Below are 104,085 nucleotides of genomic sequence, written 5' to 3'. Positions count from 1 at the left end.
GCGCATGAGCCGAAGGCTCGAGTCTCGAGGCCGAAACGGCGAGACCAAGGGGGCCTCAACCCCGCGCCGCCGCAGGCGGCGCCAAAAAACACAGCACCGTCACGAGCAGGTCCACATCCCACCTTCACGAGCAAGCCCACCCCCGCACCCTCACCCTCACAAGCAGCCCACATCCCAACCTTTACGGACGTGTCCGCTCATCCCCGCGCCAGGCGCCGAATACTCAGCCGACCCGTTCGATGGTGTACTGGACCAGCTGGACCAGGGCGTCGTTGGCGGGCCCTGCCGGGAGGGCCTTCAGCTCCGTGTGGGCGATATCGGCGTATTCGCGCAGCTTCTCCTTCGCCCGGGTCATACCCGGCGAACGGCCGAGCAGGTCCAGTGCCTCGGCCACCTCGGCATCTGATTCCAAGGGTTTGGCCAGCAGGGTGCGGAGACGGTCGCCGTCGGGGCCCTCGTCGCGCAGGGCGTACAGGACCGGAAGGGTGTGGACACCCTCGCGCAGGTCGGTGCCCGGGGTCTTGCCGGACTGAGCCGACTCCGAGGAGATATCGATGATGTCGTCGGATATCTGGAAGGCGGTGCCTACGACGTCACCGAGGCGGGCGAGGCGTTCCACATGGTCGCTGTCCGCGCCGGAGAAGGTCCCGCCGAAACGTCCGGAGGCCGCGATCAGTGAACCGGTTTTCTCCCACACCACGCGCAGATAGTGGGCCACGGGGTCGCTCTCTTCGCGGGCGCCCATGGTTTCGCGCATCTGGCCGGTGACCAGTTCGGCGAAGGTTTCCGCGATGATGCGGACGGCATCGGGGCCCAGGGTGGAGGTCAGCCGGGAGGCGTGCGCGAACAGGTAGTCCCCGGCGAGGATGGCCACGCTGTTGCCCCAGCGGGAGTTCACACTCGTCGCGCCGCGGCGCATGGTGGCCTCGTCCATGACGTCGTCGTGGTAGAGCGTGGCCAGATGGACGAGCTCGACCACGGTGCCCGCGGTGACGAGGTCCGGGTCACCGGGGCGGGGGCCCAGCTGGCCGGTGAGAATGGTGAACAGCGGCCGGAATCGTTTACCGCCGGCCTTGGCCAGGTGCAGCGCGGCCTCCTGGAGGAAGGCCGCTCCGGAGGACAGCTCCTCGACCAGCAGTTTCTCTACTTCGTCGAGGCCGTTGCGTACGGTCTCGGCGAGCGCGAAATCCCCGAGGTCCACCCCCGCCACCACCGTGCCGGCTTCGCTCACAGCAGATGTGCTCATACCTTCTCCCAAGGACGCGTCCGACCCCACGGTGATGAACCTAGCGTGTTCACGTCGGAACGCCCATGAACACCGTCACTGTATTGATCGAGCATGAGCGAGGCCGGCGACCGGTCATCATGCTGACGCGGAGGCCGAAGCGTAGGCGAAGATCGCACTTCCGCCGCCGGGCCTGACACGCTCATGCTGTGTTGATCGAGCATGAGCGAGGGCCCTACGTGGTCACGCTCCGCTTCCGCCTCCGGGCCTGACACGCTCATGCTGTGCACCGTACCGCCATCGACATCACCGGCGACGGCCTGTAACTATTGACCGCATGGGTGCACCCGAAGCCACACCTTCCGAAGCCGGCCGGGACGCGCTGCCCGCACACGTCGAGGTGCTGGTGGTGGGCGCGGGCCCCGCGGGTTCGGCGGCCGCGGCGTGGGCCGCGCGCGCGGGGCGCGATGTGCTGCTGGTGGATTCCGCGACCTTCCCCAGGGACAAGACCTGCGGTGACGGCCTGACCCCGCGGGCCACCGCGGAACTCGAGCATCTCGGACTGGGCGAATGGGTGCGGGCGCACACCGTCAACCACGGTCTGCGGATGACCGGTTTCGGCGCCGAGGCGCTGCTGCCGTGGCCGGGTGGTTCATTCCCCACCTACGGCAGTGCGATCCCGCGCACCGAACTGGACGACAAACTGCGCGATACCGCGGTGAAATCCGGGGCGCGGATGCGCGACGGCGCGAAGGTCGTGGCGGTGGCGCGCGATGGCGACCGGGTGACCGGGGTGACCGTGCGGGTGGGGACGGCGTCGCACGAGATCGGCTGCCGCACTCTGATCGTGGCCGACGGGGTGCGGTCCCCGGTCGGCAAACTGCTCGGCCGCACCTGGCATCGCCGCTACGCCTACGGGGTGGCGGCGCGCGCCTATATCTCCTCCGGCCGCAGCGACGATCAGTGGATCACCTCGCATCTGGAGTTGCGCAATGCGGACAACGAGCTGGTACCCGGCTACGGCTGGGTCTTCCCGCTGGCCAACGGTGAAGTGAATATCGGCGTCGGCTCGCTGGCCACCGAACGCAGGCCCTCGCATATCGCGTTGAAACCACTGCTCGAGCACTACACGGAGCTGCGCCGCGACGAATGGGAACTGAGCGGTTCGGTGCGCGCGGTCTCCTCGGCGCTGCTGCCGATGGGCGGCGCGGTCTCCGGTATCGCAGGCCGCAACTGGGCGCTGCTCGGCGATGCCGCCGGGTGTGTGAACCCGCTGAACGGCGAGGGAATCGACTACGGCCTGGAGGGCGGGCATATGCTCGCCGGTCTGCTGGACGAGCCCGACCTCACCCGGATGTGGCCGGAACTGCTACGCGCGAAATACGGCCGCACCTATTCGGTGGCGCGGCGGATCGCCGGCCTGGCCACCCACCCGCGGATGGTCCCGATCGGCGGCCCACCGGTGATGCGTTCGAAATACCTGCAGCGCACCGCGGTCCGGGTGATGGGCAACCTGGTCACCGACGAGGACGTGGACCTCACCGCCCGCGCGTGGCGCACCGCGGGCCGGGCGTCGATGCGGTTCGACGACCTCGCGCCCTTCTGTTAGCCCGCCGGGGTGGTGCGGCCGGTACCGCGGGATCTGCTCCCGCAGCTGCGGCGGGTCCGTGATCTCGTCGACCGCGAGTACGCCCGGCCGTTGGACCTCGACGGTATGGCGGCGGCCGCCGGGGTATCGAAATACCATTTCCTGCGCTGTTTCGCGGCCACCTACGGCAGAACACCCGCGGTGTACCTGGCCGAGCGCCGGATCGAGCGGGCGCAGGATCTGTTACGCGCCACCAACACCACGGTGACCGAGGTCTGCCTGCTCGTCGGCTACAGCAGTCTGGGTTCGTTCTCCCGGAAGTTCACCGAACTGGTAGGGGTTTCACCCTCGGAGTACCAGGCGAAATTCGCCGACGGCGCGCCCCGGATCCCGGGCTGCTACATCTTCATGCACGGGTTGTCCGATCGCCGGCGCAATACCGCAATTTCGGAGAAGCCCGGTGACCCGTCCGGCCCGTAGTCTCGGACCATGCCTCCGATCATCTCCAATATTTCCCTGGTCACCGTGTACGTGACCGATCAGACAGCGGCCAAGAACTGGTACATCGAAACCCTCGGCTTCGTGGAGACCGCCGATATCCAGATGGGGGACAACGGTTTCCGCTGGGTGGCCATCGCCCACCCCGACCACCGGGAACTCGAGGTCACCCTGATGCTGCCCGGACCGCCCCTGGATGAGAATCTTGCCGACGCGATCAGCAGGTCGCTGGCCGGCGGCAGCCACGGCTCGCTGGGACTGAGCACTCAGGACTGTCGTAAGGCCTACGCGGAACTCACCGCCAAGGGCGTCGATTTCGTCCAACCGCCGTCTGAGCGGCCCTACGGTGTGGAAGCGGTGTTCCGGGACAATTCGGGGAACTGGCTGGTGCTGGTCGAGCCGAAGCAGTTCGATCCCACGGCCGCCGCGGCGACGGACCCCGGCGGCGCCGAACGCTGAAACCGGCGGTCCGGGCGGATAAGCCGGAACTCCGGTGTATGTCCGGGGCCGCGCGTACGGCGCGGCCCCGGAGGACTGTCAGACCTCGGCGCGATCTTCGAACCATTTGACGATGTACTTGCGTTCGCTCTCGGCGACCCCGCGCTGCAACTGCTCGGCGAGCGGCTCGATGGCCCCGCCGACCAGCGGAACCTTGACCTTCACCGAACCGGAGATCACCACCTCCGAGCCCTCGGCGGTGGGGCGCAGTTCGTAGGTGCCCTTCATCTCCGAGGGGATGGCCGATGAGGTGCCCTCGAAGGTCCCCGCCGCAGTGGACCCGTCGAGAGCCTGCCAATTGTCGATACGGGTGACGACCAGTTCGCTCTTGAGCACCTTGCGCACGATGCCGGGGATTTTGTCCTGCCGGACCGTTTCGCTCATCTGGATACGGGCGGTGCCCGGGCCACCGGGATGGGACAGGTCGAGGGTGGCCGTCGGAGCGCCGGTAAACCGGTCTCGCCACATTTCTTCTCCGGTGAGCGCGGCGTGCAGTTCGGACACCGGGATCGGATAGGACAGCGTGAAGCCGAATTTTCGGGCCATGAGCGCTCACCCTAGCCGACCCCGCTAGCCTGTTGCGGTGCCGGAAACCAGCCGCCGCGGACCGCGCGACCCCGGTTACCCGGGCGACGGTGTGCGCGACGGCACAGCCGCCCCGGCCACGAACGATTCCGGAGGAGGCAGCGTGCCCGAGCAGGCAGAGCTGGTCGCGCCGCCGGTCGCGGACCCGGCGCCCGGTATCGAACCGGTGCGCGCGCCGGCCCCGGCCGTACGATCCGCCCGGACCGAACGGCTGCGCAAGGTGTGCGTCGGCGTGGTGATCACCGCGGTATCGGTGAGCGTGCTGGTGGTGCTGCTGTTCCTGGCGGCCTGGCGCAACGACTATCTGATCGAATCCGACAAGGGCGAAACCACCGGCGAGGTGCTGTCCGCCGGACGGCTGCGCTCGGCGGTGATGTACGTGACCCCCGACGGCGTCACCCACAATCCGAAGGTCGGCGTGCTGTATCCGACCAACCTGACCGCGGGTGAACGGATCAATGTCGAATACAGCCGCGCCGATCCCGACCTGGTCCGGGTCGCGGGCCGCGATGTGCGGGTCGCTGTCCTGCCGGCACTGTCGGTACTGGCCGTGACCTGGGCTCTCACCCTGCCGACACTGTGGCTGCTGATGCGGGCGGCGACCGGTTCGATGAGTGTTCGCCCGATCTTCGATCCGGCGTCATATCGGCGACGCGTCCCGGGGGACCGCGACCGCTCAGACTGAGCGAGTGCGCGTAGCCATCGTTGCGGAGTCGTTTCTCCCGAATATGAACGGCGTCGTGAACTCGGTGCTCCGAGTGCTGGATCATCTGCATCAGCACGGGCACGACGCTCTCGTCATCGCGCCCGATACGTTGCGCGGGCAGCCGCCCGCACCCCGGCACCACGGGCGGTTCCCGGTCCACCGCGTCCCGGCGGTGATGGTGCCGAAGGTCAGTTCGCTGCCGGTGGGCCTGCCACAGCCGGGCATGGTCGGCGTACTGGCCGATTTCGATCCCGAGGTGGTGCATCTGGCCTCACCGTTCCTGCTCGGCGCGGGCGGGATGGCAGCGGCGCTGCGGCTGGACCTGCCCGCGGTGGCGGTGTACCAGACCGATGTGGCGGGTTTCGCGAAGAGCTACGGGCTGGGTCTGGCGGCCCGCGCCGCCTGGGGCTGGACCCGGCGCATCCACGAGGGCGCGGTCCGGACGCTGGCGCCGTCGACCGCGGCGGTCGAGGACCTGGCCCGGCACGGGATCCCCCGGGTGCACACCTGGGGTCGCGGAGTCGATACGGTGCGGTTCACCCCGGCCGCGCGCAGCGAAGAGCTGCGCGGGCAGTGGCTCGGCGGTACCGGAAAACTGCTGGTCGGTTTTGTCGGCCGGCTGGCCCCGGAAAAGCATGTGGACCGGCTCTCGGTACTTGCCCACGATCCCTCGATACAGCTGGTGATCGTGGGCGACGGTCCGGAGCGGCAGAACCTCGCCGGTCTGTTGCCGGGCGCGATCTTCACCGGCGAACTCGGCGGCCACAAGCTCGCCCGGGCCTACGCGAGCCTGGACGTGATGGTGCATCCGGGTGAGCACGAGACGTTCTGCCAGGGCGTGCAGGAAGCGCTGGCGTCCGGTGTCCCGGTCATCGGTCCCGACGCCGGCGGCCCGCGTGACCTGATCGCGCCCTGCCGCAACGGCTATCTGCTCCCGGTACGGGATTTCACCGACCTGCTGCCCGGCACCGTCGCGGCGCTGCGTGAGGCGCAGGTGCGCGAGCGGTTCGCCGGGGCGGCCCGCAAATCGGTGCTGCACCGCACGTGGCCTGCCATCTGCACCGAACTCATGAACCATTACGCCGAGGTGATCGGCACCGGATACCGGTTGTCACGCTCGGCGTGACCGGACGCGGCAGACCGCCTTTTGCCCATTAAGGTCGGGATGTGGTGAAAACACAATCGGTCCGGGCCTCGCTGGACAAACAACCGCACGAGGTCGCGTCGATGTTCGACGGGGTGGCGCGACGATACGACCTGACCAACACCGTGATCTCGGCCGGCCAGGACCGCTACTGGCGCTGGATGACCCGCAAGGCCATCGGCCCGCGCCCGGGTGAGCAGGTGCTCGACCTGGCCGCCGGCACCGGGGTGTCCACCGTGGAGCTGGGCCGCTCCGGCGCGTGGTGCGTGGCCGCCGATTTCTCGCAGGGCATGCTGGCCGCCGGCCGGTTCCGGCAGGTGCCGATGGTCGCCGGAGATGCGATGGCGCTGCCCTTCGCCGACAATTCCTTCGACGCGGTGACCATCTCGTTCGGGCTGCGCAATGTGGCCGATACCGATCTCGCGCTGCGGGAGATGCTGCGGGTGACCAAACCCGGCGGCCGGTTGGTCGTCTGTGAGTTCTCCACCCCGATCATTCCGGGGTTCAAGACCCTGTACATGGAATACCTGATGAAGGCGTTGCCGCGGGTGGCCCGGGCGGTGAGCAGTAATGCGGACGCCTACGTCTACCTGGCCGAATCCATCCGGGCCTGGCCGAACCAGCGGCAGCTGGGCCGCCGGGTCTCCGATGCCGGGTGGTCCGGGGTGAAATGGCGCAACCTGACCGGCGGCGTCGTCGCACTGCACCGGGGATACAAGCTCGGCGGCTGAAACGCCCGGTATCGGCCTGGTTCATCTACCTCACAGCTGTGATTTTCGCCGGTGAAGTGGAATGTCATCCGACGATAACATCGGGCAAACCCGAGGAAATCGGCCGAGGGGACGATCGGACTCATGTCCCAGGCGAGCAAAGACCGGCGGCCGGGCACGACCAGGACGGCGTGCTCCTACTGCGGGGTCGGCTGCGGTATCGAGATCACCACCGCGGCCGACGACACCGGCGCGCCGGTGATCGCCAAGGTCAGCGGGGACAAACTGCATCCGTCGAACGCCGGGCGGTTGTGTACCAAGGGCGCCACCCACGCGGAGTTGATGCGGGCACCGGGCCGGATGTCGACCGCCTATCTGCGGTCCGAACGCGGCATACAGCCGCAGCCGGCCGGCGTGGACGAGGCGGTACGCGAGGCCGCTACGCGGTTGCGGCGGATCCTGGCGGAGCACGGCCCCGACGCCATCGCGCTCTACGTCTCCGGGCAGATGTCGCTGGAGGCCCAGTACCTGGCCACGAAACTCGCCAAAGGCCATTTGCGCACCATCCATATGGAGGCGAACTCCCGGCTGTGCATGGCCAGTGCGGGCACCGGCTACAAACAGTCGCTGGGCGCCGACGGCCCGCCGGGTTCCTATGACGATTTCGAGCACGCCGACCTGTTCTTCGTGATCGGCGCGAATATGGCCGACTGCCACCCCATCCTGTTCCTGCGCATGGCGGACCGGCTCAAAGCGGGCGCGAAACTGATCGTGGTGGACCCGCGGCGCACCGATACCGCCGCCCGCGCCGACCTGTTCCTGCAGATCGCCCCCGGCACGGATCTCGCCCTCCTCAACGGTCTGCTGTATCTGCTGGTCGAAGCCGGCGATATCGACACCGAATTCATCGCCGAACACACCGAGGGCTGGGACGCCATGCCGGAATTCCTCGCCGGCTATTCACCGGAGAAGGTGGCGGAGCTGACCGGTCTGGCCGAGGCGGATATCCGTACCGCCGCGCGCTGGATCGGGGACGCCGGGGAATGGATGAGCCTGTGGACCATGGGGCTCAACCAGTCGACCCACGGGACCTGGAACACCAACGCGCTGTGCAATCTGCACCTGGCCACGGGCGCCATCTGCCGTCCGGGCAGTGGACCCTTCTCGCTCACCGGGCAGCCGAATGCGATGGGCGGACGCGAGATGGGCTACATGGGTCCCGGCCTGCCCGGCCAGCGGAGTCTGCTGAATCCCGCCGACCGCGCCTTCGTCGAGGCCGCCTGGGAGCTGCCGCCGGGAACACTGCGCACCGAGGCGGGTCCCGGCACCATCGAGATGTTCCGCGAACTCGCCGCGGGCACCATCAAGGCGGCCTGGATAATCTGCACAAATCCGGTGGCTACCGTCGCCAATCGGAAGACGGTGATCGCCGGCCTGGAGGCGGCCGAACTGGTGATCGCGCAGGACGCCTACACCGAGACCGCCACCAACACCTACGCCGATATCCTGCTGCCGGCCACCCTGTGGGCCGAATCGGACGCGGTGATGGTGAACTCCGAACGCAATGTCACCCTGCTGCGGAGCGCGGTCGAGCCGGCCGGTGCCGCCCGGCCGGACTGGCAGTTGATCGCCCAGGTGGCCACGGCCATGGGATTCCCGGGCTTCGAGTACGCCTCGAGTGCCGAGGTGTTCGACGAACTGCGCCGCTTCGCCAACCCGGCCACCGGCTACGACCTGAGCGGAATGAGTTACGACACGCTGCGCGAGGGTCCGATGCAGTGGCCGTGCCCCGACCCCGCACAACGCCGCAACCCGATTCGCTATCTGAACGACGGCGTGAGCGGGCCGCGCTACACCGATCCCGGAGGTCACGAACCCCGGCTGGCGTTCGCCACCCCGAGCCGGCGCGCGGTCTTCTGGCCGCGGCCGCATATGCTGCCCGGCGAAATGCCCGACGACGATTACCCGTTCCTCCTCAATACGGGCCGATTGCAGCATCAGTGGCATTCGATGACCAAGACCGGTCGCATCGGCAGACTGAACAAGCTGAACGGCGAACCGTTCGTGGAAGTCCATCCCGACGACGCCCGTACCCTCGGGCTGGAGCCGGGGGACGAACTGGAGATCACCTCGCGGCGCGGGCGGGCGGTACTGCCCGCCCGGGTCAGCGACCGAGTGCGGCCGGGCGGCTGTTTCGCGCCTTTCCACTGGAACGACGAACAGGGCGAATACCTGACCGTCAACGCGGTGACCAATGACGCGGTCGATTCCGATTCGCTACAGCCGGAATTCAAGGCCTGCGCGGTCGCCTTGCGCCCGGTCGCGCCGATGCGGCGGGCGGACAGACCGGAAACAGTGGTCAGCGCGCCGGAGTCCACCGCGGCCGGTCCGCATCCCCTGGCCACGATGCTCGGCCTGGACACCGCGGCCACCCCGACGCTGAGCGAGACCGAACGGATCTATCTGGGTGGATATCTCGCCGCGCTGGAGTCGCTGCCGGTCTCCGGGCAGCCGGTCCTGCCCGCGTCGGCACCGCTGTCGGATCGGAGCCGGCTGTGGGTGGACGGGCTGCTGGCCGGTATGTATTCGCGTGGAGTGCCCGCGGAACCGGCGGCCGGCGATCCGGCCGCGGCGCCATCCCGGACCGTAACGGTGCTGTGGGCCTCCCAGACCGGCAATGCCGAGGATTTCGCCGCGACCGCCGTCGCGCGGCTCACCGAATCCGGGCTCCGGCCGCGGCTGCTCGATATGGACTCCTGCGAACTCGACGTGCTGACCGGTGATGTGCTGGTCGTCACCAGCACATTCGGTGACGGCGGCCCACCGGACAACGGGGCCGACTTCTGGACCCGGCTCGCGGGGAGCGCGGTCCGGCTCACCGGTATGCGGTACGCGGTGTTCGCCCTCGGCGACTCCTCCTACGGCGATTTCTGTGGCCACGGTCGAAAACTCGACACCCTGTTCGCCGACCGCGGCGCGACCCGGCTGCTACCGCGCCAGGACTGTGAACCCGATTTCGACGAGCCGGGCGCGCGCTGGCTGGACGCGGTGATCACCGCACTGTCCGACCCGGGCGGACCCGATCCGGCCGCCGGCCCCGGCGGGGGCACTCCGCGCCGAACCGTCGGCGCGTCCGCCGGCGGTGCCACCGCCGTCGGTGTCCTGGAACGGACCGCTCCCGCCCCGCTGCCGGTGCGGCGGGTGGCACGCACCGCGTTCACCCGCACCGCACCGGTCTTCGCGCCCCTGCTGGGCAACGAGGTGCTGACCAGCCCGGACGCCGCGAAGGAGGTTCGGCGGATCAGTTTCGACCTGACCGGGCTCGATGCCCGGTACGAGGTGGGCGATTCGCTCGGGGTCCGGCCGACCAACTGTCCGTCGCTGGTCGGGGAATGGCTGGCGGCGACCGGTCTGGACGGCCATCGCACCGTAGCGGCCGGCACCGGCGAGATATCGCTGGAGCAGGCCCTGCGCACCCACTACGACATCACCAGGGTGTCGCGCGATCTGCTGGAATTCGTCGCCGGGCACAATCCGAGCAATCGGCTCGCCAAACTGCTGCGCCGCGACAACCGCAACGAACTCGCCTCCTATCTGTGGGACCGCCAATTGGTGGATGTGCTGCGGGACTTCCCGGTCCGTGCCGACCTGGTGGAATGGCTCGACGTGCTGAAAAAGCTGCAGCCGCGCCAGTATTCGATCTCGTCGAGTCCGCTGACGAGCCCCGACCGGGTGGAGCTGACCGTGGGCATCGTGCGCTACGGCGACCCGGCGGCCACGGGCTCGGCGGCCCGGCGCGGCGGTGTCTGCTCCACCTTCCTGGCCGACCGGGCCGCCGACACCGCGGTACCGATATTCCTGCAGCGCGCACCACATTTCCGGCCGCCGCTGGACCCCACTGTGCCGATGATCATGGTCGGACCGGGCACCGGTATCGCTCCGTTCCGCGGGTTCCTGCACGAACGGCGCGCGCTGGGGGCGACGGGACGCAATTGGTTGTTCTTCGGCGATCAGCACGCCGCACAGAACTTCTACTACCGGGCCGAGTTGGCGGATATGTTCCGCACCGGTCACCTGTCGCGACTGGATCTGGCCTTCTCCCGCGATCAGCGGGAGCGGATCTACGTGCAGCACCGCATGATCGAACACGGCGCCGAACTGTGGTCGTGGCTGCGCGACGGTGCCCACTTCTATGTCTGCGGTGATGCCGCGCGGATGGCCGCGGATGTGGACGACGCACTGCTACGGATCGCCCGCATCCACGGCAAACTCGACGAGGATGGCGCTCTGGCCTTCAAAAAGCAGCTCACCGCCGAGAAACGTTATGTCCGGGACGTGTACTGACATCCCCGCTCAGGCGGCGGGTGGATTGAGCCGGGCGAAGTCGGGCAGGCGGTAGTACGGGTAATACGGGTAGGGCGGGGTGAGCGCGCTCGCCTTGTCCAGCCGGGCCAGCTGGTCGGCGGTGAGTTCCCAGCCGACGGCCCCGAGGTTCTGGCGCAACTGCTCCTCGTTGCGCGCACCGACGATGACAGTGCCGACAGTGGGCCGGGTGAGCAGCCAATTCAGCGCGATCTGCGGAACCGATCGGCCCGTTTCGGCGGCGACCTCGTCCAGCGCGTCGACCACGTCGTAGAGATGTTCGGTATCCACCGGTGGCCCCGCCTCGGCGGTCTTGTGCAACCTGCTGCCCGCGGGCAGTGGTTGTCCGCGCCGGATCCTGCCGGTGAGCCGGCCCCAGCCGAGCGGGCTCCACACCACCGCGCCGACTCCTTCGGCCAGGCCCAGCGGCATGAGCTCCCATTCGTAATCCCGGCCGGCCAGTGAGTAGTACACCTGATGTGCGATATAGCGGGGCAGCCCGTGGCGGTCGGCGGCGGCCAGCGATTTCATCAGTTGCCAGCCGGCGAAATTGGAGGCGCCCAGGTAGCGGATCTTGCCCGCGCGGACCAGCTCGTCGAGTGCGTGCAGCACCTCTTCGACCGGGGTGTAGGCGTCGAAGGCGTGTAGCTGGAAGAGATCGATATGGTCCACACCGAGCCGTTTCAGTGACGCCTCCACCGCGGTGACCAGGCGCCCGCGACCCGTTCCGGCGTCGAAGGGGCCCGGCCCGGTGGGCAGTCCGGCCTTCGTGGACAGCAGCAGCCGATCGCGTTTGCCGCGGATCGCGGCGCCCAGCACCTCTTCGGACGCGCCGTCGGAATAGACATCGGCCGTATCGAACATGGTCACGCCCGCGTCGAGGCTGATATCCACGAGCCGGCGAGCCTGGTCGACATCGGTATCGCCCCAGGCGCCGAACAGTTCGCCACGTCCGCCGAAGGTCCCCGCGCCGAAGCTCAGCGCGGGAACGACCAGACCCGAGGCACCCAACCGCCGGTATTCCATCTCGACTCCTAAAGGGTCTATGGTTTCGTTAATGAATCCGAAGCTACACCCACCGAAGCGGTAAAAGAAACTGGAGTCCCGTTATGGATTCTGAGCTGGCCGCCCCCGGCTCGGTGCGGCCCGGCGGCCGTACCGCCCGCGTCCGCGCCGCGGTACTGCAGGTCGCCGGCGATCTGCTGGCCGAACACGGTTTCGCCCGGCTCGACCTCACCGAGGTCGCCGCGCGCGCCGAGGTCGGCAAAACGACCGTCTACCGCCGCTGGCGCACCCCGACCGGACTCATCGCCGACCTCCTGGTGGATATGGCCGAACAGTCGCTACCGCGCGCCGATACCGGCTCCCTGCTCGGCGATCTGACCGCCAATGCCCGCCTGGTCGCGAAAACCCTCGCCGACCCCAGGCAGGGCCGCTTGTTCCGCGCCGTGATCGCCGCCGCGACCTGCGACGAGAGCACAGCCTCGGCGCTGCGCCGGTTCTACGACGTCCGGCTCACCGAATGGTCGCCGTGCATCACCGACGCCGTCGCCCGCGGGGAGGTGCCGGCCGGAACCGACCCCCGCGCGGTTCTCACCGCCGTTTCCGGTCCGCTCTACTACCGGCTGCTGGCCAGCGGTGACCCCATCGACGACGAGGCCGCCCGGACGGCGGCCGAAACCGCGGCGAACGCGGCCGCGGCCGGGATATTCGGCCGCACCGGTGCGTGACCCGCCCGGACGGGTCACCGCATCACCTCTCGCCGCGCCTTGGGAATCCAGAACGGATCGCGCCCGGTGAGCCCCAGCACCCGGTGCAGGGCCGGAGCGCCGGGTCCGACCGGTACCACCGGGCCGAAGAGTCCGGGTGTGCCTTCCGGCGGTGTGTCCTTCAGGAACTGCAACAGCACCGCGAGATCGGTATCGGCCACCTCGACATCGCGGCCGGTGGCCCGCGCCAGATCCCAGGAGTGGATGACCAATTCGTCCAGCGCGACACGCGCCGTGACCGCCGCCGGCATGGTCACGCCGCCTGCTTCGGTCTCGCCCTCCCATGCCCCGGGCTCCTGCCATGCTTCGGCGAGAGCCTTCAACTGCGCGGGAATACGGGTCCGCCAATCCGGCGCCAGGGCCGCGCCGGAATCGAACTGCGGTGCCGCGGACGCGCCGACCGCCTCCTTGGTGGCGGCGGCGCGAAACGCCTCGGCCAGCCCGCCGACATGTTCCAGGATCGCGCGGACCGGAAGATCGGCGGGAGTACGGGCGTCGAGCTGCTCGTCGCCGATCGCGGCGACGATATCGGCGAGCGCGGCGGCCGCCTGCGACAGATCGAATTCGGGTTGCATCGGAGCTCCTCGGGTCGGTGGATCCACCTGTACCGACGAACCCGGCCGGTGGAACTCACCGGCCGCGCGGCAAAAGATATCGAGCGGCTACACGGAGGCCCCGACACTCACGCGGAGCGCCGCGTGCAGATCACGCAACCCGGCACGGCTTGTGACCACCTCCAGCACCCGGAACCCGGTCGCCGGCCCGGTGAGCTCGATCGCCAGTTCCTCCAGCCCGACCTGCCGGTGCGGGATCCGGTAGGCCGCGCACAACGCCGACAGATCCATCCCGTGCGGGGTGCCGAACACCCGCTCGAAAACACCGGCGTACTGGGGATCGCCCTGTTCGAGGAGTTCGAAGATCCCGCCCCCGTCGTCGTTGGCGACCACGATGGTCAGATCCTCCGGGCGTGGTTCGCCGCGCCCGATCAGCAGGCCGGAGGCATCGTGCAGGAAGGTGAGATCCCCGATCAACGCGACAGTGCGACCCGAATGGTGCAGTGCCGCGCCCACCGCCGAGGACACCGTGCCGTCGATACCGGCCACCCCCCGGTTGGACAGCACCCGGACGCCGGGTCGTGGCGTCGACACCAGCGCGGCGTCGCGCACCGGATTCGACGCCCCCAACAGCATTTGATCGCCCTCGCGCAGCGCGTCCATCACTACCGCGGCCACGTGCAGGCCGGTGGGCTTCAGGTTCCTGGACAGCTCCTCGCGTACCACCGAGTGGGCCCGCTCGTCCAGATCGCGGCAGCGGGCCAGCCACCGCGGATCGGGCGTGCCGGTCGTCACCGCGCGAGTACCGGTACCGACCACATTGCCCGAGACGTCGGGCCAACGCGGACCGGTCGTCAGCGCGTACACGGTGATCTCGGGATCGGCCAGCACCCGGGAGACCTGCCGGTGCAGGGTCGGCCGCCCGGTGATGATCGCCTGGCGGGGCTCCAGCAGCGGCAGGGCCAGCGGGTGCAGGGCCGGACCGTGCGCCGGCGCGGTGGGTTCGGCGACCGTCGGCAATGCCGCCAGTTCGGTGTGCAGACCGGCACCGTGCCCAGAGATCACCACGGTATCGGGGCCGAGGTCGATATCGAGCGGGACGTCGAGGGTGGCGTACTGCGTTGCGGTCCAGGGCCGCTCGATGCCGCGCCCGGCCGGGGCGTTCTCGCCCTCCAGCGAATCCGGCACCAGCGGTTCGCGCAGCGGAATATCGAAGTGCACCGGTCCGGCATTGCCCGAGCGGATTCCCCGGGCGGCCGCCAGGACGCGGCACACCGCGGAGCGCCAGACGCTGTTCTGCTTCGGATAATCGGCGACCGACTCGGCTTCGGCGAGTCCCAGGCTGATGGTCGTGCGGACCTGGCTGCCGAACAGACCGAGCTGTTCGACGGTCTGGTTGGCGCCGGTGCCCAGCATCTCGTACGGACGGTTGGCGCTGAGCACGATCAGCGGAACCCGCGCGTAATTGGCCTCCAATACGGCGGGCCCGAGATTGGCCACCGCGGTACCCGAGGTCATCACCACCGGAACCGGGGCCCCCGAGGCGATGGCCAGACCGATCGCCAGGAATCCGGCGGTCCGCTCGTCGACCCGCATATGCAACCGGAGCCGGCCGGCGGCGTCGGCGGCCTGGAGGGCGAACGCCAGCGGAGCGTTACGCGAGCCGGGACACAGCACTATTTCCCGAACCCCACCGCGTGCGAGTTCGTCGACGACCACCCGCGCCTGCGCTGTTGACGGATTCACGCCTCTAGATTGTCAGACCACGGCCGCCGCGTCGGCGTCGCCCTGCTCACACCAATGAGTCGTGGTCGTACCCGGCATGAAAAGAACCCGGCGGCTCCGCACCGCTCGCGGCGCGCGCCGGATATCGATACCCCCGAAAACTCCCCCGTCGGGGGCCTCGTCGTCGAGGCCCCCCACGTGCCGCGCACACGCGCGGTCGTCTCACACGTCGGTCAGCCGGCGTGCTTCTGCACCAGGTCGCCGACCCGCGGCAGCGCCTCGATGACGTTCTTCTTGGCCGAGGAACGCATCGAGTTGTACACCTTCTGCAGGGCCGGGCGGCTGGAGCCCGCGGCACGCGCGTCGGTGACGGTCAGCAGGGACTCGGCGACCTCGTCACCCTTGGAGCTCAGCAGCTCACCGAAGGTACCGGTGCCACCGGCCTGGAACTCATTCCAGTACGGCTGAAGCTGCTCGAGCAGCTTGGGCGCCAGCGATTCCAGGGCGTCGGGCACGATGGACGGGCTGATCTTCTTCACCGCCGCGTACCCACCCTTCACGGCCAGACCCGACGCACCACCCTTATCAGAGACCTCGGCGTCCAGGACCTGGACGGCGTCGGCGAGGAAGGCCGGGCGCGTGGCCTCGTCAAGCAGTGATTCAGACAGTGCTGCAACCAATTTAAGGATCCTCCGGATCAGTACTCGTATGGACGGGCAACGCAACTATACGCACCGCCCACAGGAGTACTTTCCGCCCCGCATGGGTAAGCAACAGACGGAGATGACGCCTCCGCAACGATGGAAGTGTTACGGCGCCGCGTGATTCGACCCGGCCCGCCCCCGCCGCACCGGGCCCGACCAGCGCCATCGGCCGGACGACTCGTCACACACGGGAAGCGAAAGCCCCGGCCCCGGCCCGGATAACGCCGTACCGTTACCGCCGGGACGCCCCGATTACGGCTGCCAGGGCAGAAGTTGAATCATCAGTCCTTCACTGTCGGCCAGTACAGTGCCTTCCTCGTCGACGAGTTCGGCACTGATGAAGGTTTTGCGGCCCTCGATGCGCTCGACCCGGCCGCGGACCGTCAGCGGCGTATCGAGCGGAGTCACCTTGCGGTAGTTCACGTGCAGGAAGGCGGTCCGGCTGATCGGACGCCCGGCGTAGTGCACGGTCATCCCGAACAGGTCGTCGAACAGCAGCGGGAGCACACCGCCGTGCGCGGCGGCGTTCCCGCCGAGATGGAAGCGCCGGAACACGCCCTGCATCACGATGCCGTCGGGTCCGGCCGAGACCGTCCGCCAGGGCAGCAGGAGCAGACTGCCGCGCCCGGGCAGTTCGACGGCCCGGCCCGCCGGGCCCTGCTGCTCCGGAGCCCGGTACGGCCCGAGCAGTTCGATCAGCGCGTTCACCTGGTCGCGGGCCGCCCCGTACACCTCGGCGGGGGCGTCGGCGGAGACGGCGAGATCCTGGAGCGTGCGCATGGCCTCGACGAATTCGCCGAATTCCGGACCCACCCGGGCCGGGGTGACCTTGGGGAACCCGCCGTGCCGCTCGTACCGATCCTCGTCGACAGCGCTGTCGTCGATCGTCGGTTGGGTCTGCTCGCTCATACACGCACCGTAACTCCGGGTTATACAGCGTCCAAACATTTCGGCTCAGATGTGGTGAACTCAACGGCCCGCCGGCGGCCCCGCCGAGCCTGGTGTAATCACCCCCATGACGTTCAATCCGACGCTGTGGCGCGAAGTGGCCGGGTTCGAGAACCTGACCGACATCACCTACCACCGCCACATCGAACAGGGCACCGTCCGGATCGCATTCGACCGCCCCGAAGTACGCAACGCTTTCCGCCCGCACACGGTCGACGAACTCTTCAGCATCCTCGAACACGCCCGGACGACCGCCGATGTCGGCGCCGTCCTGCTCACCGGGAACGGCCCCAGCCCCAAGGACGGCGGCTGGGCGTTCTGCTCCGGCGGCGACCAGCGCATCCGCGGCCGCAGCGGCTACCAGTACGCCAGCGGCGACACCGCCGACACCGTGGACAAGGCACGTGCCGGCCGGCTGCACATCCTGGAGGTCCAGCGGCTCATCCGGTTCATGCCCAAGATCGTGATCGCCCTGGTCAACGGCTGGGCCGCCGGCGGCGGCCACAGCCTGCACGTCGTCTGCGACCTCACTCTCGCCAGCCGCGAACACGCGCGCTTCAAACAGACCGACGCCGACGTCGGCAGCTTCGACGGCGGCTACGGCAGTGCCTATCTCGCCAAACTGGTCGGCCAGAAATTCGCCCGCGAGATCTTCTTCCTCGGCCGCACCTACACCGCCGAGGACATGCACGCCATGGGCGCGGTCAACGAAGTGGTCGACCACGCGGAACTGGAGAACGTCGCCCTGGAATGGACGGAAGCCATCAACGGCAAGTCACCCCAGGCCCAGCGCATGCTCAAATACGCCTTCAACCTGGCCGACGACGGACTGGTCGGACAGCAGTTGTTCGCCGGGGAAGCCACCCGACTGGCGTACATGACCGACGAGGCGGTCGAGGGCCGCGACTCATTCCTGGAGAAACGAGCACCCGACTGGACCCCGTACCCCTGGTACTTCTGAATTCTCGGCGCCGCCTCCGGCGCCGCGAATCGGACACAACACCGCCTCAACACCCCTAGACTTCCCTCCGATGGACATCCTCAGCAGCCGCATCATCCTGCGACCCCGGGACTACGCGACCACCCTGGCCTTCTATCGGGACTCTCTCGGCCTGGCGATCTATCGCGAATACCCGGGTGGAACGGTTTTCTTCGCCGGGCAGTCGCTCATCGAGGTGTCGGGGCACGGCGGTTCCGACGCCGACCCGCGGGGTTTCGCGGGCGCGATCTGGTTGCAGGTGCGTGATGTCGGCGCGGTGGCGGTGGAGCTGACGCTCAACGGGGTGGCGATCGACCGGGCACCGGTGACCGAGCCGTGGGGCCTGGTGGAGATGTGGGTGACCGATCCGGACGGGGTGCCGATCGTGCTGGTCGAGGTGCCGGAGGAGCACCCGATCCGACGGGACACCCGCTGACCCCGGTGTGGGCCGAGTTTTCTGCCGGGTTGCCAACCCCCGGTCCCTCGGGCGACGATACGATCGGATGGCCGCCCGATCACCGACGCCCGGTGCGACCGCTTTCGTACCGTCCGACGAGTGAATCGCAGTCCCATGCCTGGCCCAGCCCAATCCGATCAGCCGGCTCCGGCGCCCTGTCCCGGCAGCATCGACCCCTGCTGTCCGCTTTCCGGCGGGCAGGAAACCATCGCTGCCGTAAGCGAGCGCAGCGAGCGAATCGCGGCCTTCCGGCAAGCCGGGGACAAGGCGCGGCCGTGACGAAAACCTTGCGTACTCTGCCCATACCCACCGGCAGTGGCGTCAGCGATGTGCTGCCGCACCTGCGGCAGGTGCTGGACGGTAGCGGTTCGGCGGCCTGGCTGCCGGTGCCCGCCAGCGACCGGCGCGAAGCCCGCCGGCTGGGTGACGCGCTCGCCCCGGGCGAGCCGATCGACGACGATATCGCGCTGGTGGTCACCACCTCCGGTACGACGGGGGTCCCGAAGGGCGCCATGCTCACCGCCGCCGCGTTGCGAGCCAGCGGTGATGCCACCCACGAACGGCTCGGCGGCCCGGGTAGCTGGCTGCTCGCCCTGCCCACTCATCACATCGCCGGACTGCAGGTGCTGCTGCGGTCGTTGCTGGCCGGTACCGAGCCGACGGTGGTGGATGTCTCCGGCGGTTTCCTGCCCGAGGCGCTGGCCGGTGCGATCGCCGGTATGCGCGGGGAACGCCGGTACACCTCGCTGGTGCCGACACAGTTGATCAAGGTCCTGGAGACGCCCACCGCGGCAGCCGCGCTGGCCGAGCTGGACGCGGTGCTGATCGGCGGCGCCGCGACCCCCTCCCCGGTGTACGAGCGGGCCCGGAACGCCGGAATCAATGTCGTGCGCACCTACGGGATGAGTGAGACCTGCGGTGGCTGCGTCTACGACGGTGTCCCGCTGACCGGGGCCGGGGTGCGGATCGAGGACGGCCGCATTCTGCTCGGCGGCGAGATGCTCGCCGCCGGGTACCGCAATATGCCCGACCATCCGGCCTTCGCGGAACCGGGCTGGTTCCGCACCGACGACGCCGGGGTCTTCCAGGACGGTGTACTGCGCGTCCTGGGCCGGTTGGACGAGGCGATCAGCACCGGCGGCCTGCTGGTGATCCCGCAGGTGGTGGAGGCGGTACTCGCCACCCATCCCGCGGTGTCGGAATGTGTGGTGCTCGGCCTACCCGACGACAGGCTGGGTCAGCGGGTGGCGCTCGCGGTGGTCCCGGCGCCCGGGTCCGCGCCCACTCTCGACGAGCTGCGCGAGCATGTGCTGGCCGAACTGGATGCCGTGGCCGCCCCGCGCGAACTCACCCTCGTCGACGAGATCCCGCTGCTGGGACCCGGGAAACCCGATCGCGGCGCACTGCGCAGACATCTGCTGGCCGGGTCGGCGTCCTGAGCGAGCCCGGTCCGCGGTGGATCCCACCGCGGACCGGGCTCGCTGGATCAGGACTCGTCGTCGCCGTAGTCGCCTTCGTAATCGTCCCCCAGCGGGACCGCGATGGCCTGTTCGGCGATATCGACCGGGTTCGCGTGCCACTCGTCGGGGCCCCCGCCGACCACCGCGGGTTCGTCGGGTACCGGCATATCGTCGGGCACCGACCGGGGATCGATTTCGCTGTAGGGGACATCGTCGGGGTAGGCCGGTGCGGTCTGTTCGGCACGGTCGGCCTCGGGCACTGCTTCGAAGGTGCCCGGATCGATCGTCCGGGGCAGCTTGTCACGCTGGGCCATGATGGGCTCCTCTCCTCCGTGTACGCCTCGCCGGGCGACTACCCGCCGAGAGGAAGATCAGTCCAACCTTGTCGAGAATGCCCCTGATGAGCCGATCGGGCAAGTAACCGCTCGCTGGGCTGCGCTCGATCCCGCGCATTAGGCTGCGGAGATGGCTACCGCTGCACAATGGATCGAGGGCGCCCGGCCCAGAACTCTGCCGAACGCGATCGCGCCCGTCGTGGCCGGTACCGGCGCCGCGGCCGCCCTCGACGGTGCGGTGTGGTGGAAAGCACTCATGGCGCTGGGTGTTTCTCTGGCGCTGATCATCGGGGTCAACTACGCCAACGACTACTCCGACGGGATCCGTGGCACCGACGACGAACGCGTCGGCCCGCTGCGGCTGGTCGGCTCCGGGCTGGCCTCCCCCGCCGCGGTCCGGGGGGCGGCGGTCGGGAGCCTCGCGGTCGGGGCGGTACTCGGGCTGATCCTGGCCGTGCTGTCGGCCCCCTGGCTGCTGCTGGTCGGCGCGGTATGCCTGGCGGGCGCCTGGTTCTACACCGGCGGAAGCAAACCCTACGGCTACAGCGGTTTCGGCGAGGTCGCCGTTTTCGTGTTCTTCGGCCTGGTGGCGGTGCTGGGTACGCAGTACGTCCAAGCGCTCCGGATCGACTGGGCCGGGGTGGCGCTCGCGGTCGGGGTCGGCGCGTTCTCCAGCGCGGTCCTGGTCGCCAACAACCTGCGCGATATCCCGACCGACAGCGAGACCGGTAAAACGACGCTGGCGGTGAAACTGGGCGATACCCGCACCCGCACCGTACATCTGGTTCTGCTGGTGGTCCCGTTCGTGCTGACCCTGGCACTGGCGGCCCGTACTCCCTGGGCCCTGGCCGGCCTGCTGGCTCTCCCCCTGGCCGTCCGCGCGAACGCGCCCGTCCGGGCGGACCGCGCCGGCCTGGAGCTGATTCCCGCCCTGCGCGATTCCGGCCTCGCCCTACTCGCCTGGTCCGTACTGTCCGCCGTCGCCCTTTGGCTCGGCACCTGAACCTTTCAGTCGTTGTCCGGGATCAGGATGCCGATGGCCCAGTTGACGATCGTGATGATGATGGCGCCCAGGAACGCCGCCCAGAACCCCTCGATCCGCAGGCCGTAGTCGGTGGCTTCGGTGATCCAGGCGGTGAGCCACAGCATCAGGGCGTTGATCACCAGCAGGAACAGGCCGAGGGTCAGGATGACCAGGGGTAGCGACAGTAGTCTCACCAGCGGTTTGACGAAGGCGTTCACCACGGTGAACACCGCCACCACCGCGAGCAGGACCACGACTTTCGCACCGTTGCCCTGGTCGGGCGGGGAGACGAGTTCAATATTGCCGACCCATAGCGCGGCGAGCCAGATAGCGAAGGCGGTGCCGATCAAGCGGAGCACAAGCTGCATATCTCATGCTAAGCACACCGGAGCGTCGCGCGCCGGATACAGCGGGATTCCGCCCCGGCCGCCGGCGTGACCCGAGGAGTCGGGGAACGCCGTGTGCGGCCGGGCCGGCCGCGCTCATGCCGCCTTGTCGAGGAGGGTGTTGATCTCGCCGCGCAGGCGGGCGATCCCGTCGGGGCCGCCGAGCAGTTCGGTGGCGACCGGGCCGGGTGCGCGCAGAATACCGAGCAGGACATGCCCTGATTCGATGGATTTGTCCTTGCGCGCCAGGGCTTCGCGCAGCGACAGTTCCAGCGCTTTCTTGGCGTCGCGCGTGAACGGGATATGCCCGAACCGCCCGCCGCGGCGACGGCCGCGGGATTCGTCCGCGGGGATCGCGCGGTCCAGTGCGTCGGCACCGAATCCGGCTTCCAGGCTTTCGCGCACCGCGTCCAGGTCGATACCGATGGAACGCAGTGCCTCGGCGTCACCGGAGCCCAGCGGGTCGTCCGTGGTCGCGGCGCTCAGCGATTGCTGCGCGCCGTGCAGCGTGAGCCCGGTTTGTTCCAGTAGCGAGCGCAGTGGCGGTTCGCCCTCTTCCAACAGTCCGAGCAGGAGGTGCTCGACCCGGATCTCCGGGGACCCCAGTTCCCGCGCCTGCTCCTGCGCCGCGACGACCGCCGTTCTGGCGGCCCTGCTGAATCGTTCGAACATCTATCGACCCCTGTCTCTCCGGTTGTGCTTCTGATGGACCGCCTGTTTGCTGACCTCGAGTGCGTCGGCGATGGCCTGCCAGGACCAGCCCTGGTCGCGGGCATTGCCCACCTGGATCGCTTCGAGCCGTTCGAGGAGTCTGCGCAGCGCCAGCACCGCCCGTAGACCCACCGCGGGGTCCGGGCTGCCCGCCGCCGCGGCCAGCGTGGTTGCTTCTGTCATACGTCAATTTTTATTGACACTTGCGCCCAATGTCAACAAAAATTGACGACAGGTGGACGCAATCGCGGCGCGAGAGCCGCGCAAGACGGGAAGAGGACCGTAGCCGCTATGACGAATCACGTATCCGCCGCCACCTTCGCGATCGAGGCGAACGACCTGGTCAAGGTGTTCGGCACCCAGCGGGCCGTCGATGGGGTGAGCCTGTCCGTGCCGCAGGGCTCGGTCTACGGCGTACTCGGGCCGAACGGGGCGGGAAAGACCACGACCATCCGCATGCTGGCTACTCTGCTCCGCCCCGACGGCGGCAGCGCCCGGGTGTTCGGCCACGATGTCGTCGCCGAACCGGGCGCCGTACGGTCGCTCATCGGCGTCACCGGCCAGTACGCCTCGGTCGACGAGGACCTGACCGCCACCGAGAACCTGATGGTCTTCTCCCGGCTGCTCGGACTGAGCCGAGCGGCGGCCAGACGCCGGACTGCCGAACTACTGGAGGAATTCGAACTCACCGCAGGCCGCCCGGGCCGACCGCTCGATATCGTCGAGTTCCCCGGCGTATTCCGCGGCCAGATCGGCGAGTTCGGTGGCCGGTTCGCTCGGCGGCAGCTCGGCACCCGGCTCCCCGGACCACAGGCCGCGTGCCTGTTCCACGATGGCCACCGCCCCGGCTGGATCACCCGCGGCCAACGCGGCACCGGCCCGGCGTGCCGAGTGCCGCGCCGCCGTCAGATCCACCTGTTCCGGCCCGAGCGCGAGCCTATATCCGGCCGGACCCGCCGGCGGCACTCCCTCGGGCAGCCCGGCCCGCAGCCGCGAGATCTGGGTGTGCAGCGCGTTCATCGGCGAGCGCGGCGGCGCATCGCCCCAGACATCTTCGATGAGTACGGCGGCGCTGCGGCTGCGACCCGGCCGCAGCGCCAGCGCGACCAGTAGCAATCGGGCCCGGGTCCCCGGCAGTGCCACCAGTTCGGCGTCGCGGCGCAGCGCGATACGACCCAGCCGGGTCACCACGAGTGTTTCGTCCGCGGCGGCCGGGATCACCGGAGGACGGCCGTGCGAGCGGCCCGGGTCGGGAACCATACCGACGTCATCGTATGCGCCGCGCCGCCCCGTCAGCGTGTCGTCACCATCGGGTCGTGTGGTCAGCCCCGCCACCGGCCGGTGGCCAGGAACTCGTCCAGGACCGCCGTGGGCTCGGACAGTTCCCAGCCCTGACCCGCGACCCATTCGTCGCTGTAATAGGTGCCCGCGTAGCGTTCACCGCCGTCGCACAGCAGAGTGACCACGCTGCCGCTGCGCCCCGTCGCCAGCATCTGCGCGATCAGCGCGCATGCGCCCCAGAAGTTGGTTCCGGTGGAACCGCCCACCTTCCGGCCGAGCCCCCGGCTCGCGAACCGGGCCGCGGCGATGGAGGCGGCGTCGGGGACGTGGATCATCCGGTCCACCACCTCCGGCACGAACGACGGTTCCATCCGGGGTCGCCCGATCCCCTCGATCCGTGACGGCATACCGGTCGTATAGTCGCGCTGCCCGGTCTCGTAGGCGCCGTAGAACGCGGAGTCGTCCGGATCCACCACGGCCAGCTGGGTCGGATACCTGCGGTAGCGCAGATACCGGCCGATGGTCGCGCTGGTACCGCCGGTGCCGGCGCCGACCACGATCCACTCCGGCACCGGGTGGGATTCCAGGGTCAGCTGGTCGAAGATGGACTCGGCGATATTGTTGTTCCCGCGCCAGTCCGTCGCGCGTTCGGCGTTGGTGAACTGGTCCAGGTAGTGGCCGCCGCATTCGGCGGCCAGCCGGGCCGCCTCGGTGTACATATCGGGTGGACGCCGGACGTAGTGGCACCGCCCGCCCTGGGCTTCGATGAGCGCGATCTTCTGCGGTGAGGTGTTGGCCGGAACAACCGCCACGAAGTCGAGGCCGAGCAGTTGGGCGAAATACGCCTCGCTCACCGCGGTCGACCCGGAGGAGGCCTCGACAATCGTGGTCCCCTCGGTGACCCAGCCGTTGCACAGGGCGTAGAGGAACAGGGACCGGGCCAGCCGGTGTTTCAGGCTGCCGGTGATATGGGTGGATTCGTCCTTCAGGTAGAGCTGCACATCCCAGCCGGCGGGCAGCGGATATCGCAGCAGATGGGTGTCGGCGCTGCGCTGGGCGTCGGCATCGATGAGCCGGACCGCCTCATCGGCCCAGCCGCGCGGGTTGCCGCGCGCGCAGGACCTCACGCCGGGCCGCCGGAGCTACCTTTTTCTCCTCGCTCCGGATCTGCTTCCGGCGCGCTCTCGGCTGTGGTACCGGGCCCCTGCGCAGCGGGCTTCTCCGGTTCCGCGGCTTCGGGCTCCCCGCGCAGCCGGGCGCGCAGCTGCGCCTTGTCCCGGCGGCGGCGTTCGTCCACCGCCGCGATATCGGAGTTCACTTTCGCGCGCAGTCCCTTGAACAGGGTGAGCGACAGCGGCAGCGCGATGACGATCGCGAAGAGAATCGACACGACCAGCGGAATCTGCACCCCGACCACCGCGGTCACGGCCATGATGATGGCGGTGAGTATCGCGACCAGCACCAGCCGGGCCAGGGTGTAGAGCGCCAGATTGCGTGCCAGCCGCCGGCCCGGCGACGTACCGGGCCGGGGGGTGTTCGGTTCCTCGGATAGGTTCGTGTCACTCACCTGACCAGCGTAAGCGACGCACCGAACCCCCTCGTAACGCGTATCCGTTTTGTCCATTACCTCCGCTTTACCAACAGTAGGTGGTTCGAACACCCGGGGGTCGCGGTGCCACTATGTCGGAACCCGATGAGAAACGTGACGAAACAGAAAGGTTTGCCATGACCGCGATCGCCATGGGGGCGCAGGAGAACCTGTTGACCCCGGGCCAGGTTGCCACCCTGTTCCACGTAGACCCCAAGACCGTCACCCGCTGGGCGCATGCCGGACGGCTCGGCTCGCTGCGCACCCCGGGTGGCCATCGCCGGTTCCGTGAATCGGAGGTGATGCGGTTGCTCGAATCGCTCACCACCGAGGCGACCGTACGCGGCTGAGACCGCGTCCACACGGACGGCACCACTACGCGGACAGCTCGGCCGCTTCCTTCGCGCGGCTGAGCTGGGCCGGGTCGAGCGGACCGCCCGATGAGCACAGTGGGGCGAGGCCCGTCCGCGGTTCGCGCGCGGCGTCGGCAAAGCGTAGGTACGGAGGCGTAGGTACGCCGGCCCCGCGGCCGCACTTACCCGGTAGCGGCTCGTGGAGTTAACCTCGTTGGAGGAGGTGAGCCACGTGATGTACCTGTTGGCACTCATCGCGATCGTTGCGATCGTGGTGCTGTGCTGGAAGGCATTCGGCCCCGGGCATAGCACGCCCACTCCGGGACCGACCCGAAAGCGTGTTCTCGGCCCGGATGACGATCCCGAATTCCTCTGGCGTATCTCGCGTCAGCAGAAACATCGGGACGGCGATCCGGGTCCCGCCGAACACTGACCCCGCGCCCCGACAACGCCCGGCCGCGGGTATTTTCCCGCGGCCCGGAGGGCAGGTTCAATCGCTGGTGCTGTCCAGTTGAGGCAGTCCTTCGACCGCCCTCAATTTATCCGCCACCACGGCCAATCGGTCGAGCGCCTCGGCCGGTAATCCGACCGCGGTGCGCACCAATCTGACCAGGGAGTCCGGCTCCAGACCGCAGATGAGCGCGCTGTTCGCGGCCACGGATGCGCAACAATCGGCATCGCCGCTGTTATCCGAACTGAAATTCTCCGAATCCACTGCCGCTCTCCTCATTGCTCGCCGCGCTATGGAGGGGAAATGACCGGTCACACCCGATATATCGCAGGCCGGGCCCTGTACAGTTCAGCAAATAACCCGCCCGAACAATAGCAACCGTGCATTGCGGCGGCGTAACGATCATTACGGCCGGAGAAATAGCCGTCCGATCAGGTCAGGCCGGAGTAGCTGTGCAGCCCGGAAACGACCAGATTGATGATGAAGAGGTTGAACAGCATCGCCACGAAACCCGCCACATTGATCCACGCGGCCTTCGTGTCCCGCCAGCCCGAGGTGGCCCGCGCGTGCAGGTATGCGGCGTAGAGCACCCAGGCGATGAACGAGCAGGTCTCCTTCGGATCCCAGCCCCAGAACCGTCCCCAGGCCGCCTCCGCCCAGATCGCGCCGAGAATGACCCCGGCACCGAAGAGCGGGAACCCGATGATGGTGGTGCGGTAGGCCAGCCGGTCGAGCGTGCGGGCATCGGGCAGGCGACGTGCGATCGTGCCCAGGAGATTCGAGGATTCGGCGCCCTCGGGCTGACGCAGCCGGTACAGGAACAGCAGACTCGCCACGCCCGACACCAGGAACACCCCGCTGCCCAGGCTCACGATCGTGACGTGCAGCGGCAACCAGAACGAGCGCAGCGCGGGGACCACCGGGGCCGCGTCGGTATACAACACAGTGCCCGCGAGGAACATCAGGATCAGCATCGGCACGAGCAGGAACACCCACATCGCCCGGAAACGGGCGTCCCGCATGAGTACCAGGCCGACCACCGCCGCGGCCGCGGTCGCCATGGATACGAACTCGTACATATTGCCGAGGGGGAATCGTCCGGTGGAGAAACCGCGCAGCACGATCGAGCCCACGTGCAGGGCCACCGCCACGAACAGCACCGAGAAGGCCATATTGCCGAGTCGCTCCGACAGCGGCAGGGTGGGCGTCTCGGCGATCCGGCCCGGGGTGGCGCTGCCCGCGACGACCCCGCCGGCGGGAACCATCTCCCGCTCGTTCACCCGCCGGACCCGCGCCGAGGCGTACTGCACGATCAATAGCAGCAATACCAGCGCGTACACGACGATCGACGTCTTGTAGGCGAGGTCGCTGTAGCCGGCGAGCGTATCGTCGATCGGCATCGTTACATCTCCCGTGTTCGTACCGCGGTGCTCGGTGGACAGCACTGCTGCCCGTGCGTGGTCGCCCACGCGGGTGCTCAGGGGCGGCGATCAGTCGCCGGACGCGTCCAGCAGCCGGTGCCGCAGGCGATCGAACTCCCCGCCCCAGCCGGCCTGATCGGTACGGGCCAGTCCGCCCATTTCTACTACGACGCGTCGTTGCTCCACGGTACCCTCCGGGGTCACCCGCAACCAGACCCGCCTCCGCGAAACCAGCAGCGAGACCAGCAGCCCGCCCATCATCACCAGCGCACTGACCAGCACCCACTGCTGCGCAGGATCATGGGAGACCTGGAGATTCACGAACTCCTCGGCCCCGTCGAAACGCACCTCGGTGCCGCCCGGCAGTGTTGTGGTCTCACCCGGTCGCAGATTCACCCGGGCCTCCTTGGCGAGCCGGCCCTGCGCGACCATCTCCTGATCGAGCGCGAAGATCGACTGCGGGCGGCCGGTGTCCAGCCCGGTGTCGCCGCGATAGATATCGACCGCCACCGCCGGATCGGTCATCTCCGGGAATACCGAGGTGAGCAGCGACCCGTGGAAACCGGCAGTCGGCGCGAACAGTCCCTCGATCGCGATCTGGTTCTGCCGGCGCTCGGCTTCGGTGGCGAACATCCCGCCCGGCGGGTCGATCCGCAGCACCCCGCTGGAGAGGAAGGTCTGCATATCGTCGGGCTGCCACTGCACGGTCTCGGTGCGCTGCTCGCCGTTCGGAAAGGTCACAGTGAACGTCGGCGCGTAACCGTGCCCCTGCAGATAGACCCGGTCCCCGCCGACGCGCAGCGGATGGTTCACCCGGATGGTCGTATCCCGCCAGGTACCCGCGGCCAGATCAGCGCCCTCCTGATACGAGATATCGGAGGTGAACATCTCGGCCTGGCCGTTGTCGAGATAGTCGGCCCGGAAATTCTTCACCTTCACGCACATCGGGGTCATCCCGGTGCCGTCGTTCACGTTCCCGGCCCGGAACGAGTCGAACACCGCCGGCGAGGTGGTGCAGAAACCGGGCCCGTTGTTCGCGACGACGATCACGTTGCCCTCGTAACCGAACAACTTCCCGACCGCGATGGCCACCAGCAGACCCACCAGGGCCAGGTGGAACACGAGATTGCCCAGTTCGCGGGTGTAGCCCTTCTCCGCCGACAGCGTGACCTCGCCATCGCGCTCCCCGGGCCGGGTCTCGATACGCCAGCCGCGCAGCCGCGTCCGGGCCCGCTCGGCGATCTCGTCCGCACTGCCGTCGAGCACCACTCGATGGTGGTGCGGCAGCCGGGCCAGATTGCGCGGCACGCGCACCGGCGGGGTCCGCAGCGCGCGGTAGTGGTCCACCGTGCGCGGCAGGATGCAGCCCACGAGGGAGATGAACAGGAGCACATAGACCGCGGTGAACCAGAAGCTGGAGAACACGTCGAACAGCTCGAACCGGTCCATCCACGCACCGAGCACCGGCCGGTCGGCGATATAGGTCGCGACCTTCTGCTCGTTCAGGCTGCGCTGCGGCAGCAGGGCACCCGGAATCGCGGCCAGGGCCAGCAGGAACAGCAGCACCAGCGCGGTCCGCATACTGGTGAGCCCGCGCCAGGCGTTGCGCACCAGCGCGCGGGCGCGGCCCGGCGGGGACTGCCGGGGCGGTTGGACCGGGGGCGCCCCGGGACGCATCGTCACGGTCATATCGGCAGCGTCACCTCGGCGACGAAGCCGTCACGGACCCAGCCGACGAACTGGTCCCAGGCTCCGGTGACCAACGCCGCCCCGACCGCGACCAGCAGCATTCCGCCGACGATTTGGATCCGCCGGGAATTACGCCGCAGCCACCCCACACCGCGCAGCGCGCTCGCCGACCCGAAGGCCAGGATCACGAACGGCAGGCCGAGGCCCAGGCAGTAGGCGACGATAAGGGCCACGCCGCGCACCGCGGTGGTGCCCTCGGTACCGGCGGCCACCGCCATCACGCCCGACAGCGTCGGGCCCAGGCACGGGGTCCAGCCGAGCGCGAACACGGCGCCGAGCAGCGGGGCCCCGGCGATCCCGGCCAGCCGCCGGGGTGCCATCCGGGTATCACGCTGCAACGCCGGGATGAGACCCAGGAACGCCAGACCCATCACGATGGTGACCACGCCACCCAGGCGCTGTAGCAGTTCCCGGTTGACATTGAGGGTCTGGATCAGGCCGAACACGGTGGCGGTGGCCAGCACGAACACCACCGTGAAACCGGCGACGAACAGTCCCGCCGCACCCGCGACCCGCAGCCGCCCGGAATCGGGGACGGACGCGGTCGCCGCGACGGCGGGGGTTTCGGTGAGCACCGCCGTGCCGGTGCCACCGGCGGGCGCCGCGCTCCGGTTGCGCCGGACCTGATCCACGGTCGCCGGCGGCGCCTGCGCACCGACCAGACCGGCCAGGTAGGACAGATACCCCGGCACCAGCGGCACGACGCACGGCGAAGCGAACGACACCAGACCGGCCAGCAGGCAGGCGCCGAGGGCGAGCAGCAACGGCCCGGTGGCCGCTGTCTGCTGAAACGATTCCCCCACTCCTGCCAACACCGTCAACGCGAACTACGCTCCGCTTCGCCCTCGGAGTTGTTCACGCGCCGCTCGTCACCGCGGCCACCCGGCGCGGTCGATCCCCGGCCACCGGACGGGCGCGAACTCGACACCCGCCGGTCGCTGCCGGGCTGCTGGGCCGCGGGCTGTAGCTCCCACGAGCCGAGCGAGGACTTCACCAGTACCTCGGCCCGGACTCCGCGCGGTGGCCGGGTCGCCCCGTAGCGGCGTACGCCTCGGGATCGAAGACTTCTCATGATGCTCCCTCCGCGGCGATGCGCTGCACCACCGGTAAAAGATCTTCTGTGAGTAGGGCGCGCAGGAAAACCGCCGCCACCCGGTGGTCCCGATCCAGCACCAGAGTTGTGGGAATGACACTGGTCGGGAAATTTCCACCGAGCGCCAGCAGTGTGCGCATCGACGGGTCGTAGATCGACGGATAACCGACGTGGTTATCGATGACGAAATCTTGCGCTTTGTCCTGCTGGAAATCACGGACATTGATCCCGAGGAAAGCGACCCCGAGATCTCTGGTCTGTTCGTGAACTTGTTCGAGCGCGGGGGCTTCACCGCGGCAGGGCCCGCACCACTGCCCCCACAGATTGATGACGACGACCTGGCCCGGGAAATCCTCCACCGAGACGTTCTCCCCGGTATCGGACATCAGCTCGGGTCCCGAGAGCTTGCCGATCGTGCCACGCGTGGACGGCGGATCGTAGAAGATATCGGTCTGCCCGCCCGGCGAGACGAATTCGAAGGTGCCGCCCGTGGCCACCGCGTCGGTACCGGTCGAACAGGCCGACGCGGTCAGGCACAGCAGTGCGGCGAGCGCCGGCAGCAGCCGGAACCCGAATGCCGCGGCACCCTTTCTCATGCGCTCTGCCTTCCGGCGCATGAACGGGCGCTTGCGTGGTCACGCTGCGCTACCGCCTCCGGGCGCTGACCGTTCATGCGCCATGCACCGTCGGATCCGAACCACCCGCCGGCTCGGAGTAGACGATATCGACGAGTGTGTCGCCGCGGTACACCAGCGAGGTGAGCGAGGCCAGACCACACTGCCGGGTGCGCGGATCGTGCCAGAGGCGCTGGCCCTGCAGAAACCGCCGCAGCGTCCACACCGGTAGCTGATGGGAGACCAGCACCGCCTCACGGCCGGCCGACTCCACCCGGGCCTTGTTCACCGCGGCCAGCATGCGGTGCGCGATCTGCAGGTAGGGCTCACCCCAGGACGGAGTGAACGGGTCGCGGAGTTTCCACCAGTGCCGGGGTTTGCGCAGTGCGCCGTCCCCGACCGACACCCGCAGCCCCTCGAAGGTGTTACCGGCCTCGATGAGGTTCTCGTCGGTGCGCACGGTCAGCCCGTGCCGGCCCGCGATGGGTTCGGCGGTCTCCTGCGCGCGCTGCAGCGGCGACGCGATGACCAGGGCGATATCGTGATCGGCCAAGGCCCGCGCGACCGCGCCGGCCTGCGCCCGCCCGGTCACCGACAGACCGAAACCGGGCAGCCTGCCGTACAGGATCCCGCGCGGATTGTGCACTTCACCGTGCCGCAGCACATGCACGATGGTTTCGACCGATTCGGCATCGGCGGCACCGGTCGACGGCGCGGTCGCGGCCACCTCACCCGGCGTGCCGAGATCGGTGCCGGTCTCCGCCGCGGGGACGGCGGGTCCGGTAATGGATATCGGATCGTCCTGGTCTGCCGGGGCGGCGGATACGCGCTCGGGGTCGGGCTTGCTCACGCGCGATTTCCTTCGGGTGTGGCGCTCGCGGCCGCTTCGGCGGCGGCGGGCAGGGCTGCGGCGATTCGGTCGAACGCGGCGTCGTCGAGCGCGGCCGAGACGAACCAGGCCTCGAACGCGCTGGGCGGCGCGTACACCCCGCCGTCGAGCAGCGCGTGGAAGAAGCCCGGGTAGCGCCAGGTCGCGCTCGCCTTGGCGGCGGCGTAGTCGAGTACCGGTTCATCGGCGAAGAACACGCTGACCATATTGCCCGCGAACTGCACCCGGTGCGGGACCCCCGCGCCGGTGAGGGCGTCGGTGAGCAGAATCCCGAGCCGTTCGCTGTTGCGGTCCAGCGCGGCGTACACCGCGGCGCCGGCGGCGCGCAGGGTCGCGAGCCCGGCGGCCACGGCCACCGGATTCCCGGACAGGGTGCCCGCTTGGTAGACCGGGCCCAGTGGGGCCAGCCGGTCCATCACCTCGGCCCGGCCGCCGAACGCGGCCGCGGGCAGCCCACCGCTCATCACCTTTCCGAAGGTGTAGAGGTCGGCGGCCACCGGATCGAGTCCGTACCAACCGGCCGCGCTCACCCGGAAACCGGTCATCACCTCGTCCATGATGAGCAGCGCCCCGTGATCGGAGGTGATCCGGCGCAGCCCGGCATTGAAATCGGGTAGCGGCGCCACCGCGCCCATGTTCCCGGCGGCGGCCTCGGTGATCACCGCGGCGATCTCGCCCGGGTTCGCCTCGAAAGCGGCGCGCACAGCGTCCAGATCGTTGTAGGGCACCACAATGGTGTCGGCGGCCTGCGCCCCGGTGACGCCGGGCGAGGTCGGCAGCGCGAATGTCGCGACCCCGGAACCCGCTTCGGCCAGCAGCGCGTCGACGTGGCCGTGATAACACCCGGCGAATTTGATGATCTTGGTGCGCCCGGTGTATCCGCGCGCCAGCCGGACCGCGCTCATGGTCGCCTCGGTCCCGGAATTCACCAGCCGCACCTTCTGCACCGGAGCGACCCGCTCGACGATGAGTTCGGCCAATTCCACCTCGCCCGGTGTCGGCGCCCCGAAGGACAATCCCGACCCGGCGACCTCGCGAACCGCCTCGACCACCGCCGGATGGGCGTGCCCGAGAATCATCGGCCCCCAGGAGCACACCAGATCGACGTAATCGTTACCGTCGGCGTCGGTCAGCCGGCAGCCCCGGGCGGATGTGATGAACCTCGGCGTGCCGCCCACCGAGCCGAAGGCGCGCACCGGGGAATTGACACCACCGGGAACGACCGCTTCGGCTCGCTGGAAAAGCTGACTGGAGGCCGGCACCGCCGTACCGGCCACGCGCAGAGAACTCACGGCCTCCAGTTTGGCAGCCTCTCCCAGCGGCGTCGACGACAGGGTGCGCGAACGTGACATACGCCGCGACGGCGACACCGACGAAGCCAAATACAGCCGGGTCAGGACCCGAGTGCGTAGTCTCTCTCTGCATCGGAACTAACAGTGGATCACCGGCCGGGGAGGTCGTTTTGCGAATTGCCAGGAGTACTGCGGCTCTTTCTCTGGTCTCGGTCGCCCTCGGAGCCCTGGCCACCGGCCTCGGCGCGGGTACGGCGGCAGCCGCCGAACCTGTCGTGGACCCCGACAACGCGCGCGCCGGATTCCGGTTGAACCAGCCCGAAACCGCGGCGCTGGCCGCGGGCCCGATCCCGGCCCTGGTCGACCATGTGATCCCGCCTTCCCGGATCGGCGCCGGACTCGACAGTGACACTCGTCTCTACCGCGACGAGAACGGCGGTGTCCACGCGTCGCTGCGCCAGGTGATCCTGGAGTCGGCCGACAACGGCGGTTCGGTGCTGGTGTTCTTCCACGTTCCCGGCGCACCGCACGGCCGGGTGTTCGATATCTACCAGCAGTGGCGCTGACCGGCCGGTTCAGGCCCGCCGCGGCACCCGGACCAGCCGGGCGACCGCATCGATGACTGCGGTACCCGCACCCGCCATCAGCAGCATCGCCAGGAACAACCACGGCCCCGCATACCGGGTCGCGGTGTAGGCCGGCACATCTCCGGTCGCCGGAAAATCGGTGTTCTGGACGCCCAGGTTCCAGCAGAGCGCGACCAGGGCGAGCGCGAGAACCGCCAGCGCGATATCGGCAGCCGGTAGGACGAGCGAACGGTTCACAGGTCTCCTCGGGTCGGCGGCTCGGACGCGATCACCCGATCGTGCCCGCCCGCGACCCGATAATCAATCGTCGCGACCGGGCTCCGGTGCGTGATCCGCCTCGACGGGGGGCACGCCCACCACCCGGGTCAGCGCCGACCGCAGTGCGCGATGATCCTTGGCCCAGGTGCGTACCAGTTCGCCGTCGGTGCGGCGCAACCCGATCGCGGTACGCCGCCGCGGTACACCGCTCAGTTCGCCGAGCGCCCGGCCGCTCTCCCAGGGTTCGTCCGCGTCCACCGGCAGCACCGCCGCGATGGACCGGACAGGTGTCGTCTCGGCACCGTTGCGCAGAAAGCCGTCGGTGAGTTCGACACTGACATGGGTGCGGGCGGCGTACACCTGCAATACCGCGAACCCACTGATCAGTACGGCGCAGAAGATGAGGGCGAACCAGTGCGGTGTGGCACCCGCCGCGATCTCCGCGGCCAGCAGCAGCGCGCAGACCAGGGGGCCGTAGGCGACCGCCCGCCAGCGGGCTCCGGGCTCGGCGAAGAAAATCTCCCCGGCCTCCGGGGCGGTGTCCACTCGATCAGGCATGGGCGAGCCGGCCGGAAACGAGGGCCACCCGGATCAGCCGATAACGCCGGGGATCAGCAGAACCGCGACGGTGAGGACCCCGAACAGGACCAGAAGAGTCAGTACGAGCATGTCCCGCCGAATACTCTGTGGCTGCTGGATCACCACTCGCATCATTGCCTCCGATCCCCGGACGGTCAGGTCTCCCGTCCTAGTGACCGGGTACCCGAGGCCGCCGGTTGGCATGTCCTCTGTGACAGCCCTCACCATACATGGCGGAATACCGGGAACAAACTCCACGTTCGTTATTTGAATGGGCCACCGGCCGACTGTCGGCAACAACGCCCAGGTCAGCGAGCCGGTTCCGGCTCTCAACGATTTCCGGGAGCCCCGGGTCCACGCGGCAGAAACCATTTCGCGGCTTCCGGGCGCTGGCAGAGGAAGATCGCCCCGCCGGCCAGTACCGCCTGCACGATGGACGCCGCCCCGGACAGCACCGGCCCGGTCCCCTCCACCACGCCGATGGAGAACAGCGCGATCACCCCGGAGATCACCAGCCAGACCCCGGCGAAGGTCAGCAGGGTCCGCGCCCACAGCTTTCCTTTACCGAGCTGGTGCACGACCAGCACCGCCAGCGCGGCGACCGCCAGCCCGAGAATCACGCCCAGCACCGCCCCCACCGTGACCAGCAGGTCGACCATCGCCGGTGTGATCTGCGGGTCCGCCGCTTGCATGCGCTCCCGGAAATCCGCGCTGAACCGCTCGCGGTTGGTCAGGGTGTCGCCCAGGGACACGAACAACCGGCCCACACCCAAACCGATTACGCCCCACCACAGTTGCCGCGCGGTGACAATATCCACCGGCGGAGTCATGACAGCCAGAGCGCCGCCTCCGTCGCCCAATAGGTGAGCACGATATCCGCGCCCGCGCGACGAATACCGGTCAGCGATTCCAGCACGGCGCCGCGTCGATCGATCCAGCCACGCTCGGCCGCCGCCGTGATCATCGAGTACTCCCCGGAAATCTGATACGCCGCAACGGGTACCGGTGAACGGTCGGCCACCTCGCGCAAGATGTCCAGATACGACATGGCCGGTTTCACCATGACGATGTCGGCGCCCTGCTCCAGGTCCAGCTCCAGCTCCCGGATCGATTCCCGGCGGTTGGCCGCGTCCTGCTGATAGGTCCGGCGGTCGCCCTGCAGCGACGACGCCACCGCCTCCCGGAAGGGGCCGTAGAACGCCGACGCGTACTTGGCCGCGTAGGCGAGGATCGCGGTCTCGGTCCGGCCCGCCTCGTCCAGCCCCTCGCGGATCGCGCCGACCTGACCGTCCATCATTCCGCTCGTACCGAGCAGATCGGCGCCCGCCGCGGCCTGCGCCAGCGCCATCTCCACATACCGCCGCACCGTGGCGTCGTTGTCGACCGCGCCCGAACCGTCCAGCACCCCGCAATGGCCGTGGTCGGTGAACTCGTCGAGGCAGGTATCGGCCATGACCACGGTGGCATCCCCCACCTCGGCGGCCAGCGCCCGCAGCCCCCGGTTCAAGATGCCCTCCGGATCGGTCGCGCCGCTCCCCAGCGGATCCTTGTCCTCCGGCTTCGGCACCCCGAACAACATCAGCCCACCCACGCCGGCCGAGACGGCCTCGGTGGCAGCTTTGCGCAGGGAATCCAGCGAATGCTGGAACACCCCGGGCATCGAACCGATCTCCCGGGGCTCGGACAACCCATCCACCACGAACATCGGCAACACCAGATGCCGCGGCTCCAGACTGGTCTCGGCCACCAGCCGCCGCAACGCCGGCGTACGCCGCAGGCGCCGCGGACGCTCGATACCGCTCATGGGATGAAGTCTAGGGGTGCCGGTACAGGCGGGTTCGGCGCCCCTAGACCGGGGCAGGGCATCGCGGGGCCGGGATGGTGTCCGGCGCAATGCCCGAGGATGCGACGGGTGAACAGACGTAGCGGCCACTGGTGCCCGAGGAAAAGGTGGGTCCACCAGCGAAAGGTGGATGACGACCGACAGCGGACCCGGACGCGGGGCATTCGCGGGTGCGGCGTGGGCCTACCCGTGAAGCCCAAGCCCGGCCACTGACCGATGCTGGTCACCGAGCCGGTCGACGCTCGGAGCACCAGCCGCGACCACGTAGCGTCGTGCCGGCGATCCGAGCGTCGGCGATTACCGGCTGCGGCGGCTCTTCTTACGCGGGGGCGGCAAGAGCCCTTCGGCCCGCAGCCGCGCCGCGTGTTCGGCGAGGGCTTCCACCAGCGGGCCCACCTGGGCAACCTCCGGCTGCACATCGACACGCAGGCCGAACTCCACCGCGGTCTCGGCGGTTTTCGGGCCGATGCAGGCCACGATGGTTCGGGCGTGCGGCTTTCCGGCGATACCGACCAGATTGCGGACCGTGGAGCTCGAGGTGAACAGCACGGCGTCGAAGCCACCGGTTTTGATCATCTCGCGGGTTTCCGCGGGCGGCGGGGAGGCCCGCACGGTGCGGTAGGCGGTGACGTCGTCGATCTCCCAGCCGCGTTCGCGCAGTCCTTCGGCCAGGGTCTCGGTGGCGATATCCGCGCGCGGCAACAGGACCCGGTTCACCGGATCGAATACGTCGTCGTAGGGCGGGAAGTCGGCGAGCAGGCCGAGCGAGGACTGCTCCCCGCTGGGCAGCAGTTCCGGGTTGATACCGAAGGAGCGCACCTTTTCGGCGGTGGCCTCGCCGACACAGGCGATCTTCACGCCCGAGAACGCGCGGGCGTCGAGACCGAATTCGGCGAACTTCTCCCAGACCGCGCGGACGGCGTTTGTGGAGGTGAAGACCACCCACTGGTAGCGACCGTCCACCAGACCCTTGACCGCGCGTTCCATCTGGGCGGGGCTGCGCGGCGGTTCCACCGCGATGGTCGGCACTTCCTTGGGGATGGCGCCGTGGGTGACCAGGCGTTCGCTCATCTCGCCGGCCTGGTCCTTGGTGCGCGGCACGAGCACGGTCCAGCCGTACAGCGCGCGCGACTCCCACCACGACATCTTCGACCGCTGCGCGACCGCCTTGCCGATGGTGACCACCAGCGGGCCGACCAGCTCGGAGGCGGCGCTGTTCAGGGTGGCCAGGGTGGCTTCGATGGTGCGCTGCTGGCGGGTGGTGCCGCGGACGGTGACCGCGACCGGGGTCTGCGGGGCCATACCGTGTTCCACCAGGGCGCTCGCGGTTTCGGCCAGATGGCCGGAGGTGGCGTGCAACACCAGTGGTCCGGGCGCGGCGGCCAGGGCGGGCCAGTCCACTTCGCCACGCACATCGGCCTCGGTGTGACCGGAGCCCAGCGCGATACCGGCGTAGCTGGGCACCGCCGAACCAGAGGGCAGCCCGGGCAGCACCTCGAAGACGATATGCGAACGGGTGACCGTGGTGACCTCGGCGATCACCGCGTCGGTGGTGAGCGGGTCACCGGAGACCACCCGCACCACGTCGTGGCCGGCTTTGGCCTCGGCGATCAGCGTTTTGGCGACCTCGGCGGGCTCACCGAGGGCGGGCCGGACATCGACCGAGCGCTCCCCGTCGGGTTCCGGTTCGACCTCGGTGCCGATCAGGGCGAGCACCCCGGCGTCCACATCGGGATCGGTGAACGCGAGGGTGGCCCGGCACAACACTTCGCGCGATCGGGTGGTCAGCAATGCCGGGTCCCCCGGGCCCGATCCGACGAACAGGATCCGCCCCGGATGCTTCTTGCTGGCTCGACTCATCGGTTGTTCTCCATTGGACTGGGTTCGGTGAAGTCCGTGGCGGTGCTCGTTCCCGCGGCAGCGGCGCTCGTTTCCGCTGCCGCGGTGCTCGTTCCCACCGGGGTGGTGTTGTCTCCGGCTCTCGCGAGGTCCGGTTCCGCGTTGCCGGGTTCGGCGGCGAGTAGCTCCTGCGCACCCAACTCCAGTAGTTCGCGGGCCAGTGCGCGGCCGAGTTCGGCGGCCTCGGCCGGTGCTCCCACCGTCGAGGCCCGTATCACATCGGAACCGTCGAGCGCGGCGGCGCAGCCGCGCAGCGAGAGTTCCTCGACGATGCGCCCGTCGTCGTCCAGAGATTCGACGATTTCGGCGATCGCTCCGACGGGCGCGGTGCAGCCCGCCTCGAGTTCGGCGAGCAGCGCCCGTTCCGCGGTGACGGCCGTTCTGGTGGCGGCGTCGTCGAGGACGGTGAGCAGCTCGATCAGGTCTGTGTCGTCGGCGCGGCATTCGACGGCCAGCGCACCCTGCGCGGGCGCCGGCAGCATCTGCACGGGTTCCAGCGCTTCGGTGACGGCATCCAGCCGGCCGATCCGGGCCAATCCGGCGCGCGCGACCACGACGGCGTCCAGCTCGCCCTCGGCGACCTGTCGCAGCCGGGTGTCGAGATTGCCGCGCAGCGGCCGGATCTCCAGGCCCAGGCCCAAGGCCAGCAGCTGCGCCACCCGGCGCGGCGCGGAAGTGCCGACCACCGCGCCCGGTGGTAGCTCACCCAGTACCAGGCCGTCGCGGGCGACGAGCGCGTCGCGCGGGTCCTGGCGCGGGGGTACCGCGGCGAGTGCGAAACGGTCGTCGCCGGCGGTGGGTAGGTCCTTGTACGAGTGCACCGCGATATCGATGTTCGCGGCGGCGAGTTCGGCGCGCAGCGCACTGGTGAACACGCCCACCCCGATCTCCTGGATCGGGTCGGCGGACAGATCGCCCGGTGTTTCCACGATCACCAGCTCCGCCGGCTGTCCGGCCGCGATCAATGCGTCCCGCACGTCGCCGGCCTGGGTACGCGCGAGCAGACTGCCGCGGGTGCCGATCCGCCATGGGCGCCGGCCCGCCCCGGGCCCCCCGGCGCCCGCGGCCGCTGCCGCGTCCGAGCCCTGCAGGATGGTCATGTCGACTGCTCCTGTTCCTCGTCGTGGCCGCCGGGTGTGAAATCGTCGGCCAGGGCTACTTCGCCGTCCAGTCCCATCCAGCCGGCCCCGTTGTGTTCGGCTCGGCTGATCTCCATGGGCGCAGCGACCGCCTGGGCCGATCCGGGTGTCAGTTCGAACAGTTCGCGCAGCGCTTCGGCGTAGCTGTCGCCGCCGGGGGTGCTGGCCAGTTGTTTGACCCGCACCGTCGGCGCGTGCAGCAGTTTGTCCACCACCCGCCGCACGGTGCGGGCCACCTCGTCACGGTCGGGGTCGGCCAGCCGCGGCAGCCGCGAATCCAACCGCAGCAGTTCGGCCTCCACCACCTCGGCGGCCCGCTGGCGCAGCGCGGCGACGGTCGGTGTGACCTCGGCCATACGCTGTCCGGCCAGGTATTTGGCCAGTTCCTCGGCGACGATGGCACGTGCGGCGGCGGTATCGCCGGCCGCGGCGCCGGCGGCCGGGTCGTGCTGCAGGGTCTCGATATCGATCACCGTGACCCCGGGCAGCCCCGCCACCGCGTGGTCCACATCCCGGGGGAGGCCCAGATCGCAGAACACCATCGGGCGGCCCGGCCCGCGATCGGGGTCCGACAGCGCGTTGTGCGCGTCGGCCAGGGTGACCACCGACCCCACCGCGCCGGTGCAGGTGACCACCACGTCGGCCACCGACAGCGCGTCGGCGAGCCGGGACAGTTCATAGGCCTGGGCCGCCACGCCGTGCGACTCCGCGGTCGCGGCGAGCCGCTGCGCACGTTCGATGGTGCGGTTGACCACCAGGATCCGCCCGATCCCGGCACGGGCCAGATGCGCGACCGACAGGCCGCCCATGGCGCCGGCGCCGATCACCGCGGCCGTACGACCGGCCAGCGGTCCGAGAACCGTGGTCGCCCGGTCCAAGGCCACCGACACCACCGAGGCGCCGGCCCGGTCGATGCCGGTTTCCGAATGCACCCGTTTACCGACGCGCAACGCCTGCTGGGAGAGCTCGTGCAAGGTCCGGCCGACGGCCTGCTGGGCGTCGGCGGTGGTGTAGGCGCTGCGGATCTGGCTGAGCACCTGCTGCTCGCCGACCACCATCGAATCCAGCCCGCTGGCCACCGCGAACAAATGCTCGGCGGCGGCCTCGCTGTAGCGCACATAGGCGTGGCGGGTCAGTTCCGGCATCGGCAGCCCGGAATGGGCGGTCAGCAGCTCACCGACATCGGCCAGGCCACCGTGGAAGGCATCGACCACCGCGTAGATCTCCACCCGGTTGCAGGTGGAGACGATCATCGCTTCGGAGATATGGCTGGAGGCCAGCATGCGGTCGACCAGTTTGGGCCGATCGGCATCGGTGATCGCCACCTTCTCCAACATCGCCACGGGCGCGCTGCGATGTGAGATACCGACGAGAAGAACGCTCATGGTGTGACCACCGATCCCTTGCTGGTTGGCTCCGTTGCCGTATGCGAGGTCGTCTGGGCGGCCTGCGCCGCGCAATGGGACAGCCCGGTGGAGCCCGGCGTCGAATGCGCGGGCATCCGGCGAGCGATCCGGCCCGAGCCGTTCAGTGGGTGAGCGGACGGCACGGCACTACCGGTTGCAACGCCGACCGTCGTGGGATCGTTTGCCGCTCGGGGCGCGTTCTCCGCCACATCCACGGTGTTCCCGCCCTCACCCGGGTCGGCGTTGCGGACCCGCTCGAACGAGAGCATCTGCATCTCCACCGCCAGATCCACCCGGCGTAACTCGACGCCCGGCGGCGCGGTCAGCGGGCACAGCGCGAAACTCAGGATGGACTGCACCCCGGCGGCGACCAGTTCGTCGCATACCTGCTGGGCAGCATCGTCGGGCACGGCGATCACCGCGATGGTCGGGCGCAGTACCGCGATCCCGTCGGTGAGGCCGGCCGCGTCACGTACCCGCAGGCCCTCGACCTCGCGGCCGATCACCTCGGGGTCGTTGTCGAAGACCCCGACCACCGCGAAGCCGCGGCGCCGGAACCCGCGATAGCCGACCAGCGCGCGCCCGAGATTGCCGGCGCCGACCAGGACCACCCGATGCCCCCCGGACAGCCCGAGCACATCTTCGATCCGGGCCCGCAGCCGCGCCACGTCGTAGCCCACACCGCGAACCCCGTTGGGACCCAGGAACGACAGGTCCTTACGCAGTTTGGCGGAATTGACACCCGCCGCGACAGCCAGTTCCTCACTGGATACGATGGCCACACCGTCATCGGTCAGCAGGGCGAGCACCCGGAGATAGGTGGCCAGCCGCGCCACCGTAGCCTGGGGGATGTCCTTCTGCAGTGTGCGGGTGGTGACGTTGGGAGCATCGCCGGAGACGTCGCGCGTCTCATGCTGCTCTGTCACGTCCTGACTCCTCGTCCGGGCCGATGCGGCTCGGGTGCTCGGCGACCTCCGTTGCGGTCCATGCGCCGATGACGGGGTCGGATATGGGTTGATTCACCTGCTACCGGCGGCCGGATACTCGCCCCGGCCTGCGGCTCGCGTGCCACCACCGTAACTGCTTGTGAACCCATGCACAAAGTCGGTGAAATTCGCCTCATTTTGTGTCGGGACCCGACCTTGTACGATCCCCGGCCGGAATTCGGACACGGTCAACGATTCAGATCGGCCCGCAACCGGGTCTCATCCACATCGAAATAACTGTGTTCCCGGCCGTCGAGCAGCACCACCGGTAGCCGGTCACCGTATTCGGCGCGCAGCCCGGGGTCGGTGCCGGCGACCGCGTCCACATCCACGCTGCCGGCCTCGATACCGAATTCCGCGCAGATCGCCCGCAGTTGTTCCAGGGCCCGCTCGCACATACCGCAACCGGCACGGGTCAGCAGGGTCACCTCATGCGTCGTCGAGTTCGTCATGACCGCTATTCAACCCGCCGCGGACCGGACGCGGCGGGCTGTAGTGCGTCTCGCGGCGGCCGTCCGGTTACTGTGGACGTGATTCGCGCGAACAGGCGGAGGTACTGGTGCCGGAACGATCGAAGGTGGGGAAATCCGGGTTCATCGCGGGCCGGTTCGGGGAACTTCCGGTCCGATGGAATCTGGGCCCGCTCGGACAGGGCCTGTCCGAGCAGCTGGCGCGTATTTCGCGCAGCCCGTTCGGGCCCAGCGAAGAGGAGGTCCGCGCCAATGTCGCCGGTGAGGCGAGCGCGGACGCCGCACTGGCCCTGCAGGACGCCGAGCGGGCGGCCGTCGGCGCCCCGCCGGAGGTCCCGCGCGATCTCACCGCGGCGGCTTTTTTCGACGTGGACAACACCATGGTGCAGGGCGCCTCGATCGTGCATTTCGCCCGAGGTCTGGCCGCGCGCAAATATTTTCGCAGCGCCGACCTGGTCGATATCGCATGGAAGCAGGTGAAGTTCCGGATCACCGGCAAAGAGAGCAGCACCGATATGGCCACCGGTAAAGAGAAGGCGCTGGAATTCATCGCCGGGCGGTCCACCGCCGAACTCGCCGCGCTCGGCGAGGAAATCTACGACGAGATCATCGCCGACAAGATCTGGCCCGGCACCCGCGCGCTGGCGCAGATGCACCTCGATGCCGGTCAACAGGTGTGGCTGGTGACCGCCACCCCTGTCGAACTCGCGCAGGTGATCGCCAAACGCCTCGGCCTGACCGGGGCGCTGGGCACCGTGGCCGAAAGCGTCGATGGACAATTCACCGGCCGCCTGGTCGGCGATATCCTGCACGGCCTCGGTAAGGCGCACGCCGTCCGGGCCCTGGCCATCCGCGAGGGCCTCAACCTCAAACGCTGCACCGCCTACTCCGACAGCCACAACGATGTGCCCATGCTGTCGCTCACCGGCACCGCGGTGGCGATCAACCCGGATTCCGATCTCCGCGAGGTCGCCAAGGCCCGGGGCTGGGAGATCCGCGATTTCCGCACCGGCCGCAAAGCCGCCAAGATCGGCGTGCCCACCGCCCTCGCGCTGGGCGCCGCGGGCGGGGCGGTCGCCGCCGCGGTCACCCGCCGCAAGAGTGCGCAGTAAGAGGCGGGTGGCGGCGCCGACCCTCGCTCAGCCCATGAAGGCGTTGCGGCGTCTGACCAGCAGTTTGTACAGGGTCTGCTGAATCGTTTCGCGGACCTGGTCGGTGACCTCGAACATGAGCATGGGGTCGTCGGCGTCCTCGGCCTGGTACTCGGTGGTGCTGATCGGGGTACCGAACTCGATGTACCACTTCGAGGGCAGCGGGACCGCGCCCAGCGGGCCCAGATGCGGGAACGTGGGGGTCACCGGGAAGTAGGGCAGGCCGAGAAGCCGGGCCAGCGGCTTGATATCGGCGATTTTCGGATAGATCTCTTCGGACCCCACGATCGAGCACGGGATGATCGGTACTCCGGCGCGGACCGCCGCGGCGACGAACCCGCCGCGCCCGAATCGCTGCAGTTTGTACCGGTCGGCGTACTTCTTGCCGACACCCTTGAAACCTTCGGGGAACACCCCGGTGAGTTCACCGGCGCTCAGCAGCCGTTCGGCGTCGGGGCGGCAGGCCAGGGTGTGGCCGGCTTTCCGGGCCAGGGTGCCCAGCATGGGCATCTCGAAGACCAGATCGGCGGCCAGCAGGCGCAGAGCGCGCTGTTTGGGGTGGTGATCGTGGACCGCGAGTTGCAGCATGAGCCCGTCGATCGGCACCGTGCCGGCGTGGTTGGCCACGATCAGGGCACCACCGACCTCGGGGACGTTCTCCATGCCACTGGTCTGCACCCGGAACCAGGTGTCGGCCAGCGGGCGCAGGGCCGGTAGCAGTACCGATTCGAGTAGGTGCTCGTCGAACCCGAATTCGTCGACCTGGTAGTCGCCGGTGAGCCGGCGGCGGGCGAATTCTGCGGTACGCCCGATCTGCCTGCCGAGGGCGTCGCGCATCAGATCGGTGACCGAGCGCGGCGCGGTGGGTGTGGGCGGGGTGAGTCGGTCGGTCAGCGAGGTCACCGACCGGTCGGCAGAACCGGTCCAGTTACGTGTCGCGGGCCGTGGCCGCGGCACGGTAGCGAGGTCCTGCAGTCTGATGACTTTGGCGACGTCGTTCATGTATGTGCTCCCGTACCGGCCTTGATGAGGCCGAGCAGTTTGTTTTCTGCGGCGTCGATCCACGCTGGATCGACCACGGGCCGCGACGCTGCGCCCCCGGTGAAGTCGTCGAACGCCTGTACCGTCGTCCAGCGCGGTTCGAACCCGAGTTCGCCGCGCATACGCGTCGTGTCCAGACCACAACCGAAGAGAAAGTAATCGAGCTGTTCGGAACTGAAATCACGCATCACCGGACTCATCAGTGTCCGGCCGACGGTGCGGAACACCGACCAGGGTACCGGCATTGCGACCCGGCCGGAACGACGGACCGCCTGGGAAAGTGCGAGGACGCCGTCACCGGCCACATTGAAGGTGCCGCCCGGGCCGGACCGGACAGCGTGCACCAAGGCAGCGACCGCGTCCTCCTCGTGGAGGAACTGCATCCGCGCGTCCCGGCCGAGCACGGTCGGGGTGATCGGAGAACGCAGCAGTTGCCCCGCCCGGGCGCCCAGGCCGGGTCCGACCATCGGCGCCAGGCGCAGGGTGAGCACGGTGATATCGGGGCGGCGCCGGGCCAGACCGCGGGCGAAGCCCTCGATCTCGATCATGTCCCGGGCGAACCAGCCCGACGGTGGCCTGCGGGCGCTCATCTCCTCCGTGAACTGCGCGGGATCCTTGGCACTTCCCCCGTATACCCCGGAACTGGAACGTGACACCACCCGGCGCACGGTCGGCGATTTCTGGCAGACGGCGAACAGCTGCATCGCTCCGAGGACGTTCATATCCTTCATCGCGGCCCGCCCGCCGCCCGAAGGCGGCTGCGACAGCACCGCGGTGTGCACCACGGTATCGACCTGGTAACGCTCGAAAACTTTGCGGATCAAAGGGTTCCGGATATCGGCACGTACGAATTCGGCGCGCCCCATCCGGCGGCGCAGCGCCGGTGCGGGGGTGAGTACGTCGACCGCGACGACCCGCTCGATCCCGGGGTCGGAGACGAGCCGGCACACGACATTGCCACCGAAGTACCGACTGGCGCCTGTCACCAGTACGACCTTGGGCTTGTAGCTGCCGTTCGCTTCAGTGTCCACCTGCACCGGACCGTTCCACCTCGAGCATCGAGCCCCCGCTCAATAGTTCCGACTACCAGCCTAACGACCGGCGTAGCCACCACCGGCTTCTTAACGGGGACCTAACCCCGATTTCAGTTGATGGAAACGCGACGAAACCCGCTACCGAATGGTAGCGGGTTCCGCCGAGGACGTTGCGCGGTTGCGCTTACTTGCCGAGTTTGCGCCGCTGCACGCGGGTACGACGAAGCAGCTTGCGGTGCTTCTTCTTCGACATGCGCTTGCGGCGCTTCTTGATCACAGAACCCATAGGGTGTCCTCGCGTTCTCTCCTCGGCGCGTCTCGCGCTCGCTTACGTCAACTGTCCGGTCGTATGCCCGGTTGCTCGCGGCTGAATCTCAGCCCTGGAGGCGGCGGCCCCGCGCGGCCACGAAAGGGACGCAGCGCGCCGCCGATCCAACACAGCGAGCGTTGATGTTACCGGCCCGCTCCCGCGGGCCGGTAACCGCCTTCACCCGGCATCGAAATAGGACGTTTCCAGATAATCGTGCACCGCCTTGGCGTGTACCCGGAAAGATCTCCCGACACGAACCGCCGGTAGCTCTCCCGAGTGCACCAGCCGGTACACCGTCATCTTGGAAACTCTCATCAAATTCGCCACCTCGGCGACGGTGAGGAATTGCGTACCACCACCGAGTATTGATTGTCCTGGCGACGAACCACCGCCGCTGTTAGCGGACATCTTGTTCGAAGACATCATCGCACCACTGACCTCCGGCACGTCCGCGCCGCCGGCTTCCCCACCAGCGGAACAGACACGCACGTGCTCCTTGAAGCTTAGCGGGACCAGTGGGATTACTGCGACGGGAGTGAGAAAACAGGTTCATACGCTGGGGGTCAGGAGGTCATTCCGTGGTCGCGCCCTGTTCGGCGGAACGCTGTTTGGCCGCGTGCAGCGCCTCCAGGAACGCCGACCGCAGACCCGCGCGCTCGAGTTCGCGCACCGCCGCCGCGGTGGTACCGGCCGGGGAGGTGACCGCCGCGCGCAGATCGACCGCGCTCTGCCCCGACTCCGCGAGCATGGCCGCCGAACCGAGCATCGTCTGAGTGACCAGCTGAGCCGAGACATCGCGGGTCAGGCCCAGCCCGACACCCGCCTCGACCATCGCCTCGACGACCAGGAAGAAATACGCCGGCCCGGAACCCGATACGGCGGTCACCGCGTCCATCTGCGATTCGGCGACCACGCACACCTGCCCCACCGAACTCAGCAGTTCGGTGACCAGCTCCAGCTGCTCGGCCTTGGCGTAGCGGCCGCCGGCCAGCACGCTCATCCCCGCACCGACCAGCATGGGCGTATTCGGCATGACCCGCACCACGGGGAATCCCGCCGGTAGTTTGGCCTCCAGCCGCGCCGTCGGCACCCCGGCCGCCAGCGAGACCAGGATCTGATCACGGTCGCCGCCCAGGTCGGCCTTACCGAGTTCGGTGAGCACGGCATCCACATCGCCCGGTTTCACCGCGACCACCAGCAGATCGGCACCCACCGCGGCATCGTCGACCGCGTCGGTCACCCGCACCCCGAAACGGTCCGCGAGCAGCTCGGCCCGGTCGGTGTGCGTCTCGACCACCACCAAGTCCTTGACGGCCCGTCCGGCCTCCAGCAGGCCGGCAATGAGGGCCTCCCCGATCCGGCCGCCACCGATCACCGCAATTCGTGTCATGGGCGCCATTGTTCTTGGCATGCTCTCGGCAGCGGGGCCCGGGGCCCCGTAATCACCTCTTCGGAGAGGGCAGCAGGGCCAACTGGCGGCTCTGGGCGACCAGGGCACCTGTGGAGTCGACCACGATCTGGTCGGAATCGAATAGTCCCCCGCCGACCTCGTGCGTGGTGGCGATGACGCGCAACCAGCCGGGTGCGGGGCGCCGCCGGAGATAGGTGGTCATCTGCACGGTCGGGGACCAGCCGAAATACCCGAGATTGGTGGGGACCGGCGGGCACATATCGGCCGCCATCATCGCGATGTAGGACGCGATCTCGGGATCGGCCTGATCGGCCGGGCGCGGGCGCAGCCACATCCGCAAGCGGGGTTCGCCGTGGCCGTTGTCGATGAACGGCGCCCACTCCCGGTCCAGGAAGGCGTCCATGCCCCGGGCCACGTGCACGATCCGGCCCATCGACGACCCCGGCTCGTAGCCGATGGCGCCCGCGGTCGGTTCCACCGGCAGATCGGTGTGCTCCGGGGTGTACAGCGGCGGCCGCTCCGGACCGTCCAGATGACCGAAGGTGAACGCGGTACGGACCAGCGGCCGGCCGCGCTGCACCAGCGTCACGTCCACCAGGCAGATCTGGCGGCCCACCTTGCGGACCGTCACGTCGTAGAGCACCTCGCCCGGCTCCGGGGCGCCGAGAAAATCGGTACTCCCCGACAGCGGAGCCATGGTCGCGCGCTCCGGCTCCACGGTGCGCAGCCAGCGACTCGCGGCCGCCGCCGAACCGGCGACCATGGTTCCGCCGTGCACCTTCGGGCCGATCGTCCAGATATCGTCGATGACGCCGCGATAGCGCCCGTCACCTGGTTCGTCGGCAGCGAGCTCGGTCAGGGAACACACCCGGCGGAACGGGGCGTCGGTGGACGCCGAACCCAACTCGGCGTGCAGTTCCGTCTCCGTCGTCATCGGTACTCCTTCTCCTCGGCCCGGTAACCGTTCCGCGGGTGCATACTGCCGGTCAATCTTGGTACAGGGGACTCAACCGCGTACAGGCGGACCGGTAGGGGCGCATGGGGCCGGCCGGCCGGAGACCGGCGACCATCGAGCACTCACAGCACTGTGAACCTACCCAGGCCGGTCGAGACGCACATCCGTACGCACGTCCGATCTGCTCCCGATGGGTCGCGCCGCCATGGATACAGCACCGGGTCAACGGGTCTCGATCGGGCTGGGGTCGGGGTGGGAGCTGAGCGCCGGGTTCAGGTGGGTCCGCGCGAACGCGAGGGTGCGGTCCAGCATGTCCGCGCGGGCCGCGGTGGTGCGGGCGTCCTGGGTATTGATCTCGGCCACGGCGTGGCCGGTGAACCCGTTGCGGACCAGCATGGCGCATACCGCCGCGCACGGCTGCGTTCCCGCGCCGGGAACAAGATGTTCGTCGTGGGCGGCGCCGCGGCCGTCGGCCAGATGCAGATGGCTCAGGCCCCGGCCCATCCGCGCGACCAGTGCCAGCGGGTCGGTGCCGGCGGTGGCGGTATGCGACAGGTCGAGGGTGTAATGCCGGAATCCGATATCGGTGGGGTCGTAGCCGGGGCTGAACGCGGTGAGCGACAGACCGGGGCCGCCGCGACGTTCCAGGCGCTGGATATCGCGGGCCCGGCGGGCGAAGAGCCGGTCGGCCCGCATGGGGAACATGTTCTCGACCGCGACGGCCACCGAACTGCCCTCTTCGAGTTCGTTCACCTGATCGGCGAAGCCTTCGGAATAGCGGCGTTGCCAGCGGAACGGGGGATGCACCACCACGGTATCGGCGCCCAAGGCCTCGGCCGTGCGCACACTGCGGTCCAGTTTCGCCACCGGGTCGGCGCCCCAGACACGCTGAGAGATGAGCAGGCAGGGCGCGTGCACCGCGAGTACCGGCACCGAGTACTTGCGCGCGTAACCGCGCACGGTGGTGATGCTCTGGCTGGCCGGTTCGGCCCAGACCATCAATTCGACACCGTCGTAACCCAATTCGGCCGCGTAGCGGAAGGCCGCCTCGGTGTTCTGCGGATAGACCGAAGCCGTCGACAGCCCCACCTTGATACCGCGGCGCTGCCCGTCGTCCCGCGGGCCGGCCGCGAGAGAATTGCGTGCCATTGCTGCCTCGCTCAGCCCGTACTGAGTAGAAATGCCAGCGGACCCAGGGTGACGAACACACCGACGACCACAGCGATCACGGTACTGAACATATCGTCGCCGCGCCGCAGGATCCGCACCAGCGCGACGAGTCCCAGGATCACCACGACCGCCAGCGCGAGCGCCAGGAGCGGCTGCCCCGCCCACAGCATCTCGAAACCCTTGAACGCCAGCATCCCGGCGATCGCCGCGCCCACACTCTGCGCCCCGAGCACGATCCATTGTTTCCGTGGATCCTCGGTGGTCTCGCGGTCCGTGGGGCGCGCCCCTGCGCCGAATTTCGCCTTGGTCGCGGCGAATCTGTCCCCGGCGGCACCGAATTTTCCGCTCAGCGCCGAACGCGCACGGTCCAGGCGGTTCTCACCGGCGGTGTCCTCGGGGTCGTCGTAATCGTCGGCGTCCGGATCGAAATCCGGTTCGAATTCGCCGGTTTCGTATTGCTCGCCCGAGGTGGCGGGAAGCGGCCGCATGGGGCCGTGTACATCCGTGGCGAAGATATCCGTCTTCGCGAAGCCCGGGTCCGGATCGAATCGGGGGTCGGGGCCGTAACCGGGATCGAGCCCGTAACCCGGGGCGGGGGCGAAACCCTGATCGGCCCCGAAGCGCTGACCGGGGCCGAAACCCTGGTCCGCGAAGTCCGGGGCGGGCGGCGGGGCCATCGGCCCGGCCGGCCGGCCGTTGCGGGCACCCGGGCCACCGAAGTCGGGCGCGTCGGGCGGCGGGGTCTCCAGCCCCTGCAGTCCGGCGCGCAACCGCATGCCCTGCTCGGCCGGTGACCATACGACGGTGTTCTGGTCCCCGCTCGGCTGGTCGGGCAATTCCGGAAAGGGAGCGGACTCCGGCAGCGGCCGCGCACCGCGCCGGCGGCGCTCCAGCTTGGGCCGCAGATCGTCGGCCGGCGGTTCCGGCGCCTGCCACGCCTCGGTCGGCGGGGCGGCACCGGGCGGACCCAGCCGAGGCGGGCCGTCGAAGCCCTGCCCCGGCCAGGGCGAGCCGGCGTCCGGTCCGCCGAAGTCCGGCGCGGGCGACCGGCCGAAAGCACCGGGCCCGGGTGGGAGACCGTAATCCGCGGAGGTATCCGGCTCGGCGGGCGCGACGGGCTCCGCCGCGGCTTCGGCGGCTTCCGCGGCGCGCCGGCGCGCGGCCCGCCCGCCACCGGGCGTCGGCGGACCGGTCTCCCAGGACTGATTCGGCGGGGCCCCGGCGCCCGGGTCGTCCGCGAAAGCGGCGAAATCGTCGTCCGGTTCCGCGCGGCGCCGGCGACCGCCACGGCGCGGCGCCTCCGCCGCGGGCGGGAACTGCTCCCGGTCGCTCGCATAGGGGTCCGGATCACCCAGCCGCGCGGGGGCGCCGTCCGCGGCGGGGCCCGGCGCATACGGCTCCAGCGGGTTGTAGACCGTGATCGGGCCCGACATCGGCGAGTTGTTCGGGTCCGGGGCGGCATACGAAACCTGCTCGCCCCCATAACCCTGCGCATCGAAGCCGTTGCCGGCCGGGTCGCCCGCCTCGGCGGCGGCGTACTCCTCGTCGGCCTCGTCGGGAGCCGCGTGGGCCGAACCGTTGCGTTCGACGGCCGGTATATCACCGGACAGGTCGTCGACCGAGAGCCCGCGCCCGCCGCGCCGTCGCCGGCCGCCGCTGGAGGCCGGCTGCGCGCCGTTGCGGGCCAGCAGCTCGGCTACCGACAGTTGATTGGAGTTCCTGCTCATGAAGGCACCGTTTCGATCGGGCCCGCCGACGTCGCGCCGCCGGGCGTCGAACCGTTCCCGGCGGCCGCGTTCGGCGTGTTCGTTGTCAGTGGTCCACCATCCATATCGGTATCCAGTTTGCGCAGGATCAGCCCTTCGCGCAGCGCCCACGGACATATTTCCAGCGTATCCAGGGAAAGCGCGCGCATGGCGGCCTCGGCCACGAGCGCTCCCGCCACCAGTTGCTGGGACCGGTCGGCACTGACGCCTTCCAGTTCGGCACGATCGGAGGCGGTCATTCTGGAGATGAACGCGATCAACTGGCGCAGGCCCGAACCGGTCAGTGTCCGGCGGACCCGGGGACCGGCGCCCGAGGGCGCCGCGCCGGTGAGCCGGGCCAGCGATCGGAAGGTTTTGGAGGTGCCCACCGCCAGATCGGGCTTACCCGCTTCGGCGAGCTGTTTGGCCGGATCCACCATCTCGGCGGCGAGCCAATCGCGGAGGATGCCGATGCGCCGTTTGCTCGGCGGGTCCTCCGGTAACCATTTGCGGGTCAGCCGTCCGGCCCCCAGCTGCAGCGACAGCGCGACCTCCGGTTCCTCGTCCACGCCGCTGCTCACCTCGAGCGAGCCGCCGCCGATGTCGAGGTTGACGATCCGGCCCGCGCTCCAGCCGTACCAGCGGCGTACCGCCAGGAAGGTCAGCCGGGCCTCGTCGACCCCGGCCAGCACCCGGAGGTCCACCCCGGTCTCCGCGCGTACCCGGCCCAGGACCTCGTCGGAGTTGGTGGCCTCACGTACCGCGGAGGTCGCGAACGCCATCAGTTCCGCACATCCCGACGCGGCGGCGAGATTCGCCAGATCGGCCACCGTATCGACCAGTTTCTGGGCCCCGGCCGCGGTGATCCGCCCCCGGTCGTCCATGTTCTCCGACAGCCGCAACGACTCCTTCGTCGAGCTCATCGGCATGGGATGGCCACCCCGATGCGCGTCCACCACCAGCAGGTGAACGGTGTTGCTTCCGACATCGAGGACACCTAGACGCACACGGACACGTTACTTGGTGTACCTGAACACCAAGCGACCCGGTTGTGGTGTTAGCGTTGAGGGTTGTGACGTCAGGCGCTGCCTCGAACGACTCCGTCCCCGCTCCGACCGATCTTCCGATGCCGAAGATGCGGCCGAGCCGGGAAGTACCACTCGACTTCCCGCGCGAGTGGCTCGAGTTCGTCGACCCCGCCGACGACGAACATCTGATCGCGGCCGATCTCACCTGGCTGACCTCGCATTGGACCTGCGTGTTCGGGACCCCCGCCTGCCAGGGCATCCTGGCCGATATGCCGGACGCGGGATGCTGCACACACGGCGCGTTCCTGTCCGACTCCGACGATCGCAAACGGCTGCGCCGGGCGGTGAAGATGCTGACCGCCGCGGACTGGCAGCTGATGGACGAGGCGCGCGACGAGCACGGCAAGATCAGCCGCAAGACCTATCTGGAAACCGACGAGCTCGACGGTGAGCCCGCCGAGCGCACCCGCCGGGTCGATGGGGCATGCATATTCCAGAACCGGCCGGATTTCGCCGGCGGCCCGGGGTGCGCCCTGCATGTCATGGCCGCGCGCCGGGGCCTGGAACCACATACCGTGAAACCGGATGTGTGCTGGCAGCTACCCATCCGCCGAACCCAGGAATGGGTGGACCGGCCCGACGGTGTGCAGATCCTGCGGACCGTCATCACCGAGTACGACCGGCGCGGTTGGGGCCCGGGCGGGGTGGATCTGGACTGGTACTGCTCCGGGTCGCCCGACGCCCATATCGGGGAACGGCCGGTCTGGCAGACCTACCGCGCCGAACTGATCGAATTGATCGGCGAGCCCGCCTACCGAGAACTCGAACGGCAGTTGCAGAGCCGTCCGGGACCCGGGGTCGGCGCGGAGCATCCCGCGACCACCCGGGCGCGGCGCAAGGCTCGAGCCAAGGAGGCCGGGGAGAACGGCCGGGCGGTACGCCCCACCCGGATACTCGGACTCGACCTGCGATAACGGGGCACAGCATGGCGCGGAGCCCCTGAACCGCGCGGTCAGGCCTCGAGTTTGTATCCCAGCCCGCGCACGGTGACCAGGTGCTCGGGCCGGGCCGGATCGGCCTCGATCTTCGACCGCAGCCGTTTCACGTGCACATCGAGGGTTTTGGTGTCGCCGACGTAGTCCGCGCCCCACACCCGGTCGATGAGCTGGCCGCGCGTCAGCACCCGGCCCGAATTGCGGAGCAGATATTCGAGCAGGTCGAATTCTTTCAGCGGCAGGGTCACCGGTTTGCCGTTCACCAGCACGGTGTGCCGGTCCACGTCCATCCGTACCGGACCCGCTTCCAGGACACCGTTCTCGCTGCCCGAGTCCAGTTCGTCACCGGCGCCGCGGCGCAGCACGGCCCGGATACGGGCGATCAGCTCCCGCGCCGAGTAGGGCTTGGTGACGTAGTCGTCGGCGCCGAGTTCGAGCCCCACCACCTTGTCTATCTCGCTGTCGCGCGCGGTCACCATGATCACCGGCACCCCACTGCGGGTGCGCAGCTGTTTGCAGACGTCGGTGCCGCTCATCCCGGGCAGCATCAGGTCGAGCAGGACGATATCGGCGCCGGAGCGATCGAATTCGGCGAGCGCCGAAGGACCGTCTCCCACGACCGTGACCTCGAAACCTTCCTTGCGGAGCAGGAAGGCGAGTGGATCGGCCAGCGACTCCTCGTCCTCGACGATCAACACACTGGTCATCTGCGTGCCTCCACACCGTTCGTTCGGCCCGGACCCGAGGGGCGCGGGCTGGTTTCTCTTTTGGTCAGCACGGGCGGACCGGCGGCGGCGGTGCCGTCGGCCTCCTGATGCGCGGGTATGCGCAGCGTGAATGTCGAGCCGGTGCCGAGTTTGCTCCACAGGGTGATCTCACCGTTGTGGTTGGCGGCCACGTGTTTCACGATAGCCAGACCGAGTCCGGTACCGCCGGTGGCGCGGGAGCGCGCCTTGTCGGAACGGAAGAAGCGTTCGAAGACCCGCTCCTGATCATCCTTGGCGATACCGATGCCGCGGTCGGTCACGGCCATCGCCACGTAGGAGCCGCGAACCGACCGGCTCACCGATACATGGGAGCCGCGCGGCGAGTAGGCGATAGCGTTCTCGACCAAGTTCGAGAGCGCGGTGATGAGCAGCGTTTCGTCGCCGAGCACCTCGAGCCCGCTGGGCCGGTCGGTGCTGACCGTGATCCCGGCGGCCTCGGCCGCGGTCCGCGAGCGGTCCACTGCCTGATTTACCACCGTGTCGACGTCGACGACCTCGAGTTCGGGGAGTTTCTCGGCCCCCTGGAGCCGCGACAGCGCGATCAGTTCGGTGACCATCTTCCCGAGGCGGCTGGATTCGGCCAGCACGCGCTGACCGAAATGCCGGACCGCCTCGGGATCGTCCGCGGTCTCCAGCAGGGCCTCGGCCAGCAGACTCATCGCCCCCACGGGGGTTTTGAGCTCGTGGCTCACATTGGCGACGAAATCGCGGCGGGTCGCCTCCATCCGGGCCTGTTCGGAATCGTCGTCGGCGAAGAGCACCGTGAAGTTGGTCTCCTCCGGGGACAGCGGCCGGGCGAGGCCGCGGACCGCGATCCGGCCCCGGCCGGGTGTCGGTTTATCGGCCGTGAGGTCGAACTCCGCCGTTTCGCCGGTCGCCAAAACCTTCTCCACCGCCGCCCATGCCCGCTCGTCGAGCAGCCGGTTGCGGACCAGGCCGAGTTCTTCGGCGCGCGGATTGACCAGTACGACATCGCGGTACTCGTCCACCACGGCGATACCGCTTTCCGAGGCCAGCACGATCAGGTCGAGAACCTGCGACATCGTGAGGCCGGAGTCCGCTTGCCGGCGCTGCGCCTGCCGAGCGTTCATATAGGGGATGACGAGTCCACCGACGGCCAGTCCGACAACAGCCGCCAGGACTGCCAGCAGTACGGCCTGGGGAACGCTCACATCAAGAATCGTACGGTCGACGACGCGTAAACAAACCCGGGGTCGGTGAAGTTTCGTGCAGGTCACGGGCGATTACTTCGTCGTTCGCCGGGCGTTTACGCATTGTTCGGCGACGGCAGGGTTTCGATCTTCCCGGGCGTGTTTCCGGCCCGGAAACGCCGACGAACCCCATTACGTCTGGGACACAACGGGGTTCGTGTCGGGTGCCGCGGCCGGCGGCCGTTCACCAACCGGGATTACCACGCACCGGCAGATTCACGAAGCTCGGCCGGTTCGGGTCGAGCTGCACATGCTGCGGCTTCAGCCCGGTATCGAGGAGCATCGGCAGCGGCGGCACGCCCTTGGGCGCGTTGCCGGCGTAGACGTCCACCCGCAGCCGATGCCCGGGTTCCAGCTTCGCCTCGATCGCGGGCACCGCGATATCGAGTGTGGTCACCTCCCCCGGCACCGTGAGCCGTCTTTTCTCGATCGTGACGTACGGCCGGGGGTCGGTGTAATCGCCGTTGGCCGACCGACTGCTCAGGGAATCGTCGATCTCCCGCAGCGAAGCCATCAGCTGCCCCGAGGACAGCATCCGGGACTGCCCGTCGGGCGCCACATCGTTGACCGTCACCGACCAGTAGCCGTCGGCCGCGTCCTGCACTGTCTGCAGGTGCACGGCGATCGGCCCGGAGATCTCGACCGCTTCGGTCACCGGCGTACTGGTAAAGGTCAACCCGTTCGACTCCTGGACCCGGGAGTCCGCACCACAGGCGTTGATCACCGCGACCACCCCCGCGGTCGCCTGGCCGCCGTCGTTGGAGCACAGTCCGGTGAGTCCCGGCGCGACGGTCAACCGGGCGGAACTGTCGGCGCCCGTCCCCAGCGAACCGTCGTGCACGCTGTGCCCGCCGGTACCGCTCGGCGCCGCCGATAGATACATCCGCCGGTACTCGGCCGCCTGATCAGCCGGTGCGCTCTCGCCGAACCCGTCCCGGGTCACCCAGCCGCCGCCCTGCTGGCGCAGCGTCACCGGACCGTACTGATCGATGCCGTTGTCGATGCCCTTCAGCCATTTGTCGAACCAGGCGCGCTGCAGCACGTCCAGCCGCGGCGGCAGGCCGGGTTTGCCCGATTCGCTTCCCGAGTTGATGTGATACGTGTCGCCCATGAGCAGCTGCTTCTGCCCCGGCGGCACCGGCATGGCGTTGTAGACCTTGGACTCGGAGTAGGTGAAAAGGTCGTGCCAGCCGCCGGTCACGAAGGTCGGGACCTCGATCCGCGAAGGATCACCCAGCCAAGCCTGCCGGTCGGGACTGTCGCCCCGGATCATCTCCTGCAACCGCGGATCGAGATCCTCCACGCGCGGTGTGGTGTAGGCGTTGAGGAACACATCCAAGTAGGTGAACGGCGAGGACAGCCGGTCGCTCAGCCACCGCTGATCGAAGGTGCCGTTCAGCATCGACTGCACATCCGGCACCCACTTGGTCGCGTTGATCAGCGTCATCCACAGCGGAATGAAGGCGAAGCCGAAGCCGCCGCCGGGCATGAGCACGTCCTGTGCCAGGTCACTGCCCGGCACCACGGGGAACAAAGCCTTCAGCGCCGGCGGGCGTTTCTCGGCCGCCTGCAGCTGGTTGATCCCGGAGTAGGACATGCCGGTCATCCCGACCTGCCCGTCCGACCACTGCTGCCGCGACGCCCAGTCGATGACCTCCACCGTGTCGGCCTGCTCGCGCTGCCGCAACATATCCCAGACACCTTGGGAGAACCCGGTCCCGCGGACGTCCACCACCACCTGGACGTAACCGCTCTTCACCAGCTGACGGTCGACCGCGAAATTTCGCATGGCCCCGCCGCCGAGCGCCTTGGTCAGATCGGTCAGCCCGGACAGCGCGGTGCCGGTCATATCGATATCCCGGGCCAACTGGGAAACCGCATCGGACAGGCCTGGCACCGACCCCATCTGGTCGATCAGATTCGAGACCAGTTTCGTGTACGGCGTCATATTGACGAGTACGGGCATCCGGGTGTCGATCGGCCGGGAGGCGGCATCGGCGGGGCGGTACACATTCGCCTTCAGGACCGTGCCGTCGCTCATCGTGATCGGCACATCCCAGGTGATGTTGATACCAGGGTACTGCTGGGGTCCGTCGTAGGTGGCGGCCCACTGCGCCCCGGCCGCTCCCCCGTCGGGGCCGGAGACCGCCGGCGCGGCACCGGCACTGCCGCCGAGCAGCGGTGCCAGCAGTACCGTGGCGGCCAGTGCCACAGTGGCTCGTATCACAAACTTCATCGGTCGTGATCCATCTCTCGGACTGATCGGACGTTCGAGAGCTTACACAGCATTACCGGCGGGTAATGAGAATCGACCCGGCGGCAACAGGCCTTTCCCGACAATTCCGCGCCGGGGTCGTGTTACGGCACAACATTAATCGGGGTTTTCGGTTTCCGGTCACAGAATCCGGCGATCCGCCGGTAGCGTCGTCACCCGTAGGAAAAAGCGCCGCAACCCGTTTCGGGTCACGGCGCTGTCGATCGGACTACCTGCCGCCCTGGCTCGCCACAGCGGCCGCACCGGCGGCGGCGGCTTCCGGATCCAGGTATTCCCGGGGCCGCACCGGACGCAGGTCGTCGTCCAATTCGTAGCGCAGCGGAATACCGGTGGGAATGTTCAGTCCGGCGATATCCTCGTCGGAGATTCCATCGAGATGTTTGACCAGGGCACGCAACGAATTACCGTGCGCCGCGACCAGCACGGTCTTTCCACCGCGCAGTTCTCGCGAAATGGTCGACTCCCAATACGGGACCATCCGGTTCACCACATCGAGCAGACATTCGGTTCGGGGGACCTCGATATCCGCATAGCGCGGATCGCCCGCCTGGCTGTACTCGTCGTCGAGTTCGATCGGCGGCGGCGGCGTGTCGTAGCTGCGCCGCCACAGCATGAACTGGTCCTCGCCGTACTCGTCGCGGATCTGGGCCTTGTTCTTCCCTTGGAGCGCGCCGTAGTGGCGTTCGTTGAGGCGCCAGTCCCGAACCACCGGAATCCAGTGCCGGTCGGCGGCGTCCAGGGCGATGTTCGCGGTCGAGATCGCGCGGCGCAGCAGCGAGGTGTAGACGATATCGGGCAGGATGCCGTGCTCGGCCAGCAGCGCACCGGCTCGTTTACCCTCGGCGACACCCTTGTCGGTGAGATGCACGTCCACCCAGCCGGTGAACAAATTCAGGGCATTCCATTCGCTCTCGCCGTGGCGCAGCAAAACGAGGGTGTTCGTCATGCGGGTCATCCTGCCATGGCCCGGTACCGGCTGTGCGTACCCCTCGGACCCGCCCCCGGCCCACCACCCGCTAGGCGGACCCGGACAAACCGGCCGCGAGTACGGCGGCGCCGTGCAGCGTCGCACCCTCCCGGAGGCGGGAGGGCTCCACCCGGAGGCCCCGGATGAAATCCAGACCCGCGTGCCGGGCGGCCGCGGCGCGCAGCGGCGCCCACAAGAGTTCCCCCGAGTCCGCGAAACCGCCACCGACCACAACTGTGTCCACATCGAGCAGCGCGGCCGCGGAGCCGATCGCCGTCCCCAGCGCGGTGCCGGCCCGCGCCAGCGCGGCCCGTGCGATCGCGTCGCCGGCCCGGGCGTCACGCGCGAGTTCCGCGCCGCTCTCGCCGGTCCAGCCCTGTTCCCGCGCCCACCGCGCCGACGACATTCCACTCGCCACGGCTTCCAGGCACCCGGAACCGCCGCACGCGCACGGCACATCCCACCCGGGCACCACGAGATGACCGATATGGCCGGCATTGCCGGTGCGCCCGACCGCTACCCGGCCGTCGACCAGGAGGCCGCCGCCGATCCCCGACGATACGGTCATCGCCAGCCCGTTCCGCAGTCCGCGCAGGGCACCCGAATGCTGTTCCGCCAGAGCCAGACACGCGCCGTCGAGGGCGAAACGCACCGTGGCGCCGGGAAACAGCCCGGCTACCGCCGCGACGACCGCGAACCCGTCGCGCCACTCGGGAATATTGAGTGCGCGCGTGATGCCGGCCGGAACATCCACCGGGCCCGCCGATCCGATCCCGACCGCCGTGACCGCGGCACCGGCCGCGACCGCGCGGAGCAGTCCGGCGCACGCCTGCCACACCCCCTCGGCCGGCACCGGCACTCGCCGCACCGACCCGACGCGGCCCGCACGGTCCACCAGTCCGGCGGCGAATTTCGTCGCCCCGATATCCAGTGCCAGAACCGCCACCGTGCCTCCCGAAGATCCGATCCGCAGAAGCTGATTGTCACTCATCCGCGACCGGGTTCGACGAGTCCGCAGCCCAGGTGCGTGCGCGGTCGGCGGTCAGGAAGCCCAGGGCCCGATACCGCTCACTTTGTCGATCCGGATCCGGGTGAGGAAGCCGGGCGGGGCGTCCGGTGGCGGGAAGGCCGTGCCGGGACTGGCCAGCGTTTTCGCGAGTTCGGCCAACAGCTCCGGAGCGCCGCCCTCGACAATGCGCGCCGTCCCGGTGACCGCCAGGAACGGCCGCATGACCTCACCTTTCTCCGCCGCCAGGATGGTGACCGCCACCCGGGGATCACGGCGCACATTACGGACCTTGCGGTGTTCGCTCAGGTGCGCGGCGACCAGTTCGTCACCGTCCGGACCTTCTTGCAGCGCCACCCACACCACGCTGACCTGCGGACTTCCATCCGGATTCAGGGTGACCAGCGTCGCGTCGGCACCGGCGCCGATGAACGCACGAGCGGAATCGTCGAGTCTCATGTGTTCTTCTACCGCGCATCCGGCCGGTTCATTCCCGGCTCAGGGCGCGACCAGCGGCTCCGCCGAATAGGCGCGGTGCAGCAACTCCGCGAAATCGGGTGCCGGAGGCAGCGCGGTGGTCCCGATCCGGTGGACGGGTACGGCGGGGGTCCACGAATTCATCACCACCGCCCCCGCCAGACCGGCGACATCACCGGGTGTGACCGGTACGGTCCGCTGTGCCACACCGAGCCGGTCGAGTTGCCTGCGCACGATGCCCATGGTGGTGCCGAGCAGCATCTCCGCTTCGGGCCAGACCACCGAACCACCGTCCCAGAACGCCAGATTCCAGATGGTCGCCTCACTGAACCGGCCCGCACGATCGATGAACGCCGCGTCGTCGAACCCCTGCCGGACAGCTCGCCGCAGATAGTAGGTCTTGGCCACTTCGCCGACATGCTTCACCCGGGCGACCGGACGCTCGTATTCCACAGTCGCCAACGTCAGCGGCCCGGTGGGGGCGGACGCGGGTGGTCCGGTGCGCACCAGCATCGACAGCGCATCGTCGGCCGCCACGAACTCGCCCGGCCGGGAGAAGACGGTGGCGGTGAGCGAGACATCGGCCGGACCCGCGTCCAACGCGGCGCGAAGATATTCGCGTACCCGGTCGTCCGGTAATGCCCGTCCGAAGAACTCCGCGGAGGCTTCCCGCAGCCGGTCCAGATGCAGGTCCAGTCCGCGGATCCGCCGATCGCGTACCTGGGCGGCGGTGAAATGGGCGTAGCCGGCGAAGGCCAGTGGTGCCAGCTCCTCCGCGGTCGCGGCACGGCCGTCGAGCTGAGCGGTGTGCACGGTCATCATGCCTCCAGAACCTGGTCGATTCGCATGACTCCACCGTCCACATTCACACGGTGTGAGGGTCAAATTCCGGAATCATCGGTGCTCGGCGGTGGTTGCCCCACAGGAACGACGAGGAGAATCCATGCGCATCGGTGAACTCGCGGCAGCGACCGGCACCAGCCAGCGGCTGCTGCGCTACTACGAAGAACGTGGACTCCTGCGGCCCGAACGAGGCACGAACGGGTATCGCCGCTACCCCGACACAGCGGTCGAGGATGTCGCCCGCATCCGCCGGCTGCTCGCCGCCGGGCTACCGATCCGCGTGATCACCGAAGTTCTCGACTGCGCCTACGACGGCACCGACTACGTCGAGCCCTGCCTGGAGCCGATTCTGCGCACCGAATTGTCCGCACTGGACGGCAGACTCGACGACCTCCGGCACCGCCGGACCGAACTGCTCGGCCTCATCGACCGCGTCGCCCAGCGCTGAATACGGAATCAGTTGGAATCGGCGGAATCGACCAGGTGTTCGAAGGCGCGCAGGTTCTGCAGTGATTCGCCGCGGGAAACCCGCCACTTCCATTCCTTACGAATGGATTCGGCGAAACCGAGTTCGAGCAGCGTATTGAAGTCCCCGTCCGCTGCCTCGAGGAGCTGCCCGAAGATCCGATCCAGTTCCTCGGCGGTGACCGCGTGCGTGGCCGCCTGACCCACCAGATAGATATCGCCCAGTTTGTCGATGGTGTACGCGACACCGTAGAGCCGCCGGTTGCGCCGCAGCAGGTACTTGTAGACGCCTTCGAAATTCTCGTCCGGTTTACGGCACACGAACGATTCGAAACGCACCCCGTGCGCCCCGACGGTCAGCATCACATTGGTCTTCAGCTTCCGCTCACCCGGCAGCACGGCGACGAAGACATCGTCACCGGGGTGGGTGTATTCGATCTCGCGGTCCCGCAGTGTTTCCTCGATGATCCGCGCGGTGGCCGATGTCTCGCTCATCTGCGCACTCCCGTCCGGCGCCGCCACAGCGCCCGCGATCTGGCCTGGCTCTCGCCGAGGATAGCGGGAGCGTGTCCCAGGCCGGTCAATGCGGCGGTATAGCTGTCCAGCAGCTTCTCGGCCGTATTCGCCCAGGAGAAAGCCGCCGCGTGCGATACGGCCTGCGCACCCAGCGTCCGCAACCGCCGCGGGTCGTCGAGCAGGTACTCCAGCGCACCGGCCCAATCGGGGGTGCGGTGCCCGGCCACCAGCAACCCACTGTGTTCGTGCCGGACCGCGGTGCCCAGTCCGCCGACCGCGGCCGCCAGCACCGGGGTCCCGCTTGCCTGCGCCTCCAGCGCGACGAGCCCGAAGGATTCGTTGTAACTCGGCACCGCGACCAGGTCGGCGGCCCGATACACCTGCACCAGCCGGTCGGGCGGCTGCGGCGGCAGGAAGGTGACATGGTCGGCGATCCCGAGCTCGGCGGCCAGTTCGATCAGCGCGTCGGGACGCTCCAGACCGGTCCCCGAGGGCCCCCCGACGATCAGGGCGCGCAGCGGCCGCCCCGGGCGCCGGCGCAGCACCTCGGCGACCGCCCGCACCAGCACATCGGGTGCCTTCAGCGGTTGGATCCGGCCCACGAACGCGACGATCTCCTCATGCCCCGCGAGGCCGAGCTCGGCGCGGGCCGCCGCCCGATCGCCCGGACGGTACCGCGTCAGATCCGCTCCCGGCGGCACGATATCGATCCGGTCGGGCAGCGCCCCGTACAGCTCCACCAGGTCCCGCGCTTCCCGCCCGGTGTTGGCGGTCAGCCGGTCGGCCTCGGCGATGACCTGCTTCTCCCCGATCTCCCGGGTAGCCGGTTCCGGGGAATCACCCTCGGCGAGGGCCGCGTTCTTCACCGCCGCGAGCGTATGCGCGGTGTGCACGAGCGGCACCCGCCACCGGTCCCGGGCGAGCCAGCCCACCTGCCCGGACAGCCAGTAGTGCGAGTGCACCAGGTCGTAGTAGCCGGGCAGATGCCGTGCTTCCTGCCGCAGGACCTCGGCGGTGAACGGGCACAGCTGGGTCGGCAGATCGTGTTTGTCCAGGCCCTCGAAGGGCCCGGCGACCACATTGCGCACCAAGACCCCCGGCGCGGCTTCCTGCACCGGCGGCAGATCGGAGGAGGTGGCCCGGGTGAAGATCTCGACCTCGGTCCCCCGCCGGGCCAGCTGCAGAGCGGTCTGGAGGACGTAGACGTTCATCCCGCCCGCATCGCCCGTACCGGGCTGTGCCAGTGGTGAGGTGTGCACCGTCAGTACGGCGATACGGTTCGGCCGTCGGTCCGGGCGTTGACTCACGATGTCCATACTGCACGGTGCAACGCGGCAGCCCGGCCCGTCCTTCCCCGGTCGTGAAAGTGATCACACCTGGCGGATTCGACACTCTCAGCGGGCCTCGGCGTGCCGTCGCCGGAACCGGGAACCGAGCCGGACAGACCGGGCAAAAGCGCTCGTCACGGACAATCAGGACTTCTCGGCGCAGTCCGCGGCGAACTTCCGGACCTCGGTGGAGAAGCGCGCCGGGTCCTCGATGAACAGCCCGTGCTGCGCGCCCTCCCAGATGGAGGCCCGGCCCAGCGGCGCGGTCTCGGCGATATAGCGGCCGTCGGCCACCGGCACCACCGGATCCGCCGAACCGTGCAGCACCAGCACGGGGACGTCGAGGGCGCGCAGGGTCTCCGTATTGTCCACCGACCGGTAGAACAGGGCCTTGCGCACGAACGGCGGTGTCGCCAGGCTCGCGCCGAACAGCCGCTGCGCGTCCGGCCCCTTGTCCACGCCCGGCCCGGTGTTGGCGTTCCCGAACGCGGAGAAACCGCGCACCGCGCGACCCGGGCTCTCCTCGAACACCCCGGGGATCGCCCGCTGCATCGACTCCCCGACCTCCGCGCCCGGCACCCCGCGCCCGATATTGGCCATCGCCCCGGTATAGACGACCCCCGCGACCGCGCCGGTGCCGTATTCGGCGAGATAGTCGCTGATCACGATCCCGCCGTAGGACCACCCCAGCAGCAGCGCCCCGGATTCGATCGACTCGGCGGCCAGCACCGCGGCGATATCGGCGGCCCAATTCTTCGAATCGTCGTAACCGGCGGCCGGTGCCTCCGAATAGCCGTGCCCCCGCAGATCGACCGCCACCACCCGGAAATCGGCGGCGAAATCGTCGAACACCCGCCCCCAGCAGCGCAGATCCGCCGACCAGCCGTGCACCAGCACCAACGGCTGTGCCTGTGCGGGCCCGCCCGTCCGATAGACGATGCCGGTCCCGTCCGCACTGTGCGCTTCCCGTATGGCCATGAGCGCATCATAGGATCGGGGACATGAGCACTCGCACCGCTGTTGTCACCGGGGCCAGCTCGGGTATCGGCGAAGCCACCGCCCGGGAACTCGCGAAACAGGGGTACCACGTGTACGTGGGTGCTCGCCGGGTCGACCGGCTGCGGGAGCTGGCCGACGAGATCGGCGGTACCGCGCTGGAGCTCGATGTCACCTCCGACGAATCGGTCCGCGCCTTCACCGACGCGATCGAGACCGCGAACGTCCTGGTCAACAATGCGGGCGGCGCCAAGGGCCTGGCCACGGTCGCCGAGGCCGACCTCGACGACTGGCGCTGGATGTGGGAAACCAACGTCCTCGGCACTCTGCGGATGACCAAGGCGCTGCTGCCGAAACTGATCGCCTCCGGCGACGGCCTCATCGTCACCATCACCTCGATCGCCGCCTTCCACGCCTACGACAACGGTTCCGGCTACACCTCGGCCAAACACGCCCAGGCCGTCCTGCACCGGACGCTGCGCGGCGAACTCCTCGGGCAGCCGGTCCGGCTCACCGAGATCGCCCCCGGCGCGGTGGAGACCGAATTCTCCCTGGTCCGCTTCGACGGCGACACCGACCGCGCGACCGCGGTCTATCAGGGCATAGACCCGCTGGTCGCCCAGGATATCGCCGAGATCGTGGCCTTCGCCGCGAATCGCCCCCCGCACGTCAACCTGGACCAGATCATCGTCAAACCCCGCGACCAGGCCGACCCGGGCCGCTTCGCCCGCCGCGGCTGAGCGACCCACCGCGTACCGAGCGGGGGCCGGCCCGGCGACCGGGAAACCGCTGCGCATCCTCCACCCACGCGTGGCCGCGGGACGCCGGCGTGACGGCAGATGTCATACCGTCCGCCGCTCGCATGTGCCGATCAGGCGAAGAGTTCGTCTATGGTTTCGGCTACCACCGCACGATCGAGCCCGACCGTGCTCACCGGCGCGGAGAAGTCTCCGGCATCGGCTACAGCTCCACTCCCACCGTCACAGGTTCCGGTACGAGAACAACCCCGAACCGCTCCGCCACCCCGTCGCGGACCGTCCGGGCGAGGGCGACGATATCGGCGGCCGTGGCGTCACCGCGGTTGGTCAATGCCAGGGTGTGTTTGGTGGACAAGCGTGCGGGCGCGTCCGGTCCCGGGAAGCCCTTGGCGAAGCCGGCGCGTTCGATCAGCCAACCCGCGGAGAGCTTCACCCCGCCGATCCCCGGATAGGTGGGCACCGGCACATCGCCGAGCCGGTCGCGGATGGCGGCCAGAACCCGGTCCACCTCGGTGTCGGGCACGACCGGATTGGTGAAGAACGATCCGGCGCTCCAGGTGTCGTGGTCGGCGGGATCGAGAACCATTCCTTTGCCCGCCCGCAGCCCGAGCACGGTTTCGCGGACGGCCGCGGCGGGCCGGGTCTCGCCTTCCGCGGCGCCCAGTCGCTGCGCGAGTTCCTTGTAGCGCAGGGGCGCGCTCGTACCGTCGGGGTGCAGCGTGAACTCCACCGCCAGCACCACCGCCGCATCGCTGTGTTTCAACCGGCTGGTCCGGTATCCGAACGCGAGAGCATCCGGGGTCACCCAGTCGATCTCCCCCGTGGCCCGGTCCAGTAACCGCACCCGGCGCAGCAGCCGGTCGACCTCGACGCCGTAGGCGCCCACATTCTGCACGGGAGTCGCCCCGGCCGATCCCGGGATCCCGGACAAGCACTCCAGCCCGCCGAACCCGGCCCGTACGCTCGCGGCGACCACACCGTCCCAGTTCGCGCCCGCCTCCGCCGTGACGCCGGCGGCCCCGAATTCGACCCCTTCGGTAGCGATACGGACCACCACCGACGCCACATCGTCGTCGGAGACCAGCAGGTTCGAACCGCCGGCGACCAGCAGCACCGGCACCTCGGCGGCGTCCAGTGCGCGCACGGTCGCCACCAGCGACTCGGTGGTGGCGCAGTCGGCGACCGTGGCCGGGCCGCCGACGCGCAGCGTGGTCAGCTCCGCCAGCGGTACCGCGGACCGCACGAGCGCGCCCGTTCCGGCCAGCATCTGCCGCAGTTCGTCCGCAGGGACAGCCCGAGAAGTTCGCACGACCAGACGGTAGCGTGTTCGGTCATGGCTACAGCGCTGGCGTATACGGCTCGCTACTCACATCCGGTCGCGGCAGTGCGTGAGGCATTCTGCACCGAGCAGTACTGGAAGGACCGGATCGCCGCGGTGGGCGGGCCCAACGCCCAGTTCGTCTCGCTGTCGGTCGAGGGCGAGCAGGTACGGGTCGAGGTCGTCCAGTCCATTCCCGCCGACCTCCTGCCGCCCGCCATCACCGCGGTACGCCCCGGCGACCTGATCATCCCCCGCACCGAAGTGTGGACCGGTACCACCGGGAGTTTCGAAGCGCGCGTCGAGGGCGCTCCGGCCGAGGTCCGCGGTTCCATCACCGCCACCGAGGAACCCACCGGCGCGGTCGCCGAGATCTCCGGCACGATCGAAGTCAAGATTCCGCTGTTCGCCCGCAAGATCGAGGAGGCCATCGGGGACCGGCTCACCCAGCTGCTCGCCGAGGAGACCGAGTTCACCAACACCTGGATCGCCGGACAGCCGTAGCGGCCCGCAGTCCGCTTCCGTCGTTCCGCGCGGGCGGGAGCGACCCGGCCTCCCACGGAACCGGAGAATCCGGACGGTAACCTACCGCGCATGGCTCGCCGACTGGACTACTCCGCCCGCTACCCGCTGCACACCACCAAAGAGCTGTATGCGGCGCTGACCAACCGGGACTATTGGGAGGCCCGGATGGTCGAGATGCGGAAGTACTCGCCGAACGAGGTCATCGGTCTCGAGGCGAACGAGGACGGTATCGAGGTGGTGCTGCACCACATCCTGCCGCGCGAGACGCTGCCGGAGATCGCCCAGTCGGTGATGCGCAAGGATATGGTCATCACCCGCAAGGAGAGCTTCGGACCGTTCGGGCCGGAGGTCGAGGGCAAGTATTCGGCGTCCATCCCGGCCGGGCCCGGCAGCCTCACCGGCACCACCCGTCTGTTCCCCACCGACACCGGGTGCACCATGCGGATGTCCTCGGAGGCGAAGGTGTTCATTCCCATGGTCGGGCCGCGGCTCGAACAGCTGATGCTGGTGAACCTGGTGGATCTGTTCCGCGCCGAGGCCGAAGTGACCCAGAAGTGGCTGGACGAGCAAAAACCGGTCGGCTGAGTGTTCCGCTCGGCACCGTAACCCGGGGTACCACCGGGACCAATCGGCTCCGCCGCAGTGACCGTCAGCTGATCGGCGATCCGCGGATCGCCGAGGTGCTGCGGGCTGCCGCCGATCCGCTGGTGGTGGATCTCGGTTACGGCGCGCAGCCGTGGACGACGCTGGAACTGGCCGCGCGGTTGCGTACGGTGCGTCCCGATGTGCGGGTGGTCGGACTGGAGATCGATCCCGCCCGGGTGGTACCGGCCCGCGACGGCGTCGTTTTCGCCAGAGGCGGGTTCGAATTGGCCGGACTGCGACCGGTCCTGGTCCGTGCCTTCAATGTGCTGCGCCAGTATCCGGAGTCCGCGGTCGCGCAAGCGTGGGAGACGGTGCTGGCGGGCCTGGCTCCGGGCGGTCTCCTGGTCGAGGGGACCTGCGACGAACTCGGCCGCCGGTGTGCCTGGGTGGTGCTGGACCGTTCGGGCCCCCGCACCCTGACCCTCGCGTGGGATCCGTTCACCGTCGAACGTCCCTCCGATCTCGCCGAACGTCTCCCCAAGGCGCTGATCCACCGCAACGTACCCGGTGAACGGGTGCACACCCTGCTCGGCGCGGCCGACCGGGCGTGGGCGCACACGGTGCCGCTGGCCGCCTTCGGACCACGGGTGCGCTGGCGCGCGGCGGCGGGCCTGCTGCGGGCGCAGGGTTTACCGGTGCACGATTTCCGCCGCCGGCTGCGCGACAATGTGCTGAGCGTCCCGTGGCCGGTGGTCGCACCCGCCGGACAGGCGGAAGAATATTCGTGACCCATATCACATATATGGGGTGGCGACCCCCGCTGACGTCGCAACCTTTACCTTCAGTCCATAACCGGTCCACAGAGCCGGCACAGAATCATCGTGAAGAATCTCAACCATGTCCACCAAGTCCCTGCCTGCACCGAAGGTCGGCCGCCGGACCGTCGTGATCGCCGTACTCACCGTGATCGTGCTCGTGGTGGCGGCGCTGATCGGCGGCGAGGCCTATGCGCGACACCGGATCGCGAGCTGTATCAGTTCGCAGTTCGAGAAAGAGATGGGATCGCAGATCGACGTCGGCTTCGGCGCGAAACCCCTACTCGTCACCTGGCTGGACGGGAAGGTCTCGCGGATGGACGTCGACAGCAAGGGCGACGAATTCGGCCCCGCCGTCGATATGCAGGTCCATGCCCAATTCCACGATATCGAGATGGCGAAGGGGAGCAACAGCGGCAGTTCGGTCGGGAGTTCGAACGCCGACGTCACCTGGAGCAACTCCGGGATCTCCCGGACGCTGCAGGGCCTGGTCAGCGATGTGCAGTCCGACCCCGACACCGGGCAACTCACCATGAAGGTGCTCGGCGGATTCGGCGCCATGCAGCTCACCCCGCGGATCCAGGACGGCAAAGTCGATATCGACGTGGCCCAAGCACAGTTCCTCGGTATCGGAGTACCCGACGACCTGGCCCAGGGCGTGGTGGACCTGATGACCGAGAGCCTGCAGACCTACCCGATGGGCCTGCAGCCGACCGACCTGCGGGTCACCGCCGACGGTATCCAGGTGGACCTGCAGGGCGGCCCGACCGAACTGCCCGCCGCCGAAGGCAATGCGAGCTGCTGAGCGCCGCGGACCGTCAGGCGGGGAACCCGTCGAGCACGGCCCGGGATCGGGAGAGTCCCAGCCGGGTGGCGCCCGCGGCGATCAGCTCGGCAGCCGCTTCGGCGGTGCGGATACCCCCGCTCGCCTTGATGCCCAGCCGCCCACCGACGGTCTCGGCCATCAACCGCACCGCCCGGGTATCGGCGCCGCCGGCGGGATGGAACCCGGTGGAGGTTTTCACGAAATCGGCGCCGGCCCGTTCGGCCGTCCGGCACACCGCGACGATCACCTCGTCGGACAGCGCGGCGGATTCGATGATCACCTTCAGCACCGCGCGCTCCGATATCGCCTCGCGCACCACGATGATATCGGCGAGCACCGCGTCGAAATCGCCCGCGACCGCCGCGCCGATATCGATGACCATATCGACCTCGCCCGCCCCCTGATCCACCGCGAGCCGGGCCTCCGCTCCTTTCACCAGCGAATGATGTTTCCCGGAGGGAAAACCCGCGACGGTAGCCACCACCAGGCCCGGAGCCTGCACAGGCAGTACGGACGGCGAAACGCATACGGCGTACACGCCGAGTTCCCGGGCCGCGGCCACCGCGGCGGTAACATCCGCGCTCGTCGCCTCCGGGGCGAGCAGCGTGTGGTCGATCATTGCGGCCACCTCGGACCTGGTCAGCGACTGGGAATCGGCCATGGGACGAAAGTCTGGCACATCACCGTCGAATTCCGTTGCGCGCCTCGGGCTCCTCGCGCACACTCGTATCGCCTTCCGACGAGAGGACGATGTTGCTGATCCGCCGCGAACGAGCCGTCGACGCCGACGCTGTCGCAGCCGTGCACCGTAGCGCCTTCGCTCCGCACTATGCGGCGGATGGTCCCGCGGCCGGCACCGCCCTGGTCGAGGCGCCGCCCGAAGTCGCGCTACTCGCCCGGCTGCGCACCGACCCGGGGTGGATCCCCACCCTGTCCATGGTCGCTGTCGAGCGCGAGACCGTGGTCGGGCATGTCTGCGTCACCCGGGCCACAGTGGGGCCGTTCCCGGTCCTGGCACTGGGCCCCCTCGGGGTCCTCCCCGACCTGCAGAGCCGCGGCGTGGGCTCGGCGCTGATGCACGCCGTGCTCGGCGCCGCGGACGCCCTGGACGAACCGCTCGTCGGTCTGCTCGGCAGCCTCGACTACTACCCCCGGTTCGGCTTCCAACCGGCCGAGCGGCTGGGCCTGGCCCCCGACCGGTCCGAATGGGCGAGCCACTTCCAGATCCGGCCGTTGAGCGCCTACGACTCCCAAATAGTCGGCGAATTCCATTACGCCGAACCCTTCTACGAGTTGTAACCACATCCGCCCGCCCCGGCCGCCGGCCGCAACCGCGGAGTCGCGCTGTTCTGCCGAGGGGCCAACTGTCAGGATGACCTCATGGTTTCCGCAGCTGCCACCCGCGACGGCCGGCAATACGTACTCACCCTGGGCTGTCCCGACCGCCCCGGCATCATTGCCGCCATCACCTCGTTCATCGCCGGATTCGGGGGCTCCATCGTGGAAGCCGGCTACCACTCCGATCTGGAGACGGGCTGGTTCTTCACCAGACAGTCCATCAAGGCCTCGACCGTGCCGTTCGGGGTAGAAGAGTTGCGCGGCCGCTTCGAACAGGTCGCCGCCGATCTCGGCCCGGAGACCGAATGGCAGGTCCATGATTCGGGTGTGCGCCGCCGCGCGGTGCTGCTGGTGAGCAAGGAGGGGCACTGCCTGCACGACCTGCTCGGCCGCGCGACCTCGGGAGAACTTCCGGCCACCATCGAGGCCGTAATCGGCAACCACCTCGATCTCGCGGCGATCACCGAGGCACACGGCATCCCGTTCCATCATGTGCCGTTCCCGAAGGATCCGGCCGAACGCGGACCGGCCTTCGAGCGGGTCCGCGAACTGGTGGACTCGCATTCCCCCGACGCGGTCGTGCTGGCCCGGTTCATGCAGGTCCTACCCGAGCGACTGTGCGAACACTGGGCGGGCCGGGCCATCAATATCCATCACAGTTTCCTGCCCTCGTTCGTCGGCGCCCGCCCGTACCACCAGGCATTCGTCCGCGGCGTCAAACTGATCGGCGCGACCTGCCACTACGTGACCGCCGAACTGGACGCGGGCCCGATCATCGAACAGGACGTCATTCGTGTCGATCACGCCGACAGCGTGACCGATATGGTTCGCGAGGGCCGCGATATCGAACGGGTCGTGCTGGCCCGCGGCCTGCGCTGGCATCTGGAGAGCCGGGTGCTGGTCCACGGACGCCGCACCGTCGTGTTCTCCTGAGGCGGCTCAGCCGGTGGCTTCGGCCGGTTCGCGCACCGAGGTCAGGACCTGATCGAGGATCGCGTTGAACCGGTCGATCTCCTCCACATTGCCCAGGTGTCCGGTGGGCAGCAGGATGAACTGTACGAGATTGCCGGTCTCCCGGAGCCAGGCGGCGATCTGCTCGGCGTGTACCGCCGGGGTCATATCGTCCGCCGTGCCCGCCACCACTGTGGTCGGCACCGCCAAGTGGCGCGCCGCGTCCCCGAGGTCCATTTCCGCGAGCAGCAACCCGAACTCCGAACGAATCCGGGACCGGCACGAGCGCACGATGTTCATCCCGAACTCGATTGCTTCCGGATCCGCGGCCAGGCTCATGATCTGCCGGGCGAAGAGCCACCGCACCGGGGCCACCGGTGGGAAGACGATGCGGGCACTGAGCCCGTTGCGACCGAGCCAGGCGGGCAGCGGAACCATCCGGTTCAGCAGCGGCAGCCGCCGGTTGAAGAACGGCACCACCGTGGTCTCGGCGACCAGTGAGTGCGGCCCGGTATTGGCCAGCAGGACCGCCGCGGCCTGGTCGACCACCCGCTGCGGATACTTTCCGGCCCATGCCTGCACGGTCATCGCGCCGAGGCTGTGCCCGACCAGCACCGCCTGCTGACCCGGCCGCAGCACCGCGTCGAGTACCGCGCAGAGATCGTCGGCGAGCAGATGGCAGTCCAGCTGGTCCGGTTCGCCGAATTCGCTCTCGCCGTGCCCGCGCAGATCGAAGGCGATCACCTTGTACCGACCGGCGAAGGCGTTGATCTGCGGGTTCCAGTATTCGAGACAGCAGGTCCAGCCGTGGATCAGCACCACCGGCTGGGCGTCGTCCGGCCCGTACGCGTGCACACGGAGACGGGCACCGTCCTCGGCACGCACATCGATGACGCGGTGCTCGGCGCTCGGCGGATTCAACGCGGGATTGCGGTATCCGCCGCGGGTGCGCAGGGCCGCACGGTGCACCTCGAACAGCCCCTCGACCTGCTGGGCGAGAGCGGTGAGGGCGTTCGGCATCGTCGCACGCATCAGACACACTCCTTTGTGTTACCGATTGACACAGTAACGCCTGGAGTCAGCGCACGCCAGCATGCACATCGCGGTTCGACAGAATCTCACCGTGCCGACCGGTCCGATACGCGAATCTAGGGACAGGTCACAGAGACAGATCGGGCAGCCGCGGCTCCCGCGACCGTCTTCACCAGCGCGGGCCGCGCTGGACCTCGTCCACCTTCGGCCGCACATCGGCCAGGTAGATACCGGTCGCGATGATGGCGATGAACGCCAGCAGTCCCAGGCCGGGCCAGCTCACCAGCATCAGCAGGATCGCCACCCCGAGGATGCCCAGCCAGAGGGGCTTGGTCAGTTTGTCGACCGCGGTGAACGCGTCGGAACGCTGGCGCACGGCGTGCACGAGCGCGAAAACAGTCGCGCTTGTCGCCAGCAGCCACAGCGCGACCATGATCAACCCGGTCAAGCCATACACCTTGTCCACCCCACCATGATAAGAGCAGCGCCCCCGCGCACTGCATGTGCACGGGGGCGCTTCACCAAAATTGCCAGGTCAGGGCTTCTTCGGCGCGGCCTTCTTGGCGGGCGCGGCCTTTTTCGCGGCCGGAGCCTTCTTCGCGGCGGGGGCCTTCTGCACCGGCGGGGTGGGCGTGGGGGTGGGGGCCACCTCGGGCACGGGCTCGGGCGCGATTTCCGGCGCGACCTCGAACACCTCGGCGTCGAGCACCTCCGGCGCGGCCGGAGCAGCCGCCTCGGCGGCCGGCGCGGCGGTCGGCTCCGATTCGGTCCTGGCGCGACCGATCAACCCGTTCACCCGGCCGAGCACCTCCTCGGCCCGGACGCTGGCGTCCTTGTACAGGGTCTCCACCCGGCCGACCTGCTCCTCGACCAGGTGGTTGGCGCGCAGCCGCTCGACGGTCTCCTCACCGCGCACCGCCAGATCCGCGTAGAGGTCGATCACCTGGCGGTAGTACTGCTCGGCGAGCTTGCGCAGTTCCTCGGTGGTGAACTTCTCGCGCAGCTCGGCCAGGTCCTCCGGCAGCTCCGAGGGCAGCTCGGACAACCGGGCACGGATCTGCTCGAACTGGGTCTGCACATCGGCAGGCAACCCGGCGAAGCGCTCACGGGCCTCTTCGACCCGGACCCGGCCGTTGACATCGGTCGCACGCTCACGGACCTGGGTCACCGCGTCCACAACCGCGGCGTAAACCGCGTCCGTGGCGCCGACGGTGGCGAAGAGTGGTTTGGCAGTGGTGTACTTCTCGGTCATTTATCGTTCTCCTGGCGTGGAGCATCGGTTGTCGGGTGTGGAACAACACTGTCCCGGGGAATCGCTTCCTCCGGCCCGTTCTCCCGGCGGAACGATTCGTATATATCCAGGAGCACCTGTTTCTGCCGCTCACTGATCACGGAATCGGCGAGCACGGCGTCCCGGACGGGACTGTGCGGCCGCTGCTCGAGGTAGCCGGCGCGCACATACAACACCTCCGAAGAAACCCGCAGGGCCTTGGCGATCTGCGTCAGCACTTCGGCGGAGGGGTTACGCAATCCGCGCTCGATCTGGCTGAGATACGGGTTGCTCACCCCCGCCAGCTGGGCGAGCTGACGCAACGAAACCTGCGCGGCTTCACGCTGCGCCCTGATGAATCCTCCGATGTCCTGCGCCGCGTTGACCACGCGGGTTGCCTTGTCGCCGGCGCCGGCAGACGCTGCCGGATCGTCGGTGCGCTGGGCGGAAACCTCGGGACGGTCGGCCATCACTCACCTTCTGGCGTTGTAGATACAACGATAGATCGGGGTGCTAGCAATTGCAAGCACCATGTTAGCAGTGTTGATTTTGCGGCGCCTGCGGCGCCGCGGGGTCGAGGCCCCCGCGCGCCAGCGCGCCAAAACACAGCACCTTCGTGAGTAAGCCCACTTCTCACCTTCACGAGCAACCCCACCCCTCACCTCCACGACGGAGCCCACACCGAACCTCGTAGGCACGCCTGTATCCCGTCGACGCGGTATGCCCCCCTCTCACCTCCACACGCAAGCCCCGCCCCGGCGATGACGGTCGGTCGCGCTCTCCCCCTTCGGTTCCACCCGGCTTTCGCCTCCCTGGTCCCTTTCACACTCACCCCCCGAACATCAGCTGCGAGACCGCATAGATCGCCAACCCCGCCAAACTGCCGACCACGGTGCCGTTGATCCGGATGAACTGCAGGTCACGCCCCACCTGGACCTCGATCTTCTTACTGGCCTCCTCCGCATCCCAGCGGGCGACCGTATCGCTGACGATGGTGGCGATCTCGTCGGCGTAGTTGGCGGCCAGGTAGCGGGCGCCGCGCTCGATCCAGCTGTCGACCTTGGCTCGGGTCTCGGTGTCGTCGCGCAAACGTTCGCCCAGCTGCTGCACGTTTTCGGCGACCTTGCGGCGCAGGGTGCTGTTCGGGTCGTCGGCGGATTCGAGGATCAGGCGTTTGGCCGCCCGCCAGGTCGCCTCGGCGAGGCCGGTGATCTCCTCCCGACCCATGATCTCGGTTTTGATCCGCTCGGCCTTGGCGATCATCGTCTCGTCGTACTGCAGATCGTTTGCGAAATCCTCCAGGAAGCGGTTGGCGGCCAGCCGGACCTCGTGATCGGGGGTGGAGCGCACCTTCCAGGTGAACTCGACCAGCTCCCGGTACACCTTCTCCGACAGCAGGACGTTCACGAACTTCGGCGCCCACTGCGGCGCCTCACCGTTGACGATCCGGTCGATTGTCTCCTGGCTGCCGAGCGCCCACTGGTGGGCGCGTTCGGCGAGCAGATCCAGCAGCGGCAGCTGCCGGTTGTCGGCCAGCAGCTCGGCGAGGACTCGGCCGATCGGCGGACCCCACAGCGGTTCGGCGATCCGTTTCACGATGGTGTTGTCGATGATTTGTTCGACATCCTCGTCGCGCAGCACCCCCACGACCGCGCGCAGAATCGTCGAACTCTCGTCGGCCACCCGGGCCGCGTTACCGGGCGCGGCCATCCAGCGCCCGATCCGCCACGGGATCTGCGCGGAGTTCACCTTCGCGGTGACCACCTCCGGGGACAGGAAGTTGGTGCCCACGAAGTCGCCGAGGCTGGCCCCGAGCTGATCCTTCTTCCGGCGGATGATCGCGGTGTGCGGGATCGGCAATCCCAGCGGATGCCGGAACAGCGCCGTCACCGCGAACCAGTCGGCCAGCGCACCGACCATCCCCGCCTCGGCGGCCGCCCGCACATACCCGACCCAGTCGCCGGCGCCGCCGCGCGACTCCAGCCACCGGCACACCAGGTAGATCACCGTGGCTACGGCCAGCAGGCCGGTGGCGACCGCTTTCATCCGCCACAGGTCACGTCGTTTGGCCGCGTCATCGGTGAGGGTTGCGAACACACCCGGCGGTTCCGCCTGCCCGCCGGGGGCGGTCGTCCCGGGAGCGGAATCGAGCACCGCACTACTACCGGTCGGTTTCTGCATACTCCCCATTCTGCTGTGTTTATTTGCGGCGCCTTCGGCGGCGCGGGGTCGAGGCCCCCTCGGTCCCGCCGTTCAGGCCTCGAGACTCGGGCCTTCGGCGCATGCAATGTGCGGTGGGCCATCCATAGAGTGCGACCATTGAGCACCTCCGGCCAAGGGCGGGACGGGCCTCGACCCGCTGAGGGCCTCGCTGGACTCGGCACCGATGGAACCGACCGGAAAGCCGGTGCGGAAATGTGCTCGAAGGAGCGCGGACAGGTGCCGGGCGGTCGATCTCCGGATGACTGCCGCACGCGACCGGCCGACGGGTGGGAGGTGTTCTGGTCGCCCTGATTGCGCCGATGGCAGAGCGCACACCGCAACGGCCCCGTCCGTACGCAGGCGGCCGACCGCGTACGCCCGCCGGCCTCGCACGGGGGGTGTGGGATCTGCCGCACAGGCACCAAACGAACCATCTGGGCAGGGATGGGGCCTAGAGTGGAACGCACGTGAACCGTCCGGACCGAGGAGCCCCACGCTGTCCACCGAAGACCTGCTCGATATCGGGACATCCGCCGATCGATCGGCGCCGGTGCGTACCCCGCGGACCGACGGGCGCAAGCGGCGCTGGCGCCAGCACAAGATCGACCGCCGCGAGGAGCTCGTCGACGGCACGCTGGCCGCGGTGCGCACCCGCGGCGGGAGTGCCGGCATGGACGAGATCGCCGCCGAGATCGGTGTGTCCAAAACCGTCCTCTACCGCTATTTCTCCGATAAGAACGACCTGGTCAACGCCGCGATGCAGCGGTTCATCGAGATCACCCTGATGCCGCGCGTCTACGGCGCGATCAGCCTCGATGCCGACGAGTATCAGCTGGTGCGGTCGGCGCTGGCCGAATATGTGGGCGCGGTCGACGAGGATCCCGAGGTGTACCGGTTCATCATGGGCACCGGTTCGGGCGATCCGTCGTCGCTGGCCGATTTCGAGAGGCTGTTCGCGGAGGTCGTCGCGGCCGCCATCACCGAGCGCGGCAGTGCCCGTGGTATCGAGACCGAAGGGGTGATGCTGTGGTCCTATGTGCTGGTCGGCGGCATCCAGCTCGCGACCCACTGGTGGACCACCCATAAGACACTGCCCCGGGAAGAGGTCATCGACTACCTCACGATGATGGTGTGGAGTGCCATCGAGGGAATGGCGCGCGCGGGTGGTTCGCGGACCAAGTTCGCCGAACAGGAACATGTGCTGCCCCCGGTCTCCCCCGACGACCAGGCCGTCTGAGTCGGCGCACTCGCCTGGCTCGACAACCCGGCCGGGTTGGCTAGTCTGATTGCCGTGCGGTGACGAGGGACCGGCTGTGTTCTTCTGTCGTCGTAGGCGCGGCGTCGGCACCAACGGAGGTTCCTCGATGGCGAAACAAGTGCCGACATCCCGGCTGGCCCGCGGCAGCAAGCTGGGTGCGGTGGCGGCCGGCTCGATGATGCGCAAACAACGCGCCCGGCTCTCGATGCGCGGCCGGTCCGAGGCGGTGCGGGCCCGGATGGCCGAGGAGTCGATCCTGCGCAGTACCGAACAGCTGGTCATGGTGCTGGGCACCATGAAGGGCGTGGCCATGAAACTGGGCCAGATGATGTCGGTACTCGACCTGGACCTGGTACCGCCGGAGCATCGGGAACGGTTCCAGAAACGGCTCGCGGTCCTGCGCAATGCCGCGCCCTCGGTGTCCTTCGAGGCCATGCGCGCGGTGATCGAAGAGGACTACGGGCAGCCGCTGGACGCGGTATTCGCCGAATTCGAGCCCGAGGCCATCGCGGCGGCCTCCATCGGGCAGGTCTACCTCGCCCGCTTGCACGACGGCCGCCAGGTAGCGGTGAAGGTGCAGTATCCGGGCATCGATGCGGCGGTCCGGGCGGATCTGAAGAATCTGAACATGTTCCGGCGGGTCCTGCAGTCGGCGATGCCGTGGGTCACCCCGGCGGTTCTCGACGAACTGCGGCTGAACATGGAAGCCGAACTCGACTATCACATCGAGGCCGAAACCCAGCGCGATATCGCGCAGCTCTACGCCGATCACCCGTTCGTCGTGGTCCCGCGGCCGGTCCTCGACCACAGCACCAGACGGGTGCTGGTCACCGAGTATCTGGCCGGGACGGCGTTCGAGGACATCCGCCGGATGCCGCGGGCCGAGCGTGACCGGGTCGGCGAGATCATTTATCGCTTCTATGTGGGATCGCTGTTCAATTTCAACGAGTTCTGCGGCGACCCGCACCCGGGTAATGTGCTGCTCGCCGCGGACGGCCGGGTCGGGTTCCTCGATTTCGGACTGTTCAACCGGATGGATCCCGAACATGTCCGGTTCGAGGCGATCTGTCTGTGCGCGGCCGCCGAGGACCGTGGCGCGGATCTGCGTGAGCTGATGATCCAGCGCGGGGTCATCGATTCGGCGGACGAGATCGGGGTCGAGGAATGCCTGGAGTATGTGCTCTCGGCCTCGGAATGGTGCCTGGTGGACCAGGAACTCACCATCACCCCGGAACTGGCCAGCGGCGCGTTTCTGCTGGCAGTGGACCCGCGGTCCAGTGAGTTCTCCGGGATGAAACAACAGAATCTGCCGCCGGAGCATCTGTTCTCGCGGCGGGCCGATTTCCTGACCTTCGGCATGCTGGGTCAGCTCGAGGCGACCGCCAATTGGCATCGCATCGCCCGGGAATGGTTGTACGGCGACGAGCCGGTCACCGAACTCGGGCGCCTCCACCGACAGTGGCTGGCCGGGCGCCGGCCGGCCAAACGCGGTAAGCGGCGTACGGGTTAGCGCCGCGGCACCGGACATATCCAAGGGGTTCTATCCATGACCGACACTCGCGAATTCGACCTGATCGTCTTCGGCGCCACCGGCTTCGTCGGCAAGCTCACCGCCGGATACCTGCTGGGCGCGGCACCGGCCGGGGCGCGGATCGCGCTGGCCGGACGTTCGGCGGACAAACTCGCCGCGGTCCGCGACGAGATCGGCGCCGCCGACTGGGGTCTGGTGGTGGCCGATACCACCGATCAGGAGTCGATGGACGCCCTCGCCGCGCGCACGACCGCGGTCATCACCACGGTCGGCCCGTATCTGCGCTATGGGATGCCGATGGTCGCGGCCTGCGCGAAGGCCGGTACCCACTACGCGGACCTCACCGGTGAACCGCTGTTCATCCGCGACGCCATCGATACCCACCACGACGAGGCCACGCACACGGGCGCCAAGATCGTGAACTCGTGCGGCTACGACTCGGTCCCTTCGGATCTGAGCGTCTATCAGCTCTATCGGCGGTCGGTCGCGGACAATACCGGCGAGCTCGGCGACACCACCCTGGTCGCGACCCTGCGCGGCGGGGTCAGCGGCGGCACCATCGATTCCGGCCGGGCGATGATGGAGGCGGTCGCGGCGGACAGATCGAAGGGCGCGATACTCGGCCATCCCTATTCACTGAGCCCCGACAGATCCATGGATCCCGAGGTGGGCCGCCAGTCCGACCTCACCCTGCAGCGGGGACGCGAAATCGACCCGAGTCTGGACGGCTGGGTCGGCACCTTCGTCATGGCCTCGCACAACACCAAGATCGTCCGCCGGAGCAACGGCCTGCTCGGCTGGGTGTACGGCAAGAACTTCCGCTACCGCGAGACCATGGGCGCCGGGAACTCGGCCCTGGCGCCGGTGATCGCGGCGGGTATCTCCGGCGGTGTCGTCGCCGGGATGGCGGTCGGCGGTCTGCTGTCCCGGTTCGGCGCCGGTCGCGCGGTGCTCGACCGGGTGCTGCCCGCGCCGGGCACCGGCCCGAGCGAGGCCACCCGGGAGAGCGGCTGGTTCCGCATGCGCACCTACACCCGCACCTCTTCCGGTGCCCGGTATCGCGCCGATTTCGCCGGTCTCGGTGACCCCGGATACAAGGCGACGGCGGTCATGCTCGGCGAGAGCGGCCTCGCACTGGCCTTCGACGACAAGCCCGGGCTCGCCGGTGTGCTGACGCCCGCCGCGGCCATGGGCGACGCGCTGACCGCACGGTTGCGCGCGGCCGGGATGACGATCGATGTCGAGCAGCTGGGATGAACCTCGCTCGGCGCACCATGAACGCCCCGGCGCTGGCGGCGGTGTACGAAAGGGTCTGGCGGCCCACGGTGTTCTATCTGGCCACCGGCCGCACCACCGCCGCCGATCGCCGGTTCGCGGTGGAGTCGCTGCACCTCGACAGGTCGCGACGCGTCCTGGATATCGCGTGCGGGCCCGGTAATTTCACCCATTTCCTGAGCGAGCACGTACCGGCCGACGGGTATGTCACGGGGATCGACTATTCGCCGCCCATGCTGGCGCGCGCCCGCGCCGACAATGCCGGGCCGCGCGCCGGATACGTACGCGGCGATGCGCGCTATCTGCCGTTCGCCGACGAGACCTTCGACGCGGTCTGCTGTTTCGGCGCGTTGTACCTCATCCCCGACCCGCTGGTCGCGGCGCGGGAGATGATCCGCGTGCTGGCGCCCGGCGGCCGGATCGCCGTCACCACCAGCCATCGCCCGGACAACCCGGTCGGCGAATTGACCCGGCTCACCGCGGGAGTGAGCGGACTGCGCATGTTCGGCGGCCGGACCTTCCCGGAGCTGTTCGCGACGGCCGGGTTGGTCGATATCGACCAATCGGTCCACCGCTTCTTCCAGTACGTGACCGCCACCCGCCCGGCCGCTGTGGGGAACGACGCCGGCCGACCGGCGTCGTCCGGCGTCTGACGGATTCCGCGCGAGAAATGCTCGACCCGTTGCCACCCCTCGATACACTGCTGCCCGCGGCCTGTCACGCGTGCGCCAATTCACAGCCGAATCGCTATGACCGGCGGGTTTTCCCCCGCGTACGCGGCTACTCGTCGGTAGAGTCACCTGGCGTACCCACGGGCCGGAAGGGGGATTCCAGATGTCGGTACCGGAGGTGGGGCAGAGCGCGGCGCGGCAGCTCTACACAGCGGCCACGGCCGGGGGCGAAAACTCCTTCACCCTCGCCGAGGACGTCGCGCTGCGCCTGGCCCAGGCCTGCGACACCCTGGTCGCAGATCTCGAAGCGGCGCGGGACGGCGGCCACCGCATCGCCGAAAACCACGGCACCGCCGGTTTTCCCGATCTGCCCACCGGGCACGCCCTCGCCGCGGGCTTCCGTGGTAAGGCGGTGCAGTACTTGGAAACCCTCACCGCGCTCCAGGAGACGGCACTCTGCTTCAAAGCCGCCTATCTCGCCGCCGGCGGCCGGCTCGCCGAGGCCGATCTCGCCCACCGCGCCGCCCTCGCCGTGGTGGCGGCACATCCCGGCCTCGGCCCCGACCGCCACGACGAGGACGGCCATGGCTGAACCTGCCGGCACCGATCCGCCCTACGCGCCCGAACGCGAATCTTTCGGCAGTTTCACCCATCAGGAGATCTGGGACCGCGTGCACGCGGTCCTCGATCCCGGTGCGCTCGCCGCCGCCGCCGCGGCGTGGCAGTCGAACGCGGACGCCGTGGCGGAGGCCTTCGCCGTGTTCACCGACACCACCCGTCGCGAATTCGAGCGCTGGTCGGGGCATTCGGCGAACGCGGCCCGGCAGGCGACACGGGAGTTCCTCGCCCGCGGTGACGAAACCCATGAGGCGTGCCGCGCACTTCAGCGCCTGATGGAGGGCAATACCGAAGCGGCACAGACATTGCGGTCCGCGCTGGCCCCGCCGCAACCCTATCGGCCGCTCGACGATCCGGCGGCCGAGGCCGTACACGGTGGCCGCCGCCGGATGGACCACGATATCGCCGCCGCCGCGGCCGCCGCCGATGCGCAGGACGCGATGAACAGCATCTACAACCCCACCCTCCCGGCTTCCGGCGACCGGGTACCCCGGTTCCCCGGCACATCCACCGGCACCGGCGGCGGGAGCCCGCGCCGGTGAAGTGGATCCTGACCCCGGACGAGTTCAGTTACGTCTGGGCCAATGAGACAAGCCTGGACCGCCGGCCCTACCCGGTGAACCTGGCCCCGGCCAGCGCCGTGCGCACCGCATCCGAACTGGATGCGCTGCGATTACCACAGCGGTTCGCCAGACAGGCCGACCCGGATCTGGCAGCCGCGCTCATGCTCTGCGCCCGCCCGGACGCCACCGCAGTCACGATTTCCGGAGAGCGCCCGGCGCTCATCCGCAACGGCGACCAGCCGCATACCGAGCAGATCCTCGGCTTCGCCGCCGTTATCGATCATCATGCCGCCGTCCTGCACGCCACCGCCACGAAGGTCACCGTTCACATGTGCCATGCCCGGGACCTCGGGGGCCGGCTGGTCCAGCTGATCGGTTCCGCCCGGCCCGGCACCCACGGCCCGTTCCACCAGCCCCAGGACGCGGTACTCACCGACGCCCCCCTGTCCACCTGCGACGGAGACGGAGATGCCGCCCGCTTTCGTGCGGCGCTGCGCGAACCCGTCGACGCCCGCGGTTTCATCACCGTCACGGTCGCGCCGGACGAGCCCATGTCACCACCCACGCTGCACCGCAGCTGGCTCGATATCCGTGACGACGGCCGCTATCTGCTCACCACCGCCGATGTACTGACCCTCGCACCGGTCAGCGATGCCGAGTTCGCCGACAACCTGCAGAGCCTGGCCCGCATCCGCGGCAGCACTCCCGGACTGTGATAGGTCTGTCCGATGTCCGAGCTATGGAAAACCCCCGCGAGCCGGGCCCTGCGCGCCGACGGCCTGCGTATCGCCGATATCGATACCTCCGCCCGGCCCGGGTTCCGCGGTCGCAAGAAGGACGGCGAAGCGCTGCTGGCCGAACGCGGCGAGGTACTGGCCGGTTTGCAGGAGAAGCTCTACGCCAACGGCCGCTCCGGTGACAATCGCAGCGTGCTGTTGGTCCTGCAGGGTATGGATACCGCCGGCAAGGGTGGAATCGTGCGCCATGTCGTCGGCTCGGTGGACCCGCAGGGCGTCGATCACGCCGCATTCGGTGTGCCGACCGAGGAAGAGAAGCGGCACCACTTCCTGTGGCGGATCCGCAAAGCCCTGCCCCGGGGCGGCCAACTCGGGGTGTTCGATCGCTCACATTACGAAGATGTCCTGGTCGCCCGGGTGCACGAGCTCGTACCCGAAGCGGTCTGGCAGCAGCGCTTCACCGAGATCAACGATTTCGAACGGGAGCTGACCGAAGCGGGAACGACACTGGTGAAGGTCGCGATGTTCGTTTCGCTCGACGAACAGAAGAAAAGGCTGCGGGAGCGGCTGGAACGACCGGACAAGTATTGGAAGTTCAGTCCCGGCGATATCGACGAGCGCGCCTATTGGCCCGCCTACCAGCAGGCCTATCAGGATGTGCTGGACCGCACCTCCACCGATTACGCGCCCTGGTACGTGCTGCCCGCCGACGCGAAGTGGTTCTCCCGCCTGGCCGTCACCGAACTGCTGATCGAGGCGTTTCAGAAACTGGACCTGAGCTGGCCGCCGGCGAATTTCGACCCGGCTGCCGAACTGCGCCGGCTCGACACAGCCTGACCGGCGCGGACCGGTGAGTTATGGAAACTCTCAGCAAGCCGGACAATGATGGGCGGTGCGCCGGGCGGCCCGGCGCCCCCCGGCGAACCTACGCGTGGTCGGGGCAGGCGAGGCGAGGAAAGGCGTGGTGAACGCACGGTGAGCAAAAACCCCGGGCGGCCGAATCCGCTGGCGGCGGGTGCGCGCGCGGACCGCAACCGCAAGATCGCGATACAGGTCGGCGTGGCCGCCGTACTGGTCGCGCTGGTCGCCGCGATCGGTATCGGCCTGGCCGTGCGCAACTCCGGTTCCGACGATGTGGGCGCCGTCCCGGCGGTGGCAACCGAGAACGGCGCCATCCGGGTGGGGCAGCCCGACGCGAAGGCGACCGTGCGGATCGTCCCGGATATGCAGTGCCCGGTCTGCAAACAGTTCGAGGCCGACCACGCCGAACTGCTGAGCACATCGGTCGCCGACGGCACCGCCGCGATCGAGTACAACATCGTGGCTTACCTGGACAAGATGTCCAGCACCGAATACTCCACCCGGGCCGCGAACGCCTCCTACTGTGTCGCCGATACCGGTACCGACAAATACCAGGATTGGCTGACGCTGATGTTCCGGCAGCAGCCGCCCGAGGGCGGCGCCGGCCTGACCGACGAGCAGCTCATCGCCATCGCGCAGCAGGCGGGCTATACCGACCCCACCATCGCCGACTGCATCACCGACCGCAAATACGACGGCTTCGTCGGCGCGAAATCCCAGGAATCGTTGGACGAGGGCATCAACGCCACTCCGACTGTTTTGGTCGACGGTGAGAAGGTCGACCTGGCCCTGAAGCAGGACGGGACGGGCTTCGACACCGCGCCGCTGACCGCCGCGATCCAGGCGGCTGCGGGCCGGTGACCCGGACTTCGCCGCCTGCCGCCTGGACACTGCTGCTGTGCGGTCTGGCCGGCTGGATCGCCGCATTCGTCCTGCTGGTCGAAGACTTCAAACTGCTCAGCGAACCCGGCTACATCCCCTCGTGCAGCTTGAACCCGGTGCTGTCCTGCGGTTCGGTGATGGCCACCGATCAGGCGGCGGTCCTGGGCTTCCCGAACCCGATCATCGGACTGGCCGGGTTCTCGGTGGTGGTGACGCTCGGTGTGCTCTCGGTCGCGGGAGTGGTGCTGCCCCGCTGGATCTGGACCGGTCTGTGGCTGGGGACGGTCGCCGGAACACTGTTCATCTGCTGGCTGATCTTCCAGAGCCTGTACCGCATCAATGCGCTGTGCCCCTACTGCATGGTGGTGTGGGCCATCATCACGCCGCTGCTCGCCGTACTCACCGAACAGCTGTGGGGTAACGACCGGGGTCCGCTGCGGGTGGTCGCGGAATGGCGCTGGACCTTCGTCGCGGTCTTCTACGCCGTGGTGCTGGTGCTGGTGTTCCTGCGCTTCCAGGACTACTGGCTGTCGCTGTTCTGATCGGCGTCGCCGGCTCGCCTAACCCGGTGTGCCGGCGACGAGCCGCACCGCCACGAAACGTTCGCTGCCGTCGGGTGCCCGCACGCCCAGCCGCACCGTTTCGGCCGGTTTGCGGGTGTCGATCGCCGCGCGCAGGGCGCGCGCACTCGTGATGGCGTGACCGTCCAGCGAGATGATGATCTCCCCGGCCACCAGGCCCGCCACCTGCGCGGGCAGACCGTGGATCGCCATATCGACACGGGCGCCGTGCGGTCGCGCGTCGGAGATCAGTACCCCCAGGGTGGCGGTGGGACCGATGTGCACGGAGTCGGTGGGCGTGCCGGACCGGATCTGCCGCACGATCCGCATGGCGGCGTCGATGGGCACCGCGTAACCGTTGGGTGGGTCCTCGGCCGAGCCGGGTGGTGGGTCCCGATTGCCGGAGGCCGCGGCGATCACCCCGACTACCGCGCCGGTGGAATCGGTCACCGCCCCACCGGACTGGCCCGCGCTGACCGCCGCCTCGATCTCCAGCATTCCGGTCAGTGCCTGCCGGGACAGGTCCTGCTGGTTCAGGGCCATGATCGTGCTGTCCAGATCGCTGATCTCCCCGGTGACCGCGGTGGCCGTACCGCTGCCGCCGGCATTACCGATGGCCAGGACCTCGTCCCGTACCCGCAGCCCGGCCGAACTGCCGATTCGCGCGGCGGCCAGCCCGCGCGCCCCCGCAAGGGAGAGCAGGGCGATATCGGCGTGGGCGTCGTAGCCGAGTACCTCGGCGGTGTACACGGCACCGTCGGAGACGCGGCTGACCCGGACCGTCTTCGCGCCCTTCACGACATGGTGGCTGGTGAGCACCTGTCCTTCTCCGGTGAGGACTATTCCGGACCCGGCCGCCGCGGCGCCGAACGGACGGGCGGCAGCGGTGATATTGACCAGTACCGGGGAGATACCGCGTGTCACCTCGCTCGCGTTCAGCGGGGGCCGCGGCGCGAGTCGGACGGGTGTGGCGACGACACTGCGGCCGGGCTGCGCCGGCCCGGGTAGTTCGCCCCGGTAGCCGAAGAGGGCCCCGAGGGCCAGCACCGCGGCGAAGACGGTAACGAGCACGCGGCCCCCGCCGGTGGGCCCGCGGGAGCCGGCGCTCTGCCACTGGTTGTCCAAGGAGCCTCCCGCTGCCGCAGCCGATCACGACCATTGTCGCCCGGATCAACGCGCGACAGTCGAGTTTCTTCCCCTTGCCGCAAGTTATCCACAGGCATCCCCAGTTATCCACAGGCCGGCGCGGGCCTGGGAAACACCGACCCGGATACCTGTTGATTCGTTACCACCGGCCCGTCTGGGTCACATCCGTGTCACATCCCCGCGGCGGCCTTTTACACCGTCCGGGCGAAAACCGCCCCGGATGTCGGCGTCTGCCCGCGCGAACCGGCCGACCGGCGCGATCGGAAATACGACCCGTTCGTTATCCGGCGGAAACCGAATCAATAGAATTCCGTATCCCGGGCCTCGTCACCAGGAAATCCATCCACAGCCGCTCGGCCTTCATCCACACCGCGGAGCTCGGTTTTCCACAGCCTTCTCCACAGTGTGGATAATCGGCGGGTACGAGCCGGATCCCTTTGTTCGACGGTGACCGATTATTCGACGGCGACCGATCGAATCGACTTCGCGGACCCGGAATCCGCCGGCTCCCGCCGACGGAAACACTCAGATGGTCGCGGTATCGATGACGAACCGATACCGCACATCACTGGCCACCACCCGCTCGTACGCGCTGTCGATCTCGTCCGCGGAAATCAACTCGATTTCCGCACCGATTCCGTGCTCGGCGCAGAAATTCAACATCTCCTGTGTTTGCTCGATACCGCCGATCATCGAACCCGAGAGCGAACGCCGCCGTCCGGCCAGCACCCGGGCCTGGACCTGGAGCGGGGCTTCCGGCAACCCCAGCACGACCAGCGTCCCGTCCAGCCGCAGCAACTTCATGTAGTCGTTGATCGGCAGATCCGCGGATACGGTGTTGATGACGAGATCGAAGCTGCTGCGCAACTCCCGGAACACCTGGGCATCGCTGGTGGCGTAGTAGTGGTGCGCGCCGAATCGCTTTCCGTCGTCCTGTTTGCTCAGCGAATGGCTGAGCACCGTCACCTCGGCGCCCAGCGCGGCAGCGATTTTCACACCGATATGGCCGAGCCCGCCCATTCCGATGATCGCGACCTTTTTCCCGGGTCCCGCACCCCATTGTCGTAAAGGCGAATACAGGGTGATTCCGGCGCACAACAGCGGCGCGGCCACCGACAGATCGATTCCCTCCGGGATGGCGACCACGAAGTTCTCGGTTACCACGATCCGGGTGGCGTATCCACCCATGGTGTGCCCGCCCGGCTGCACCTCCTCCGGCACCCGGGAGTTGTAGGTCATCACCGCGCCGCGGGTACAGAACTGCTCCTCGCCCACCAGACACGGCTCGCACACTCCGCAGGAGTCCACCATGCAGCCGACACCCACCCGGTCGCCCACCCGGTGGCGGCTCACCGCCGACCCCACAGCAGCGACGGTCCCCGCGATCTCGTGCCCCGGCACACATGGATAGGCCGCACCACCCCACTCGTTACGGGCGGTGTGGATATCGGAATGGCAGATCCCGGCATACGCGATATCGATCAGGACATCATCGGGCCCGAGCTCCCGGCGCTCGATGGTGACCTTCTCGAACGCGGCGTCGGGGTTGGCCATCGCATAGGCGGCCACAGCAGTACTCATGCGTCCATGCCTACCGGCGCATACCGGATTTGCCAAGGCAGTGTGATTTTCGGCGCCGGCCGCGAAGGCAGGGTCTAGGCCTGCTCGTGAAGGTGCTGTGTTTTTTGGCGGCGCCTGCGGCGGCGCGGGGTTGAGGCCCCCTTGGTCTCGCCGTTTCGGCCTCGAGACTCGAGCCTTCGGCTCATGCGATGTGCGGTGGGCCGTCCATAGAGGGCGTCCTTTGAGCACCTTCGGCCAAGGGGCGAGACGGGCCTCAACCCTTGGAGGTGTCTCGTAAAACTCGACGCATGCGGGTTGCGTCGACATTCGATGTCCAGGTCCGATGCATACGGTTGCGCCGGCATTCGATGATCGCTTCCGCAGGTGGAGTTCGGGTGCGGACGCGGCAGAAGTAGGCCACTCGTTATCCACCCGCTGCCGGTTGTCTTGGAGACCGTGCGGAGGACATGAGGCGAGGTATGCGGCCCCGTTCCCGAGGGATGCACAGAGTTCTGCGCTTACTCCGGGGCGGGATCGAGGTCCTGTTCGGCTTCCAGGCGACGGCGGACGCGGCGGGCGGCGGCGACCATATTGCGGAGGGCGGGATCGAGCTGCCAGTGGTGGCGGGTCTTGAGGCCGCCGTCCGGGTTCGCCCAGAGCCGGTCCGGGCCGACCGCCGCGGCAGCCGCGGTGAGCAGCTCGTCCAGTTCGTCGATATCCGGGATCCGGGCCGAACGGCTCTCGTACACGCCCGGACCGACCCCGTGACTGAGTCCGTGGCCGGAGGCGTAGTCCTCCTCCAGCGCTTTCAGCACCCACTCGATGGACCGGGTGGCGACGATCGCGGTGACGTCGGCGTCGAGCTGTTCGATGGCTCGGACGATCTCGGTGCGGCCCGAGTAGGGGATATGGGTGTGGATCTGGGTACTGGGTGCCACACCGGACGTCGCGAGCCGGAAGGCCCCGATCGCCCAGCGCAGGTATTCGGCGCGGCCTTCGGGCCGGGCCGGCCACAGCTCCCGCAGCGCCGGCTCGTCGACCTGGATGATGCCGATACCGGCGCGTTCCAGGTCCACGACTTCGTCGCGGATCGCCAGCGCCACCTGGTCGGCTGTCTCGTAGAGCGGCTGGTCCTGCCGGACGAACGAACGCGCCACCATGGTGATGGGCCCGGTGACCATGCCCTTCACCGGTTTGTCGGTCAGCGATTGGGCATAGGTGATCCACTCCACCGACATCGGAGCCGGCCGCGACACGTCGCCGTAGATGATCGGCGGACGCACACAGCGCGATCCGTACACCTGCACCCAGCCGAAATGCGTGGTGGCGAAACCATCCAGCAATTCGGCGAAATACTGGATCATGTCGTTGCGCTCGTGCTCGCCGTGCACCAGCACATCGAGACCGATATCTTCCTGCAACGCGATGGTGGCGGCGATCTCCGCCTCGATCTTCTTGCGGTATTCGTCGTAGGACAACCGGCCCTCACCCAGCTGGTGGCGGGCCTGCCGGGCTTCGACGCTCTGCGGATACGACCCCAGCGTGGTGGCGGGCACCGGCGGCAGCTGCAATTTGTCCTGTTGCGCGGCCCGGCGCTCGGCGTAGGGTGCGCGTTCGCGCATCTGCGGGGTGATCGCGTAGACCCGCTGGCGCACCGCGTGTTTCTGTTTGAAATGCACTTCGCCGGGGCGTTTACGCCATTTGTCCGAGGGACCCTCGGTGAGCGCTTTGGCCAGTGCGACGACCTCGCCGACTTTCTGTTTCGCGAAAGCGAGCCGATCGGCCACATTCCCGTCGATATCGTATTCGGCGAGCACGTCGTAGGGCACGTGCAGCAGCGTGGTCCCGGTGGAGACCACCAGGTCCGGGCACACCTTGGCAAGTTCGTTCAGGTATTCCAGGGTGACATAGCGGTCGGCCCGCCACACATTCGTGCCACTGATGACACCCGCGTAGAGCCGTTTGCGGCGGATGCCCGGGATCTGCGCCAGGTCTTCGGGCCGGACCCGGTAGGACGCCAGATCGAGGCCGATCGCCTCCACCCCGGTACCGGCGAGAATGCGCAGCGCCTCCCCGAAATCGCCGTACTGTCCGGTGACCAGGATGCGCGGCCGCAGCGGCGCCTTGGACAGCCGGTCGTAGACACGGGCGAAAGCAGCGAGTTCGGCGGCCGAACGTTCGGCGGTGAAACAGGGTTCGTCCAGCTGCACACAGGTTGCGCCGCGCCGCGCCAGGATCTCGAACAACTGCTCGTAGACCGGGAGCAGCCGATCCAGCAGATCGATGGTGTCGAACCCGGCCGATTCACCGGGCACACTGCCCGCCTTGGACAGCAGCAGCAGCGACACCGGTCCCAGCACCACCGGCCGCTGCTCGATGCCCACCGCCATCGCCCGGTCCCATTCGTCCAGCAGCGCCTCGGCGTGCAGGGAGAATTCCGTATCGGCATCCAGCTCCGGCTGCCGGTAGTGGTAGTTGGTACCGAAGAAACGCACCAATTCCAGCGGCGGTAGATCGGGCCGGCCGCGCGCCATCAGGAAATAGAAATCCAGTGGGTCCAGATCGGCGCGGTATTCGGCGAAACGGGACGGGAACGCACCGAAGAGCAGCGCGTTGTCGAGCACATGGTCGTAGAAGGAAAAGGTGTTCCCGGGGACCTGGGTGAGTCCGGTGGCGGCGAGCTCGTTGAACTGCTGCTCCTGAATATCGCGTCCGACCGCGCGCAGCTCTTCGCGGGTGATGGCTCGACGCCAGTACGCCTCGAGCGCACGCTTGAGCTCCCGGTGCGGACCGATCCGCGGATACCCGAGCACACTCGAGCCGAACCCTTCACCGACGTTGACCATTGCCGACCTCCGTGTCTCTTTGCCCCGCCTTCGGCAGGGCGGGTCGGGGCCCTGTTAACCCCGGTTCTTCACTCCGCCGCTCATCTGGTGACCGCCGACTGCCTACGCCTTGTTGTACTGGTAGAAGCCCGCACCGGACTTCTTGCCCAGCAACCCCGCCTCGACCATGCGCATGAGCAGCGGCGGCGCCGAGTACAGCGGCTCCTTGAATTCGCCGTACATCGAGTCGGCGATCGATCTCACCGTATCGAGGCCGACCAGGTCGGTAAGCGCGAGCGGGCCCATGGGATGGGCGCAACCGAGCACCATCGCCTTGTCGACATCCTCCTTGGTGGCGAAACCGGATTCCACCATGCGGATGGCCGAGAGTAGGTACGGCACCAGCAGCGCGTTGACCACGAAGCCGGAGCGGTCCGAGGAACGCACGATCTCCTTACCGAGGACCTCGGCCGCGAACTTCTCGGCCCGCTCGGTGACGGCGCCACTGGTCTTGAGCGTGGTCACCAGTTCGACGAGCGGCAGTACCGGCACCGGGTTGAAGAAGTGCATACCGACGACCCGCTCGGGGTTGTTGGTGGCCACCGCGATCTTCATGATCGGGATGGAGGAGGTGTTGGAGGCCAGTACCGCACCGGGGTCGGTGACCACCTTGTCGAGTTCGGCGAAGATGGAGGTCTTGACCTTCTCGTCCTCCAGGACGGCCTCCACCACGAGCTGCCGGTCGGCGAAATCGCCGAGGTCGGAGGTGAACCGCAGCCGCCAGGCCGCCTGTTCCCGCTCGCGCTCGGTGATCTTGCCGCTGCTCACACCCCGGTCCAGGGACCGCAGAATCCGCGACCGGCCGGCCGCGGCGAGATCCCGGGTCTGTTCGTACACGAGCACATCGACATGCGCGCGAGCGCACACCTCCGCGATACCCGCGCCCATCTGGCCGGCACCGATGACACCGACACGCTGAATCTTCTCGTTCACGTCCCACTCCTGTGTTCGTGGCGCCGCTTCGGCGGCGCGGGGCTGTGTTCATCGGCGCCGCCTCCGGCAGCGCGGGCTCGAAGCCTTCGTAACCCCGTCCGCAACGCCGACCGCTCGGGAAGCAGGTGAGCGCGTGCGGCGGTCGGGTTCGGCGCTTCCGTCTCGACGGAGAGACCGAAGCCCCCTCGCCGGGCTGTTGCGAGGGGGCGGTACACCCCTACCGAGGTAGTGGGTCCGGGATACCCGCCGGAAGACGGAGTACCACGATCGGTCCCGGCGGACTCGGCCCCGTGGGCCCGAGTTCGGCTCGGAGCAGAGACCCCGAGCCGGGGCCGTACTTCCGGCACCATGTCGCGGACGGCCGGCAGACCCGTTCCCCGCGCCGGTTCCGGTAACAACCGGAACCCGGACCGCGGAACACCGATCCTCACCGCAACCACCACCTGGTGCCGAGTCTTACGAGGCCTACAAAGGGTTGAGGCCCGTCTCGTCCCTTGGCCGAAGGTGCTCAAAGGTCGCCCTCTATGGACGGCCCACCGCACATCGCATGAGCCGAAGGCTCGAGTCTCGAGGCCGAAACGGCGAGACCAAGGGGGCCTCGACCCCGCCGCGCGTCAGCGCGGCCTAATGAAACTGTCCCTCTTCGGTGGAGCCCTTCAGCGCCGCCGTCGAGGTGTTGGGGTCGACGGTGGTGGCGATGGTGTCGAAGTAGCCGGCACCGACCTCACGCTGGTGCTTGATGGCGGTGAAGCCACGCTCGGCGGCGGCCTTGAACTCGCGCTCCTGCAGGTCGACGAAGGCGGTCATACCCTCGCGGGCGTAGCCGTAGGCCAGGTCGAACATGCCGTAGTTGAGCGAGTGGAAGCCGGCCAGGGTGATGAACTGGAACTTGAAGCCCATGGCGCCGAGCTCACGCTGGAACTTCGCGATGGTGGCGTCGTCCAGGTGGGCCTTCCAATTGAAGGACGGTGAGCAGTTGTAGGCCAGCAGCTGGTCCGGGAATTCGCTGCGGACGGACTCGGCGAACTTGCGCGCGACCTCGAGGTCCGGCACGCCGGTCTCCATCCAGATGAGGTCGGCGTAGGGAGCGTAGGCCTTGGCGCGCGCGATGCAGGGCTCGATGCCGTTCTTCACTCCGAAGAAGCCTTCGGCGGTGCGGGTGCCGTCGAGGAACTCACGGTCGCGCTCGTCCACATCGGAGGTGATGAGGGTGGCGGCTTCGGCGTCGGTGCGGGCGATGATCACCGAGGGCACCCCGGCGACGTCGGCGGCCAGGCGCGCGGAGGTCAGGGTGCGGATGTGCTGCTGGGTGGGGATGAGCACCTTGCCACCGAGGTGGCCGCATTTCTTCTCCGAGGCCAGCTGGTCTTCCCAGTGCACACCGGCGGCGCCGGCGGCGATCATGGCCTTCTGCAGCTCGTAGGCGTTCAGCGCGCCACCGAAGCCGGCTTCGGCGTCGGCGACGATCGGGGCCAGCCAGTTCTCGACCGAGGTATCGCCCTCGACCTTGGCGATCTCGTCGGCACGCAGCAGCGCGTTGTTGATGCGGCGAACCACGGCGGGCACCGAGTTGGCCGGGTAGAGGCTCTGGTCGGGGTAGGTGTGACCGGACAGGTTCGCGTCACCGGCGACCTGCCAGCCCGACAGGTAGATGGCCTTGAGCCCGGCGCGGACCTGCTGCACCGCCATATTGCCGGTGAGGGCGCCCAGCGAGTTGATGTAGTCCTCGCTGTTCACCAGGTCCCAGAGGATCTCCGAGCCACGCCGCGCGAGGGTGTGCTCTTCGACAACGGTGCCCTGCAGCTTGGAAACCTGCTCGGCGGTGTAGTTGCGGGTGACGCCCTTCCAGCGCGGGTTGGTGTCCCAATCCTGCTGGATTTCCTCGGCGGTCTTCGGGGTGCCGGTGGTCGACATCTTGCGACTCCACTTCCTTGGTCGGTCGGTCCGCCGTGTCCGCGTCGACGATGCGTTTCCGCGTCGCACTGCTGGAACGACGATTTGCAGGCTTGCAATGCCCGGTGGGTGTACTTCCACACCATGGCACACCATCAAAATGCCGTCTACCTGTTGCTTCTGTGAATCTGAGCTAGGATCGGCCATAACTTTGCTAAGCCTGTGAAAGTTGCCAGCGCGTAACCATCGCCCATTCTACTCACCAGTAGCTCTGACATGGGATTTCAGCGTAACGCTTGTACTGTTTGCGAGGGCGGGCATCCGGCACAAACCCACCCGCCCGCGCAAAGGTTTGTGAGGACCTTCATAACTGATGTCGCCTGACTTCAGACGTGACACGCGACCCGTCGCGGGCTTGCTCGCGAAGGCAAGAGGCGGGCTTGCTCGCGAAGGCAAGAGGCGGGCTTGCTCGCGAAGGTGCTGTGTTTTTTGGCGCCGCCTGCGGCGGCGCGGGGTTGCGGCCCCCTTGGTCTCGCCGTTTCGGCCTCGGGACTCGAGCCTTCGGCTCATGAGCTTTCGAGGCCGAAACGGCGAGACGGGCCTCAACCCTTGGAGGTGTCTCGTAAAACTCGACGCATGCGGGTTGCGTCGACATTCGAAGTCCCGGCCGGCATGCGGTCAGCACGCATGCGACGGATGCGGCCCACCCGCGCGGGGGGCGGCGGATACTGTCCGCTTCCCGCCGCCGGGGAGTGTATCGCCGGGGTGAACCCGCAAGATTTCACAACATGCCCAGAAAGGGACAGTGTCGGCACACAACACTTGGCCAACCATTCATGTTTTCGCCCGACGAGATTTTCGCAGGCGTGCCAAATTCGCGGAGAACAGCGCTAGGGTGTCCGTCACGTGCGCGGTCATCGGTGACGGGTGCCGATGGTGAGCGCCTGCCCTCCGTCGCACGGTGGGATCGGAGCTGTTGATGCGCGACATCGTCGACGACCTGCTGCAGGTGTGGCATTCGGGCCGGACCGGCGGGCTGGCCACCATCGTGCGCACGGGTGGCCAGGTGGACATTCCGGTGGGTACGGCGATTCTGGTGGATCCCGACGGCATGATCTACGGATCCATGGCGGCCACCGGAATAGAGGACACCGTCTACGAATCCACCCTGCAGTCGGCCCGGACCGGGCAGCGCGCTCTGCACCGGCTTCCGGTACCCGGCGGTGAGGGCGCGGTGATAGATGTATTTACCGAACCGTTCTCCCGCGGACATTTTCCGGAATTCCCGACCATCGCCGCCGAAATAGCCGAGCATCGGCGGGTCACGCTTTTCACCGTGGTGTGGAATCCGGAGCCGGGAATGATCGGGCAGCATCTGATCACCGATAAAAGACACGCGACGGAACTGGTCTCGCTACCGCAGTCCGATATTTTCGTCGCCTCGTTCGCTCCGCCCCCGCTGCTGGTGGTGTTCGGCGCCAATGCCGTCGCCGCCGCGCTCTCGGCGCAGGCGCGGCTGCTCGGCTACCGGGTCGCCATCTGCGATCCGCGCCCCACGTTCGCGGTGCCGGAATCCTTCCCCGGGGCCGAGGTGGTCTGCGATTGGCCGCACCGCTATCTGAACGTGCTGGTCTCCGAGGGGGAGATCGATTCCTCCACCGGTATCGTCCTGGCCTCCCACGATCCGCAGTTCGAGATCCCGCTGCTGACGGTCGCGCTCCGGCTACCCGAGATCGGCTATATCGGTGCGGTCGGCTCGCTGGTATCCAGTGCGCGCCGCCTCGACGACCTGCGCGCGAGCGGGTTCGACGAAACGCAGCTGGCCCGGCTGCACTCCCCCGCCGGAATGGATATCGGCGCGGCCACGGCCACCGAAACCGCTTTGGCGGTGACCGCGGAGATGGTGGCCGCGCGGAACGGGCGGCTGGGCCGGATCACCGTGCCGTTCCCGGCGGAGGCGGCGATCTGAGCGCACCGCGCCCACGCTCCGAGCCCGGCCGAGGGCGACCGAAATCACCCTCGCAATCCCGCCCCTCGATCTTGTGCCGTGCCGACTCTCGTGGACAGTGGTTCTCGTGATCCTCACCGTGACAATGAATCCCGCTTACGATGTGACCTACCGCGTCGAGAATTTCGCCCGCGGGCAGGCCCACCGGGTTCGCTCGGTGGAGCAGCGCCTCGGCGGTAAGGGCATCAACGTCACCAGAGTGCTCAACCAATTGGGCCGTTATGCCCGTGCCACCGGTTTCGCCGACCACGCCTTCGCCGCGGCGGCCGAGGCCGAGATGCCGGTGGATTTCGTGCACGCGCTGCCGTGGGTCCGGCGCACCGTGGTGATCAGCGAATCCGATACCGGCACCGCGACCGCGTTGCGCGAACCGGGAGCGCGGATATCGAACCCGCACGCCTCCGAACAACTCGAGGTCCGTGTATCAGGCATGCTGACGCATATCTCGGGCCTGGTGATCGCCGGATCCCTACCCGACGGGATCGATCCCGGCCTACCCGCCCGCATCGCCCGAACCGCCCTGGACTCGGGGGTGCCCACGGTCTGTGACCTGCACGGACCGGCGCTGCGGATGGCCGCACGGGTGCCCGGGGTGGTCCTGCTGCCCGGCCTCGACGAGTTCGAATCGCTCACCCACTGCCGCCCCGAGACCCCGGAGGCGCTGGTCACCGCGACCCGGCCGCTGGTCGATCGCGGGGTGGGCGCGGTGATCATCACCCGGGGACCGCAGGGCATGGTCGCGGTGACCCCGGACGGGTCCTGGGAGGCCCGGCTGCCGGAGCCGCTGACCGGTAATCCGACCGGCGCGGGCGATCCGGTGACCGCCACCGTGATCGCGGCCCTGGCCACCACGCAGACTCCGGATTGGCCGGCGACCCTGGTCGACGCGGTCGCCACCTCGGCCGCCTCGGTGGTCATCCCGGTGGCCGGTGAGATCGATCGGCGGCTGCGCGGTCATCTGGCCCCGACCGTGCTGATCTCCGAACTGGAAACGCCGGGCCGGGAATCGGCCTGACCGCACGTCGCCGCGGCAACGCCTATTTCAGGACATACGGGGAAACCGAACTCCGGTGTTCGCTGATATCGAGAGTTTTGCCGAGTGGGGGGAAGGCGCGCTGGGGGCAGTTGGCGCGATCGCAGACCCGGCAGCCCGCGCCGATGGGAGTGGCGTTGGCCTCCCGCAGATCGATACCGTCGGCGTACACCACCCGCGCCGCGTGCCGGATCTCGCAACCCAACCCGATCGCGAAGGTTTTACTCGGCTGCCCGTACCGGGTCGCGCGGCGTTCCACGGTGCGCGCCACCCACAGATATTTCCGGCCGTCGGGCATCTGCGCGATCTGCGTCATGATCTTGCCGGGATAGGCGAAGGTCTCGTACACATTCCACAGCGGGCAGGTACCGCCGCTGGAGGAGAAGTGGAAACCGGTGGCGGACTGCCGTTTCGACATATTCCCGGCCCGGTCCACCCGGACGAACGAGAAGGGCACGCCGCGCAGTTCCGGCCGCTGCAAGGTGGACAGGCGGTGGCAGATGGTCTCGTAGCTCTGCGCGAAGAACGCCGATAATCGCTCGATGTCGTAGCGGAAGCCCTCGGCGACCTCGTGGAAGTAGGTGTAGGGCAGCACGGTGGCGGCGGCGAAATAGTTCGCCAGTCCGAGCATGGCGAGCCTGCGCGCGTCCGGGCCGGAGAAATTCCCCTCGTCCACCAGCTTCTCCAGCAGTTGCCCGCATTCGAAATAGGCCAGTTCGGCGGCCAGTTTGAACAGGCGCTGGCCACCGGACAGATGCGGGGCGATCTCGAGCAGCTGGTTGTCCGGGTCGTACCGGTGCAGTACGCCCTCGCCGAGATCGATCCGTTCCATGATCCGCACGCCGTAGCTGCGCAGCACCTTGGGGATCTCGCTGTGCGCGTCGCCGTTGTGGAAGCGGATCCGGTTGGCCAGTTCCTCGGCGGCGGTGTCGAGCTCGTGGATATAGTTCTGCCGCTGATAGAAGTAGTCACGTACTTCTTCGTGCGGTTTGCTGATGGTGGCGCTGCCCGAGCCGTCGGCGAATCGGTCCTCGGTGGCCGCGGCCAGCTGGGCGCTGGTGTTGCGGTAGCGGTTGTGCATATTGACCAGCGCCCGGGCCATGCTCGGGTGGGCCGACACCATCTCCGCGATCTCCCGGGCGTCGGCTTCGATACCGAGCTCCTGGTCCATCACCACTTCCTGCAGTTCGGCGATGAGCCGGGTGTCGTCCTGCGGGGAGAAGAAGGTGGCCTCGACGCCGAAGACCTCACTGATCCGCAACAGCACCGGCACGGTGAGCGGCCGGACATCGTGCTCGATCTGGTTGAGATAGCTGGCCGATATTTCCAGCTGCTGGGCCAGCGCCACCTGGCTGAGCCCGCGTTCGGTCCGCAATTGCCGCAACCGGGCGCCGACATAAGTCTTGGCCATATGTCCAGCTTAGGGGTCGTTCGCACGATGCGATAAGCGGGTTAGCAAGAATTCCGCTTCCGGGATCGGACTCCGGCACACCCGGGACCAGCCCGCCGTAACCGCTCGACGATCGAACCCACCGCGTTCGGGGCGATCACCGGTCCTCGTCCGGCTGCGCGATCTCGGCCAACGGCGAGGCCAACGGCCAGCCGCCGGCGGCCAGATGCGAGGCCACCCGCGCGATGTCCTCCGGACCCGCCTGCTCCCGGGCGTGCCGGCTGACCGCGTCCTCGACCTCGGCGTGGGTGATCTCCCGGTCCCCCCGGTCGCGTACCAGCTCCTCAGCGACCAGCACCACCTCGTACTCGGTCAGGTCCCGGTGCAGTACGGCGAACAGCGCCACGTAGTCCGATCGGGGCACACCCTGCGGATATCCGGCCCGCAGCCACGCAAGCACCCGCGCCAGCAGTCCCGACCGCTCCGGCGGCAACTCGTTCCCGGTGGTCATCACGCCTGCCCGAACAGGTGGATACCGAGCCGGTCGGCCAGAAACGCCTTCGCGACGAACAGCACCGCGGCCACCACCACCGCCAGCACGGCGATCAGGCAGAAGTACGCACCGGCCAGGGCGACCGGATTACGCCGTACCGTTCCGTCGGGCCCGGCCGACGCCGACGCCGACCACAGCCGCACCCCGAGCGCGAACACCATGGGCAACCCGGCACCCAACACCAGCGCCGCCAGGGTCACCTCCCCCAGCGAACGCAGATTGGTCAACACGGTTTCCACTACGCCTCCTCGGATGTCGACCCGGCGACCCGTGGCTGCTGCGCGGGCGAGGGATCCCCCGGCCCGAGATCGGTGTCGGGGGCAGCGTTGACATTGCCGCTGGACACCTTGTCCCGCAACGAGCGCCGATAGATCACGGTAGCCAGCGCGATGAGCAACGTGAACACCACCAGCACCCCGGCCAGGCCGCCGATGTAGTAGGCGAGCGTCCAGCAGATCGCGCCCACGATGCCGGCGGCGGGCAGGGTCAGCAGCCAGGCCACAACCATCCGCCCCATCACACCCCAGCGCACCTCCGCGCCCTTGCCGAGACCCGTACCGAGGATCGCGCCGGTGACGGTCTGGGTCGTCGAGAGCGGCAGCCCGAAATGAGCGGAGGTCAGGATGATCGCCGCCGACGCCGATTCGGCCGCCAGCCCCTGCGGTGCATCGATATCGACGAGTTTCTTGCCGAGGGTGCGAATGATCCGCCAGCCGCCGAGGTAGGTGCCGGCCGCGATCGCGAACGCGCACGCGGCCATCACCCACAGCGGCATGGCCGAGTCCGGGGAGAGCTCGCCATAGGCGATCAGGGCCAGGAAGATGACGCCCATCGTCTTCTGCGCGTCGTTGGTGCCGTGCGCCAGCGACACCAGCGACGCCGACCCGACCTGGCCCCACCGGAACCCGGTGGCCACCTTGTCCGGGGCGGCGCCGCGGGTGATCCGGTACACCGACCAGGTCCCGATGGCGGAGACCAGACCGGCGACGACGGGCGCGAGCAGCGCCGGGATCACGATCTTGTTGATCACCCCGCCCTCCGCGGAGATCCACACCACCATACTCCAGCCCAGCGCCGCCAGGGTGGCGCCGATCAATCCGCCGAACAGTGCGTGCGAGGAACTCGACGGCAGACCGAACAACCAGGTGAGCAGGTTCCAGAGAATGCCGCCGACCAATCCGGCGTAGACGATGAGCAGCAGGTCGTGCCCGGATACCGCGCCGAGCCGCACGATCCCCTCGGCCACTGTCGCCGCGACCGCCACCGACAGGAACGCGCCCACCAGGTTCAGGACCGCGGACAAGGTGACCGCGACCCTGGGGCGGAGCGCCCCGGTAGCTATCGAGGTCGCCATGGCATTGGCCGTGTCGTGGAAACCGTTGGTGAAGTCGAAGGCCAGCGCCGTGACAATGACGACCAAGAGAATGAGCAGCTCGACTGTCACGCCCTGCATTGTGCGTCATACCTCGGCCGCCCTCTTCCGGCGGGATCGGCCGGTCGCCGAAAGATAGCGGTCACCTGCGTGTATCGAACGGCACACCGGATCACGCGTGGGCGGGCTCCGGTTCCGGCCGCACCACCGCACCCGCCGTGTCCCCCACGCGCCGCGCGACGATGCCCAGGCAGGCGCAGATCACGATCGCCACCCCCATCGGCACCCCGGTGGCAGGTCCGCCGAGACCGACCAGCGGGGACACCGCCGCGCCCAGCGCGAACTGCAGCGCGCCCATGAGCGCCGACGCGGAACCGGCGGCATGGCGCGCCCGGCCGATCGCCAGTGCGCTGGCGGTACCCATGACCGTCGGGGTGGCGGCCACCATCGCGAAGAGGACTGGCAGCACCAGCGCCGCGGGCGCACCGGTGGCCAGCAGTACGAGCAGTACGGTCGCGGCGGCCAGGATCACCAGTTGCCCGGTCCGCAGGATCGGCGCCGGGCCGAACCGGCCGACGAGCCGGGAGACCACCACTCCGGCCGCCACCATGCCGGCGGCATTGGTGGCGAACACGATTGTGTAGGCCCGGTTGGACATGCCGAGCACGTTCTCGATCACGAACGGTGAGGCCGAGATATAGGACATCATCGCGGCGAATCCGAGCGCGAAGGCGAAGATGTAGCCGAGATACCCGCGATCGGAGCCGATACCGCGCAGCGTACGGAGGGTCCCACCGGCTCCGGCGCGGTGGCGTTGCTGCGGAGGCAGCGATTCCGGCACCACGATCAGCGCGCCCAGGAACATCAGCACGAAAATCCCGCTCAGCACCCAGAATTCCGCCCGCCAACCGGCGCTCACCAGCACGCCACCGAGCAGCGGGGCCACCACCGGCGCGATACCGCCGATGGCGGAGAACAGGGTGAACAGCCGGGCGGTGGCCGCGCCTTCGGTGCGATCGGCGCCGACCGCACGGCCGATGACCAGGCCGGCGGAGGCGGTCAGCCCCTGCAGGAAACGCATGGCGACGAGCAGCCAGATGGTAGGTGCCAGCGCACAGATCACGGTGACGACGACGGTGATCGCGGTGGCCACGACGAGTGGTCTGCGCCTGCCGTACCGATCGGAGAGCGGCCCGATGAGCAACTGACCCGCGGCCAGCCCGACGAGGAACGCCGTCAGTGTGAGCTGCACACTCGCCGCGCTGGTGTCCAAATCGGCGGCGAGGTCGGTGAACGCCGGCAGATACATGTCCACCGCGAACGGCGCCGCCGCCGAGAGCAGTGCCAGCACCACCAGCAGCAGCCCGGATACCCCGGGGCGCGTTCGGATCGGCAGCACGGCGCCTCCTCGTAAATTCTTATTTATACATACATAAGCTATCATGGTCGGGTGAGCAGCTACCCCGCCGATCTTCGTGCGCTGGACCACGCACTGCGCGAGGTCGCACGGGCGGTTCGCAAGGCCACCCCGCGTCTCACCGGCGCCGAACCGCTCACCGACACCCAGTTCGAGGCGCTGCGAATCATCGTGCACAACCCCGGCGCCGCGGCGGGCGAACTGGCCGCGCTGGCCGGTATGCAGCCGAGCAATATGAGTGTGACGCTGCGCCAACTGGGCGAATACGGCCTCATCGACCGCGAGCCCGACCCGGCGGACCGGCGCTGCAGCCGGATCCTGCCCACCGAAAAGGCCATCACGCACGCCCACGAGATGGAAGCGATACGTACCCGGCTCGTCCTCGACGCCCTCGGCACGCTGACTCCGGACGATCAGCAGAGTCTGACCGCGGCCATCGGCGGCCTGCGCGCCCTGGCCGACGCGCTCACCGGTGCGACACCGGCGCGGACGACCCGCCCGCGCACCGGCTGACCGCCGCTACCGCCCGCACACCGGTACGACCCGCCCGGTTTCCGGGTGGGTCGTACCGGCCGGATCAGAACGCCTCTTCGGGCATGCTCATGATGTCGGTGTCGATCGCCGCGATGATCTCCTTGGTCGCGGTGAGAGTGGGCAGCACGTTCTTCGCGAAGAAACTCGCCACCGCGACCTTGCCCGTGTAGAACGGCCGATCGCGCTCGTCCGCCGTGGCCAGTGCCGCCGTGGCGACCTCCGCCTGCACCAGCAGCCGCCAGCCGATCAGCAGATCGCCCACCGCCAGCAGGAACCGCACCGAGCCGAGCCCCACCTTGTACAGCTCGGTGGGTTCGGACTGCGCGGCCATGGCATAGCCGGTCAGCGACCCCGCCATCGCCTGGACATCCGCCAGCGCGGTGCGCAGCAGGGCTCGCTCGGTGTCCAGCCGGCCGGTGGGCGCATCCAGGAAAGCCGTGATCTGGCCGAAGATCTGCCCCGCCGCGGCGCCCTTGTCCCGGATGATCTTGCGGAAGAAGAAGTCCTGCGCCTGGATGGCGGTGGTGCCCTCGTACAGCGAGTCGATCTTCGCGTCGCGGATGTACTGCTCGATCGGATAGTCCTGGAGGTAGCCGGAACCGCCCAGGGTCTGCAGCGATTCGGTCAAGTACTGATAGGCCCGCTCGGAGCCGACGCCCTTGACGATGGGCAGCAGGAAATCGTCGATCCGGTGCGCTGTTTCGGCATCCACCCCGGACACCAGTTGCGCCACATCGGCATCCTGGTGGATCGCGGTGTAGAGGTAGACCGCGCGCATACCCTCGGCATAGGCCTTCTGCATGGCCAGGCTGCGCCGCACATCGGGATGCCGGGTGATCGGGACCCGGGGCGCGGACTTGTCGGTCATCCGGGTCAGGTCGGCGCCCTGCACCCGCTCCTTCGCGTAGGCGAGCGCGTTCAGGTACCCGGTGGACAGGGTCCCGCTGGATTTGACGCCGACCATCATGCGCGCGTTCTCGATGACCTTGAACATCTGGGCGATCCCGTTGTGGCTGTCGCCGACCAGCCAGCCCACGGCGGGCTTCGCGCCGCCGAAGGTGAGTTCACAGGTGGGCGAGGACTTCAGGCCCATCTTGTGTTCGACATTGGTCACGTACACGCCGTTGCGCTCGCCCAGGTCCAGGGTCTGCGGATCGAACAGGAATTTCGGTACGTAGAACAGGGACAGACCTTTGGTGCCCGGCCCCGCACCTTCGGGCCGCGCCAGCACCAGGTGGAAGACGTTCTCCGCGGTGTCGCCGACATCGGCGCCGGAGATGAAACGTTTGACGCCCTCGATATGCCAGGTGCCGTCGGGCTGTTCGACCGCTTTGGTCCGGCCCGCACCCACATCCGAACCCGCGTCGGGCTCGGTGAGCACCATGGTGCCCTGCCAGTGCCGCTCGAAACCGGCGGCCGCCCAGTGCTTCTGCTGGTCGGTGCCGATTCCGAACAGGACCTGCGCCATCACCGCACCCATATCGAAGAACACCGCGGCCGGGTTGGCACAGGTGATCATCTCGCTCACCGCCCAGCACAGCGCGGCGGGCGCGGGCATCCCGCCCATCTCCTCGGGTTTGCCGAGGCGGTTCCACCCGGCGTCCCGGACGGCATGGACGGTCTTGGCCAACGGTTCCGGGACGGTGACCGAGTGGGTGTCCGGGACGAATTCCACCGGATTCCGGTCGGCGGCCGCGAAGGATTCCGCCACCGGCCCCTCGGCCAGGCGTTTCACCTCCGCCAGGATCTCTCGCGCGGTATCGGTGTCCAGATCCCCGTACGCGCCGGCGTCGAGAATTTTGCCCAGTTCGAACACCTCGAAGAGGTTGAACTCGATATCACGCAGATTCGCCTGGTAGTGACCCACGGCTGTCCTCCTGGTCGGTACGTCGGCGGCCGGGCCGACCGCCTGGTTACAGGCTTTTTGACATCGTACGAACCGAAGGGTGCCCGACCCGGCGCCGGGTACGCAACCGTAGCCTCACGCGGTCCGGTCCGCGTACGGTGGCAGTGTCCGGGACGGGCGCGTTATCGCCTCAGCAACCCGGCTGCAACGGCCAGCACTCCACCGGGCCCGCGGGCGCGGGGACCGGCGGCGCGACAGTGGTGCTGGGGGCCGCCGGTTCGGCGGCGGGGCCGTCGGCGAGCAGGGAACCGGCGATCGCGCCCAGCACTATCAATACGCCCAGCACCGCGATACCCAGCACCGCCCAGCCGATGAGGTCGTGGGTGCGGCCGGAATCCGGGCGGCGCCAGCCGGGCCGCTCCCGCGGTTTCCGCGGTGGTTCCGGCAGTTTGTCCTCGAAGCCGGCGGCGACCAGTTCGGCGCGATCCGGCGCCCAGCCGGTGAGCGCCCGGGTGGCCGCGCAGACCCGGCCCAGCGTCCAGCGGGGCGGCCCGGGGGCGAAATTCTCCAGGAAGATCCGTAATTCGGTGGAGTCGACCGCGTTCCCGACCACCACATCCAGTCCCGGCCGTAGAGTTTCCCGGCCCGGCCGCAGTACCACGCCCCGCCTGGGTACCAGCGCCACCGCCCCGCACAGCTGTCCGGGATCGTAGGTGGCACGCTCGAAGGTCAGCTCGACCTCCCGCACCGCGCTCTCCAGGTGCCGAATCGGATTCGCGCCGAATTCCAGTTCCAGATCCGCGGCGGCCGCGCCCACCTGCCACGGCCGGTCCTGGGAAACCGTGAGCACACCGCTCTGCCGGCTGCGGAACCCGACCACCTCGATCACGAGAACACCCTGGGGCGTCCAGATCACCGCGCCGATCTGCCGGGTTCCGCGCTGGGTGCCGATTCGCAGGTCGACGATGGCCAGGCCGGTCGT

107 protein-coding genes and 2 pseudogenes (1 of these 109 cut by a window edge) are annotated in these 104,085 nt (G+C 68.5%); 39 read left to right on the top strand and 70 right to left on the bottom strand.

What is annotated here, in order from left to right; genetic code table 11:
• Positions 1-223: 223 nt before the first annotated feature.
• Complete coding sequence (locus AB0H42_RS06980) at positions 224-1,246, bottom strand: polyprenyl synthetase family protein (RefSeq protein WP_357050961.1); 1,023 nt, start codon at positions 1,244-1,246, stop codon at positions 224-226.
• 316 nt (positions 1,247-1,562) lie between these two features.
• Here AB0H42_RS06980 and AB0H42_RS06975 point away from each other — a divergent pair, with 316 nt between their 5' ends.
• From AB0H42_RS06975 to AB0H42_RS06965, 3 genes are read left to right on the top strand one after another with little or no spacing between them, the layout of a single operon-like run.
• Positions 1,563-2,834: a geranylgeranyl reductase family protein gene (locus tag AB0H42_RS06975; protein ID WP_357050958.1), complete on the top strand. Its 1,272-nt coding sequence runs from the start codon at positions 1,563-1,565 to the stop codon at positions 2,832-2,834.
• Positions 2,835-2,843: 9 nt separating this feature from the next.
• Positions 2,844-3,293 (top strand): AraC family transcriptional regulator, encoded by a 450-nt coding sequence (locus tag AB0H42_RS06970; protein WP_357050955.1) that lies wholly within the window; start codon positions 2,844-2,846, stop codon positions 3,291-3,293.
• Between the two features lie 18 nt (positions 3,294-3,311).
• On the top strand, positions 3,312-3,770 hold the full coding sequence (locus AB0H42_RS06965; RefSeq protein ID WP_357051020.1) for a VOC family protein: 459 nt from the start codon (positions 3,312-3,314) through the stop codon (positions 3,768-3,770).
• Positions 3,771-3,848: 78 nt separating this feature from the next.
• Here AB0H42_RS06965 and AB0H42_RS06960 read toward each other — a convergent pair whose 3' ends face one another.
• Positions 3,849-4,355 (bottom strand): DUF2505 domain-containing protein, encoded by a 507-nt coding sequence (locus AB0H42_RS06960; RefSeq protein ID WP_357050952.1) that lies wholly within the window; start codon positions 4,353-4,355, stop codon positions 3,849-3,851.
• A 205-nt stretch (positions 4,356-4,560) separates the two neighbouring features.
• Here AB0H42_RS06960 and AB0H42_RS06955 point away from each other — a divergent pair, with 205 nt between their 5' ends.
• The 4 genes from AB0H42_RS06955 to AB0H42_RS06940 all read left to right on the top strand — a co-directional run bounded on the left by AB0H42_RS06955 (position 4,561) and on the right by AB0H42_RS06940 (position 11,298).
• Complete coding sequence (locus AB0H42_RS06955) at positions 4,561-5,079, top strand: DUF3592 domain-containing protein (RefSeq protein ID WP_357051017.1); 519 nt, start codon at positions 4,561-4,563, stop codon at positions 5,077-5,079.
• 4 nt (positions 5,080-5,083) lie between these two features.
• Positions 5,084-6,226: a glycosyltransferase family 1 protein gene (locus AB0H42_RS06950; protein WP_357050949.1), complete on the top strand. Its 1,143-nt coding sequence runs from the start codon at positions 5,084-5,086 to the stop codon at positions 6,224-6,226.
• A gap of 41 nt (positions 6,227-6,267) precedes the next feature.
• The gene (locus AB0H42_RS06945; RefSeq protein ID WP_357050946.1) at positions 6,268-6,975 is read left to right on the top strand and encodes a demethylmenaquinone methyltransferase; all 708 of its coding nucleotides are present in this window, start codon (positions 6,268-6,270) and stop codon (positions 6,973-6,975) included.
• 123 nt (positions 6,976-7,098) lie between these two features.
• A complete protein-coding gene (locus AB0H42_RS06940) occupies positions 7,099-11,298 on the top strand; it encodes a bifunctional nitrate reductase/sulfite reductase flavoprotein subunit alpha (protein ID WP_357050943.1) in 4,200 nt (1,399 codons plus the stop codon).
• Positions 11,299-11,307: 9 nt separating this feature from the next.
• On the opposite strand, the gene AB0H42_RS06935 is transcribed toward AB0H42_RS06940, so the two are convergent.
• Entirely contained in the window at positions 11,308-12,342 is a 1,035-nt protein-coding gene (locus tag AB0H42_RS06935) for an aldo/keto reductase (RefSeq protein WP_357050940.1), read from the bottom strand.
• Between the two features lie 83 nt (positions 12,343-12,425).
• On the opposite strand from AB0H42_RS06935, the gene AB0H42_RS06930 reads away from it, so the two are divergent.
• Positions 12,426-13,046, top strand: a complete 621-nt coding sequence (locus AB0H42_RS06930) for a TetR/AcrR family transcriptional regulator (protein ID WP_357050937.1) — start codon at positions 12,426-12,428, stop codon at positions 13,044-13,046.
• A 14-nt stretch (positions 13,047-13,060) separates the two neighbouring features.
• On the opposite strand, the gene AB0H42_RS06925 is transcribed toward AB0H42_RS06930, so the two are convergent.
• The 4 genes from AB0H42_RS06925 to AB0H42_RS06910 all read right to left on the bottom strand — a co-directional run bounded on the left by AB0H42_RS06925 (position 13,061) and on the right by AB0H42_RS06910 (position 16,977).
• Positions 13,061-13,660: a TIGR03086 family metal-binding protein gene (locus tag AB0H42_RS06925; RefSeq protein ID WP_357050934.1), complete on the bottom strand. Its 600-nt coding sequence runs from the start codon at positions 13,658-13,660 to the stop codon at positions 13,061-13,063.
• Between the two features lie 87 nt (positions 13,661-13,747).
• Positions 13,748-15,385, bottom strand: coding sequence for a 2-succinyl-5-enolpyruvyl-6-hydroxy-3-cyclohexene-1-carboxylic-acid synthase (gene menD, locus AB0H42_RS06920; protein ID WP_357050932.1), 1,638 nt, complete (start codon positions 15,383-15,385; stop codon positions 13,748-13,750).
• A gap of 212 nt (positions 15,386-15,597) precedes the next feature.
• Positions 15,598-16,044, bottom strand: a complete 447-nt coding sequence (locus AB0H42_RS06915; protein WP_357050929.1) for a hypothetical protein — start codon at positions 16,042-16,044, stop codon at positions 15,598-15,600.
• 276 nt (positions 16,045-16,320) lie between these two features.
• Positions 16,321-16,977 carry a PaaI family thioesterase gene (locus tag AB0H42_RS06910; RefSeq protein ID WP_357050926.1) on the bottom strand — a complete coding sequence of 219 codons (657 nt, stop codon included), beginning with the start codon at positions 16,975-16,977 and terminating at the stop codon, positions 16,321-16,323.
• Between the two features lie 106 nt (positions 16,978-17,083).
• Here AB0H42_RS06910 and AB0H42_RS06905 point away from each other — a divergent pair, with 106 nt between their 5' ends.
• The 3 genes from AB0H42_RS06905 to menE all read left to right on the top strand — a co-directional run bounded on the left by AB0H42_RS06905 (position 17,084) and on the right by menE (position 19,891).
• On the top strand, positions 17,084-17,977 hold the full coding sequence (locus AB0H42_RS06905; RefSeq protein WP_357050923.1) for a 1,4-dihydroxy-2-naphthoyl-CoA synthase: 894 nt from the start codon (positions 17,084-17,086) through the stop codon (positions 17,975-17,977).
• A 70-nt stretch (positions 17,978-18,047) separates the two neighbouring features.
• Positions 18,048-18,431: a VOC family protein gene (locus AB0H42_RS06900; protein WP_357050921.1), complete on the top strand. Its 384-nt coding sequence runs from the start codon at positions 18,048-18,050 to the stop codon at positions 18,429-18,431.
• A gap of 296 nt (positions 18,432-18,727) precedes the next feature.
• Complete coding sequence (gene menE, locus AB0H42_RS06895; protein WP_357050918.1) at positions 18,728-19,891, top strand: o-succinylbenzoate--CoA ligase; 1,164 nt, start codon at positions 18,728-18,730, stop codon at positions 19,889-19,891.
• A 47-nt stretch (positions 19,892-19,938) separates the two neighbouring features.
• Here menE and AB0H42_RS06890 read toward each other — a convergent pair whose 3' ends face one another.
• Positions 19,939-20,226: a hypothetical protein gene (locus AB0H42_RS06890; RefSeq protein WP_357050916.1), complete on the bottom strand. Its 288-nt coding sequence runs from the start codon at positions 20,224-20,226 to the stop codon at positions 19,939-19,941.
• 151 nt (positions 20,227-20,377) lie between these two features.
• On the opposite strand from AB0H42_RS06890, the gene AB0H42_RS06885 reads away from it, so the two are divergent.
• Positions 20,378-21,250, top strand: coding sequence for a 1,4-dihydroxy-2-naphthoate polyprenyltransferase (locus tag AB0H42_RS06885; protein ID WP_357050913.1), 873 nt, complete (start codon positions 20,378-20,380; stop codon positions 21,248-21,250).
• Positions 21,251-21,255: 5 nt separating this feature from the next.
• On the opposite strand, the gene AB0H42_RS06880 is transcribed toward AB0H42_RS06885, so the two are convergent.
• The 3 genes from AB0H42_RS06880 to AB0H42_RS06870 all read right to left on the bottom strand — a co-directional run bounded on the left by AB0H42_RS06880 (position 21,256) and on the right by AB0H42_RS06870 (position 22,551).
• Complete coding sequence (locus tag AB0H42_RS06880) at positions 21,256-21,639, bottom strand: phage holin family protein (protein ID WP_357050910.1); 384 nt, start codon at positions 21,637-21,639, stop codon at positions 21,256-21,258.
• A 114-nt stretch (positions 21,640-21,753) separates the two neighbouring features.
• Positions 21,754-22,329 carry a Clp protease N-terminal domain-containing protein gene (locus tag AB0H42_RS06875; protein ID WP_357050908.1) on the bottom strand — a complete coding sequence of 192 codons (576 nt, stop codon included), beginning with the start codon at positions 22,327-22,329 and terminating at the stop codon, positions 21,754-21,756.
• Entirely contained in the window at positions 22,330-22,551 is a 222-nt protein-coding gene (locus AB0H42_RS06870) for a hypothetical protein (protein WP_039826929.1), read from the bottom strand.
• A 108-nt stretch (positions 22,552-22,659) separates the two neighbouring features.
• Between AB0H42_RS06870 and AB0H42_RS06865 the strand changes: the two are divergent.
• Positions 22,660-23,058: pseudogene (locus AB0H42_RS06865) on the top strand (ATP-binding cassette domain-containing protein); the annotation flags it as partial.
• Here the strand turns inward: AB0H42_RS06865 and AB0H42_RS06860 are convergent.
• From AB0H42_RS06860 to AB0H42_RS06850, 3 genes and pseudogenes are all read right to left on the bottom strand, one after another.
• On the bottom strand, positions 23,035-23,628 hold the full coding sequence (locus AB0H42_RS06860; protein WP_357050905.1) for a winged helix-turn-helix domain-containing protein: 594 nt from the start codon (positions 23,626-23,628) through the stop codon (positions 23,035-23,037). The pseudogene AB0H42_RS06865 and the gene AB0H42_RS06860 sit on opposite strands and share 24 nt — an antisense overlap.
• Before the next feature lie 62 nt (positions 23,629-23,690).
• The gene (locus AB0H42_RS06855; protein ID WP_357050902.1) at positions 23,691-24,776 is read right to left on the bottom strand and encodes a PLP-dependent cysteine synthase family protein; all 1,086 of its coding nucleotides are present in this window, start codon (positions 24,774-24,776) and stop codon (positions 23,691-23,693) included.
• Between the two features lie 116 nt (positions 24,777-24,892).
• Positions 24,893-25,150, bottom strand: a pseudogene (locus tag AB0H42_RS06850) (DUF4229 domain-containing protein); the annotation flags it as partial.
• 224 nt (positions 25,151-25,374) lie between these two features.
• Between AB0H42_RS06850 and AB0H42_RS06845 the strand changes: the two are divergent.
• Entirely contained in the window at positions 25,375-25,587 is a 213-nt protein-coding gene (locus AB0H42_RS06845; RefSeq protein ID WP_030525606.1) for a BldC family transcriptional regulator, read from the top strand.
• 235 nt (positions 25,588-25,822) lie between these two features.
• Positions 25,823-26,023, top strand: coding sequence for a hypothetical protein (locus tag AB0H42_RS06840; protein WP_063130316.1), 201 nt, complete (start codon positions 25,823-25,825; stop codon positions 26,021-26,023).
• Positions 26,024-26,080: 57 nt separating this feature from the next.
• Here AB0H42_RS06840 and AB0H42_RS06835 read toward each other — a convergent pair whose 3' ends face one another.
• From AB0H42_RS06835 to hemL, 8 genes are all read right to left on the bottom strand, one after another.
• A complete protein-coding gene (locus tag AB0H42_RS06835; RefSeq protein ID WP_357050899.1) occupies positions 26,081-26,305 on the bottom strand; it encodes a hypothetical protein in 225 nt (74 codons plus the stop codon).
• 167 nt (positions 26,306-26,472) lie between these two features.
• Positions 26,473-27,441 (bottom strand): c-type cytochrome biogenesis protein CcsB, encoded by a 969-nt coding sequence (gene ccsB / locus AB0H42_RS06830; RefSeq protein ID WP_357050896.1) that lies wholly within the window; start codon positions 27,439-27,441, stop codon positions 26,473-26,475.
• Positions 27,442-27,531: 90 nt separating this feature from the next.
• Positions 27,532-29,151: a cytochrome c biogenesis protein ResB gene (locus AB0H42_RS06825; RefSeq protein ID WP_357050893.1), complete on the bottom strand. Its 1,620-nt coding sequence runs from the start codon at positions 29,149-29,151 to the stop codon at positions 27,532-27,534.
• Positions 29,148-30,032, bottom strand: coding sequence for a cytochrome c biogenesis CcdA family protein (locus AB0H42_RS06820; RefSeq protein ID WP_357050890.1), 885 nt, complete (start codon positions 30,030-30,032; stop codon positions 29,148-29,150). Before AB0H42_RS06820 ends, AB0H42_RS06825 begins: the two co-directional genes overlap by 4 nt.
• Positions 30,029-30,283 (bottom strand): hypothetical protein, encoded by a 255-nt coding sequence (locus AB0H42_RS06815; RefSeq protein ID WP_357050887.1) that lies wholly within the window; start codon positions 30,281-30,283, stop codon positions 30,029-30,031. The genes AB0H42_RS06820 and AB0H42_RS06815 overlap by 4 nt, the downstream gene beginning before the upstream one ends.
• On the bottom strand, positions 30,280-30,900 hold the full coding sequence (locus AB0H42_RS06810; protein ID WP_357050884.1) for a TlpA disulfide reductase family protein: 621 nt from the start codon (positions 30,898-30,900) through the stop codon (positions 30,280-30,282). Before AB0H42_RS06810 ends, AB0H42_RS06815 begins: the two co-directional genes overlap by 4 nt.
• 73 nt (positions 30,901-30,973) lie before the next feature.
• Entirely contained in the window at positions 30,974-31,645 is a 672-nt protein-coding gene (locus AB0H42_RS06805; protein ID WP_357051014.1) for a histidine phosphatase family protein, read from the bottom strand.
• Between the two features lie 119 nt (positions 31,646-31,764).
• Positions 31,765-33,090 (bottom strand): glutamate-1-semialdehyde 2,1-aminomutase, encoded by a 1,326-nt coding sequence (gene hemL / locus AB0H42_RS06800; RefSeq protein WP_357051011.1) that lies wholly within the window; start codon positions 33,088-33,090, stop codon positions 31,765-31,767.
• Between the two features lie 179 nt (positions 33,091-33,269).
• Here hemL and AB0H42_RS06795 point away from each other — a divergent pair, with 179 nt between their 5' ends.
• Entirely contained in the window at positions 33,270-33,665 is a 396-nt protein-coding gene (locus tag AB0H42_RS06795; RefSeq protein ID WP_357050882.1) for a hypothetical protein, read from the top strand.
• Between the two features lie 9 nt (positions 33,666-33,674).
• Here AB0H42_RS06795 and AB0H42_RS06790 read toward each other — a convergent pair whose 3' ends face one another.
• The 10 genes from AB0H42_RS06790 to AB0H42_RS06745 all read right to left on the bottom strand — a co-directional run bounded on the left by AB0H42_RS06790 (position 33,675) and on the right by AB0H42_RS06745 (position 42,248).
• Entirely contained in the window at positions 33,675-33,923 is a 249-nt protein-coding gene (locus tag AB0H42_RS06790; RefSeq protein WP_357050878.1) for a hypothetical protein, read from the bottom strand.
• A 63-nt stretch (positions 33,924-33,986) separates the two neighbouring features.
• A complete protein-coding gene (locus tag AB0H42_RS06785; RefSeq protein ID WP_357050876.1) occupies positions 33,987-34,502 on the bottom strand; it encodes a hypothetical protein in 516 nt (171 codons plus the stop codon).
• A 33-nt stretch (positions 34,503-34,535) separates the two neighbouring features.
• A complete protein-coding gene (locus AB0H42_RS06780; protein ID WP_357050869.1) occupies positions 34,536-34,658 on the bottom strand; it encodes a hypothetical protein in 123 nt (40 codons plus the stop codon).
• A gap of 194 nt (positions 34,659-34,852) precedes the next feature.
• Complete coding sequence (locus AB0H42_RS06775) at positions 34,853-35,341, bottom strand: hypothetical protein (protein ID WP_357050866.1); 489 nt, start codon at positions 35,339-35,341, stop codon at positions 34,853-34,855.
• 8 nt (positions 35,342-35,349) lie between these two features.
• The gene (gene hemB / locus AB0H42_RS06770) at positions 35,350-36,327 is read right to left on the bottom strand and encodes a porphobilinogen synthase (protein ID WP_357050863.1); all 978 of its coding nucleotides are present in this window, start codon (positions 36,325-36,327) and stop codon (positions 35,350-35,352) included.
• 336 nt (positions 36,328-36,663) lie between these two features.
• Positions 36,664-38,226, bottom strand: coding sequence for a bifunctional uroporphyrinogen-III C-methyltransferase/uroporphyrinogen-III synthase (locus tag AB0H42_RS06765; protein WP_039826942.1), 1,563 nt, complete (start codon positions 38,224-38,226; stop codon positions 36,664-36,666).
• Complete coding sequence (hemC, locus tag AB0H42_RS06760) at positions 38,223-39,365, bottom strand: hydroxymethylbilane synthase (protein ID WP_357050860.1); 1,143 nt, start codon at positions 39,363-39,365, stop codon at positions 38,223-38,225. The genes AB0H42_RS06765 and hemC overlap by 4 nt, the downstream gene beginning before the upstream one ends.
• Positions 39,362-40,789, bottom strand: coding sequence for a glutamyl-tRNA reductase (locus AB0H42_RS06755; protein WP_357050857.1), 1,428 nt, complete (start codon positions 40,787-40,789; stop codon positions 39,362-39,364). Before AB0H42_RS06755 ends, hemC begins: the two co-directional genes overlap by 4 nt.
• Positions 40,786-41,736 (bottom strand): redox-sensing transcriptional repressor Rex, encoded by a 951-nt coding sequence (locus tag AB0H42_RS06750; protein WP_357050854.1) that lies wholly within the window; start codon positions 41,734-41,736, stop codon positions 40,786-40,788. The genes AB0H42_RS06755 and AB0H42_RS06750 overlap by 4 nt, the downstream gene beginning before the upstream one ends.
• A 248-nt stretch (positions 41,737-41,984) precedes the next feature.
• Positions 41,985-42,248: a glutaredoxin family protein gene (locus AB0H42_RS06745; protein ID WP_265803502.1), complete on the bottom strand. Its 264-nt coding sequence runs from the start codon at positions 42,246-42,248 to the stop codon at positions 41,985-41,987.
• A gap of 182 nt (positions 42,249-42,430) precedes the next feature.
• Between AB0H42_RS06745 and AB0H42_RS06740 the strand changes: the two genes are divergently transcribed.
• Positions 42,431-43,378, top strand: coding sequence for an HAD-IB family hydrolase (locus AB0H42_RS06740; protein WP_357051008.1), 948 nt, complete (start codon positions 42,431-42,433; stop codon positions 43,376-43,378).
• A gap of 27 nt (positions 43,379-43,405) precedes the next feature.
• Here the strand turns inward: AB0H42_RS06740 and AB0H42_RS06735 are convergent, their stop codons facing one another.
• The 9 genes from AB0H42_RS06735 to AB0H42_RS06695 all read right to left on the bottom strand — a co-directional run bounded on the left by AB0H42_RS06735 (position 43,406) and on the right by AB0H42_RS06695 (position 52,090).
• Positions 43,406-44,419 (bottom strand): lysophospholipid acyltransferase family protein, encoded by a 1,014-nt coding sequence (locus tag AB0H42_RS06735; protein ID WP_357050852.1) that lies wholly within the window; start codon positions 44,417-44,419, stop codon positions 43,406-43,408.
• Complete coding sequence (locus AB0H42_RS06730) at positions 44,416-45,489, bottom strand: NAD-dependent epimerase/dehydratase family protein (protein ID WP_357051005.1); 1,074 nt, start codon at positions 45,487-45,489, stop codon at positions 44,416-44,418. The genes AB0H42_RS06735 and AB0H42_RS06730 overlap by 4 nt, the downstream gene beginning before the upstream one ends.
• 187 nt (positions 45,490-45,676) lie before the next feature.
• Positions 45,677-45,778 (bottom strand): AURKAIP1/COX24 domain-containing protein, encoded by a 102-nt coding sequence (locus AB0H42_RS06725; protein ID WP_003402602.1) that lies wholly within the window; start codon positions 45,776-45,778, stop codon positions 45,677-45,679.
• A gap of 201 nt (positions 45,779-45,979) precedes the next feature.
• Positions 45,980-46,210: a helix-turn-helix domain-containing protein gene (locus AB0H42_RS06720; RefSeq protein WP_063038194.1), complete on the bottom strand. Its 231-nt coding sequence runs from the start codon at positions 46,208-46,210 to the stop codon at positions 45,980-45,982.
• Positions 46,211-46,373: 163 nt separating this feature from the next.
• A complete protein-coding gene (proC, locus tag AB0H42_RS06715; protein WP_357050849.1) occupies positions 46,374-47,192 on the bottom strand; it encodes a pyrroline-5-carboxylate reductase in 819 nt (272 codons plus the stop codon).
• Positions 47,193-47,244: 52 nt separating this feature from the next.
• Positions 47,245-48,147 (bottom strand): thioesterase family protein, encoded by a 903-nt coding sequence (locus AB0H42_RS06710; RefSeq protein WP_357050847.1) that lies wholly within the window; start codon positions 48,145-48,147, stop codon positions 47,245-47,247.
• A gap of 243 nt (positions 48,148-48,390) precedes the next feature.
• Positions 48,391-49,317, bottom strand: a complete 927-nt coding sequence (locus AB0H42_RS06705; protein WP_357050845.1) for a sugar phosphate isomerase/epimerase — start codon at positions 49,315-49,317, stop codon at positions 48,391-48,393.
• A gap of 11 nt (positions 49,318-49,328) precedes the next feature.
• Complete coding sequence (locus AB0H42_RS06700; protein ID WP_357050843.1) at positions 49,329-51,065, bottom strand: hypothetical protein; 1,737 nt, start codon at positions 51,063-51,065, stop codon at positions 49,329-49,331.
• Complete coding sequence (locus tag AB0H42_RS06695) at positions 51,062-52,090, bottom strand: Ppx/GppA phosphatase family protein (protein WP_357050841.1); 1,029 nt, start codon at positions 52,088-52,090, stop codon at positions 51,062-51,064. The genes AB0H42_RS06700 and AB0H42_RS06695 overlap by 4 nt, the downstream gene beginning before the upstream one ends.
• 128 nt (positions 52,091-52,218) lie before the next feature.
• Between AB0H42_RS06695 and AB0H42_RS06690 the strand changes: the two genes are divergently transcribed.
• On the top strand, positions 52,219-53,085 hold the full coding sequence (locus AB0H42_RS06690; RefSeq protein ID WP_357051002.1) for a hypothetical protein: 867 nt from the start codon (positions 52,219-52,221) through the stop codon (positions 53,083-53,085).
• 38 nt (positions 53,086-53,123) lie between these two features.
• On the opposite strand, the gene AB0H42_RS06685 is transcribed toward AB0H42_RS06690, so the two are convergent.
• From AB0H42_RS06685 to AB0H42_RS06655, 7 genes are all read right to left on the bottom strand, one after another.
• On the bottom strand, positions 53,124-53,813 hold the full coding sequence (locus AB0H42_RS06685; protein WP_039826973.1) for a response regulator transcription factor: 690 nt from the start codon (positions 53,811-53,813) through the stop codon (positions 53,124-53,126).
• Positions 53,810-55,045 (bottom strand): ATP-binding protein, encoded by a 1,236-nt coding sequence (locus AB0H42_RS06680; protein ID WP_357050839.1) that lies wholly within the window; start codon positions 55,043-55,045, stop codon positions 53,810-53,812. The genes AB0H42_RS06685 and AB0H42_RS06680 overlap by 4 nt, the downstream gene beginning before the upstream one ends.
• A gap of 223 nt (positions 55,046-55,268) precedes the next feature.
• Positions 55,269-57,320: a CocE/NonD family hydrolase gene (locus AB0H42_RS06675; RefSeq protein ID WP_357050836.1), complete on the bottom strand. Its 2,052-nt coding sequence runs from the start codon at positions 57,318-57,320 to the stop codon at positions 55,269-55,271.
• Between the two features lie 247 nt (positions 57,321-57,567).
• Positions 57,568-58,305 (bottom strand): phosphoglyceromutase, encoded by a 738-nt coding sequence (locus AB0H42_RS06670; RefSeq protein WP_357050833.1) that lies wholly within the window; start codon positions 58,303-58,305, stop codon positions 57,568-57,570.
• 70 nt (positions 58,306-58,375) lie between these two features.
• Positions 58,376-59,272, bottom strand: coding sequence for an ROK family protein (locus AB0H42_RS06665; protein WP_357050831.1), 897 nt, complete (start codon positions 59,270-59,272; stop codon positions 58,376-58,378).
• A gap of 96 nt (positions 59,273-59,368) precedes the next feature.
• A complete protein-coding gene (locus AB0H42_RS06660; RefSeq protein WP_357050828.1) occupies positions 59,369-59,791 on the bottom strand; it encodes a PPOX class F420-dependent oxidoreductase in 423 nt (140 codons plus the stop codon).
• A 39-nt stretch (positions 59,792-59,830) separates the two neighbouring features.
• The gene (locus AB0H42_RS06655; RefSeq protein ID WP_357050825.1) at positions 59,831-60,628 is read right to left on the bottom strand and encodes an aminotransferase class IV family protein; all 798 of its coding nucleotides are present in this window, start codon (positions 60,626-60,628) and stop codon (positions 59,831-59,833) included.
• A gap of 124 nt (positions 60,629-60,752) precedes the next feature.
• On the opposite strand from AB0H42_RS06655, the gene AB0H42_RS06650 reads away from it, so the two are divergent.
• Positions 60,753-61,100: a MerR family transcriptional regulator gene (locus AB0H42_RS06650; protein ID WP_357050823.1), complete on the top strand. Its 348-nt coding sequence runs from the start codon at positions 60,753-60,755 to the stop codon at positions 61,098-61,100.
• Between the two features lie 8 nt (positions 61,101-61,108).
• On the opposite strand, the gene AB0H42_RS06645 is transcribed toward AB0H42_RS06650, so the two are convergent.
• The 3 genes from AB0H42_RS06645 to AB0H42_RS06635 form a co-directional block, all read right to left on the bottom strand.
• Complete coding sequence (locus AB0H42_RS06645) at positions 61,109-61,612, bottom strand: YbjN domain-containing protein (RefSeq protein WP_357050821.1); 504 nt, start codon at positions 61,610-61,612, stop codon at positions 61,109-61,111.
• Positions 61,609-62,949, bottom strand: coding sequence for a D-inositol-3-phosphate glycosyltransferase (gene mshA / locus AB0H42_RS06640; protein WP_357050819.1), 1,341 nt, complete (start codon positions 62,947-62,949; stop codon positions 61,609-61,611). Before mshA ends, AB0H42_RS06645 begins: the two co-directional genes overlap by 4 nt.
• Before the next feature lie 156 nt (positions 62,950-63,105).
• A complete protein-coding gene (locus AB0H42_RS06635) occupies positions 63,106-63,939 on the bottom strand; it encodes an alpha/beta hydrolase (RefSeq protein WP_357050816.1) in 834 nt (277 codons plus the stop codon).
• 23 nt (positions 63,940-63,962) lie between these two features.
• On the opposite strand from AB0H42_RS06635, the gene AB0H42_RS06630 reads away from it, so the two are divergent.
• Positions 63,963-64,697 (top strand): SDR family NAD(P)-dependent oxidoreductase, encoded by a 735-nt coding sequence (locus AB0H42_RS06630; RefSeq protein WP_357050813.1) that lies wholly within the window; start codon positions 63,963-63,965, stop codon positions 64,695-64,697.
• A 220-nt stretch (positions 64,698-64,917) separates the two neighbouring features.
• On the opposite strand, the gene AB0H42_RS06625 is transcribed toward AB0H42_RS06630, so the two are convergent.
• Entirely contained in the window at positions 64,918-65,982 is a 1,065-nt protein-coding gene (locus AB0H42_RS06625) for a UDP-N-acetylmuramate dehydrogenase (protein ID WP_357051000.1), read from the bottom strand.
• A gap of 66 nt (positions 65,983-66,048) precedes the next feature.
• Between AB0H42_RS06625 and AB0H42_RS06620 the strand changes: the two genes are divergently transcribed.
• The 4 genes from AB0H42_RS06620 (at position 66,049) to AB0H42_RS06605 (ending at position 68,763) form a co-directional block, all read left to right on the top strand.
• On the top strand, positions 66,049-66,537 hold the full coding sequence (locus AB0H42_RS06620; RefSeq protein WP_357050810.1) for a DUF2505 domain-containing protein: 489 nt from the start codon (positions 66,049-66,051) through the stop codon (positions 66,535-66,537).
• Positions 66,538-66,627: 90 nt separating this feature from the next.
• Positions 66,628-67,143: a DUF2505 domain-containing protein gene (locus tag AB0H42_RS06615; RefSeq protein ID WP_357050807.1), complete on the top strand. Its 516-nt coding sequence runs from the start codon at positions 66,628-66,630 to the stop codon at positions 67,141-67,143.
• Complete coding sequence (locus AB0H42_RS06610; RefSeq protein WP_357050804.1) at positions 67,113-67,931, top strand: class I SAM-dependent methyltransferase; 819 nt, start codon at positions 67,113-67,115, stop codon at positions 67,929-67,931. The genes AB0H42_RS06615 and AB0H42_RS06610 overlap by 31 nt, the downstream gene beginning before the upstream one ends.
• 109 nt (positions 67,932-68,040) lie before the next feature.
• Complete coding sequence (locus AB0H42_RS06605; RefSeq protein WP_357050801.1) at positions 68,041-68,763, top strand: DUF2993 domain-containing protein; 723 nt, start codon at positions 68,041-68,043, stop codon at positions 68,761-68,763.
• A gap of 13 nt (positions 68,764-68,776) precedes the next feature.
• On the opposite strand, the gene deoC is transcribed toward AB0H42_RS06605, so the two are convergent.
• On the bottom strand, positions 68,777-69,445 hold the full coding sequence (gene deoC / locus AB0H42_RS06600) for a deoxyribose-phosphate aldolase (protein WP_357050799.1): 669 nt from the start codon (positions 69,443-69,445) through the stop codon (positions 68,777-68,779).
• A gap of 92 nt (positions 69,446-69,537) precedes the next feature.
• Here deoC and AB0H42_RS06595 point away from each other — a divergent pair, with 92 nt between their 5' ends.
• Both AB0H42_RS06595 and purU read left to right on the top strand, forming a co-directional pair.
• Positions 69,538-70,083: an N-acetyltransferase gene (locus tag AB0H42_RS06595; protein WP_357050997.1), complete on the top strand. Its 546-nt coding sequence runs from the start codon at positions 69,538-69,540 to the stop codon at positions 70,081-70,083.
• Positions 70,084-70,164: 81 nt separating this feature from the next.
• Positions 70,165-71,055 (top strand): formyltetrahydrofolate deformylase, encoded by an 891-nt coding sequence (purU, locus tag AB0H42_RS06590; RefSeq protein WP_357050796.1) that lies wholly within the window; start codon positions 70,165-70,167, stop codon positions 71,053-71,055.
• Between the two features lie 6 nt (positions 71,056-71,061).
• Here purU and AB0H42_RS06585 read toward each other — a convergent pair whose 3' ends face one another.
• From AB0H42_RS06585 to AB0H42_RS06565, 5 genes are all read right to left on the bottom strand, one after another.
• The gene (locus AB0H42_RS06585) at positions 71,062-72,105 is read right to left on the bottom strand and encodes an alpha/beta hydrolase (RefSeq protein WP_357050793.1); all 1,044 of its coding nucleotides are present in this window, start codon (positions 72,103-72,105) and stop codon (positions 71,062-71,064) included.
• Positions 72,106-72,274: 169 nt separating this feature from the next.
• Entirely contained in the window at positions 72,275-72,571 is a 297-nt protein-coding gene (locus AB0H42_RS06580; RefSeq protein WP_357050790.1) for a DUF2516 family protein, read from the bottom strand.
• Positions 72,572-72,640: 69 nt separating this feature from the next.
• Positions 72,641-73,357, bottom strand: coding sequence for a heparin-binding hemagglutinin (locus tag AB0H42_RS06575; protein ID WP_357050786.1), 717 nt, complete (start codon positions 73,355-73,357; stop codon positions 72,641-72,643).
• Entirely contained in the window at positions 73,354-73,845 is a 492-nt protein-coding gene (locus AB0H42_RS06570) for a helix-turn-helix transcriptional regulator (protein WP_357050783.1), read from the bottom strand. The genes AB0H42_RS06575 and AB0H42_RS06570 overlap by 4 nt, the downstream gene beginning before the upstream one ends.
• Before the next feature lie 358 nt (positions 73,846-74,203).
• Positions 74,204-75,421 (bottom strand): DUF445 family protein, encoded by a 1,218-nt coding sequence (locus AB0H42_RS06565; RefSeq protein ID WP_357050994.1) that lies wholly within the window; start codon positions 75,419-75,421, stop codon positions 74,204-74,206.
• 706 nt (positions 75,422-76,127) lie between these two features.
• On the opposite strand from AB0H42_RS06565, the gene AB0H42_RS06560 reads away from it, so the two are divergent.
• The 10 genes from AB0H42_RS06560 (at position 76,128) to AB0H42_RS06515 (ending at position 84,515) form a co-directional block, all read left to right on the top strand.
• Positions 76,128-76,814, top strand: coding sequence for a TetR/AcrR family transcriptional regulator (locus AB0H42_RS06560; protein ID WP_081877229.1), 687 nt, complete (start codon positions 76,128-76,130; stop codon positions 76,812-76,814).
• Between the two features lie 127 nt (positions 76,815-76,941).
• Positions 76,942-78,345, top strand: coding sequence for an AarF/ABC1/UbiB kinase family protein (locus AB0H42_RS06555; protein ID WP_357050780.1), 1,404 nt, complete (start codon positions 76,942-76,944; stop codon positions 78,343-78,345).
• Between the two features lie 36 nt (positions 78,346-78,381).
• Positions 78,382-79,623 (top strand): saccharopine dehydrogenase NADP-binding domain-containing protein, encoded by a 1,242-nt coding sequence (locus AB0H42_RS06550; protein WP_357050778.1) that lies wholly within the window; start codon positions 78,382-78,384, stop codon positions 79,621-79,623.
• Entirely contained in the window at positions 79,620-80,294 is a 675-nt protein-coding gene (locus tag AB0H42_RS06545) for a methyltransferase domain-containing protein (RefSeq protein WP_357050775.1), read from the top strand. Before AB0H42_RS06550 ends, AB0H42_RS06545 begins: the two co-directional genes overlap by 4 nt.
• 181 nt (positions 80,295-80,475) lie before the next feature.
• A complete protein-coding gene (locus AB0H42_RS06540) occupies positions 80,476-80,904 on the top strand; it encodes a hypothetical protein (protein ID WP_357050772.1) in 429 nt (142 codons plus the stop codon).
• Entirely contained in the window at positions 80,897-81,472 is a 576-nt protein-coding gene (locus tag AB0H42_RS06535; RefSeq protein WP_357050769.1) for a hypothetical protein, read from the top strand. The genes AB0H42_RS06540 and AB0H42_RS06535 overlap by 8 nt, the downstream gene beginning before the upstream one ends.
• On the top strand, positions 81,469-82,209 hold the full coding sequence (locus AB0H42_RS06530; protein ID WP_357050766.1) for an ESX secretion-associated protein EspG: 741 nt from the start codon (positions 81,469-81,471) through the stop codon (positions 82,207-82,209). The genes AB0H42_RS06535 and AB0H42_RS06530 overlap by 4 nt, the downstream gene beginning before the upstream one ends.
• Before the next feature lie 12 nt (positions 82,210-82,221).
• Positions 82,222-83,067, top strand: a complete 846-nt coding sequence (locus tag AB0H42_RS06525) for a polyphosphate kinase 2 family protein (RefSeq protein WP_357050763.1) — start codon at positions 82,222-82,224, stop codon at positions 83,065-83,067.
• A 138-nt stretch (positions 83,068-83,205) separates the two neighbouring features.
• On the top strand, positions 83,206-83,952 hold the full coding sequence (locus AB0H42_RS06520; RefSeq protein WP_357050760.1) for a thioredoxin domain-containing protein: 747 nt from the start codon (positions 83,206-83,208) through the stop codon (positions 83,950-83,952).
• Positions 83,949-84,515: a vitamin K epoxide reductase family protein gene (locus AB0H42_RS06515; protein WP_357050757.1), complete on the top strand. Its 567-nt coding sequence runs from the start codon at positions 83,949-83,951 to the stop codon at positions 84,513-84,515. The genes AB0H42_RS06520 and AB0H42_RS06515 overlap by 4 nt, the downstream gene beginning before the upstream one ends.
• An 18-nt stretch (positions 84,516-84,533) precedes the next feature.
• On the opposite strand, the gene AB0H42_RS06510 is transcribed toward AB0H42_RS06515, so the two are convergent.
• From AB0H42_RS06510 to aceA, 5 genes are all read right to left on the bottom strand, one after another.
• Positions 84,534-85,658: a trypsin-like peptidase domain-containing protein gene (locus AB0H42_RS06510; protein ID WP_357050754.1), complete on the bottom strand. Its 1,125-nt coding sequence runs from the start codon at positions 85,656-85,658 to the stop codon at positions 84,534-84,536.
• 546 nt (positions 85,659-86,204) lie between these two features.
• Positions 86,205-87,260: an NAD(P)-dependent alcohol dehydrogenase gene (locus AB0H42_RS06505; protein WP_357050751.1), complete on the bottom strand. Its 1,056-nt coding sequence runs from the start codon at positions 87,258-87,260 to the stop codon at positions 86,205-86,207.
• 497 nt (positions 87,261-87,757) lie between these two features.
• Entirely contained in the window at positions 87,758-90,085 is a 2,328-nt protein-coding gene (gene metE, locus AB0H42_RS06500) for a 5-methyltetrahydropteroyltriglutamate--homocysteine S-methyltransferase (RefSeq protein WP_357050748.1), read from the bottom strand.
• A gap of 102 nt (positions 90,086-90,187) precedes the next feature.
• Complete coding sequence (locus AB0H42_RS06495) at positions 90,188-91,057, bottom strand: 3-hydroxybutyryl-CoA dehydrogenase (RefSeq protein ID WP_357050745.1); 870 nt, start codon at positions 91,055-91,057, stop codon at positions 90,188-90,190.
• Between the two features lie 624 nt (positions 91,058-91,681).
• The gene (aceA, locus tag AB0H42_RS06490) at positions 91,682-92,971 is read right to left on the bottom strand and encodes an isocitrate lyase (RefSeq protein WP_357050742.1); all 1,290 of its coding nucleotides are present in this window, start codon (positions 92,969-92,971) and stop codon (positions 91,682-91,684) included.
• Between the two features lie 958 nt (positions 92,972-93,929).
• Between aceA and AB0H42_RS06485 the strand changes: the two genes are divergently transcribed.
• Both AB0H42_RS06485 and AB0H42_RS06480 read left to right on the top strand, forming a co-directional pair.
• The gene (locus tag AB0H42_RS06485; protein ID WP_357050739.1) at positions 93,930-94,919 is read left to right on the top strand and encodes an XdhC family protein; all 990 of its coding nucleotides are present in this window, start codon (positions 93,930-93,932) and stop codon (positions 94,917-94,919) included.
• 106 nt (positions 94,920-95,025) lie between these two features.
• A complete protein-coding gene (locus AB0H42_RS06480; RefSeq protein ID WP_357050736.1) occupies positions 95,026-95,973 on the top strand; it encodes a hexose kinase in 948 nt (315 codons plus the stop codon).
• A 22-nt stretch (positions 95,974-95,995) separates the two neighbouring features.
• Here AB0H42_RS06480 and ramB read toward each other — a convergent pair whose 3' ends face one another.
• The 5 genes from ramB to AB0H42_RS06455 all read right to left on the bottom strand — a co-directional run bounded on the left by ramB (position 95,996) and on the right by AB0H42_RS06455 (position 100,705).
• A complete protein-coding gene (gene ramB, locus AB0H42_RS06475) occupies positions 95,996-97,402 on the bottom strand; it encodes an acetate metabolism transcriptional regulator RamB (RefSeq protein WP_357050733.1) in 1,407 nt (468 codons plus the stop codon).
• A gap of 136 nt (positions 97,403-97,538) precedes the next feature.
• A complete protein-coding gene (locus tag AB0H42_RS06470) occupies positions 97,539-97,892 on the bottom strand; it encodes a DUF3349 domain-containing protein (protein ID WP_357050730.1) in 354 nt (117 codons plus the stop codon).
• A complete protein-coding gene (locus AB0H42_RS06465) occupies positions 97,892-98,173 on the bottom strand; it encodes a hypothetical protein (protein WP_357050727.1) in 282 nt (93 codons plus the stop codon). Before AB0H42_RS06465 ends, AB0H42_RS06470 begins: the two co-directional genes overlap by 1 nt.
• Positions 98,173-99,378 (bottom strand): inorganic phosphate transporter, encoded by a 1,206-nt coding sequence (locus AB0H42_RS06460; RefSeq protein ID WP_357050724.1) that lies wholly within the window; start codon positions 99,376-99,378, stop codon positions 98,173-98,175. The genes AB0H42_RS06465 and AB0H42_RS06460 overlap by 1 nt, the downstream gene beginning before the upstream one ends.
• Before the next feature lie 100 nt (positions 99,379-99,478).
• Positions 99,479-100,705: a multidrug effflux MFS transporter gene (locus tag AB0H42_RS06455; protein ID WP_357050721.1), complete on the bottom strand. Its 1,227-nt coding sequence runs from the start codon at positions 100,703-100,705 to the stop codon at positions 99,479-99,481.
• A 51-nt stretch (positions 100,706-100,756) separates the two neighbouring features.
• Here AB0H42_RS06455 and AB0H42_RS06450 point away from each other — a divergent pair, with 51 nt between their 5' ends.
• The gene (locus AB0H42_RS06450; protein ID WP_357050718.1) at positions 100,757-101,236 is read left to right on the top strand and encodes a MarR family transcriptional regulator; all 480 of its coding nucleotides are present in this window, start codon (positions 100,757-100,759) and stop codon (positions 101,234-101,236) included.
• A 64-nt stretch (positions 101,237-101,300) separates the two neighbouring features.
• Here the strand turns inward: AB0H42_RS06450 and AB0H42_RS06445 are convergent, their stop codons facing one another.
• Complete coding sequence (locus AB0H42_RS06445) at positions 101,301-103,124, bottom strand: acyl-CoA dehydrogenase (protein ID WP_357050715.1); 1,824 nt, start codon at positions 103,122-103,124, stop codon at positions 101,301-101,303.
• A gap of 169 nt (positions 103,125-103,293) precedes the next feature.
• Positions 103,294-104,085 carry the 3' portion of a nuclease-related domain-containing protein gene (locus tag AB0H42_RS06440; protein ID WP_357050712.1) on the bottom strand. 78 nt of this gene lie beyond the right edge of the window, so 792 of the gene's 870 nt are visible here — the last part of the coding sequence; its start codon lies off the right edge, out of view — the gene reads right to left on this strand; it ends in the stop codon at positions 103,294-103,296.

The sequence above is a fragment of the Nocardia sp. NPDC050799 genome, from assembly GCF_040654015.1.
Lineage (GTDB): Bacteria > Actinomycetota > Actinomycetes > Mycobacteriales > Mycobacteriaceae > Nocardia.
This window is presented reverse-complemented; position numbering and strand designations above follow the sequence as displayed.

What these genes read in the sequence shown, in the direction of transcription:
- AB0H42_RS06980 (WP_357050961.1), bottom strand. Translation starts at nt 1,246, where the DNA reads ATGAGCACATCTGCTGTGAGCGAAGCCGGCACGGTGGTGGCGGGGGTG.
- AB0H42_RS06975 (WP_357050958.1), top strand. Translation starts at nt 1,563, where the DNA reads ATGGGTGCACCCGAAGCCACACCTTCCGAAGCCGGCCGGGACGCGCTG.
- AB0H42_RS06960 (WP_357050952.1), bottom strand. Translation starts at nt 4,355, where the DNA reads ATGGCCCGAAAATTCGGCTTCACGCTGTCCTATCCGATCCCGGTGTCC.
- AB0H42_RS06940 (WP_357050943.1), top strand. Translation starts at nt 7,099, where the DNA reads ATGTCCCAGGCGAGCAAAGACCGGCGGCCGGGCACGACCAGGACGGCG.
- AB0H42_RS06935 (WP_357050940.1), bottom strand. Translation starts at nt 12,342, where the DNA reads ATGGAATACCGGCGGTTGGGTGCCTCGGGTCTGGTCGTTCCCGCGCTG.
- AB0H42_RS06930 (WP_357050937.1), top strand. Translation starts at nt 12,426, where the DNA reads ATGGATTCTGAGCTGGCCGCCCCCGGCTCGGTGCGGCCCGGCGGCCGT.
- AB0H42_RS06925 (WP_357050934.1), bottom strand. Translation starts at nt 13,660, where the DNA reads ATGCAACCCGAATTCGATCTGTCGCAGGCGGCCGCCGCGCTCGCCGAT.
- AB0H42_RS06910 (WP_357050926.1), bottom strand. Translation starts at nt 16,977, where the DNA reads ATGAGCGAGCAGACCCAACCGACGATCGACGACAGCGCTGTCGACGAG.
- AB0H42_RS06905 (WP_357050923.1), top strand. Translation starts at nt 17,084, where the DNA reads ATGACGTTCAATCCGACGCTGTGGCGCGAAGTGGCCGGGTTCGAGAAC.
- AB0H42_RS06900 (WP_357050921.1), top strand. Translation starts at nt 18,048, where the DNA reads ATGGACATCCTCAGCAGCCGCATCATCCTGCGACCCCGGGACTACGCG.
- AB0H42_RS06890 (WP_357050916.1), bottom strand. Translation starts at nt 20,226, where the DNA reads ATGGCCCAGCGTGACAAGCTGCCCCGGACGATCGATCCGGGCACCTTC.
- AB0H42_RS06885 (WP_357050913.1), top strand. Translation starts at nt 20,378, where the DNA reads ATGGCTACCGCTGCACAATGGATCGAGGGCGCCCGGCCCAGAACTCTG.
- AB0H42_RS06880 (WP_357050910.1), bottom strand. Translation starts at nt 21,639, where the DNA reads ATGCAGCTTGTGCTCCGCTTGATCGGCACCGCCTTCGCTATCTGGCTC.
- AB0H42_RS06875 (WP_357050908.1), bottom strand. Translation starts at nt 22,329, where the DNA reads ATGTTCGAACGATTCAGCAGGGCCGCCAGAACGGCGGTCGTCGCGGCG.
- AB0H42_RS06870 (WP_039826929.1), bottom strand. Translation starts at nt 22,551, where the DNA reads ATGACAGAAGCAACCACGCTGGCCGCGGCGGCGGGCAGCCCGGACCCC.
- AB0H42_RS06860 (WP_357050905.1), bottom strand. Translation starts at nt 23,628, where the DNA reads ATGGTTCCCGACCCGGGCCGCTCGCACGGCCGTCCTCCGGTGATCCCG.
- AB0H42_RS06845 (WP_030525606.1), top strand. Translation starts at nt 25,375, where the DNA reads ATGACCGCGATCGCCATGGGGGCGCAGGAGAACCTGTTGACCCCGGGC.
- ccsB (WP_357050896.1), bottom strand. Translation starts at nt 27,441, where the DNA reads ATGCCGATCGACGATACGCTCGCCGGCTACAGCGACCTCGCCTACAAG.
- AB0H42_RS06825 (WP_357050893.1), bottom strand. Translation starts at nt 29,151, where the DNA reads ATGACCGTGACGATGCGTCCCGGGGCGCCCCCGGTCCAACCGCCCCGG.
- AB0H42_RS06815 (WP_357050887.1), bottom strand. Translation starts at nt 30,283, where the DNA reads ATGAGAAGTCTTCGATCCCGAGGCGTACGCCGCTACGGGGCGACCCGG.
- AB0H42_RS06810 (WP_357050884.1), bottom strand. Translation starts at nt 30,900, where the DNA reads ATGAGAAAGGGTGCCGCGGCATTCGGGTTCCGGCTGCTGCCGGCGCTC.
- AB0H42_RS06785 (WP_357050876.1), bottom strand. Translation starts at nt 34,502, where the DNA reads ATGCCTGATCGAGTGGACACCGCCCCGGAGGCCGGGGAGATTTTCTTC.
- AB0H42_RS06780 (WP_357050869.1), bottom strand. Translation starts at nt 34,658, where the DNA reads ATGATGCGAGTGGTGATCCAGCAGCCACAGAGTATTCGGCGGGACATG.
- hemB (WP_357050863.1), bottom strand. Translation starts at nt 36,327, where the DNA reads ATGAGCGGTATCGAGCGTCCGCGGCGCCTGCGGCGTACGCCGGCGTTG.
- AB0H42_RS06765 (WP_039826942.1), bottom strand. Translation starts at nt 38,226, where the DNA reads ATGAGTCGAGCCAGCAAGAAGCATCCGGGGCGGATCCTGTTCGTCGGA.
- hemC (WP_357050860.1), bottom strand. Translation starts at nt 39,365, where the DNA reads ATGACCATCCTGCAGGGCTCGGACGCGGCAGCGGCCGCGGGCGCCGGG.
- AB0H42_RS06755 (WP_357050857.1), bottom strand. Translation starts at nt 40,789, where the DNA reads ATGAGCGTTCTTCTCGTCGGTATCTCACATCGCAGCGCGCCCGTGGCG.
- AB0H42_RS06745 (WP_265803502.1), bottom strand. Translation starts at nt 42,248, where the DNA reads ATGACGAACTCGACGACGCATGAGGTGACCCTGCTGACCCGTGCCGGT.
- AB0H42_RS06735 (WP_357050852.1), bottom strand. Translation starts at nt 44,419, where the DNA reads ATGAACGACGTCGCCAAAGTCATCAGACTGCAGGACCTCGCTACCGTG.
- AB0H42_RS06725 (WP_003402602.1), bottom strand. Translation starts at nt 45,778, where the DNA reads ATGGGTTCTGTGATCAAGAAGCGCCGCAAGCGCATGTCGAAGAAGAAG.
- AB0H42_RS06720 (WP_063038194.1), bottom strand. Translation starts at nt 46,210, where the DNA reads ATGTCCGCTAACAGCGGCGGTGGTTCGTCGCCAGGACAATCAATACTC.
- proC (WP_357050849.1), bottom strand. Translation starts at nt 47,192, where the DNA reads ATGACACGAATTGCGGTGATCGGTGGCGGCCGGATCGGGGAGGCCCTC.
- AB0H42_RS06710 (WP_357050847.1), bottom strand. Translation starts at nt 48,147, where the DNA reads ATGACGACGGAGACGGAACTGCACGCCGAGTTGGGTTCGGCGTCCACC.
- AB0H42_RS06705 (WP_357050845.1), bottom strand. Translation starts at nt 49,317, where the DNA reads ATGGCACGCAATTCTCTCGCGGCCGGCCCGCGGGACGACGGGCAGCGC.
- AB0H42_RS06700 (WP_357050843.1), bottom strand. Translation starts at nt 51,065, where the DNA reads ATGAGCAGGAACTCCAATCAACTGTCGGTAGCCGAGCTGCTGGCCCGC.
- AB0H42_RS06690 (WP_357051002.1), top strand. Translation starts at nt 52,219, where the DNA reads ATGCGGCCGAGCCGGGAAGTACCACTCGACTTCCCGCGCGAGTGGCTC.
- AB0H42_RS06685 (WP_039826973.1), bottom strand. Translation starts at nt 53,813, where the DNA reads ATGACCAGTGTGTTGATCGTCGAGGACGAGGAGTCGCTGGCCGATCCA.
- AB0H42_RS06675 (WP_357050836.1), bottom strand. Translation starts at nt 57,320, where the DNA reads ATGAAGTTTGTGATACGAGCCACTGTGGCACTGGCCGCCACGGTACTG.
- AB0H42_RS06670 (WP_357050833.1), bottom strand. Translation starts at nt 58,305, where the DNA reads ATGACGAACACCCTCGTTTTGCTGCGCCACGGCGAGAGCGAATGGAAT.
- AB0H42_RS06660 (WP_357050828.1), bottom strand. Translation starts at nt 59,791, where the DNA reads ATGAGACTCGACGATTCCGCTCGTGCGTTCATCGGCGCCGGTGCCGAC.
- AB0H42_RS06655 (WP_357050825.1), bottom strand. Translation starts at nt 60,628, where the DNA reads ATGACCGTGCACACCGCTCAGCTCGACGGCCGTGCCGCGACCGCGGAG.
- AB0H42_RS06650 (WP_357050823.1), top strand. Translation starts at nt 60,753, where the DNA reads ATGCGCATCGGTGAACTCGCGGCAGCGACCGGCACCAGCCAGCGGCTG.
- AB0H42_RS06645 (WP_357050821.1), bottom strand. Translation starts at nt 61,612, where the DNA reads ATGAGCGAGACATCGGCCACCGCGCGGATCATCGAGGAAACACTGCGG.
- mshA (WP_357050819.1), bottom strand. Translation starts at nt 62,949, where the DNA reads ATGGACATCGTGAGTCAACGCCCGGACCGACGGCCGAACCGTATCGCC.
- AB0H42_RS06635 (WP_357050816.1), bottom strand. Translation starts at nt 63,939, where the DNA reads ATGGCCATACGGGAAGCGCACAGTGCGGACGGGACCGGCATCGTCTAT.
- AB0H42_RS06630 (WP_357050813.1), top strand. Translation starts at nt 63,963, where the DNA reads ATGAGCACTCGCACCGCTGTTGTCACCGGGGCCAGCTCGGGTATCGGC.
- AB0H42_RS06625 (WP_357051000.1), bottom strand. Translation starts at nt 65,982, where the DNA reads ATGCTGGCCGGAACGGGCGCGCTCGTGCGGTCCGCGGTACCGCTGGCG.
- AB0H42_RS06620 (WP_357050810.1), top strand. Translation starts at nt 66,049, where the DNA reads ATGGCTACAGCGCTGGCGTATACGGCTCGCTACTCACATCCGGTCGCG.
- AB0H42_RS06615 (WP_357050807.1), top strand. Translation starts at nt 66,628, where the DNA reads ATGGCTCGCCGACTGGACTACTCCGCCCGCTACCCGCTGCACACCACC.
- AB0H42_RS06605 (WP_357050801.1), top strand. Translation starts at nt 68,041, where the DNA reads ATGTCCACCAAGTCCCTGCCTGCACCGAAGGTCGGCCGCCGGACCGTC.
- deoC (WP_357050799.1), bottom strand. Translation starts at nt 69,445, where the DNA reads ATGGCCGATTCCCAGTCGCTGACCAGGTCCGAGGTGGCCGCAATGATC.
- purU (WP_357050796.1), top strand. Translation starts at nt 70,165, where the DNA reads ATGGTTTCCGCAGCTGCCACCCGCGACGGCCGGCAATACGTACTCACC.
- AB0H42_RS06585 (WP_357050793.1), bottom strand. Translation starts at nt 72,105, where the DNA reads ATGCGTGCGACGATGCCGAACGCCCTCACCGCTCTCGCCCAGCAGGTC.
- AB0H42_RS06575 (WP_357050786.1), bottom strand. Translation starts at nt 73,357, where the DNA reads ATGACCGAGAAGTACACCACTGCCAAACCACTCTTCGCCACCGTCGGC.
- AB0H42_RS06570 (WP_357050783.1), bottom strand. Translation starts at nt 73,845, where the DNA reads ATGGCCGACCGTCCCGAGGTTTCCGCCCAGCGCACCGACGATCCGGCA.
- AB0H42_RS06565 (WP_357050994.1), bottom strand. Translation starts at nt 75,421, where the DNA reads ATGAAAGCGGTCGCCACCGGCCTGCTGGCCGTAGCCACGGTGATCTAC.
- AB0H42_RS06555 (WP_357050780.1), top strand. Translation starts at nt 76,942, where the DNA reads ATGGCGAAACAAGTGCCGACATCCCGGCTGGCCCGCGGCAGCAAGCTG.
- AB0H42_RS06550 (WP_357050778.1), top strand. Translation starts at nt 78,382, where the DNA reads ATGACCGACACTCGCGAATTCGACCTGATCGTCTTCGGCGCCACCGGC.
- AB0H42_RS06545 (WP_357050775.1), top strand. Translation starts at nt 79,620, where the DNA reads ATGAACCTCGCTCGGCGCACCATGAACGCCCCGGCGCTGGCGGCGGTG.
- AB0H42_RS06540 (WP_357050772.1), top strand. Translation starts at nt 80,476, where the DNA reads ATGTCGGTACCGGAGGTGGGGCAGAGCGCGGCGCGGCAGCTCTACACA.
- AB0H42_RS06535 (WP_357050769.1), top strand. Translation starts at nt 80,897, where the DNA reads ATGGCTGAACCTGCCGGCACCGATCCGCCCTACGCGCCCGAACGCGAA.
- AB0H42_RS06525 (WP_357050763.1), top strand. Translation starts at nt 82,222, where the DNA reads ATGTCCGAGCTATGGAAAACCCCCGCGAGCCGGGCCCTGCGCGCCGAC.
- AB0H42_RS06505 (WP_357050751.1), bottom strand. Translation starts at nt 87,260, where the DNA reads ATGAGTACTGCTGTGGCCGCCTATGCGATGGCCAACCCCGACGCCGCG.
- metE (WP_357050748.1), bottom strand. Translation starts at nt 90,085, where the DNA reads ATGGTCAACGTCGGTGAAGGGTTCGGCTCGAGTGTGCTCGGGTATCCG.
- aceA (WP_357050742.1), bottom strand. Translation starts at nt 92,971, where the DNA reads ATGTCGACCACCGGCACCCCGAAGACCGCCGAGGAAATCCAGCAGGAT.
- AB0H42_RS06485 (WP_357050739.1), top strand. Translation starts at nt 93,930, where the DNA reads ATGCGCGACATCGTCGACGACCTGCTGCAGGTGTGGCATTCGGGCCGG.
- ramB (WP_357050733.1), bottom strand. Translation starts at nt 97,402, where the DNA reads ATGGCCAAGACTTATGTCGGCGCCCGGTTGCGGCAATTGCGGACCGAA.
- AB0H42_RS06470 (WP_357050730.1), bottom strand. Translation starts at nt 97,892, where the DNA reads ATGACCACCGGGAACGAGTTGCCGCCGGAGCGGTCGGGACTGCTGGCG.